Raw genomic sequence first — 114,174 nt, forward strand, 5'->3', positions numbered from 1 at the left:
ATAACAGTTGGTATAAGAGATTAAGAGGCTGTTCTTTTGAGAGAAGAAAAATGGTGAAGGCCGCGCCAATCTAGTCGAACCAAGCGTATTGAGTGTTTCTAAGACTTATACGACGATTTGGAAGAAGGAAGCAATCGACCTTGCCGAGCTGGCGCAAAAAAGGTGGGTCGAGAAATGGACCATCGAAAAGATCGCTGCCCATATGGGTTGGGGGCGCACTGCTGTGGTTCGGTATTTGGGGAGGCTTAAGGCAAACCCCGATCTTATTTTGGATGGCCGGGTGCGGTCGCATGTGAAGTCACGGAAGTATCGAGTGATGGGTTCTTGATGTTTGACTAAAAGGCGTTGATTTATAGTTAGATGAAGAAAGATCCCTGTCCTGCGAATTTGGTTATCGCGGGAACAGGGGAACTATTTTGATGCCGAGATGCTGTGTGATCTCGGCTGCAGAAGGATTAGAAACTAGTGATTTTAAGCAGACAAAAGACTCATTAAAAAATGTGTTTCGGTTTCACCATCAATTTCAAAGCCCAAGGATTCATATAAACATTTTGCCCGAGTATTAACCTTGAAGACCCCAAGCTTTATCGCAACACCCTTAGCACCATATTTTGCAATAAGATCCTTGATGATTGAGGATCCTAGTTTACGGCCTTGAAACTCTGGAAGGATCAAAATATTAACAATAAAAAGAGTGCCATTTTCCTCATTAAGTTGCAGATAGCCGACTGATTGATTAAAAGCTCGAAGAACTTGAATCTGTCCTGATTCAAAATCTTCCTTAAAAAAACCATCCTGCCTTGTCTCTTCCCAACCCCATATTTTTTCGACATGCGGTCTTAAAGTAATGTGATGTACATTCCTCAGAAATTCATAGTCAGTGAAGTTTGGATTAACGATTTCATATAAAGGCATAATTTATATTTATCCATAAGACGGAGGGTGGTCATCAAAGAAATGAATCCCGGCAGGGCATCATTATCGCGAAGCTTGTAATGTTGGACGCTGGAACGTGGGGACGGGATTTGGAATTTGGTATAAGAGTTAGTACTGTCCCCGCCGCGATGGTCATGAAGACGGGCTTTCTGGGGTGTGTCCTAGGGGTCGGTTGTTTGGGGTGGTTCCAGTCTCCCAAGATGGGGATGGAAATAAAGCCCGTTCAAATGAACGAGCTTTATTGAGCAGTTAACACCCAGAGACTAGTGTTTTAATTCAGTTTAATAAAAAAGTAACAATTGGCAATCACTTGCCCGGCCTTATAAGATCCTTGGTCTTTTGTTGCTTGCCCTTGAAGCATTATATAGTTTTGAAACTTGCGAATGCGAAGTAATAAACTCGAATCATTGGTTGCAGTCCAAGCTCCCATGCGTTTCGTTGCGATCATGTTATTTTGTTGGAGTTGCGTGTACCATCCACTATCTCTATGCAAGCCGGAAAGATCAAGGCCGTCAAATAACTCCGGGTTAACCAGTCCGCTCACTGACGTACTGTTTATAGTATGAAAGACTCCAACATTGAAGTGATTGGGCTGCTCAAAAATAGGTCCCTCAACATTGAGCGGAAAAGAAGTGGCTCCAAAAAGGCTCCCTACAGGAGTATCTGGTTTATCAGAAGTATAGCACCGACCTGAAAACCACCCTTGCACTTCTTTAGCCGATGGAATTGAGCCCTTTGCGAAGTTAGAGTTCAGAAGGTCAAATTTGCTTGCAGCTGAATTGGAAGCGGGGCGAATGGATAGTTTTTTAACGATAGTATCTTCCAGATATTCAGAGATTTGATTGGAGATTTCGTAATTTGAAACTTCAGCAGAATTCTTTTCAAAACCAGCAAGCCCCGCATATTCGTGATGAACCAAAACATATTGATCCGCTTCTGATGTATTCATAAATCTATTAATATTGCAGCTGATGACAGCAACGCCATCAGAAGTCACATAGTTCTTGCAAGTCTTCTCAGCCGCTCCTACAAATACTTTATCTTCTGTACAACTAATTTTCCCGTATTTCATTTGGGTCAACATGTCTGAATTGTATTTATCGAGAGAAAGTTCTTTGCGCAAAATAAGATTTTTTGAGCCGCCGCTCAGAACCCATGAGTTGATATCATCGCGAACAGTGTAAAAGCGATTCTCACATATATCACCACCGTTGCCAACAATACGTGGGCCTGCAAAGCTCTGACTACTGATCGCCAGTAACAGAATGAAAATAAGTTGTTTCACGTTAATCTCCCTTTTTATCCAGTCTGAAAAACTGAATTGATAATTGATAAATTGAATTTTTATTATTGCTATCCTGAGGGTAAAACTGTCTGGCAAAGTCTTGCTGAAATTTGCGCAGAACTTTTTGGGCTTCCTCCGCGCGATCAGCCTCAAAGGCCAAGGTCATATTCAAGAAATCACGCTGCTGCACGGGTTGCTCTTGCAGCGCTTTGCTTGCGACAGTCATAACTTGGCGGTGGTAATTTTTAATTGCTTCTGAAGGCACATCAAAAAGCGTCGAAGACTCTGCATGAGTGGCGATATATGCGCCGTCTTCAAGATGTAAATGTCCCTTATCAACAAGAAGCTTAAGCGCGCTACTTACTAGCCGCAGAGGCAATTGCAACTTCTTGGCAAACCACTCTTCGGTATGTTGGCACTCAGGAAGTTCCGTGAGTTCCAAAAGTGCAAGATAGTACCACTCCGAAAGGGGTTGGAAGTCATCATTACTCATGCGTTGTAACGAGCTCTTTCCTGCTTTGAACTTTTTAAGCTCTTCGCGAGCTGCGGCTCTATCTTTATCGCTGCGAGCATGCGCTGCCCGCACGCTGAGCTGAAACAATTTACTTTCAACGGAAGAAAGTCCCATGTCATAGCAAAGGCTCTGGGCCTTTTCGATCGACATGCCCTTCTTGCCATTTAATACCTCGGACAGCCATGAAGACGTGATCGAAAGATCGCGAGCAAAAGACCTCAAAGAATAGTGGGGATTCTTTTTGATCCTTCGTCCCAGCTCGGAATTCAGATAGTTGATGTGATAACTTTGCTTTGTTTCCATGCACGTGGATCTATCCCAGGGATTTTCTCAAAGCAAGAGGCATGGCGATCATTGTGCTCGCTGAACTAGGTAGGGCGAGCATACTCCAAATAGAGTAGAGATAAGCTGACTACGATCATTGAGATCATATACGGGCTTTAAAAGAGTCAGGGTTCCGGAATTTTGTAAGGTTGGGAGAGACCTTGGAAAGCTGGCAAGAACTAGCAGAATGCAACGCAACACCGGCGCCGCAAGTAACAAGAATTAGTTTCGAAAAATAAGAGGCTGTTCGCTCGGGGGGGAATAAAATGGTGATCGCGGCACGACTCGAACGTGCGACCTATTGCTTAGAAGGCAATTGCTCTATCCAGCTGAGCTACGCGACCACTGCGGAATAATATCGCTGAAGGGGCACAAACTAGCAAATCTATTCCTAAAATCCAAGACCGCGGCCGTACTTTTTAAATATTAATGCAATGTGTTGATTGAGCTCTGGAGGGGGAGGCGCTATGCTTTCAGTTCGTTCCAAAGGAGCAGCCATGAAGAAAGCCCGCAAAACACTCGCATTAATCGCTCATGACGGCAAAAAAGCCGAAATGATTGCCTTCATCAAAGACAACTTAGAGTTCTTCAAGGGCTTCGATCTGGTGGCAACGGCAACGACCGGGAAACATGTGCAGATGACCGGTCTGAAGGTGAAGCGCTATCTTTCTGGCCCGATCGGTGGCGACGCTCAGATCGCAGCTCTGGTGGCGACAGGGAAATGCCAAGCGGTGATCTTTATGCGCGATCCATTGGGGATGCATCCTCATGATCCTGATATCTCGTCCTTGCTAAGAATTTGTGATGTGCATGATGTGCCGCTCGCGACCAATCCATCCACGGCACAATTGATTGTGAAAGGCCTTGCGAAGAATCTTTTGCAGAAGCTTTAAGGGGAGTGTTCGAAAACTTTCACGGATCGTTCCTGCAAATGCGGCACGATCTTTTGAATCACGAGTTCCTGAAAATGCCGGGTCATGCGATGAGCCTCCACAGCTTCGGCATTCTTGTATTCTTCATAGATTAAAATATTTTGCGGATGATGAGGGTCTTGGTAATAGTCATAGGTCAAGCAGCCAGGTTCAGCGCGTGAGGCCTTTTGCAAATCATTAAGAAACGTGAGAGTCGATGTTAAGGATTCCGCCTGCACAGTCCATCTTGCGACAATGACCACCATAGAGACTCCCGTCTTAAGCGATATGACGTTTTTGAATTCCCGCGCATAAAGCAACGCCTGCAAGAATCACATACCAAAGCACCAACAGCCACAACAACAAGATCGGCAAAGCTGCAAAAGATCCATAGATCTTATTGTAGTTGAACACTTCAACGGTGAGGTAAGCAAAACCTTTGTGAACTGCATAAATACTGACTGAGGCGATGAGCGCACTGATCAGAGCTGCTTTGGTGTGAACTTTCAAGTCGGGGACCAGTTTGTAAATCAAAAACAAAGAGCCGACTAAAACCAAACTGTTGGAAACTCCAACCGGCAGAATTCTGCGCGCGAATTGAAATTGCTCTAAAGAAATAAAACCGACGTAGATGGCCAGGGCGACGGGGATCAAAAGAATCAAAACCCATTGATAGATCAAACGCTTGTAGAACGGGCGGGTGCGGGGGTGTGCCCACACACGATTGATGCCCACTTCCATGTCATGCATCAGCTTTAAGGAGGCAATGAAAAGAAAGATGGCTCCGGTGGTCCCTAGTTTTCCCGCATTGATGTTTTTGATAAAAATACGAATGAATTTTGTGACATCGCTGCCAGCTGCCTCACGCAAATAGATCAGCAGGAAACCTTCGACTTTTGGATAGAGGGCTTCAAGGCCACCAATGGACTGGAAAGTCGCAAGTACGACGGCTAAGAAGGGGACCATGCCCAAGATCGTAGAAAAAGACAAAGACGCCGCGACAAGTTGCAATTCACCATCGCGCATTTGTTGGGCGGTGTTTTTAAGCACCTGCCAGAGTTTGGATCCTAAATCTTTTCTAAAAAGGGCATTCATGCTTCGAAACTAGCATGAATGCTTCAAGGTTACAGCCAGAATCTCTTTTGAACGGCGAAATCATGACCGCTTCTTTCGATCAAAGCAGCGTCGCAGTAAGGATCATGCTCGAAGAAGAGGTACCAGTGCCCATCAGCTGCCTGGCCAAGATACTTCTGTTTTTCTTCCATCAAAACCACCGGCTGCAAGTCGTAACCCATCAGCCAAGGGATTTTCACGTGAGTCGAAGTTGGAACGACGTCACCACAGTAAAGCAAAGTCGTCGTACCATCGGAAACTTTGATCATCATCTGCTGATTCGTATGACCATCCGAGGTGAAGGCAGAAAGTCCTGGCAGGAAGTTCTCCTGATTGCCTTCCAGCAAATTCAAAACGCCGGCGTCCAGCAAAGGTTGGAAGTTCGCAGGATAATAGCTTGCCCGCTCCCGTAAATTAGGATGGCTGGCCGTTTCCAGATTTCCTTTTTGTGCCCAATACTTGGCATTTGGGAAAGTCGGCACCAACTTGCCGTCGCGCTCTGTGGTTCCACCGCCGGCATGGTCAAAGTGGAAGTGAGTCAACACCACATGATGGATATCTTCGGGGTTTAAGCCGTGCGCTTTTAAAGACTTCAGAAGGGATGGGCCGTTGTCGTCGATGTTGTACATCTCTTTAAATTTCGGCCCTAGTTTTTCGCCGTACTTGGCGACAAAGTCACCGCCGTTGCCGGTGTCGATGAGGATGTTGTTGCCTGGTGATTTAAGAAGCAAAGCGCGGGCTTCCATCTTGATGCGGTTTTTTTCGTCGGCGGGATTTGATTTTTCCCACAAAATTTTTGGGACCGTACCAAACATCGCACCGCCGTCCAGACCAAATATTCCCGTGGGAATCGGGCAGAGTTCGTAGGTGCCAATGTTGAGATGTTTGCTTTCATTATTGGATGTCATTGCGAGTCTCCTCCGAGGCAGCGTTCGTTTATTCCACTTTTTCTAGAGTCGTAGGCTCTGTTTTTTCTGGAGCCGCAGTCTCTTCTGTAACAGGGAAGGCATCTGGATTGATAGTTAGAACCCAGCTCTTATAGGCAGTATAAACCTGTTGAATCGGAGCCGGGGGATGTACCGGACCAACGTGCAATACGAGTTTGCCCGGTTTGGCAAAAAACTGCCCCTTCGGCCAAAGATCCAAATTGCCTTCAAGATATGTGAACAAAATCGGTGTTTGAGTTTTCTCTGAGAAAATAGAGATCCCGCGTTTGAACTCTTGAACTTTGCCCGTCTGCGAACGAGTGCCCTCAGGGAAAATGATCAACCACATGCGGGGCTGTTCTGTCAGAAGCTTCAAGATCAAGTTCACGGCCTCACCCTTGCGATCTTTACGATCGATCGGAATGGCGCCCAAGCAATGCTGAGAGAAGAATGTGAACAATGGATTTGAGAAGAAATAATCCTTGGCTGCCGCGATATAAACGCTCAACCAATAGCGACGTGGAATCGCTGCTGCAATTGAAGTCGCATCCAAATGGCTCGCGTGATTGCTGATAATGATCAACTTCGGTTGTGTCTTGTAAAGCTCCTTGAAGGGAGTCCCTTTGACTTGCAGGCGGATATAATATTTGAAAGCGATGTTTTTAAGAAAGATCGACCATAAAAAACGCATGCATACGCTGAACAAATCGATATGACGAGTGAACAGCGGCAAATGTTTCAGATAAGTCGGCAGTTTGGTCCACTGCTCGTTTTCGTAATCCCAATCTCTCATAGAATCGCCGTCATCAAGTAATAATAAATTGGAGCGACAAAGATCAAGCGGTCAATGCGATGTAAGAAGTCGCCACGGCCGATGATGAAAGGTCCCACAGTTTTCATACCGGCATCTCGGCGCACGACAGTCATCACGAGATCGCCAACGAAGCCACCAAGACTTGCGACAAGTCCCGCAGACAACCAGTATTTCTCGGAAGCATCTGGCAACAAGAAGCGCATACAGCCCGCAAGGAACAACGTCAGAGCAATTGAAAAGGCGGTACTGCCCACGGAACGACGGGGATTGATGCCTGGGAATAATTTCCAGCCACCGATATAACGTCCCACGGCCAAGTTGGTGTTGTCACAGAACTCTGTCAAAATGATCAAGTACATCACTTGGAACACGCCGTTTGGGAATTTCAAGATCAAACCCAAGTGCATGAAGGACCAGCCCAAAAAGATAAAGGCCAGCAAGGTCAAAGACATATACTGGATCATGCGCTTATAGGAGTTTCTAACCAGCGGCACCAGACAGCTAAAGCCCAAGACGATCATTGGCATCGCATTGTAAATATCCAAACGATTGAAGTAACAAGCGGCGGTGAGACCGATGATGCCCAAATAACAAATCATCACGAAGTTGCTACGATGGAACATCCCCATGATTTGGAAGAAGACTTTTGCGCCGAAGATCGCGATACAAGCCAGCATCACCAACGGCCAAGGCTCTGGAAGGCCCATGATCACAAACATCAAAGGTGCGGCAAATAGCCAGCTTTTTATGCTCGCCCAGGATTGCACGAAGTAATAGTTCTTGTTTCTAAAGAAGAATGTGATCGCACCTGAAACGAAGATGATGGAAAGAACAATAAAAACTGTTTGACGGTAAATATGACTGTCCCAAGCGGTGGGCATTTGCAAAGAGATCGGGAAGTTAAAATTCATGGAGTTTCCTCTTGGATCTTGTACTGAGCCAGTTTTTTATAAAGATTGGATCGTGAGATTTGCAGAAGGCTGGCTGTTGCTTCTGCATCTTTGGTTTGTTGATAGGCGGTGCGAATCACATGTGCCTCGAACTCATCGACCAAGAGATTCAATCCTTTATTGAAATCAATAACAGTATACGAAGGAGCCGTGTTGGAGCCTGCCGCTGGTTTGAGCCACGCTGTTACATCCTCCTCGCGAATAAACGGAAGGGGAGAAGTCAGGCTGAGCTGTTCACACACGCGTTTGAGTTCGCGCACGTTGCCGGGCCAATTGTATTTCTTGAGGGCGGCAAGACCGTCTTCGGTAAAGCTTTTGTTGCGACGAGGGCGTTCTGCCGCCAAGAAATGTTGACCAAGCTCCGCAATGTCTTCAAGGCGCTCACGCAAAGGTGGCAGCTCAATACGCTGTGAAGTCAGACGATACAATAGGTCTTCGCGGAACTCTCCGGCCGCGACCATTTTATCAAGAGGCTTGTTGCTGGCTACGATCACGCGAGTTTTGACGAAGATGCTCTCTTTCGCTCCGACTCGACGAACCTCGCCGGTTTCCAGGAAGCGCAGAAGCTTTGCTTGTTGAACCAATGGCAAAGCTTCGATCTCATCCAAGAAAAGATCTCCGCCGTTTGCAGCTTCAGTCAGACCGACTTTATTTTGATCAGCTCCGGTGAAAGCCCCTTTGACGTGGCCGAACATTTCTGACTCGAACAAGTTGTCGGGGATGCTCGCGACATTGACAGCGATAAAAGGACGTTCGCCTTCCTGCTCATGCAGCAAACGGGCGGCGACTTCTTTGCCGCAACCTGTTTCCCCTTCAATCAAGACAGAATTGCTTTCTCCGCGCAGTTCGGCGATGCGTTTTTTAATTTTATGCGAAGCCGCTGAAGAGCCGACCCAGCGAATGCTATGGCGGTCCGCGTGGGGATCGACGTTGCGCAAATCCCAAAGGGCTTCCATTTTTTCCAAAATCAAAAGAACTTCTTCGGGCATCAATGGCTTTGCCAGGAACTTTTGTGCCCCGGCCTTTAGGCAAGTTTCCATCAAGGTTCTGTTCAGGTCCCCGGACATTGCCACGACATCCAACTGCGGATTGTGTTTCAAAAGTTTGGCGATGACCTCAGGGCCCGCCGCTTTGGTGGTGCCAGGCTCAAGATGCATGTCTACAAAGGCCGCATGATAGAAGCGCTCATACTGAATGGCCTCTAAAGTGTGCGCAGAAAAAAGCTTCCAGTGGGAAGGTACGCTCATCTTCAGGGCCTGATGAATCAAAGGATCATCATCGACGATAAGTAGAGAGAAAGCTCGAGTGTTGCTCATAGGCATCAGAATGGCTCGACCAGAGGCCTTTGACTACTCTTAGTGCGCATCGTCAGTAGTGACGTGGGCAGAAAATTAAGAGTAAACTTGTCAGAATGGAGGCCCAATGAGCGCACCTAGAATTCTTCTCGTAGAAAATATCCATGAAGTCGCAAAAGAAAAGCTGTTAGATGAGGGCTTTAAAGTTGACTTGATCGCTCATGCTCCTTCTGAAGAAGAACTTTTAAAGCTATTGCCTAATTACGATGTCTTGGGAATTCGCTCCAAAACTGAGATCACAAAAAAAGTTCTAGAGAATAACAAACATCTTTTGACCATTGGCTGTTTTTGCATCGGCACAAACCAAGTGGATTTGAAAGTGGCGCGCGAAGAAGGTGTGCCGGTCTTCAATGCTCCTCACTCTAACACGCGTTCTGTGGCAGAGCTTGTTATCGCGGAAATGATTGCCTTGTCCCGTCAGTTGGGCGATCGCAATACCAAAGCTCATGTCGGGGAGTGGGTGAAGTCGGCAGCAGGCTCCAAGGAAGTCCGCGGAAAAACCTTGGGTATCGTCGGTTATGGCCATATCGGCAGCCAAGTAAGTATTTTGGCCGAGTCCATGGGATTGAAAGTAGTGTTCTTTGACGTGTTAAAAAAATTGCCACTTGGAAATGCGGTGGCGATGTCGACCCTGGAAGAACTTTTGAAAGTTTCTGATTTTGTAACTCTGCATGTTCCAGAAACTCCGGAAACCAAAGATATGATGGGGGCGAAGCAGTTCGCTCAAATGAAGAAAGACAGTTATTTGATCAATGCCAGTCGGGGCACAGTGGTGGTCATTGAGGACTTGGTGGCGGCTCTTAAGTCGAAACATATCGCAGGCTGTGCCATCGACGTTTTCCCAGAGGAACCAGCTTCGAATAAGGAAAAGTTTCAATCTCCGCTCCAAGGTGTCTCAAACGTCATCTTAACGCCGCATATCGGGGGAAGCACGGAAGAGGCACAATACGCGATTGGTATGGAAGTGGCTGAAAGCTTCCGTCGCTATTTAAAAATTGGTTCTTCATCAGGCGCAGTAAACTTCCCCAATGTTGACCTTCCGGTCAAACATGGAACATCCCGTTTGCTGAATGTGCATAAAAATCAACCTGGTGTTCTGGGAGAGATCAATAGCATTATTTCACGTGCCGGAGCCAATATCGAAGGTCAATTCTTGTCGACAGATGAGCGTATCGGTTACCTCGTGATGGACGTCCATTCCTCTCATGCGCAGAGCCTGGCAGAGGAGATTGAGAAGCTTCCGCGTTCTATTCGCACAAGAGTTGTCTACTAAGTTGACATTTATTAACAATCGAAAATTGAAGGTAGATTATTTTCAGGGTCATTGTGACCCTGTTCCTTCTATGTTAAATCCTCTTTGATTAAAAATCCGGAGGACTCATGAAATCACTTATCGCCGCTTTAGTTCTAGTTGCCAGCCCTGCATTCGCTGCTTATTCAAGCAGCCCTAATGAACCAGAACTTCAATATCTTTCCTGGTGTGAAAACAACACTGTGATGGGTGCAGATGCACAAGGCAATGTCCATGTTCGTTACACTTGCAACGAACAACAAACTTGCCAAACTATGTCCCGCTACCAAATTGGTCGTGTGATCGTTATCGGTACTTGCGTAGACAACAGCAAATAGTTTTTAACGAAGTTTAATTATTGATAGACCCACAGTTTGAAACTGTGGGTTTTTTTATGCCTAATCCCAAAGTTATGTCCTTTAGCAAGCCATCTTGAGCTATCTTAAATGGCCTGAGAGTTGACACTTCTAAAATCAAATCTTGTTGTACCCGCCAAAAAAATAAACAGTTGAATGGAGCATCTTGAATTCAAGTTGCTTTGACTTGTGAGGCGAGGGAGCAATGAGCGTAAGAAGAATCCAATTTTTTCTGCTGCTTTTATTCTTTGTCTCAGCCTCGTCTGAAGCAGCTCCCTTTAGACTGCGAGATGTCGATCCGGCAAAGTTTGTGAATTCAATATTGGCATTGATGTCTTATTCTGCCATTCCGGATTTGGCCTCGAGTTCTCTTGCAATCAATAATGCCCAAAGTGGAAATCCCGCAATCTCAATGACTCAATTCGGTGGTGGTTTTACGGTCAGCAAAGAGTCTCGAATATATCTTGAGGGGGCGGCTGCATATAGTCGCTATGATCCCGTATTTGTCGCCACCGATGGAACGGATGCTCGAAATGTTCCTGTCAAGTGGACCTCAGGAACTTTGCAGGGGGGAGTCGGCTATGATTTTCCGATTGCCAAAGATTGGGTGATTCGTCCTATCTTCAATTTTTCAGTGGGGGCCATCTTCAGTGATCTCAAGGCGGCGGGCACTTTCATATCCACAGCCACAGGCGAAGAATTGGATTTTTTTGATGGGGGTTCCTTGACCGTGGGGGGGCTTGGTGGGTCCATGATGCTGGCCTATGAGTTTTCTGAACCCGGAAATAACGATATTGATTTCCAACTTCGCTATTCCTATATCCATTTGCAAAGTGCCGGCGGCAGTAAATCTGTCAGTGGGTATTCCGATTCCAGCACTGTAAATCTTTACTATCGCTGGCGGGCCCCCATTGATGAATGGAAAGTTCTTAACAAACCGTTTCGATATGTTCTTGAAGGCTCAATATCTCATTACTTAGGGGACCAGGCCGGGGTGCTGGGTTTTGACTATCTTTCCTCAGCGGGACTGGGAGTCGAGCTTGATTCCAGCGCTTATAAAGTTTGGATTACGCGCACGAGATTGGTCGGGCGCTACATGTTTGGAGAAAATGTTCGCGGTTACTCTGTCGGGCTTGCTTGCTCGTTCTAAGGTCAAGCCCGTTTGGCTAAATTACTTTACCAGGATTCATGATGTTGTCGGGATCGAAAACTTTTTTGATTCCCTTCATGATTTCAATTTCAGCTTCCGAGCGAGTGTAGTTCAAGAAAGATTTTTTCGTCAGACCCACACCGTGTTCCGCCGAGATTGAACCTTTGTATTTCTTTACAGTCTCAAAAACCATCACATCGACTTTGCGGCATTCTTTGACGAACTCTTCTTTCGACATACCGTCAGGGCGAAGAATGTTGATGTGCAGATTGCCATCACCGATATGTCCGAACCAAACCACTTCCCAGGTTGGATAAGCTTGCGACAAAACTTTATCAAGGTCGTCCATGAATGGTGGAACCTTCGAGATTGTCACCGCGATGTCGTTCTTGTACGGGGAGTACTTTGCCAAAGATTCAGAAATGTCTTCGCGGTATCTCCAGAATGTTGTCGCTTGCACGTCGGACTGACTGATCACGCCGTCCAAGACCCAACCTTCTTCCAAGCATTTTTCAAACACACCCAAAGCATGTTCTTCATCCTGATCGTTGCGAGTTTCAACTTCCGCCAGAACATAGAAAGGAGCTTGTGTTTCCAGAGGAGCCGGCAATCCCGTGTTCTCTAAAACTCTTTTCAAAGCTTTATCAGAGAACATTTCAAAAGCGACCAAGGATGTTTTAGTTTTAAACTCCGCAAAGATTTTCATGACAGCATCAAGACCGCTGACGGCCATAACGAGGACCTTCATCGGAGGAGGGTTCGGTGCGAGCTTTATCGTGGCTTCGGTGATGAAGCCCAGGGTTCCTTCTGCACCAATAAATAAATGGCGAAGATCATAACCTGTGGCGTTTTTCACAAGAGCATTGTTGAGCTCCAGAACATCACCTGCGCCAGTGACAACTGTCAAAGCCGCCACCCAGTCACGAGTCAGGCCATAGCGAACAACCTTGATCCCACCGGCATTGGTGGAAATGTTTCCGCCCATCTGCGATGAGCCCACGGCTGCAAAGTCGACGGGATAGAAGAGTTGTTTGGAATGTGCGAATTCTTGCAGAGCCTCTGTCACCACGCCGGGTTCGATGATCACAGTTTGATCGACAGGGCTGAAGTCTTTGATCTTGTTCATTTGGTCAAAGGAAACCACGACTTCGCCTTGAGTGGCTACGGCAGCGCCGGAAAGGCCCGTGCGGCCTCCTGATGGAATCAATGCGATTTTATTTTTTCGTGCCCATTTAACCAGGTCGACAACGTTTTCAGTGGTGTGAGGAAAGACGATGGCAGAGGCTTTGATATCGAAATAAGTCGTCCAGTCTTTGCCCCAGTATTTCAGGCTCTCTTCGTCGGTTTTGATTTGTTCTTTTTTAAGAAAACTCTCAAGTTCGAGAAGGGCTGGAGACATAAAACATCCTTATTCTGTTTTCCAAGGTCCTCAAATTATACGGAGCCTTAGAGTTCTTCGTCCCGATGGGGCCGATAGTAATCTTTCAGAGTTCTGATTCTAAAGAAAGCATAGACAGGACACAAGCCCCAAGCTGCGGTAATAATACCGTAAATACCAATGTACGCCCAAAAAGGTCCCCCTGCGACGGCGTAGGCGGTAAGACCTACCCCGAATATAAAGCGCAGAATGCGGTCCCAGAGGGCGACATTGCATCTCATGAGTTAGTACCTACTTCGACGAAGTCGAAGTGTGGGCAGTCAACATCTCTTGAAGTTCGCCGGATTGGTACATTTCCATCATGATGTCGCTGCCACCAACAAGTTGTTTGTTGATGTAAAGCTGTGGAATTGTCGGCCAGTTGCCGTACTCTTTGATGCCGTTGCGGATTTCTTCATCTTCAAGAACGTTGATGTCATGGAACTGAACGCCCATGTCTTGAAGAATCGCACAAGCACGTGCAGAGAAACCACACATTGGGAACTGTTGAGTTCCTTTCATGAAAAGAACGATTTTGTTTTGGCTCAAAATGCCGTCGATTTTTTGATGGATAGGTGAAGACATAAGTTTTTTCCTTACAGGTCTGCACTCCGACTTCGTCGGAGTAATTTATTTAATTTTAGTCTTAATTGAGAGAGCGTGAACTTCCCCGGTCTTTAATTCTGGACCAAAGCAGCCCATCACGTGTTGGTGCTGTTGAATGCGAGTCAATCCCGCAAACTTGGCGCTTTCCACGTAGACTTCCCAATGGTCTTGAGTCCCGGTTAAATCGAAAACTTCGATTTTGGAATCTGGATAATTTTGCTCTAGTCGTTCTTTCATTTGCTCTGGTGTCATAGGACGGAAAGTAACAGAGTGAGAGGGGGAAGTCCAGTCTGCGACTACTCCGGCGAAGCCGGAGTGTAAGCCAGTTGATTAATGCAGCTTGTCAGCGTAGGATGACCTCATGTTTGGGCCATCACAGCGTGTACTTAAGATTTTCGCTCTCGTTTTTGTCGTTATCTTCTTCTATTTTCTCGCCAGAGTAGAGTTTTTAGCTTGGAACTGGAATATGTTCCGCACCAAGCCTTTTGCCGACCTTTTGTGGTCGCTGTTTGTGGGGCTTCGTTTTGATATCTCGGCCGCGCTTTCAGTGGCCGCTCCGGTCCTTTTATTGTCCTTTTTTCCTTGGCCAAAGAACTGGGAAAAGCTTTGGCAGAACACCACTTGGGTGATCTTCTGCATCACTCAGATACCTTTTCTGATTCTGAACTTGGTAGACACGGAGTTTATTAATTTCGTGGGTCGCCGGTTTACCTACGACACTTTGTTCATTATGGGAGAAGCCCAAGGCAAGATGATGGGCTTCGTCGGCACTTATTGGCCGCTGTTTTTAGTTAACACCCTGATCGTCATTTTGTTCGCTTGGGTCGCTTGGAAAGTCCTAAAAAGACCAATCAAGGTAGTTTGGCACTCAGATCTTTCTCAATCTCTGAAGCATTGGGCTTTCCATGTGTTTGTTTGTTTCGTTGCCTTGGTTGTCTCAGTCGTTGGGATTCGTGGCGGTTTACAAGGAAAGCCGATCAGCTTTGTGAATGCGAATGTGTTCACAGCTCCGGTGCTTAATAATCTTGTTTTGAATTCGACCTTCACCTTCGTAAAAAGCTACGGAGCTGAGGAGATCAAACACGAAAAGTATTTCTCTGATAAAGAGGAAATGTTGAAGCATTTGAATGGCTCTTACAGTGGTTCTTTACTTGAGGGGAAGCGTCCGAAGAGTCCCCAAAATATTGTGATCATCATCTTGGAAAGTTTCGGCAGTGAGTATGTCGGCCCCCATAACGGGAAGAGCTATACACCGTTTATGGACTCTTTGATGGCAAAATCCCTGGTGTTTAATAATGCCTATGCTGATGGTCGTCGTTCGATTGAAGGCGTAGCGGCGGTCATGGCGGGAATCCCTGCTTTGATGAGTGAACCCTTCATTTCTTCGCACTTTACAGCGAACTACTTCCTGGGGCTGGGAACTTTGCTGGCTCCCAAAAAATACTCTTCTGCATTTTTTCACGGCGGCCACAACGGCACCATGTACTTTGATTCCTTCATGCAGAGTGCCGGGGTGGACAAGTACTACGGTTCGCAAGAATACGGCAACAATGCGGATGATGATGGCATTTGGGGCATCTGGGATGAGCCCTTCTTACAGTATATGCTGAAGGAAATGGACAAAATGCCTCGTCCGTTTATGAGCTCTGTCTTCACCTTGAGTTCGCATCATCCGTTCAAGGTCCCAGCCCAGTATGAAGGACAATTCCCAGAGGGGCCGATTGAAATTTTGAAGACCGTTTCCTACACCGATATGGCTTTGCAGAAGTTTTTTGCAGAGGCGGAAAAGAAACCTTGGTTCAAAGACACTTTGTTTGTCGTGACTGCAGACCACACTTCAAAACATTTCCGTCCGGAGTATGAGAACGAAATCGGGGACTATCGCATCCCGCTTTTCCTCTATCATCCTTCTTTTAAATTTCCGGCAGTCGACAAAGACATGGTCGTGCAACAAATCGATATATTGCCGACCTTGCTTGATTTCCTGCACCTGCGTAACAAAGAAGAGAACTTCCTTGGAAGCTCGATGTTTGTTCCCGGCGACAAAGACGCCGTGGCCTTCATCGATGGCCGCTATTTACTTTTCGCCAAAGACTATCGCATCCGCTGGTCCCCAGGTCATGGTGAGCCGGAAATGTTCGCCATGAGTGATCTCACCGGTGAACACCCGTTAACGGAGCCCACAGCCCGCAAAGCAGAACTCACCCAAAGACTCAAAGCCACCATTCAATATTTTAATGAAGGCATGTGGGATAATAAACTCTATTACCCCGCAAAACGCCGGTAGGTACGCCGATCCCACCGACGGTAGGTACGCCGTACCTTTTTGAGGCTCGCGGCGTTATGGAAGGTCTTCGCAGAATGGGATTTGCAGGTCGTGGCCGTCGTAAGTGAAGGGAACTTTTTCGGTCATTGCTAACTTGGACGGCGAGAAGATCAGGGCCGGATTGATTTTTTTTGAGATGAGTTTGGCCTGAGGGCGACCGCTGTCATCCAGGTTCAACTCCAAGGCCCATTCGAGAAGTTCCAGTTTATAGGTCACAATTTCTGATTTCAGTTTGCCAGCTTTATTGCGAAGCTTGGCTTTTTTGAAATTCACGCATTCGGGTTTATAAGAGATCTCAGTGACTTTGGCTTGCAGTCCATCAAAGGCATGATCTTTCTGATCGACACTCCAGCGCAGTACAAATCTACTTTGTTCATGTAAAGTCTGCAGTTGTGTTGCGACGTCTTTGTTAAAGGCTTTCATCAAAGGATCAATGGATTTACTGATCAGTTCTGCAGACGCCTCTTTGACTTCCTCGGGGGTGATCGTGTGACGGCAATCTGGTGATATGTCTGCCGCCATGGCAAGTCCCGCTATATTCAGGCAGGCAAAATTAGATCCATAACCAACTTGCGAAAAGGGCGCCTTTTTGAGGTTCACGTCCGTCGCTGAACCCATGGAATTCAAGAGGCCTTTGACTTCAAGATCTGCAGAAAAGAGCGGGGATCCTGAGTTGCCTTTCACCACCGAGCAGGGCACGAGGCTGATCACGGGACTTTTATTGTTAAGAAATAGCGGATTGGCCAAAGACTTCTGAATCGTTGTGCAAGTGGACTTCCGCAAAAGTCCGGAGCCATCACTTTGAGGATCAATCTTAAAGAGAGTGATTTGTTCCCCGTCGCTAAAGCCGCTGGTACTGATGGGGACCTTCATGCGTGAGGTTTTCTTTTCAAGTCGTAAGAAAGCATAATCAGGAGTGAGGGGCGAGTCTTTAAGTGGCGGAGAAAGCCATTTCACCTTCGCACATTCAATGTCTTCTGCAGCGAGAGACTTGGTCGCAGGAAATGAAATCATAATGCGTCCCTTGCAAGAGACTTCTTCTTTGCGAAGATCTTCAGGGATGCAGTGCAGGTTGGTCGCGATAAGGTCTTCTTGAACCAGAACACCAGTACAAACGCTCTTGCCATCAGACGCGACACCAACGATGGATTCAGGGCAACTCTCAAGGCTTTCGCATTGCACTTTATACGCGGGGAGGGCCCGCGCATCAAAGTGTATCGCAATGAGAAAAAGAAAAGCCGAGAGTTTTTTCATTGCTAAACTCATCGGCCTAAAAATGTTCTGACTTTATCCGGCTTTTCGGAAGTAGAGCTCTCTCTGAAGATCGGTGAGGGCATTGATGATCTTATCTTCGCAGGGAGCCGCCAAGTGATTGAATTCAACACCCAAAGTGAGGTGACTGATACCACGTCCACGGATATTTTTTATCACACCTTGAATAACGATTGGTTCGCGGTCACCGAGGAAGATCTCTGCACGGACCAGGTCCTCGAGCTGCAAATGCGCTTGCTCTTGAGAAATCTCTACCGCGCAGCCCTCAGTGCTGAGGTCCAACATGCGGCATTGATGAGAACAAATATTGTGATTCAAATAGTTGATTGTAAAAGTCGCAGAATAATTGGGAGGCATATTGTAGCGGAAGTTCTTGCGACGTTGCAGATGATATAGATGTGTCACCGGCAAGACGATATAGTTCTCATTCACCACGGGTTTGGTTTCAAACAGGTACTTTTCTTCACCAATCTGGAAGCTTGCCGCAAAGATCGAGTTGTCTTGCGGGGTCATCGCCGTTTCTTCCGGAGGATGGCATTTCAAATGAAACTGAGAATTCAGGCTGAGCACCTTCATCGTCAGACATCTTTCGAATTTATCCTTAAGAGTCACAGTCGTCTGAGCAGAAAGGAGCTTTTGCAAAAGCATTTGCTTCTCGTGCTCAGATCCAATGGCCTTAAAGATCACTAATGGTTCGCTCATTTAAGCCGCCGCTACGATCTTATGACCGCATTCGCTACAGAATTTAACTCCAGCTTGAAGTTCGGCACTGCACGCAGGACAAGATGGGCCGCTGGATCGTTTCTTTGGTTTTTCTTCTTTTTCGTCCATATCGACGAAGCCTTTTTCATTCCATTTTTCAATTTCGCGAAGCATTTTCCAGCTTTGCAAAATAGAGCGGAATTCTTTGATTTCAAACTGTAAAAGAACACCGGTGCCGCTGTTCTTTCTTTTCATGAACACACCCTTGCCTTCAAGACGGGCGAAGTGGTCATTGTTCAAGTTAATGCCAAGTTCATTTTTGCAGTGTTCACCAAATTTGGCGAAGTCGACACTGACGATACCGAAGCGATCCGCCTCTTGGCCATCAGCCAATTTTAGCAAAGCATCCAACATTGTCTGACATAGTTCATCCACCTTAAGAAGCTCCATGCGGCCGCCCTTAAAGTAGTAGTATTGATAGAATTCAAAAAAGCTTTCCAACAAGCCCAGATCCAGGAAATGAACTCTTTGAATCTCATCGGGTCCCTCTGGATTGTCCGGAGCTTTGCCCATTTCATAGAAAGCCAATTTCAATTTCACAAGAATATTGATCACTTGTTCAACGCGCTTAGGCCCCTCGGCAAAGATTCTTTGCGAGTATTGTTTCATCATTCCCCATTCGACAACGACACGACCCGGAGTGGATCTGTCGCCCTTATGGTTGGCGGTATGGAAGACGGCGCCGAAGGCTTTGGCGACCTGATCTTCCGGACATGGTGAAGAGTCTTTTTCAAGTTTGGAAGAGCGAACATCATTCATGGCCAGACGCAGACGATCTGCCAACGACTTGATGATGACTTTCAACATTTGCGGAGCGCCTTCGTAGTGAGACTTCAAAGCCTCCACGGGGATCTCGAGCACTTTCGTTTCTGTTGTCGCAATGGCGGCGGTCGGGTGGGTGCTTGCGCCCAGGATGACCTGGTCACCAAGAATGTGCGAAGAGCCCAATTGGAAAAGGTCGATATTCTTTTTTCCGCGAATCAAGCATTGGCTGGCGCCACCTGACTGAATCAGGTAAACAGCCGTAATTTTGTCGCCATCCTTGTAGATCACTTCGCCTTTTTTAAAGGTTTTTACAGACATCTCGCACCCCTGCCTTCAAAATTCCAAATTTATTCTCGGATCCTATCGGTAAAAAGGGCCCTCAAGTGAAGGCTTTGGCTCTGGTACTAAGGTCCAGAAATCTGCCTAGAATTTTGTCTCCAGATGGGCTATAACGGTTGCAGATGGATTATTTTTTTGCCGCGGCCTCAGCCGAACATCAAAAGAAAGAAAAGGCCAAAGCTCGCGAGCTGCGCCTGAGCCAGTGGTGGAAGCAGGAACTTGGAAAAGGGCTTTGCTATCACTGCGGGAATCGTTTTAAGCCTGCCGAGCTGACCATGGACCATCTGATTCCTATCGCCCGGGGCGGGAAGTCCAACAAAAACAACTGCGTCCCTTCGTGCAAGGACTGCAATTCTAAAAAGGGTTATAAAACTCGCGCGGAAATGGCGATGGAAGAGTTGAAAGCCTCTTCTGAAAAGTCTGAGCCTGTCGCCGAAGGTGTCGGCGACTCGAATAATTCCACTGAAAATGCTGGCGAGTCAGAAGAAAACTAGAACCCTAGTTCTTACTTTAAATCCTTCACGCAGCGGAAACCCACATTGTTCATATTTAAATTCCAAGAAGCAGGTGCCTGCACTTCATTGACTGTGATGTCGCCAATGTTTGCAGCAAAAATTCCGGTTGTGCCTTTCTTGTGAATGCAAAGGGCTCCACCACGAATGACCTTCCCAGTGCTGCCACCAAAAAGATTGCCGAGATAAACATCTTTCTTCAGAACTTCAGTCATGCCTGTAAAATCAAAGAGCTGTTTTGAACCGGGCTTAATATCCCAATTGTTGTTGTGATAATCACGCCCATAGTTACTGGAAAGATCGGGTGTGTAAGACGATCCATAGATCGTATCGCTGACCCATTCCCAGGCATTTCCACCGAAGTCCCAAATCACTTTGCCACTGGCAAGAGTGAAAGTGCGGCGTTCATTATCCTTGGCTTTTCCAGTGCTGTCATAAGGGTCGTTGACATTGGTAACGGCCACGGGCTCTGACCAGCCAGAGTAGTATCCGGTGTATAGAGTGCCTGATAGTTTTTTGCCTTCTGTCCAATTGCTGTCTTGATTATAAATTTCAAGGGCCGTGGCGTTCCACTCGGTATTTGTTGGAAGACGATATCCCGCACCCAAAGCCGCGCAAGAATCTTTTGCAGTGGCTTTGTTCGCAATCCAAGGTTTGCCGCTTGGAGCAGACGTGGCTTTACCATCGTTTCCTTTTTTCATTTCAAATTTTGCAATACAGAAGCTCGCAGTTCCCAAAGATTTGTTAGCGGCAACAATCTCGTAGTTTTCAGGACAAGTCGTGACAGGTGGAACAGGAGTGGGTACCGGTGCCGGAGTAGGTGACGGACTTGGCGCAGGAGTTGGGCTTGGCGATGGAGACGGCGTCGGCGTCGGTGAAGGCTCTGGTGATGGAGACGGCGTCGGTGAAGGCACAGGCGCAGGAGGAGGCTGCGGCGCTGGAGTCGGACTCGGAGTTGGCGTCGGAGTAGGCGCAGGCGCAGGCTGAGGAGCTGGCGTTGGTGACGGAACAGGGGATGGCTCTGGTGACGGTGCTGGAGTCGGAGAAGGTTGTGGCGCAGGCGCAGGAGTTGGGCTTGGCGTTGGTGACGGAACAGGAGACGGCTCTGGTGCCGGTGCTGGAGTCGGAGAAGGTTGTGGCACAGGCGCAGGTGTCGGAGAAGGTGTAGGAGAAGGATTCGGCGCCGGATTTGGAACCGGAGTAGGCTCTGGAGAAGGCGATGGACTTGGAGCCGGAGATGGATCCGGTGAAGGAGTTGGTTCCGGTTTAGGGTTCGGCGAAGGTGCTGGTGTCGGGGCAGGTTGCTCCGCGCTAGTGTTGTCATTTACAGGAGTATTATCTTCTTTTGCGCCCGAGCAAGAGCTGAGTATCAACAAGGCAGAAGAACAAAGTATGACAAGACGCAAATTAATCATGCGAGTAATTCCTACGTTAGTAATTTACTCGTTTTATTTTGACAGTATTTTTATTCAATTGAGATTTTTATTCGCATAGACGCCATAATCGGACCCAAGCCCTGTCGCTCAACTCGACCTTAGCCTAAAGGTGACTGGTTTCCACCGCCATGATCGCAGCAAATTCAGACCCACGGTACAAAGGAATAAGCCACAAAATTTGTGTCTTTATAACTAAGCGTTCTAATGTTTCCTTCTCGCGAATGATATGCTCAGGCATCTGCACACGTTGAATGGTTTTTTCTGAAGTGCCCAGGAATTCAGAAACAATTTTCTGAATGGTGGATTCATCCTCTGCGGATCGCTCATAAAGATTCCACCACTTGCGGCAATAGATATCCTCCAGGGTATAACTGGAAACTTCAAAGTATTTGAAGCTGCGAAAGATCTGCGTGTGATTCAGATTATAAATCTCAACCAGGTGATGATTTTCAATTACGTCCAAATGGTCAGGGTTCGCCTGAAGTCCCAGTTGCAGCAATGCTTGCTCGGTCAACTCACGGGTGCTCTGCAAAGACTGTCCTCGAAGCTTCATGGTCTCGCAAAGCTTGCGATACGAGTTCATGTCGTTCAAAACTACTTTTTGGGTTTCTTTCGGGAGAGTCGCAAAGAACGAGAGGCGGGGATTTGAAAAAGGTCGAATGAGAACGCCCTCATCAAGAAACAAGTTGCAGATTTGCTGGGCAAGAGTTTTAAACTGCTCATTCATGTCCATACCCTAATGCGATTGAATACAAAATGATAGAGTCGTGGAGAAATTTTCTGGGTACAGAGCGTTGGCTATTTCTTTCCGCAGAATGAAGCTTCAGGATCTTTTTTGCAAAGATATTCCTTCATGGCAGCGTTCTCTTCTTTCACGGAGGCCAATTCACGTTCCACTTTTAATTGATGAGCAAAGAAAACAGTTTTCAATTCGCGAAGAGCTTCAATCACTGGCGCGATCAAATTTGCATAGGCGACGGATTTAATACCCTGGCTGTTTGTTTTCACCGCTTCAGGAAAGACCTTTTCAACATCCTGGGCGATCAAACCCAGTTGGCGACTGCGATCAGAGCTGACGTCAGGCTTCCAATCATAATTTAGCCCATGCAATTGCAGAACTTTATCCAATGGATTTTGGATGCTCTGAAGATTTTCTTTCAAGCGGATATCAGAACTTTGTGTGAGAGTTCCACTTAAAGTTGCATTGCCGTCGGCTTTCACTACAAAGCGTGTTGTGCTGCCAGAGCGAGCCGCGAATAAACTTGTGGCTGCATCCGTTGCGGCAGAATAAATCAGCATTCCGTTGCTTAAGGAAGCAGTGCCAGCATTTGTAAGTTGGAAAGCATAGCCAGGAGCATTGGTGCCCCAGTTGAGCGCAGTGCCTGAAATACCGGTGCCTCCGGGAACTGCGATAGTTCCTCCGTCGCCAACATTGAGGGGGGAATTTGCAACAACACCATTTGCATTGATAAACAAGGGACGAAAGCAGGCAGCATTAGGACAAAGCTCCATAGTAAAGCCATTGGGAGATATCGAATCATTTGAAGCCAGCTGATACATGCTCCAAGTATAGTTGTTGGTTTTATTCATTAAAGAAACTGAATGGCTCACATCGGTAGTTACCTGGGCGCCAATACTTCCCAGGGCCTCAATCGGGAAGGTCGGATTTTGCACGCCAACACCAAGTCTGCCACCGGCATCAATACGCATTTTTTCATTTCCGCCGACACCAAATACCAGAGGTCGAGTGACTCCGCCTCCAGTGACCTGCATGATCCGGCCATAGCTGCCAGGAAGATAATCGATCAGAACTCCCTCATTGTTGGTGTACCAACCATTTGAGGCTGCACTGGCTTTCATGCCACCCGCGATCGACAAATTTGCATCAGGGCTGGCAGTGCCAATTCCCACGGCCCCCGTTGAGGTGATGCGCATTTTTTCATTCAGCGTATTATCTTGAGTTGTCGAGAAGGTCAGTGCTGCATCCACATCTGTCGTTAAGTTTGTTTGATCCACTTCATAGACTGAAGAGATTTGACCTGTTCTATTCATGGTGCCATTCGTAGACGATTCCAGAATATAAGTCATCGCTCCGCCATATCCCGTGACCGGAGAGGTGCTGTCGGTGCGAACCCGGACAACTTCCAAAGCGGGTTCGATTCCAGCAGTATTGCTTCTGTTTTCTGCGGTAATGCCGCCAACTCCGGTGGCGGCACTGGAACTCGATAACCCCTTTTGAGAGTGAAAGAGCCCTGTCGAATACGTGGGGCTATTGATATCCAGACCGCTGCCGACGCTCGCGTTCGATGTAATAGCCAGTCTTTGTGCCATTGGTTGGAAAGTGAAGGCGGAATAGTCATACCAAGTGGAGGCGCCATTGCTCCAATAGCCACCTTTGAGTTCTGGATAACCAGCGGAATTGACTCCGAAAGTGGAACGATAGACGGTGCTTGCCCCCGTGGCTCCCGTTTGGAAAGCAATTAGAGAATCGCCATTGGCATTAGTCGGGCGACTGGTGAGAGTTAGAATCGGACCAGTAAAAGCAGCAGAGTTGCGAGTGAACGAGGAGTTGAGGGCGCCCTCACCAATTTGAACCATATTGTTTGAATTGGTAAAATAAGGAGCGGCATTGTTAACATTCCAAATTCCGACAGTTGCCGCATCCAACTTTGCGGCGGTGATAGTGCCGTCTGAAATTTGCGATCCACTGATGGCGATATTAGTACAAATGAATCCCCCAGCAGGGGACACGAAGGTCCAAACCTGTGCAGCGGTACAGCTAGGCATTTGCGAATAAAGAACTTTTCCGTCTAAGGCACCTTGCAAACCGGTGATCTCACTAATTGCAATCGCAGCATTGATCCAGTTGGTGCCATTGAATTTTAAATAGTCTTTGTCAGCAGGAGAGCTTAACAACAACGGACTGCCACTGATTTTTGCGACTGAAGGATTGGGGTAGGTACCACTAAGATCCCCACCGGCAGCGCCACTGGGGCTCGCTCCAGATATTAAAGTTGCAGGATCCACAGCTTGCCATTCATTGGCCCCAGCATTCCACTTTAGGACTTTGCCATCGGCCAGGCCGGCCATATTAAGCGCCTTGCCTTTAATTTTATCTACGCTTGTCGCTGATTGTGTGCCACTGACATCGCCAGATAAAGAGCCACTGAAGCCTGCGGCATTGCCAGCGATATTGCCGCTAATTTTTGCCCCAGGAATAGTGCCTGATATCTGGGAAGATGTAATCGAAATATCATAGCAATCAAATGCATTCGCGGGAGTCACGAACACCAACGACTGTCCCGCCGTACAACTTGTCGGGAACATCGTCGCATTGATTTTGTTATTCAGCTGAGTGGTTAAACTGGTGATGTCAGAAATGGCGAGAGTAGTAGGAACATAGTTTGACCCATCAAATTTCAAGACTTGATTGCTAGTGGGAGCAGTCGCATCCACCGGAGTATTTTGAATTCGCAAGGCATTGCCAAAGCGAGCATCATTCCCTGCGGCAACTGTTCCCGCACCGGAACCCACAGAAATTCCAATCGTCGGAATTGTGGCCGTTCCACCCTTGGTCAAAGGAGCTGTGACATTCACATCACTAAGCATGCCCGCGCCACCAGCATCATTTTGACAGGCAAAAGAAGTTCCATCGAAGGTCAGATATTGCCCCGGTGAACAAGTACTCACGGCACTCTTTAAAACAAAATCTGTAGGGAGACGTCCCGCCAGAGTGGATGCGTTGAAAGCATTAAAGGCATAAGGCACTGAGCGGATTTCAGAATTTGGAGTGATCGCTTTCCAGCCAGAACCATCATGGAACTGCACCCTCAAGATTCGAATATCATCAAACTGTGGAGTAAAAATACTGCCACCGTCGCAAGTCAGATTTTGCGAGTTGCTAAAAGCCTGGGATAAAGTGAATGCCGTCGCTGGGTATTGTCTGGAGCCGCTGCCAATTGGAACGTCAAAAACACCGCCGCTCCCAACCATGTTGATGCCATTGACCTGTTCGCGATAGATCACACAAAGTCCGTTGGGGGATGTGACTTCAAAAAGAAAACTGACGCTGGCGTTCTCTAACCCGCTGCCATCTGTTTTAACGATGCGACCCTGATAGGTGAGGGTATTTAAACTGTTTGCAGCGGCAAATCCAAAATTGGATAGACCAAGGGAAATTCCAAGTAAGAAAAGAACACCAAGTACGTTCAAACGCATACAAGACGTATCGGAATGTGGTTGCCGAAGGTGCAGGGTGGGAACCTTAAGGCGAAGGAAACTCAAAAAAAGAGGGCTATAAACATCAAATTGAAGGGTGAATTTATAGGAAATCACGAACCTTGCCTCGAATTAAGACCCAAAAAAGCGTAAAAAATGGGGCTTAAAGGGGGTAAAAAAGGCGGGTTTTTAGTTGTTCCAGAGCCTTTTTTGGCGCGGCTTTGAGAGGAGAAAAGGTCTTTTAAAGACAGCTTTTGGTGCAAACCAAAAAAACTCATATTCAATTTTACGCCAAGCAGCGTTGGGCCTTTGGTCTTGATTTGACTCCCCACGTTGGAGTTAAGCTATCAAAGTCATTCATTAAAATTCGTTAACATCGTGTGAAGGATTAAGCGACTGTGAGCAAAATTACTAAGAGTAGCACAGCGGAATATTTTGCTAAGAACTTACAACAAGTAGGTTTCTCATCTCCTTTGAAGGCCGTTTTGACGACCTTGAAAGAGGCTGTAGATAATTCGCTAGATGCATGTGAATCTGCGGCGATTCTACCTGATCTTCTAATTGAAGTTACTAAGGTTGGAACAGGTTCAACCAAAAATACTGATTTAATTCGCATTGTTGTCGAAGATAATGGTCCTGGTATTGAAGCAGATGATCTTGCCAAAGTTTACGGTGAATATCTGGCTTCTTCCAAGTTCGGCCGCGGGCAATGTTCTCGTGGTCAACAAGGTATCGGTATCTCTGCTGCAACAACTTGGGCGCAAATGACGAACGCGCGCGGTGTGAATGTTACTTCTAAAACTAAGAAAATGCGCAAAGCGATGTCTGCTCAGGTCGATGTCGATATCAAATCAAATACAGGTATTCTGAAAAACAAAGAAACAATCGATTGGGATCGCGAACACGGGACGCGTGTTGAGTTCCTTTTGGATGGTCGTATTCAGCTGAACGGTGACGGCGGTATTTTGACTTATATCGAAGGAACTGTATTGGTGAATCCACACCTGACAGTGACTTATAAGTTGATGGAAAATGATTTCGTCACCGTGAACCGCGTAACGACAGAAGTTCCGGAAGTCCCAGAAGCGACTTTGCCGCATCCTCATACTTTCAAACTAGGTGAGTTCATTACGCACTCGACTTTATTTGGAAAAACGACGCTTTCAAAATTCTTGAAAACGGGTTTTTCTCGTATCAGCGATCAATCCATCAAGGATTTCACCAAGAACGGCCTTCCAAAAAATTTGTTGGAAAGACCTGTTTCATCTTTGAGTGATGAAGACTTCAAAAAAGCATTCATGGCTGTTCAAGCTACAACCTTGATGGCTCCTTCAACGAAATCAGTTTTGACTGTCGGGGAAGAATCACTGGCAAAATCAATTTACCGTCTGGGTGAAGTGGATTTCTTCGCGGTGGTAACTCGTAAGCCAACTATTTGCGACTTCAAACCTGTGGTTGTGGAAGTGGCATTGGCTCGTTTCAAAGACCGCAATCAGCAAGGTGATACACCGGTGCAATTGTTGCGTTTCGCGAATCGCGTTCCGCTTCAATTTGACAAATCTGGTTGTGCGATCACTTGGGCGATTGAGTCTGTAAACTGGAAATCTTACGGTCTTCAACAGCCGAAAGACAGTTTGCCTCTTGGACCTTATATCTTCGCGGTTTCTATTGTGTCTCCGTTCATCAAGTTTAAGAATGCTTCGAAAGAAACTATCGATGCTTCTGAAGAGTTGGTGGCAGAGATTCGTCTGGCTTTGATCCAAGCGGGTCAAAAACTTTCTCGTCACATCAAAAAAGAAGTGAAGGAAGCAGATCTTGAACGAAAATTGGCACATATCGAACAGTTCGGTCCAATCCTTGTAGAAGGTTTGGCGCGTTTGGTGAATGCCAATGAGGCTCGTAAAAACAGAGCGACTGAAGGTTTGAAAAAACTTTTGGGCCGTGATTCTGAAGATGCGATCGCGGATCTTGAAGCGGCTGAATCCAAATTGTTGGAGCAGAAGAAACGCGACAAGAAAAAAGGGATTGAGCATGATGACATTGAGGAAGATGTGATCCGTGCCTCTGACCTGGTTGACGAAGAAGAGTCGGAAGCTCCTCAGGGCACGACGAAAAAAGCGACAACCAAAAAAGCAACAACGACTACTAAGAAAACCACTGGGAAAAAACGCTAATGGCTAGATTACTCAGCATTCGTGAATTGAAAATTGATATCCCTAAAGAGGCGCGCATCTTGGCTGACAAGATGTTGAAGGACCTTGAGAATTCAAAACGCCCAGTTTTGGAAGCTATCAAAACTTCTTTGGACAACTCTTTGTACAACTCCAAGGTCGGTTATCTGACTCCTGGAGATAAAATGGTTCGCACTGAACTGAATGTCTCTTCAGTACAAAAACTGGCTCGTGTGGTTTTTGTATTGGAAATTCTTTTGCGTAACATGGAAATCGGTTCTGTGAATACGAAAAGGGAGTTGTATTATATCTGTAAGGGTCTGATCAAAGGGAACTCTCGTTTGAAACCTTTGGACTTCGAAGACCAACCGGAATCAGATGCGATCATCGATTTTATCGGTGATATGTTGGAAGTTTACCGCGAGGAATTGAACTGTTTTGCCAATGAACGTGGTGGACAAACATATTCTCAGCAATTGATCGTGACTGAAACAATGCCGGATGGTGACAAAGCGACTGTTGATTTGTCGACTTTGGGTACAGCGGCCTTCCAGCCGAAAAACAGACCTCAAGCATTGAAACTGAAAGCAAAAAAGAAAATCGATTTCTGCTTGATCGTGGAATCTGAAGGTACAGCGAATACATTGGTGAGCATGGGTTTCACTAAGCGTAACAACTGTATCTTGATGGGTGCCGGGGGCGTGCCTTCAAACGGTGTGCGCGGTTGGTGTAAGCTGATTCAGCATGAGTTGGACATTCCATTGTATTTCTTCGGAGATCTGGATGCGTACACGATGCAAAATATCTTCCGTACATTGAAAGCGGGATCTGCAGCTTCGTTGGTACGTAATGCTGACTTCTCAGCTCCGGAAGTAAAATTCTTGGGCGTTCTTCCTGAAGACGTGAAACGCTATGATCTTCCTCACTACAAAGTGAAGGAATCTGATCCGGCAGAAGCTCGTGCTTTGAAGAAAGCTAAAGATGCTTTGGAAAACGATCCGTTCTTCTTGGACAGAAAAAACAAAAACTTGGCGGACATCCTTCGCTGGTTGATCAAAGAAAAAGTACGTTGCGAGCAGCAATCATTCTTCTCTGTTGATCCGAACGATCCGATCAAGACTGAAAAACTTATTCTTGAGAAGATCAAACGCGGTTCTTACGTTTAATAAGATTTTGCGAATAGATGAAAACAAAAAAACCTGCCTAATCAGCAGGTTTTTTTGTTTTTAAACCAGTGGCTTTGCCGCAGCATCAATCTTCGCTGGGACCGCGCTCTTCATTGGATTTTTTTAATCGTTTCGAAAGAGTTTTCATCAAAGCTTTAGACCAAGCTGGTTTTGAAAACAAAACCACATCTAAATTTCCGATAGGCATTTCAATAAGCTCACATGGGGTCAGGCAAGAGACCGTGGCAGAACGGGCTTCGCCATTGATGTAGGCCATTTCTCCTACGAATTCTCCGGGTTGGATCAGACCCAGTTCAATTTCTTTTTCGCCGTCATTTTTGTAAGCGCGAAGACTGCCGGTCTTGACTAGATAGACATAATCACCCTTGGCTCCCTCACGAAGCAAAATATCGCCGGTGTTTAAAAAACGAAGGCGGTAAGAAGTGGAAGTCCCTGCGAAAACCCAATCGAGTGCTTTTAAGAAACAATTCTTTACGAGATGTTGATCTTCGAGTGATGTCAAATACTGAACTTGCCCGGTGACAACCTCGTCGACAAAGTGATCAGTCTCAGGAACCGGGGAAAGGAAAATCACTGACAAGCGCTCTTTGCGGCGAAGCAAGGAGCCAGCTAAGTCAAAAGCATTCATTTTAGCTATGCCCGGATCAATGATCAAAACATGGGGGAACACGTTTTCAGCCTTAAACAAGGCTTCGATTCCATCTGCAGCGGTGAAGATCGTGACATTTTGCACGTTGCCCTTAATGGACGAATCCAAAAAGTGGATGAGCTTTTCATTGGCGGAGGCGATTAGAAATATTCTTTTTTGGTCTGGATCTGTCATATAATTTTAACATCTTAGCGGAATCGCAAAATAAGAACCAAAGTATTCAGCGTGAAGGTCTAGCGAACATTTGTTAAATGGCGAAACAGTAATGGTGAGTATCGAAGCCACAGATATGGTTTTCTCGCCTTAGGTCCTATGGCTTCAAGCTTGAACCTTCATCTGCAACATTTTTGCGAGAGGTCCGATCTGCATTTCAGAGTCTTCATTGGCCGCGCTGATCAGCAGATCCACTCTTGGAAAATAGCGCAACGTAATGGGAGCATCCAGGGTTTCGCAGTTCTTTGCTGGGGAGGTGACAGAATGGCGGCGACACATCACCGGGCGATGTTCGTAGATACTGCAGGCGCCCTCTGAATTCAAGAAGACACATTTGCTTTCAAGATTTCTGATCCCTTGTTTCCACTGACCATCTTGAAGAGAACGTTCACTTTGTTTTTGCAAACGACCTCTGTCAATAACATGCCCTTCGGTCACAAGGGTTGCCAAAATCTCGGCCTCATAGCTGGTGATTTCAACTTCCATGTGACAACAAGCAGAGCAGCCCTTTTTGCAGCTGATCTCAATCTCAGCTCCTTGTGCGATTTCCTGCTCGACGAGTTCATGCAGCTTGCGAGCGCGGGCCGGTCCCGGCGGAACCGCAGCAAAATCCTCGCTGGCACGCGTGAGTTCCTCACTGAGAGATTCCAGAAAAGCAGCGAAAGTTTCGGGAGCCAGTTTCTCTTCATATTCATGAATGAACTTTTTTAGAGAGCGAGTGATCTTGGGGTGTTTTTGAAAAAAGGAATCCCGTTGCATTCCGGTACGGTAACATGCTTTGAAGAATTTCGCGAAATTCGGTGAATCAAACCAGACTATTTAGTGGATAGATTCTTTTCAATGCGTTCCAAGCGGGCTTTGATCTCAGACAGTTCCTTCTCTTTGGCCAGATTGGCTTGCTTTAGCTTTTCATTCTCGGTTTCGAGTTTTTGAAGACGATCATCATGACTTAGCAACCAAGCGCGAACTTCGTGAAGTGCATTGATAATAGGTGCCACTAAGTTTTGATAGGCGACTGATTTATAGCCTTGCTTATTTGTCAGAACAGCTTGAGGGAAGACCTTCTCAACATCTTGGGCGATTAAACCAATTTGTTGATTCGGGTCTTTTTGAGGGTCAATCCAGTTGTAAGTCACGCCATCTAATTGCGTGATTGAATCCAGTGCATTGGCAATGGAGCGGACATTTTTCTTATAACGTGCATCTGAAGCCTGTGTCAGTGTTCCTGTGATACTCATATTTCCCGACGTGAACAGAGTCATCAAGCAGACCCCGTTACCAAAGCACATCGCATTGGGCCCGAGGGGAGCGCCAGTGGAAGAAGAATACCAATACCAGGTTTGTCCTCCTGCTGCTGCATTCTGATTTACAATAGTCGTATAGCCGCTGGCATTGTTGGAGTTTACATGGAGAGTTCCACTGAATGCTGAAGTACCTATCCCGACGCTGCCACCGTTAGGGTTCAAACTGAGACCATAGATGTTTGCCTGATTGCTGGAGTTAGTGGCCTGCATCCATTGGGTCCCATTGCTCAACATACCATGATCCAGGGTGGCTCCTCCCGAGTTTCCAAGTCTCGCAACCAAGCCGGTACTTGGAGTGGTTCCAGATGTTGCAGGGCCAGCGCCAGTGATGGTAGGGTTCAAATGTAAGGCGGCTTGAGGCGAGATAGTACCGATACCGACATTGCCGGCGTCAGTAATTGCCATGGCTGAACCTACTGCGCCGCCAACTCCGGTATGATCACGCCAAATATTCAGAAATCTTCCATTGACGGCTGTCTCTTGGAGAACCATCCAGCGATTTGTTTGCCCCGCGCCCATATTTAAACCGCTTTGATTGGCATCAGCACCGTAGGTGTTGATAATCGAATCTGTTGTGCTTGTGACATGCAGTTTTTGAGTTGGATTTGTCGTTCCGATTCCGACGTTTCCCGCGCTGTTGGTAATTGCCCCATCTAAGCCAAAATAATTGGGACTCAGAACCGTTATATTTCCCGTTTGCATCGCTTCTGAAATGACGCCGATAGAGTAAGTAGAACCGTGATTGTGATAGATTTGAACGTTGGTTCCACTAATTTGCAGGAGTGGATGATTCGAGGTGTTTCCATTAGAACTCACCAACTTGCTTGCCCAAGTTCCTGGAGCGGTTTGATAAACAATATAAGAAGAACCTGTCGAGGTTGCCGTATTCTGTGTTGCTAGTTTGAACCTATAAGCATACCCATCAACCAGTGTCGTACTACCAGTGGGAAGATTGATTGTAACATTGGTAGCCGTCGGTACGCTGTATGAGATAGGTCTTGAAAGGCTGCCAGCATTGGCAATGACACCATTAACATCCAGAGCGGTAGTCGGAGTGGTGGCAATCCCAACATTTCCCCCGAAATAATTGTTTTTACTGTTTGCTTGAAAATAACTCCAAGTATTGGTTGTCGTGGCTCCTGTGGCGCCCGACGCAAGATAGACATCATATGAGTTTGTGATGGTGCCTTTCTCGAAGTCGGGATTTATGTACAAACCAACAGCATTGGTGGTGGTCGGTGTTGCGGTTGCGTCGGATCCGTAGTGACCGTATTGGATGGATAGACCTCGAAGGTTAACCAAGGTTCCATTGTCCCCCGTCGTGCCGACGTTTCTTAAGTTTTGAATGAGTGCGCCTTCTGATGTGCCAGTGTCTGTTTTGCCGCTGTCGATTTTATAATTGAGCAAAGAATACAGACCTCGTGAATAGAAACTTCCATCAGCGGTGTTGGCAGATTTTGTAAGGAATTTTATTCCAGTCAGATCGCGTGTTGCAGGCGCACTGGAATTATTTGTGTTCGTACTTGAAATATCTAAAATATTTGTGGGAGTCGCTGTTCCAATTCCCACATTCCCGCCGGCCTGAACAGTCATGCGAGTTAAATTATTCGTTTTAATGTTCAAATCAAAATTATCATTGTTGCCGATATTCGAAGCGCCGCCAAAGCTGTTGCCGCCATTTACAAATCCTGAATAGATCGCGCCGACATTGTAGCAACCATAATTGCCTGATCCATCAAAGCTCAATATCTGATTCAAAGCACAGGTCACGGCTTGTTGAACAGTTCCTGTGCCATTGGTGCCAATCAAACGATTTGCGGCAAGGGCAGAGGCGCCGGTACCGCCATTGGCAATCGGTAAAATTCCTGTAACGGCTGCGGCTTGACTGATATCAATCGCTCCAAAGGACGGGGCACCACCACCGGATGGAACTCTTAGAGGTTGATAGGCGGCTCCTGCTGAAGTTGCCGTAGGTGATCCACCAGCACCGCCACCCAGCAAAACTCCATTTGCAGTCAAGGCCGCTGAAGAGGCCATGGTCGTCGCTGAATTAAAATAGGGAATGCCGCCGCTGGTTCCTGCAGTTAAACCAGTACCACCTTTGGCAACAGTGACTGTGTTCAATGAAGGATTTGGATAAGTGCCAGAAAGGTCACCGCCGGCAGCTCCTGTTGGAGGTGCCCCCGTAGTCGCAATCGTCACGCTGTTTGCCGCGTGAGTTACACTCACTCCTGAACCGGCTGTGATGGTTTTAAATTCCGCAGCGGTTCCGGCATTGTTCATTCCCAAAATCTGATTCGAAGTCCCGGCTGCGCTTAAACCTGTTCCTCCCTTGGTCAGAGGAATGGTTGGGAGAATGGATGTTGCAACAGTTCCGCTTGCTAAATTTGAAGCGTTTAAATTGATCAAGGCCGAGCCGTCAATTGCAGGAAGCTTTGCCGCTCCATCCAATTTTACGATTTGATTTGCACCAGTTCCAGAATTCAAAGTTAAGACGGGTGTAGAGGTCGATGTTGCAACACCGATATCTGCATTCGCGGAGGTCACGCTTGTCACTGTGCCGCCTGCTCCTGAGGCATTGCCAACGACAGTCCATGCAGATCCCGAATCGGAATAGATTTTTTGAGTGTCAGTTGCGATGTAAATACGTCCTGCAGTACCAAAGCTTGGTTTCGCAGCTTCAAGACCTGTTTGAATACTTGGAGTTCCGCCAGCATTGGCAATCAATGCATCCGTAATTCCATAGCCACTTAGCGTGGTGGGCTTGCCAGAGGTGATTTGCGACCAAGGCAAACCAGGAATATCTCCAACAACCAAGGAGTTTGAACCCGACGTGACACGACCTTTGAAATCTGTTGTGACTTTATAGTAAGTACCAGCAGTTCCCGTGGAAGCGAGAGTCAAAACAGTCGAGCCTGCCGAGGATGTGACATCGCCTGTAAACGCCGGCATTTGTGCTGCGGGAACAGTTCCAGAGATATCACTCGTCGTTAATGAATGGCCTACGAAAGCAGAGCCATTAAACTGAAGAACCTGTCCGTTTGTAGGTGCCGTGGAAAAATCAACTGTGACACCTTTGATTTTGTTAACACTGACGGCACCGATAGAACCGCTAACGTCACCAGCCACACCAAGGTTGATCGCCTGGCAGGCGAAGGCTCCAGAGACCGAATTCCAATACATGGTTTGACTGGTGCTGCAGCTGGCAGAGCTGACATAGGAATTGAACGCTGTTTGCGTCAGATAGGTGCCAAGCTGTGTATTAAGGCCTGTGATATCAGCCATAGCAATGGCACTGCCACTCCAGTTGGTGCCGTTGTATTTAAAAAAGTGGCCACTTGTTGGCGGTGCAGAACTCACGTCGACAGATTGAATTTTTGCGACGACAGGGTTGGGATAATTGCCGGAAAGATCACCCCCAGCAGCAGCGCCGGACTGTAAGGCATTCACCAGGCGAGTGTCGTTCCCTGCGGCGACTGTGTTCGCTGTGGTTCCCACATTCAAAGTCAAAACAGGTGCTGAAGTTCCATTGGCAATGGTGACATAAGAATTTGCAGAGGTGACATTGGTCACTGTTCCGCCGCTGGCTCCTGCAACCGCAGAACAGGACAGAGTTGCTCCATCCCAACTTAAGAAAGTTCCTGCCGTACATGTGGGAATTCCAGTCTTCAAAACAAAATCAGATGCCGTATTCGTTCCCAGCTTCTGTGCGGAAAGTGAATACCCGGCAAAAGGCACGGTGCGAATCACAGAATCAGGGCTGATGGATTTCCAACCAACACCGTCATGAAACTGCACACGCAGTTTGCGAATGTCATTTGCAGAGGCCAAATAAGGGGAACCGCCGTAACAAGCAAATGTTCCGCTATTGTTAAAAGCATCGAGAATCGAAAATGTGCCAGACGTTGGATAGGTCACGGTGCCATTCCCGATGGTGACATCAAAAACACCGCCAGAGTTCACCATGTTGTAGCCATTGACCTGCTCTTGATAAATCACGCAAGCGCCGGAAGGATCTGTTACTTGAAAGATGAAGGAAACGTTATTGTATTCAAGGGGTGTGTTGTCTGCTTTTAGTATGCGACCTTGATATGTTAAAGACGACGGCGCGGCAATGGCCGAAGACATAAATAAACCAATCAGGTACGTACAGGTAAGTTTCAAGCCGCTAAGCATACTGTAACTATCGGCTTTCTTGATGGACTCCTTTATAAAAAGACGAGGGAAACTGTTTTTGGAACATGTCGAAACAGCAGTCTGTCTCTCTTTGATTCTAATATCTGAGTTCATTATATATTATGAACCTTGGTAAGCGGCACTGGACGAGTATGTCTTTCTTTATGATGTATTGTCCTCCGGGAGGTCCTCGAGTTTTATAAAAACAAGGGGGTTGCATGCGTAATATTCTGATCCTGATTTTTGCGGGGCTCTTGAGTTGCCAAAGTTCTGAGAAAAAAATCCTGACCAATGGCAAGGCGGAGCCTGGAACCAATACCTCGTTGGCGCGAGCGGGCTTGTCTGAAAAAGAGGTTATAGATTCGTATATATATCTGATGGCTCGCTACTTCGTGATTCGTCAAGAACGGTTGGATACTGCAGAGAAAAACCTTGGCTATAACAAAATCAAATACACACCGTTGGGAAAAACAGATTCTTCTAATCCCAACCTGGACGTGGCTTATTTGGAAGCATGGGTGGCTGTTGATGATAAAACCTGCCAAGTTTTGGAAGTGCCCAAAATCACCAATCGTTATTATACCGTGCAAGTGATGGATGAGTGGGCGGGGGTTATCACCAATATAAACGAACGAAATTATCCGCAACATCCCAATGGAGCTTTTGCGTTTTGCTTGAAGAACGGGCCCGAAACTCCGAAAGGGTCTTTGCGCGTTGATTTGCCGTCGTATAAGGCAAAAATCTTAGCGCGCATTGAACGCAAAGGTAGCGACGGCGAAGCGGTGCGTTTGCTAAAAGCGTTTAAGCTGGTGCGTAACGACGAAACTGAAATCGAGCCTCCACAAAAAATACCGATGTTTACGAATGAGGATCTCATTCGCGGAGAGGCGTTCGAGTATCCTATGGTCGAGACGGTACTGCGAAGCGCACCCGATGGTATGAAACTCAAAGATGACTTGCAAAACCGAGTTCGTGCGGTCGCAAAGTATGCAGCGCAAAGTGATGCGAATAAAAAGCAGATCGAGGATCTTATTCAGGAAAAGGCCTTGCCGCAGTTGAATCGGTACCTCGGCAGCATGGGAGAGCGCAAAAACAGTTGGATAACGACAGCTCCGTACAGGGATGGATTTGGTGAAGATTATTGGTTTCGAACGGCGACGACCTATGTAGGCATTTGGTGGAATCAATCGAAAGAGGTCGTGGTCTTCATTAGCAAGAAGGACATGAATGACCGAGAGTTACTTGGTGATAATACGTATTTGATGCATTTTGAAAAAGACCAACTCCCGGCCAAAGAAGTGAACGCCTTTTGGTCGTTGACTGTAAATCCTGTGACTCGTTCCAATATTAGCAATTTGTCGAAATTGACTTACGGACGGGATGGCTCCTTAACCTTGGCCATAGGCGCTAAGCCTCGAAGCAATATCCCTTTGACGAACTGGATCCCGGCCGCACCAGGCAAAACTTTTTCGATGATACTGCGAATGTATTCACCCAAAGATTCGGTACTTTCTAGCCAGTGGACAGCGCCGCCAGTGATTCAAATTGAAGGTTTGGATCTTCAGAAAACAAGTCAGAGATAGACGGTGGCTGCAGCCATTGACCTGCAGCCAGGGCGCTACTCCGGCGAAGCCGGAGTGTAGACAAGCTAGTGACGAGCTGACGGCGGAACCTCGCCAGGGCTGTAGATGATGCCTTGGAAGTTCTTGCACAGATAAACGTTGAATGTTCTGGCGTGAACCCCATGGCGATATGTTTTCAGTTCCTCTTTCGAGCAGGATGCAAAGGTCGCATATTTCAGCGGATCATGGTCGTACTTTTCAGTGGTCACCACAATGGCATCTTGGCCTTCGAGATTCTTCATTTCTTCCACCGGTTGCATCACGGTGTAATTGCTCATGGTGGAATTCAGCATATAAATCTTTTGCTTCGTTCCCCAAGTTGTTTGCGCTGTGGTTTCATAACGAAGAGCTGAAAGGAAGGGTTTGTGACCGGTCTCTGCGTGGATCTCGCGTTGACGGCGATTGACGAAATCGCCCAATTCTTCCCAGCCGGAAAACTCATTGCTAAAGTCATAAGTTGTTTTCCATTCCGCGTTCGGTGCAAAGAAATGGAAGGCTTTCGGAACCCAAGGATAAACAAAGGGCGCATAAGACAAGAACGCCAGTGGAATGAAAAATCCTAAAATGCCCCGGGTGTAGACCTTGCTACGTGCTTTGACAATGCGGCGGTTGCCCCATTGCAATCCTTGCGACCAGATATAACCCGCGCCCATTAACAATAAAGTACAAGCAGCACCGCTCCAGTGTGGCTTGTAATCCGCGAATAGAGGCTGCGGATAGAACATCGCCAAGGAAGGAAGGGTGAGGCAAAGAAGAAAGCGCCAGCGCGCTTCTGTGCGTTTTATGATGGAAGTAATGAAGGTCAAGACCAACATCGCATACAAGAACGGCGTGTAGAACAACAACTGCGCGCCGAAGAATCCAAACCAGCGACCGATATTGATTCCACCGCCATCAGCATGGCGATCATGGAATTGATATCGGAAACCCGGCCAGTCATGCATGACATTCCAGGTAAAAATAGGAGTGCACATCACGGTCGCAATAAGGAATCCCACCCAGGGCCATGGGGTTAACAAATCCTTGCGACGAGATGGCGTTGCCAAAAGATAAAGCCCAAATCCAGGTGCAATCAAAGCAATGATGAATTTGGAATTCAATCCCAAGCCCATCAACACACCCAACCACAACCAAGTCTTCTTGGTGCTCCATCGTGCAGAGTCCTCACGCACGCCTTGCCAGAAAACGTAAGCCGCAGCGACGAAGCATAAAATAAAAGGAGGTTCCGGTGAGGCTACATAGCCGCCAAAGCCCCAGAACGGTGACCAGAAGATCACAAAGCCGACAAAGATCGCAGCCCACTCATCAAAAAGATCTTTGGTGAGTTTGTAAAGCAGCACAATGGTTCCGGTCATGCACAGAAAGCTGGGCAAGCGCACGCCTAAATAAGTATCACCAAGAATTTTTGTCGAGATGGCTTCCAGCCATGCGATCATCGCCGGATGATCGAAATAAGAAAGTTGCAGGCTCTTCGCCCAAGACCAGTGGTATGCCTCGTCATCGATCAAGCCAATGCTCACACTGAAAAAGAGACGGAAGACCAGCGTAAAAACAAATATAATAGCGACTTTTTGAGATAGAGATCTCTGTTTCCAGTACTCAGCCAACACGGATGTAAACTCCCTCGAGAAAATAAGCCGTTGCATGTCAAAAGTTAGTGGTAAACCGTTGAGTTCCGACTGGCAATCAATCCGCGGGATGACGGTGCGTGTAATTTGGGGTTGACCTGGCCCTTCACTCGGACACAACATTGGACGTTCGCGGGGAGCATGAACGACCCCGATTTTAGATGGGAACGGAAGTGGAAATGGAACAATTTAGAGTTGAACATGATCTTTTGGGCGAAATGAAAGTTCCGGCAGCAGCTTATTATGGAATTCATACTCTGCGAGCGGTGCAGAACTTTCAGATTTCCGGGAATACGATCGGTGAAGACACTCTGTTTGTTCGGGGACTTGCCTTGGTGAAAAAAGCCTGTGCTTTGGCCAATGGTGAGCTGGGGACGATTCCCAAAGATGTGGCAAAATCCATTGTCGAAGCGTGTGATGAAATTTTAAAAAATCCCAAAGCATGGGCCGCACAGTTTCCGTCTGACGTTTTCCAAGGAGGCGCAGGAACCTCTGTGAACATGAATGCCAATGAGGTGATTGCCAACATCGCTTTGGAAAAACGTGGTTTGACCAAAGGGGATTACAAAGTCATTCATCCCAATGATCATGTGAACAAATGCCAATCAACGAATGACGCTTATCCTACGGCTTTTCGTGTGGCCTTGTATGAGCACTTGAATGAAGTGGTAAAGGCCACGGAAGTTTTGAGTGCGGCGTTTGAGAAAAAAGGTCAGGAATTTAATAAAGTTTTAAAAATGGGCCGAACTCAATTGCAAGATGCCGTGCCGATGTCTTTAGGGCAGGAGTTCAATGCATTTGCGACATTGTTGAAAGAGGACGGACGTCTGCTTAAGACAGTGCAAAAATTGATTCTTGAAGTGAATCTGGGGGCGACGGCGATTGGCACCGGGGTGAATGCACCGGAAGGTTATGCCGCCTTGGCAGTCAAAAAATTGGCTGAAGTGACCGGGTATGATTTTGTTATTTCCGAAGATTTGATTGAGGCGACCAGTGACTGTGGTGCTTATATTATTATTTCCGGAGCCCTCAAGCGCACCGCTGTGAAACTTTCTAAAATTTGCAACGATTTGCGTTTGTTGAGTTCCGGCCCTCGCGCAGGATTGAAAGAGATCAACCTTCCAGAGTTGCAGGCAGGATCTTCAATCATGCCTGCAAAAGTAAATCCGGTGATTCCTGAAGTCGTGAACCAAGTTTCATTCAAGGTGATCGGGAATGATTTGGCAGTGACTTTGGCGGCAGAAGCGGGGCAGTTGCAACTGAATGTGATGGAGCCTGTTATTGCCTCCAGCCTTTTTGAATCAGTGAAGCTTCTCACGCATGCTTGTTATACTCTCAAAGACAAATGCGTCGATGGCATCACTGCAAATGTCGATCGTTGCAGAGAATATGTTATGAATTCTATTGGCATCGTGACTTATCTGGATCCTATTATTGGTCACGCTGAAGGTGATTTGATTGGCAAGATCTGCGCGCAGACAGGAAGAAATGTTGCCGAAGTCGCTCTTGAAAGAGGCGTCGTCACTCAGGCCCAGTTGGATGAGATTTTCTCTGTCGAGAATCTGCTCAATCCAAAATATCTGGGAAAGCGTCACTCTTAACGGGGCGAAGAAGTTGCGGCAATTCCGATGACCTCAACCGTGCTCGGTGGTTTTAAGTTGCGGAACCATTTGCGATAGATGGCCGCATACTGACCATTTTTTTTCAAAGTCTCCAGCGACTTCTTCCAGGTGCGAACGACTTCGGGACTGGTTCCAGGTGAAAAGCCCAGATAGAGATCGTAGTTCTCGACGTCCGAAACAACTTTGAAGTCGGCCGAATCCATTTTGAGTTTTCGCAGGATATCGTGGATGGTAAGACTGTCATCACAAATTAAATCCACCCGGCCTGAGGCAAGAAGGCGGACTGCAGTCTCGGTGTCTTTGACGTCGATAATATTCTTATACTTCATTCCTTTGGCCGCCGTTTCAAAAGCGGTGCCTCTGGTTGCGGCGACGACGGCTTTCTCTTTCATTGCCTGATCATGTTCAAATTTATTTTTTGGATTGGCCAATGAAAAAATGGAGATGTTGCCGCGGGCGACTGGGCCTAACATCGTGAACAGCTTTTCCCTTTCAGGAGTGCGAATCACCGTGAAGAGCAGAGTGTTGGGAACATCCAGAAGAAACTTGTAACCTCGAGCCCAAGGGACGACTTCGATCGGAGCTTCTTTTGCAGCAACAGCTCGAACGCCAGTGGCATTGGCGTTGTTAGCGTCTTTGGCGCTGGTCGATTGCTGACCAATGTTGCGCTGAATGGTTTGCACCAGCTCTACGGCCATGCCTTGGGCCTTGCCGTTTTCCTCGTAAGAAACGGGAGGCCAATTTTCAGTGAGGATTCTCAATGCTGAAGTTGTCGATGATGCCGACTGTGTTGCCCAAGTGCAGGGAGTGAAGGCAAGTGCTACAAATAAAAGAAACTGCCGTCGTAAGTTCATGTATTAATCGTAACACAAGTTTGCTTTCAGTCAGATTAATTATCAGACATGGGGACATTACAAACGGTCAGAATGTTCACAATTCAGGTTCGCAATTTTCTCAGATTAAGAGGGCCGTCCTAGCCCCCTTTAATTAGTTTTTATATGAAAGGTATTGCTCGTAAAGAACAACTCCTGACCAGGGTAGATATGAGGCAGTGACCTTGGCAAGGTAGTCTTTAAAGTTGTACTCAATCGACACGGAATTCATTGCAGTTGCAAATGTTTTGACATCATTTGCTCCGATCATTTTTGTCGGAACGCCTAAAGAGCTTCGCAAGCCTTGTGAGATGTCGTTGATGAGTTCAACGCCCTGAAGAGCCGAAAGTTTTCTATGCAGCAGATTGACGGATATAAGCTTGCCCTGCGAATTAAATCCAAGATCCATTTCATCAATGACAGTCGTTGAGTTTAAGGTCGAGTTCAGGCCTAAAACCTTGCTGGGAATTTTATGACATCGCAAGAAGGCATAACCTTTGACTCCGTGAACGCAGCTAAGGCCTTTTGATTGAAGCCAATTTGCCGCCTCACGAATTGTCGTGCTATCCAAGTTGAGTCCTATGGCAGGGCGATGAGGGGCATTGATGTCGCCTTTAAGATGAGTGATGGCTTGAGTGCGAAAGCGTTCCATTTGTGAGGAAGAAAGATTATCAACTCGACTTTTGTAGCCCAATTCCAGAGCAAGTTCGCGAATCACGGGAATATGTTGGCCGATCTCAGTATTTAAAATACCAAAAAAACCAAAGAGCAGCACAAGCCCTGAAAGAGTTAGTAAAATTCCGCGGGTCATTTTTTCTTTGAGGAGTGTTTTCATTTCATCTCTCCACTACATCATTGCGAAGGCCTGCAAGGGCACGGGCAATCGTGTCGACATCTTGAGCTTCCACGCCGTTTTGCTTTAGAACATCGGCCAGAATAACTATGAAGCGGTCGAAGGCTTCCACCGAGATATTTAATCCCGTTTGAAGCATCTGCATTTCAGAGCAGGCGTAACCCTCCTCGGGAGCGGAGCGAAAATGGGATGTGCTTGGATAAGAGTAAGGGCCGCCCAATAAAGCGCTGAATTGTTGGTCCAAACAGCTCAGAAGCTTGTCGGGGGTATGGCTTAGCGGACCGAGACCTAACAAATAGGGTGCCATGATTGGGTCGACAGTCAGAGCTGCACTGGTATCATCGACGATGCGCTTGACAGTGGGATAGCCGCCGTACTTCTCGTAAAGAGTCTGGCTTTGCGAAATAGGGGAAAGCGGCAGAGATTGAAGCTCTATGGTTTCAGGAAAAGAATGAAAAGGATTTTCCGTCAGCGCAAAAGTGAAAGCGGAGATGGCCAGGGCGGCGCCTACCAAGAAGGCTGAAAAAAAGAGTCTTCTAAGCAGCATAAAATCCTCCTTGATTCGCATGCCTTAAAGTTACTCGCGGCGAAATCAGAAGAGGATATGTCTTTTCTTGTTATTGGTGAAACACAGGACGGGACAGGAAATTAGTTTCTTTTCTTACGAGACTGATGACGATGCTCTTCGTGCCAAGCTTTCCTCTCGGCAAGAGATTGGTCTTTTGTCATCTCGACCTTTGGAAGATTCTGGACAGTAGCTCGCAAAGTCGCATGCAGAGGCAAAAGCGCGACTCCAGACAACAAAAGTTCTTTGTAAGAGTTCGTGAAATCAGAGGTGTTTTTAGCGTGATCAATAAGAAGTCTGTCGATCTCTGCACGAGCCGTTGCCGCATGTTGTTCGGTAATGAAATCCAACTCAGTCATGATGTCGACATCGGCCATCAAAGAAGTCAGCTCACGCAGCCAAGCATATCTTTCAGCATTCATCAAAGTTTGAAACCATTCGGTCGGAGCCGATTGATATCCATTTTCGCGGTCAAACTCTTCTTTCAAGGAATTGAGAACTTCCTTTTGAAGATTCCAAAGAGCATGGCGAACTTGAAGGGCATGTGATTTGTGATCTGCTTTTGTCATGAGCCTATTTTATCCCAAATTAATATTCGAAAACAGCTTAAAATTGCTATTTAGCTCTCTCATATTGGAGCGGCCAGGCGATATCCACGCCCAATTTTTTTGCCGCGTGTAAAGGCCAGTAAGGGTCGCGTAGAAGTTCTCGGGCCAAAAAGATGAGGTCAGCCTTTCCAGACTTAAGAATTTCTTCTGCGGAAAGAGGGTCGGTAATTAAACCCACCGCACCGGTCGGAATTCCGGCAGATTGTTTAATGGCCTCAGCAAAAGGCACTTGATAGTGAGGGCCGACAGCAATTTTTTGGTGGGGAACATTGCCACCGGAGGAACAATCCACCAGATCAACTCCGCGTTTTTTGAGTTCTTTGGCGAACTCAATGCTTTGCGGAAGATCCCAGCCTCCCTCCGCCCAATCGGTTGCGGAAATGCGAACAAGCAGAGGCAACTCCATCGGGAGGATTTTACGAACTTCCTCGACGAGTTTTAAAGGCAGGCGCATGCGATTTTCCAAGGACCCTCCGTATTCATCCTGACGATGATTGGAAAGGGGCGACAAGAATTCATGCATCAAATATCCGTGGGCCATATGCAGTTCGATCACTTGAAAACCGGCGTTGAGTGCCCGTTGAGTGGAGGCGCAGAAGTCTTCGATCAGTTGCAGAATATCGTCGCTGTTCATTTCTTTGGGTAGGAGGCTTTGCTCGGAATAGGGGATCGCACTGGGAGCTTGAACCTGCCAGCCTCCTTCTTGAGCAGAAAGTGCGCGGCTGCCTTTCCACGAGACCGAATGAGAGGCCTTTCTTCCGGCATGAGCCAGTTGGATCCCCGCAACTGAGCCTTGTTCTTTCATGAAAGATACGATGGGTTTGAAGGCTTCCATCTGTTGATCGTTCCAAAGTCCGAGGCAGCCAGGGCTGATGCGCCCTTCAGGGGAAACTCCCGTTGCTTCAACCACGATCAGGCCCGCACCACCGACGGCACGGCTGCCCAAATGAACCATATGCCAGGAGTTCGGCACGCCATTTTCTGCTGAATACATGCACATGGGTGAAACGGCGATGCGATTTTTAAAGGTGATGTCGCGAAGTTTGAGAGGAGAGAAGAGCTGGGCGTTCATGAGGACCTCTTTGTTTTTTCTATTTATAATCCACTTGGCTAACAGGCTAAAGGTAAAGCTTGGCCGCGTTGCCGAAAAATTTTAGGACCTTGCTAGGTGCCAAGCTTGTGCTACCATGTCGGTTCTTAACAAATTTGAATATCAAAATTTGTATCTCAATTTTTATCTCACTGGAGGAGAAAAAATGAAATTTTCTAAGAATGTTCTATCTTTGATGGCAGTTGCAGCCTTGGTAGCAACTTTGACTATGCCTTTCGCAGCTGAAGCGAAATCTAAAAAGCATGGTAAAAAGGCTTCTCACTCTCAAGGCCATAAAAAGTCTAAAAAGAAAGCTAAAAAATCAGCAGATTCAACACCTGTAGCGGCAGCATCAGAAGCGCCAATTGCGCCATCTGTACCAGCTTCAGCTCCTAGCGAAGCAGCTCACTAGTCATATCTCTGAATTTTATTCGAAAGCCCCAAAGTTACTTTTACTTTGGGGCTTTTTTTATCTAGATACTAGTTATCCCATGAAAAACCCTTGGATCCGGCTTGGCCGCTTTATTTTTACCGCCTTCTTTGTCTTCTTTTTAGGCAGTGTCGGATCCGTTCTGTTTTATCGTTTTGCCCCGGTGATGGTGACTCCCTTAATGGTCCTTCGCTCCGTGCAGTCCTTGTGGGGGCCCGAACTGGTGGGGATTCATAAAGACTGGGTGCCTTTGGCTGAGATTGCACCCTCAATGCAAAAGGCTGTTTTGAAGGCCGAAGATGCACGTTTCTTTGAGCACAATGGTTTTGACTATGAAGCCATTGAAAAAGCCATGAAGTACAACAAGACCCATAAAAAAATAAAAGGGGCGAGTACGATTTCGCAGCAAACGGCGAAGAATGTTTTCCTGTGGCCGAATCGAGATTGGATCCGCAAGGGGATGGAAGCCTATTTTACCGTCCTGATTGAGTTCATCTGGCCTAAAGAGCGCATCATGGAGGTCTATCTCAACGTCATCGAAATGGGCCCCGGCGTTTACGGAGTCGAAGCGGCATCGCAGAGATACTTTAAGAGAAGTGCTAAAAACATCACTGCGGCTCAAGCCTCATTAATTGCCGCAGTTCTGCCGAACCCACGTAAATTCAGAATTGATCGTCCTTCAAGTTACGTCGTAAAGCGCCAATACCGTATTCTCTACCGGGTCAGTCCACCGCTGCCGGCAATGGCAACCAAAGACGACAAGGCTTCTTTGCTGGATTTCTTCGACCTTAAATTCGACAACGACGACGAAGAGTAAAGGTACGGACACACTTTTGGTGTCGCAGATGCGTTAAAGAAAGAGTAAAAATGCGGACTTACTTAGTTGGGGACACTTAAGATATGCAGATGGGCTAAATAAAAAAGGCTTCAATCCGTTGGGATGAAGCCTTTTTTAGTTTTAGAGAACTGTGTAATCAGATTAAGCCTTTTTGGCTTTTGCTTTCGCAGTGACATCAATCATGATTTTTTCAACATCAGCCAAGTCAGCTTCAGTGATTTCATAAACTTGTTTGTCACCAATTCTTTCAATGATCGCATTAAACAATTCAGTTGAAAGGAATGAACGAACATTTCCTGATTGGTACTCACGCTCTTTTTCAGCATAAAGACCCAAGAATGTTTCATCGCGGAACCAAGTTTGCTTATTGGCTTTTTGAATGTGCGCCAATTCGTCATCGCTTGGGTCACGTTGCAAGAATTCAAAGAAGAAACCAGATGGTTTTCCACCCGGCAAGAACCACTCACCAGAGAAAACTTGAATCAAATTCTCGTGATCGTCTTTCAAAATCGGAGTCACGAACTGAACACCGCGCTCAAGGCAGTGCTCATAGAAGCCAATCAAGTCTGGAGTGCGCAATGCCAAATGCTGAACATGCGCCACGTTCTCATGGCCATCAAGCATTTGACGAACATGAGAAGGCTCATTAGCTGGCTCAGAAGGTTGAACGATCGCAAAGATCGTCGGAAGTGGATCTTTCTCTTTCGGTTCCCAAGATCCCACCTTCGTAGCGTAAGTCATAGAAACGTCTTTTTCACCGTTTTTGCCTTTACGCTTTTTTTCATAAAGAAGATCATCAGGAGTCGTACCAAAAATAATACGGAAAACCGCATAAGTCAGAATGTAAAGTTTTGGGTGAAACAACATCGTCGTATGATCGATGGTGAAATTCATAAATGGCTTCTTAGTCATCATTCCTCCAAGAATGAACCGATATTAGAAACCAAACTCCCACAGGTCAACTCAACAGCTCCCATAATTCCTCCTTGCTTGCCAACTAATGCGCCGCGGAGAGCCTAAAGTACTCGGTGGAGTCCCTCTTTAATGCGGGGATTTGGTGAATAACTAAATCTTTGCCGGTGCTTCGTTCGGCACGGCATCCTGCCTCGTCGCCGCCGGGCTGCGCCCGGTTCGCGCATCCTGCGCCGGCGAAGGCCTCTCTGCGACCAGCAAAGATTTAGTTATTCACCAAATTTGCGTTGAAGGGGGCTTTTTGAGTTTTCTAGGGCTGGGGTGGAAAAAATTGGAAGGGAAGGCGTCGGATTAGGCAGCCTAAATCGCGGCGTATTTTTTTGCGCCCAATCCTTAGGTCATTTTCTTTCTTTGAACGAGGGGCGGCTCATTACGAAATTTGCCGTGTAAGGAAATCCTTGATGGTCGTAGAGAGGCCTTCGCCGGCGCCACGATGGCGCGAACCGAGCGAAGCTCGGCGGCGATTGAGCCCGGATGGCGTGCCGACCGAAGCACCAGCAAGGATTTCCTTACACGGCAAATCCCCGCAATGACCCGTTCCCCACACGAGCGAAGAAAAAAAGACTGGGAGTGTCCACGTATGGGCACTCCCAATTTGAATCAGGCGTTTTTAGGGCCGATTCGGAGATAATTTTTTGACTGTTTATTGGCATCTCGGGTTTTTACTTTCGTAATTACATTCAATCGCCTTTAACTTCATCAAATAACTATCTCAATGTTGAGCATCAGGTTTTCTAGGTTTGGGTTGATTCACATCGCTAGCATAACTAGTTTTGTTAATTTTCTCCTCGCTAGAAGTATCGCTGGCGCTCAATTTATTTTTAAATTCATTAAATTTTTTGGTCGCTTCCTCTTTTGACAATCCATAAGCCTTTTGAATTTGGCCTTCAAGTTTAGTCATATCACCTTTAAGGGAATCAATTTCATCGTCGGTGAGTTTTCCCCAGGCTGTTTTAATTTTGCCTTTGAGAATCTTCCAGTCACCGCCTACGGTATCCTTGTTCATAAGATCCTCCTTGTTAACTCAATTGCACACCCGTTTTCGAAAATTTGAAATAGCAATGCGTGAACTTGTTAAAAAGCGCGGACCTCCATCAACATTTCTTGTCGACATGAAACATTTGGGGAGTAATGGCTGGTTACAACTGTTAGACACGGATTGTCTTTGGACGCATTAGATTTGCTACCTGACATATTTCTGAGTAGCGTTTGCTCATGTCTAGTGGATTTAAAACGATTTCAGTCATTTTATTTGTTCTTGGTTCTTCAGTCTCCGCGACTGCGGACATTGTTGATTGGAGCCCTTCCGCACGGATTCCCGAACAGGGTCGCGCCAATATTTTGAATCTCGATCAGGGTCAGCTTGAGCAGTACCGTGACGCGGGATTGATTCACGCGCAGATTTATCCGGTGACCGTGACTGGCGTTTTGCCGCCCTTGCAACCGGTGCGAAATTTTATTGAAGATCGTTCGTGGAATCCGCTGAAAGAGCTTCTTAATAAAGTTATTCGTAATATCACAGGCTTTACAAGTTTTGATGGCTTCCTCAGTCGCCTGGGTTTGCACAAGTATCCCAAGGCCACTGATGCAGGTGTTTATGCGGTTCCTTATCCTGAAGGAAGTCGCCCTGATTATCGCATGGGATTTGGAGTTATTGAACGGGGTGGGGCCCAGGGTTTCACGTTCTCCTGCGCGGCTTGCCACTCCTCAGAGCTGTTTGGAAAAACCGTATTGGGTCTTACCAATCGATTTCCGCGAGCGAATGAATTTTTTGTGAAAGCAAAAAAGATCACGGGTTATTATAACTCTTGGTTCTTCCAGCACTGGACGGGAGCTTCGCAAAGTGAAGCGGCTTTGATGGATGAAGCCGTTCGAAACCTAGGACGAGTGGAAGTAAAGAATCCAATCATGGTGGGACTTGATACCTCATTGGCTCAGGTCGCTCTTTCATTGAATCGCCGTCAACAAGACGCCTATGCAACTCCTTCACCAGCTCTCGAACGCAATCCTCGTAAAGATCCTTTCTTGGATGACTATCCTGCGGACTCAAAGCCTGCGGTCTGGTGGAATCTGAAATATAAAAACCGCTGGCTTTCAGATGGCAGCGTGATTTCGGGAAATCCTATTTTCACAAATATTATCTGGAATGAAGTGGGCCGAGGTGCAGATCTGCGCGTTTTGGAAAATTGGCTTAGTCAGAACCAGCAAGTTGTTGATGAACTGACCGCAGCTGTATTTTCAGCGGAAGCTCCACGCATCACGGATTTCTTTCCGGCAGAGCGCATTGATGTGGGGCGTGCTAAAATTGGCGAACAGATTTTCAATAACACCTGTGCTCAATGTCACGGAGTTTATGAAAAGGCATGGAGTCTTCCAGGTTCAGAGACTTGGCCGAAAGAGATGCAGCTTCGCACCACAAAGGTGATTCCGCGCAGAGACACTCCTGTTGAGGAGGTCGGCACCGATCCCTATCGCCGTCTGGGGATGAAGTCACTAGAGCAGCTCAATAATCTGTCGATTTCCAGAAAAAATGGAATCGTTATCCAAGCACAGCCTGGTTATGTGCCGCCACCGTTGGTGGGTATTTGGGCTCGATGGCCTTATATGCACAACAACTCCATTCCAAGTCTTTGTGCCGTGTTGACGCCTGCGAAACAGCGTCCACAGGTTTATTATGCCGGCGAGGCGCGAGATAAAGAAAAAGATTTTGATTTTGAATGCAATGGATATCCTCTGGGTCCCAAGACACCTGCAGCTTGGAAAGAGGATGACTTTCTTTATGTCACCACTCGCCGCGGGATGAGCAATGCGGGCCACGACGAGGGGATCTTTCTGGAGCAGGGGCGTGAGATCCTGTCGGTTCAAGACAAGAAGGACTTAATTCAATATTTGCAAACTCTGTAGAACCAAGCTGCTAGCTGCGAGTCGCTATTCTATGCAGTTGCGCGATTTTCTCTGAGAGATTTTCTTTCAGAGAAGATTTTTGCTCTGGGGTGAGAGTACTTAAAACCTGCGCCACTAATTTCTGCATGTCTTTTTGATATTTGGCCAAGGCTTCGCGATATTCCGGAAGATCATAGGATTCGGGATTGCTGTAGTAGTTTTTCACGAAAGCCTTCATTTGCTCCGTTGAGCTTGTTTCCCGTAGGAACTTTTGGAAAACGAATTCCTTATTCTTTACTTTGAGATCCGCGGGGAAGGGCGAAGTGTTCAGGCTTTCCTCGAGCATATTTTTTTGTTCTTTGTTAAGTGAGCCTATGAACATTTCGAACCAGTCGATATATTTGTCGCGGTATTCAGACTTAAACTTGGCCTTATCTTGGAATTTCTCAAGATCTTCCATATTTTTTTTGTGGAAGGCCTTGGTGAAATAGGTGATTTGCTCTGGGTTGGTGGTCGCAATGAAATCGACGGCAGTGTCTGAAAACTTGGAATTGATCTGCTCGATGTCTTTCAGGAACAGGGCAAAATAGAAAGACACTCGGTCTTCACTGAGGGGGCCGTCGTTGACTTCTTTTTGAATACCCTTAAGGCGCTCAATCCAGGTGGGCAGGACTTCAGTGCGGATGGCCTGCAGATCCTTGTTGATGTCATTCTTGAGTTCTTTACTTTGTTTTGAAGAGATATCGAAGTAGTCATCAACCTTGGAGGCAATATAGGTGTCGGCCCAGCGGAAGGCGATGTCGAGACGGCTGCAGCCTGTTAAGAATACGAAACTCAGACACAAGCACAAAAGGACTCTGTTCATTTCAACTTCCTTGTTGCGAGTTCTTCTAAGATGTCAGCACTCAATGATGGTGGACTCGAATTAAAAATCTCAGGCCTTAGGATAGCAGACATTGCGTGAAGCAGATGTCCGGTTCCAAAGGGAGATCAGCTCTTCAAGTCGAAAGTCGATGAAGAGCTGACCAGAGATCATATTTATTTTGAGCTAGCTATGAAACTGGCGCGTGGCCTCATAAAGGAACCAGGATCGCTTTTCACTTTCATCTATCCAAACTTCAATCAGTGCGGCACTGGCAATATCGCGATGCTCTTGACATACCTCGTGAGCGGTTCTTAGAGCCGCCGTTAAAGTCCTGTTGTCATCGCAAAGCTCTGACAGCATATCTTGAGGTGTCACAAACTCCGCGTCATTATCTGGAATTCTTTGTAAGCGGGCGATATGACCAATAGAGCGCAAGGTGGTTCCACCAACCTTGCGGACTCGTTCTGCCAAAGCATCGGTCATGGCGAAGATCTGCTCCGCTTGTTCGTCCAGCAGAAGGTGCAGATCCCTGAAATGCGTTCCACTCATATGCCAGTGGAAGTTTTTTGTTTTCAGATATATTGAGTAGACGTCCGCCAAGACTAAGTTCAACGCAGCGGAAATATCTTTTGTGGCTTTTTCTCCCAAGTCAGTGGGAGTGCGTAGGGGAGCCATACGAGCATTGCGAGCATTCTGTTGTTGCTGTTGTCGATCCATAGAAACCTCCATCAGTCATGATACTCACTTCGCGCACGAATGAATGTTGTTTTAAAGCAGGGACACAGGGGCCCTGCTTTAAAACAAAATGTTACATTATTTTTCTTTGCGCACGCCTTTGAAGGGTTTGTCGTCGGCTTTAACATTTATAAATTGCCCGGTACGAGAATCACGCTCAACCCACCGCTCGGTGTGAGAGTTGAAGACCTGACTGCGATTGCGAACAGCGCCATCTCTGTGATTGTCGCCTTTTTTCCCAACGGTTGCCATAGTGACCTCCTAAAATCCTTTCAGTCGTTTTCTTGCTTTGCGTTTTTTACTGAGCCGTCCTTGATGCAAATTGTGACTCGCCAAAAACTCATCGGTTTTGGCGGCGACCTCTTCGATTCCTCCTGGAGTGTCGCGGAATGAAGCTCCTAATTCTCCTCGCGGAGAGTCTTCTTCAGACTGACTTTGTAAGCCACGAAGGGAACTGTCCATCGCACTGGCAGCCATATCCATTTGTTCTTTGACGTCGACTTCGCCGCGCATAAAATCTGGTGGGAGGTCTTCGAGAGTATCCAAGGAGGTGTCCGTCATATTGAAGCGTTTCACTGTATCTTTGATGGTCGTATGCCCCGTTTGATCTTTGTCGATCAAAATTTCGTTTTCATCGACACGATTTTCGCTGGCTTCGCCCATTTTCTTTTGTGTAAACGGCGGAACTGCGGGTGAAAATTCTCTTTCACCTTCGGGACTTCTTAGAATGAGGATCTTTGACAAGATCATAAACTCCTCCTCATGGCATTATTATAGGAGGGTGTCCTGCAGTAGAAAGGCTTAAGAATCTGTTTTCCAGCATAAAAAAAGGACCGTTGTTTCCAACAGTCCTTTTAAAATCAGTATTTTTTTAAATATCTATTCCGCTGTGAAATCCAAAGCCTTGAAGTATGCTTCAGAAGATGAAGACGTATCGTTCGAGTCATGTTGAATCGTAATAGCAACGATATCGAAATCAGCCACATTCTTGTTTGGGAAAGCACGTTTTAAGTCTTGCGCCAAATTGCGTTGGTACAGTTGTGCTTTGCCAAGTTGGTCCTGGCTGTTAAGCAACAATTGTTTCGCTTCTGGCAAAGTCGCAACGACCACGTTCTTATTAGAGTACCAGTTTTCAAAGATATCACCCGCATTGCGGACTTCGCCTGGAACTGATCCACCGAAGTAGTAGCCGAACAAGAAGACTTTGTCATTTTTTGCATCGACTGTCGTTCTGTCACCATTGGCGCGGCCATCGCGAATCGTAAACCAAACTTGGAAAGCCGAATCGTCTTTACCAGTTTTTCCTTTGACCGGATCTGCGCCGACCACGTCTTTAGTGACAGCCAACTTCAAAGACATTTTCGAGAACTCGAGCGGAGAGAAGCGGTAAGCCAATGTCGTCATACGAATTGAATTATTCGCACTTTTCATCAAAGCCCAGTCTTTTTCACCGTTAAAGTCTGCAGTGATATAACCGAAATCTTTGTTGTCGTCCAAACCACCTGGAGAACGGGATTCATAGTTGAACTGGTGATCCATGCGGAAGTGCACCATGTTCTTATGAGCGTAATCGATGCGGATCCCTTCTGGCATGTTTTGACGAGTTGCCGGAGTCACTTTTGTGCCCGCCATCGTGTCACCCAGCTTAGAGACGTCGATCACATTGTAAGGATCATAACGAAGTCCCGATTGCGGAAGTTTTGTTTTTACATCATAGCTGTCAGCAGGATCGTTGATCTTAGGAAGTACTTGGCGATTCAATTCCCAAGTATTGCTGTAAGGTACGAACTCAACCAGATGGTCTTGTTCCAATCCGATTTGTTCAACAATGCCTGGCGACTTCAAACGGAAGTACTGTCTGTCTTTGATGTAGTGAGTGTTCGCCGCACCCAAGATGACTTGCGTATTCCAGTTCAAGTTGTTTTTGTCGTCATTGATATTCAATTCAGACACACTGCTGATAAGGCCTTTCATAAAGGCTTTTTGATTGAAGCGTGAAGACAGGATTCCCGCCAAGTGATCGGCATGGATCGTCCCCATATCAACGGCTTTCAATTTCGCCGGGAACTTCGAAGAAGAGACCGTCACAACACCGTCATTGTCCTCATCGAATTGACCGATTAACTTCGTCGCTTTCATAAAGATATGAGAATCTTCCGGAGAACTTTCAAAAGTCACAGAGAAGTAACGAGTCAAACCCGTCAAAGCTCTTTCATTTTTTCTCCAGAAAGCGTCCATCGCCGTTGGTGTGATGGATTTAGCTGCTGTTTTCTCTTTGCAGATCTCAGGGCCTGAAGTTTCAGTCAAAGCTGACACAAGTGCGAACGGCACATCTGTCGTATTCAAGATGCTAGAGCCATGAAGAGGAGCTGCCACCGCAATCATCCCTTTGACGTATGTTGAGATAAAGCTTGGGCGTTTCAAGAAGGCGTGAAGAGTATCCACGGCACCTTTTGAGTAGCTCACGAACAAGTAACGAGGAGCTGCATGGCCACGTTGAGTGCGATCTTTGAAATCTTTGCTCAAATAATCCAAGATAATGTCTGCATTCACTTCGGAGCCGCAGGTGCTCTCAACAGGAGGTTGGATCACACGAAGACCCATCTCGTCACTTAAGGCACTCAAACCAAGGCTGAAGATCTCTTTGTCGAAGATGGCGTTGTAAATTCCTGGGACGTAAACAATTGTCACATCTTCCAATTTTTGATTGTAGATCTTAGTGAGCGGCGTTGGGTAGATGCGGCCCTCAAGATCTGCCTCTTTGATTGCTTCTTTCAAAAGTGTTTGCACATTTGATGGTTGCGCCTTTGAGTTTGTCTTGGTCAATGCCGAGAATGACTGAACGGCTTTTTCCTTATTGCTCACCCATTGCTTCGCGAATTGAAGGTCGCGAGTCTCAGGAAGGAATGGTTTTTCCTGGATGACGATGGAGTTCTCAAGCAAGTAAGGCATTTGATACATTTTCATAACCGCGCGTTTTGCAGGAAGCACGTAGTTTTTGATTTGGTCCATGATGCCGCCACCATTCAAATCCACATGTTGCATATCGAGGTTGGCAGTTTTTTGATCCTGCAACAAGCCTACTTTTTCTTTCACTTTGTTTACGCGCGGATCATTCATCAATTTTTCTACAGAACCTGAAGTCAAAACCGCATCCGTCACCGAACCGATATCTTCCGGGGAAATCATCGTTTGGACGTCGAATTTTGAAACGTCGAAGCTCATTGGTGAAAGACTTTTGCCAGTTGGATCGTTGAACGGATCGAACTTGAAGGCATCCATGAAGCTCTTCATTTCAGAAACCAGGAAGTAAGGACGAGTGTCAGCTACGAATTTAGAGATATGACGGAAGATGCGTTTTTGGCTCAAGTCTTTAGCATCTGTTTGGATGCCTTGCTTGTAGTTAGCCAACACTTGCGCCAAGGCGTCTTTTCCAGTGGCTTTATGTTTGCCTACTGATTCTGCAAAAAGCTCTTTCGCCTCAACACCGATGAATGGGAGGATGTCTTTGGAACGAACTTGGCCAGGGACTTTACGTTTGTTGGAAGCAATCAAACCGTAAGATGAAGCCGCCGTCAAAGAACCGTGAGTGCGGTACATTTTTGCGAATGCGCCCAAAGAGTTTTTGATGAAATTTCCATCTTTAATAGTCAAGATGAAGTCCGGGAAGTCGAAGTTTCTTTCTGAAGCAGACTCAACAATGCGGAAGAGAGCATCTGGGTAAGGTGTTCCCTCTGACGCTTTAAAGGCTTCTGTTGCGTTCAATGCCTTTGGCGCTGCTTGAGTTGATTGAGCTGCTGTTGGCAAATGAAGGGGATTTCCTTGCGTTGGGAAATAGTAGTACAAGCCTTTTGCTTTATTGTATTGAATTTTTGCTTCACCTTGGCCGGTGATGACGGTCATCAAAGTTTCTGATGTGTTGTTTCTGTTCACAGAAACCGCCATATCGAACCAAGCTTCCTTGCGGAATTCCTCAATAAGAGGCTTCATGTTTTTGCGATCTTTTAAGTAAACCGGAGCCCAAGAGCCCAAAGCTAACAATGGCATAGCCACGTCTTTGTTGTCTTTAAGCTGTTGCACGAAGTTCATGCCGGCACGCTTAACAACGTCTGCGACTTCGACACCATTCAATTCTTGCTCTTTGCCACCTTCTTGGAAGCGGCCGATATTACCGTGGTCTGAAACCAGGACAACTTCAACGTCTTGTCCTTTTTCTTTGTAGCTTTGGATCAGGCGTTTTACTTCCGCATCAAGAGTTTTCAAGACAGGATAAAGGCGGTTCAATTGAGTATGCGCCGTGGAGTCTACCGCGCCAACATAGCCTGTGAGGAATTTTTTTGGTTTTGCGGCGATCAAATCATCAACCACAGTTTTTACTTCAAGCTTTGGTACTTCCTCAGTTGGGAAGTACATCAAAGCCTCAACATAGGGATTGAAGAAAGCATCGAAGGCACCCATGTAGTATTTAGGGAAAGCCAGGCGGCGATAGTAGTCGCGAGGGTCACCTTGGACAGATTGGCTGGATTCATCGAAATAAGTGGCCTCTACGGATTTAATACGACCGGCAGCTCCGAAAAGGTCTGCTGTATTTGTGATCGTTGACCAAGACAAGTCCGTCATAGAAGGGAACGGGGCGACGTGGGCGCCAGCACTGGTGAACTCTTTAAAGAGGCCTTGTCGTTGCGCTTGTTGGAAGGCGAAGTAACTGAAACCATCCACGGCCAATACAATTGTTTGCACTTGCTGTGCAGGGGCTGCAGCTTGGGCATTCTTCCAAGGAAGATTGAAAGCCTTTGCAGGTTGAACGGCTCCTAGAGTCAGGGAGCTTGCGATCATACCGGCAGCTAGCAAACGACTGTAATTAAATGAACGTTTCATGTAAACCTCCACGAGATTTAAAACTTGTCTCAACCTGAATAGAGGCAAGGGGGATGCCAAAGGGACTTGCGCCAATTGTTTTATAAAAGAGATGACGGAGGTGGATGGCATGGCAATTGTTTCACTTCGAGATGAGTGACGTTTATTAGGCGTGGCTGTCTAGATTTTCGCGGCCCTTGCCATTCCTGGGGCCGTGTTATATTTTGAGCCATACATGGAGTTCATATGACAATTGCGATCAAACTAGGGATGACAGTGGCGGCTATTGGATTATGGCTAGTAACGCAAAGACTTCTAGGGCAGCGTCAGATGACTTTCAAAGATCGCATCGGAGATCTGGTTCATGTGTTCACGGAAAAGTGGAGCTTGTATCTAAATCAGTCTCCACGAGTGGCTGATGCTTTGTTGATTTCAAGTTCTTTGGTTATTGATGCTGTTGGTATCTTTTTGATCGTGCAGACGTTGCTAGGAACAAGTGTCAGACCGTTATTAGCCCTTTTGGTGTTGTTCACACTTCGACAAATCAATCAGGCTATTACGGTGTTGCCGACGCCGGAGGGGATGATTTGGAGAAATCCAGGAGTGCCTTCTTTGTTTGTGACCTATGGCGTTTCCAATGATTTGTTTTTCTCTGGCCACACGGCTTTGGCGGTTTTGGGGGCTTTGGAAATTGCGCAACTGGGCGGTGGCCTGTTTCTGGCGTTGGCGATCGCAGTTGTGATATTTGAAGTGGCGACTGTGATTTTACTCAGAGCCCATTGGACCATGGATGTTTTTGCAGGAGCAATCTCAGCTCTTTGGGTGCACGATATCGTGTCGCGCTTTGCGCCGACTGTCGATGCATGGATCGCGACAATTTAACGACGAACAAATCTTTCGACTTGCTCCAAGACCCATTGTGGATCTTCCAGGGTCAAATCATGGCCTGCCTCAGGATGACGGACCAGAGGAAGATTCCACACCTCCGCAATTTTTTGCGAACATTCAGGATGGACGACCTTATCTTTGCCCGAAGATAGAACCAACACAGGTGCTGGCGGCGTGGGGCGCTGTGGGACTTGTGCCGCCAAAAAAAGCTGCCATAAAAAATTAATGGGCTTCACCGGATATTCAACTCCGCGAGGGCCCCAATGAGAAGCGACTTGTTCAATACGCTCTTGGGGAATTCCGGACGTGGTCATACGGATAATCATCTCTTCTCGTCTTGAAATATCTTTCTGCAACGAAGAGTGAAAGATCTGCTTCAGCGAGTAGGGAGTAATGCGTTTGTAAACTGGGGAGTTATTCAAACTGCAATTAATCAGAATCACCGCTTCGACTTCATCAGGATGGTGATGAGCCCACTCTAATGAAAGCATCCCCCCCAAAGAAAATCCCAAAAGAATTTTCTTACCTTCAGCGGGAACTTGTTCGCGTAGAGCATGGATATTTTTTTTCAAGTTCAAGGGCGTGCTGTGCTGATGATGGCGGCCATTGCCAAGAATATCTGCCGTGTGGAATTGATCCTGCGGGAAACGGGCTTGCAACTGGGGAAGAAAATCCCACCAGTGAAAAGCTTCGCTCATTATTCCTCTGACGAGGACCCATTGTTTAGGAACAAGATTAGCCACCGGTAATGACCCTTTACTAGCCGAAGGTGATGAGAGGACAAAGGTAAAAATAATGAATGGACGCCGGCTTGGCAATCCTTCTTTTTTTGTCGTTTTTTTTAACACTTTCGGTTGCTATGCGGTCCTTATTGGTCCTCTGAAATGCGAAATACCAGTGGATAAACTAAACCAAAATGCCGATAAGCTGCATATGGATTCGGCATCTTACCTGAAAACTTTGATCTCCCGTTGGGGGGTGGAATTAAGCCTGGTCGCCTTGCTGGCACTGGCTTTTTCGTTATTTCAGGATACCAAGCTTTTTGAAACCGCGTCCGCACCAATCACACCATTAAGTGATGAGGCGGCAAAGTCAGTCAAAGATTTGGTGAAGATTTTCGATAAAGCAAAATTGCATCAACGAAGCTACCTGAAAACGCGGTCGAATGAGGATCTTCAGGTTTACAATCAGCAAGTGACTCTGGTGAACACCAAAATGGTGGAGCTTACCCAAGGGGTCAAAGAAAATCCTGAGCAACAACTTCCGGTGTATCATTTCAATCAACTGGTTTGGGGTGAGTTCGATAATTTAAATAAAGAGCTCACGGCAGGTAAGATCAGCCGAAATCCAGCACAAGCTGATAAACTCTACCAAACAGCAGAAGGTCTTTTGAAGGTGTCTTTGGCACCTAAGACAGCATTTTTAAAATTTGGTGGTGTGAGCCTTTCAAAGGCCGAGTGCGCCGCTTTGGTTGCATTGCTGTTGTTCATTACCATGTTTATCAGTCGTCAATGGCATCGCGATGAATTCTTGGAGCAGAAATCCGAATCTTTAACCTTAAAAAATCGCTCGCTCTTTTTAGACACGCTTTTGGCTAGCATGAGTGAGGCCTTGATAGTGATCGACCAAGACGGCCACTTTACTCAGTATAATGCGGCTGCGCAAAGAATTGTCGGCACCAGAATTAAAGATGTCTTCAATGATTGGAGCTTGCACGAGCTTGGCTTCTATAACGTCACCACCGGAGTCCCGTTCAGCAAAGAGGAATTGCCGTTTTATAAAGCCTTGTACGGAGAGACGGTGGACGATCTGGAGATCTTTGTCAAAAATGCTGCACATCCAGAAGGGATGTATATCAGTTTAAGCAGTCGCTGCATTAACGATATCGATGGCAGTATTCGTGGAGCCCTGGTGGTTTTCCGTGATATCACGCGCCGAAAGCAAATTGAAAAAGAATATCAGAAGGCCCGGGAAGCGGCGGTCGAAGCTTCTTTGAAAAAGTCTGATTTCCTGGCAGCCATGAGCCATGAGATCCGCACGCCAATGAACGGTGTGATTGGTATGACCACGCTGTTGGCAGACACCTCGCTGAATGAAGAACAGAAGGAATACGTCGGAACAGTGAAGAGATCGGCGGAGTCTCTCTTGATGCTCATCAATGACATTCTGGATTATTCGAAAATTGAAGCAGGCAAGATCTCACTTGACCCTCAGCCTTTTGATTTAAGATTTTTGGTTCGTGATATGACAGAGATCTTTAAGCCCGTCGTTTCAGAAAAAGGTATTCATTTTGAATTGACCATGAACGAGCGCTCGGCTTGGAACTTTATCGGGGATCAAGGACGCTTGCGTCAGGTTTTGGTGAATCTGCTAGGCAATGCCGTCAAGTTTACGTCGGTAGGGACTGTGGAGTTGGCGATCTCACAGTTTAATCAGAAAAATGGAAAGTCTTTATTGCGCTTTGAAGTGAAGGACACAGGGCCAGGTCTTCGCGAAGAAGATCGCAAGTCTCTCTTTCAAAAATATTTTCAAACCAAAGATGGCATGAAGGTGGGCGGCACTGGCTTGGGCCTTTCCATTTCAAAGCAGTTAGTGGATCTGATGGGGGGAAGTATTGGCGTGGAAAGTGTCTTCCAGGCGGGTTCGACTTTCTGGTTCACGGTGGAGTTGCCGCAGTGCCAAGCTCAGGATTTGCCACGCAGTTCGGAAGTGGCATTTGCGAAGTTGTTTAAAGGTCACGTTTTGGTGGCGGAAGATCAACTCGTGAATCAGCGGGTGGCGATCAGTTATTTGCAGAAGTTGGGCCTAACGGTCGAGATCGCGGCGCAGGGGCGGTTGGCATTGGATAAAGTCCGGACCGGCAACTATGATCTCGTTTTTATGGACTGTCAGATGCCGGTCATGAACGGCTTTGAATCGACCCGTGAAATCCGAAAGTTCGAATCAGAAGCGCAGCGAAACAGAACTCCAATTATAGCTTTGACTGCAAATGGCGTCAGTTCTGAAGAGCATACTTATAAAGAGGCCGGAATGGATGACTATCTGGCCAAACCTTTAGAACTTTCAAGGTTGATTGAGGTCTTGCATCGCTGGCTGCAGCCAAATGTTGAAGTGATTGATTTGAGCGTTATTGAAAAGTTGCAAAAGTTTGTCGTGAAGGATCAGAACTTGATTGCGGCCCTCATCGAAGATTTTGAGCTGTCGGCGCCGGGATTGATTCAGACCATGAATGAGGCAGCGAGCACCGGCGAATTACAGGCAGTTTCAGAGGCCGCTCATGCATTGAAGTCCGCTAGCGCTTCGTTAGGGGCAAAGCCTCTCGCTGAGCTCTGCCAGGAAATTGAAGACTGTAATAACTCACAGAAAGCGAAAGAACTTGTCGCTCAAATTGAATTGCACTACACGAGAAGTCTGAATGAACTGAATAAGAGGAAAATGATATGGCAAAAATCCTCATAGTCGACGATCAAAAAAGTGTCTTGATGACCTTAGAGGCTCTTCTAAGTCCAGAGGGGCATATTGTGGTTGCCGCGACGAATGCGATCGATGCCCTTCATCATTTGGCAACAGAGCCCTTTGATTTGGTTATCACCGATGCGATCATGCCGGGAGGCGGGGATGGCTATGCATTGACCCGCACCATTCGTAAGCAGCCCAAGGTCGCAAATCTTCCGGTCATTCTGTTGACCGGAAAACGCGAAAAAAGTGACGTTGAAAAGGGCATTGAATCTGGGGTGAATGATTACGTCGTAAAACCTATTGATCCAGAACTACTATTGGCTAAGATTCGCAATCTCTTATCGATTGAGTCAGCCAATGCCATGAAGTTTATTGAAGCCCCGGTCAGTTTCAAAGCAGAATGGGAGACGAAGACTGAAGTGGTTTCTGTTTCGGAGATGGGATTCACTTTACATTCAAATACGCCGATGCCACTGGGGCGAATTGTGCGCTTAAATAGTCCGGTCTTTGCTGACATTGGAATTGAAAAGATGCCACTGCGTGTGGATTCGTGCGAAGAACTGGCGGGCCCAGACAGTGGCTTTAAGATTCATGCTCAATTTGTGGGGCTGACCGAAAAGGAATTGACGCCGCTCCGTCTTTGGATTCGCAAAAAATCAATTTAAATAAAAAAAAGGCACACAACATTCTACAGTTGTGTGCCTTTGAATTTAATTAGAACAATCTTATTTGCACATTGCTAAGTTTTTGCTGCCGTTAACGATGGAGTTATAAGGTGTTGAATTGGTGCTGCGAAGAACGGACCAGTATCTCGCGCCACCTTTCCAGCCACTGACATTTCCAGCAATTCTTTTGTCACGACCAATCCAACGATCGAGGATTCTGATGCCGCAGCTAAGATTTTGCTTTGGATCATGTAAGTCCTTGGTCGTTTTAAAAGCACAACCGTAGGCGTTGCCACTTTCAATTGAAATTTGCAAAAGTCCACGACTGACCACGCGGTTGCCATTACTGTCGTTGAAGTTTTCAGTGTAAGTGGTGTTGGTGTTAAAATTACTTTCAAAACGTACCATGGATGAAATCAAGAAGGACCAGTATTGTTTACGTTGAGCCGTCGTAAGTTTGCTGTATTTTGGACAAAACAAACTTTGATCCGCAGGAACCACATTGAGTAGATTTTGACCAATTCTGTCCAGCTCGCTTTCAACGTGGGCTGTCCATGCGCTGCTTCCAGATACTTTCGCTTCCCACAGAGGAACGACTTCACGGGTTGTTGGTTCAGCTGGTGGATTGGGAGTGGGTGTCGGAGTCGGAGTGGTTACCGTGCCCGAGGACCAGTCTCGATCGCGAGTGCCTTTGTCCACAACAGCATAGATCAAGCTTCCATTTTTCAAGGCAGCGATCACTTTATCGCGGTAAGCGGGAAGGACAGCCGGGCAACCCCAGCTACGCCCCTGAATCACACTGGCTTCAGAAACGTATGCAGCAGGATGGATAACGATAGAGCGGGCACGAACATTTGAATTTGTTGATGAAAGACCATCAAGTTTCAAAGAGAGGCCATGTGAGCCAATGTAAGTTTCACCCGTTCTCATGTAACCCAAAGAGCTTGCGTTGGATCCAGAAGTGTTGCTGAATTTTTCTGCGTAACCATCATGATTGGCATCCGAGCCTTTACCATGAGCTGTATGAATGGCCCAAACTCCGCCGCTGTTCATATCAACCATATAGAAGCGCGCTTCTTTAGAGCTTTGTCCATAGTTGATGACTGAAATATAGTTGCGGTTGCTGAATTTGGATTTATTTTGTTCGAAGTAAACTACCGCATCTTCGAGAGCCTTTGTAGGAACAAGGTGCTTAGGATCGAGATAAGCATATTTAGCAAGAATCGCAGCGCGATCCGACGTAGCAGTGGTTTCAACAGCAATATCATCTGCAACTTTCTGAGACTCGTCTGCCAAAGGTGTTTCCACGACTTGTTCTTGAGTCGTTTCGTCTGGCAGGACAGTTTCTCCATTTTGGTTAGTGTGTGAGCCGTTGCCACAAGCGGCTAAGGTTAAAAGTGAAGTGGCTAGGATCGTATTTCTGAAACGTGCGAAGAGTGTATGTCGTTTTACATTAATCGTCATTATTCCCTCCGGATTGTGCGATAACAAACCGTACCCGGGAAGAATTGCAGAATGGAAAATTACATTGCGGAATTAATAAAAATAAGACCTTGTGCGGAGGTTATACGAGAGCGGTTGTGGTTTTGATTCATGTTCGTCAATACGGAAGACTCGGAAACAAACCAAAGTTAATATTTGTTTCCACTGCATTTTCGGAAAACGCCTGAGCTTGTATTTTCACAGTGGGCATGTATTTTACCTGCAGACCTAGCCGTTCGTGCGCAGGAAATTTTAGGCTTAAGAGATGAATATAAAACTTCTTTTGCTCTCGACCTTGGGGATCTTTCTGATTTCAGGATGCGGATCACGCAGAACATTTCTGGATGACTTTCTGTATCTCGGGGGCTCATCAATGACCCAGATTGATCAGTATTTCGATCTGGATACAAAACAGCATGAGCAGCTGGAGCAAAATATCGATGCGGATTTAGATCGCCTGCGTAAGGCGCGCTTTAAGCAGATCGCAAAAACTTTGCGGGAGATTGAAAAGAGCAGTCAGAAGTCTGATAACAAGAAAGTGATGTCCGCGGCGTATGCAGACTTGCAGAAGGAGTACCTGGAGGCCAGTACTTACTTCAAAGGTTCCACCGTAAAATTAATAACCTCGTTGAAAGAACCCCAACTGAAGACCTTTAAGACGAAAGCGGAAAAAGAAATCTCTGAGACAAAGCTGGCGCCGCCTGAGGTATTAAATGAAGAGCTGATTGGCCGATACAAACGTGGCCTTGAATTTTGGGTGGGTGACTTAACGACGGCACAGCAGCAAAGCATCGCCCAGTTTACTCGAGAGCATCCATTCCCTTGGAATGAAAAGATAAAGAATAAGGAAGCTATTTTGAATCGTTTTATGGCGGTCCATCAAGATCCCGTGCAATTGCGCAAGTTCTCAGAGGATTTTGTTTCAGAATATCCGAAGATCAGGATTCCCACCTATGCCACAGCTGTTACTGCTTATGAAAAGGAATTTCAAAATTTCCTTGATTCATTTTGGATCAGCTTAAGTCCGGAGCAAAAGAACCGACTTCAGGAGTATCTGATTGTTCGCGCCGACAAGTTAGAGCAATTGGCAAAAAGGCCCTAAAAAACTCTATGAAGTTTAGGCTTTCTCTGTATCATAAGACAGAGGGGGAGATATGTTGAAAGTTGTGCGGGTCGTTGTCAGCTGTATGATCTTTGGTGCTGTCACAGGTTGTACCACGGCAAAGAAATCGACGAGCAAAGAGTCCACAGCTCCAATGCATTCAAGAGATGAAGGGGGACCTTCGATTGACTACAATGCTTTGCAAACATATTTGCAACTTGATCGCGATCCTGAAACCTTGGGTTTTACAGAAAAATCATTTAATACCTGTGATGCGGGCTTTGGATATTCTCGTTCTCAGAACTGCCATAAGGAATATTTTGTCGTTCTTCATTTTCGTCTTTTATGCCGCGATTCCGAAGGAACAATATCAACCGTCCTGACAGAGAGCGATGTGACTCCGATTGCGGGGCGTCCCGTGAAATGGCAACTCAAGGGAGTTGCCGGAACGACGATGACCGATGGAAATGGCTATGGACAAATTCGTACAGTGGCTTCAAGTTCCCAGAATCGCCAGCGTCTTAAACTCACCGTAGGGAATGAATTTCTATATATGCGCTCCAACGAGATCACGAAGGTAATCACTCCGCGGCCTTGGTGTTCTCAGTAGGGCGCTCGGTGCGAATCCAATTGCCCAGAGCGGACCAGGCTTGGCGACCTTCAATCTGACTGTGATCGTAAACATCAATGCCCAGGCCCATGTTGTTGATAGACTTTAATGTGTCTTTGAATTCTTCGATTGTTGGGTTGACTGTAGTGGTTTGTCCATACCAAGGAGAAATCTCAACATGGATAATGGGTGTACTTCGGTTTCGGACGAAAGAAACAAAGTCATGGGCAGCTTTTTGAGTCCAGGCAGGGGTGAAGACCTCGCCACCGTATTCCGCGGCCCATTGTTGCCATAGAAATTCACCAGTCAAAATATCTATTTTTTCGGGACCTTTGAGATTCAATGCTCCATCAAAATCAAATCCAACTTGGTCACGGACTTGATCCGAAGTGAGCAATTTGCCGTCGTATCCTGAAGGCCAGGTTTGCACGACGGCAGCCCGAATATTGTGGGCGTGAGCGGTGCGAGCCACGCTGGCAATAAGTTCTGTCATTCCCAAGGCCCGGATCTTTCTCCAATTCTCATCGCCGAGTTTTCCTTTTGGAAATTTCTTTTTGAATGCGGCATTGGCTGCGGGGTTGTAGTCAGGGGCTCCCGTCCAAAAACAATCCACTGTGGGCTCGACAACTTCAATCGCATAGAGGCCTGGAAACTTATTGAGAAGATCCGTGACAAATCCTTTCAGCCAGAGTCGGAATTCGGGATGCCATGCGGAAAGATGATGAGTGCGCACAAAGGGCTTATAGTCTTCTCCATTCGAAAGCTTTGAGCGCCAGCCAGGGTGTTCCTGCCAAACAAGTTTGAAGTCGTTAATTGGAATGACGGCAATGACTTTAAGTCCGCGAGAGCGTGCGGCCGTATAGACCAAAGAAAATATATTTTCGCTGCCCATGGGCTCTTCAATTTCAGTGAGTGGATAGCTTGTCAGATAGAAAGAACCGTGTAAGGAACTGTAGGCATATAGAAACAAAGCGGTCGCACCTGCCGTTGCCGCCTCATTGACCACCAGGTTGGCAATCTGTTGCGCATTCATTTCCGGATAGAGGCTGGAAAAGTACGCGGGATCGACTCTCAAACCCCGCAGGGGAGTTTCGCTCCAAGCCGGGAAAGACAGAAGGGTGAGTGCCCAGAATAGGAATGTTTGAATTGCAACTATCATTGAATCTTCGCCTCATCGAATTATCGAAGTAGATCATAGAAGCATGATGGCTTGAGTTCGTAATGACGTTGATGAAATCTAAGAATTGAGGGGATAGAGCCTGTCAAAAGGCAGGCTTTTGAAGATCAATAGCCACCTGAATCCATCATGTTGACGGTTTCCTCGATGCGAGTTTTCTCGAAGTAGTACTCAGCTTCACCGTTGGGATCTTGGCTCTTCTTCTTGAGATCTTTCAGTGTGTCTTGTATGGACTGATTGAAATCTTTGTCGGTCATGTTGATTCTGATTCGGCCGTCGACATCGTATTGCATTGCCGGGGCAAAGGTCATTTTTACTTTCATTTTGGGATCGTGTCGAGTCATCTCGGCAAGCCACTCCGACGTGGGAATTGCCTTCTTAGCAAGTGAAGGGTCCAGGGTGTAGGGCACCAGTTCGCCATTTTTAGCCACCAAAATCACCGGAGCGACATGGTATTTCCATTGGATGTATTCACCCTTTTTTGTGGGATGTGGGATTTGCAAGCGCGGGGCTTTGCTTTCATCAACCGATGCAAAACCCTTTAACGGAGTGATTCCTTTGAGCATCATAAGTCGCGACATTTCATGGGCTCTTTCCTCGCAGCCCCCGAACGAAAAGTCATAGGGGATTTCACTATGGTTCTTGAGATCTGCAAATATTTTCTGAGCATCCGCTTCACTTACAATCGTGACTTTCTTTCCTTGATAGACTCCAAGGCGGGAAGAAGAGGTCGTGAACTCCTCTGACGAGCAGGGCTTGCTATACCCCGAACGGTTGACATGTCGGAGTGTCTGATCCAGACCTGCGGCAAATGACTTGAGGTCGTCCGCTTGAGCTGGAATTGCGCCAAGTAAGAATAGAAATGCGAGCTTCAAAAACTTCATCACTCTTCTTTTCGGCAGAGAAAGGTCAGGACCTCACTGTATTTCCCAGTAAAATTGCCAGGTCCTGTCCCAAGATGAGATGCTTTTCGACAAAGCAAATTGAGTTTCATCTTTATGCGACCTAGGCTTAATTATCAGGTTAATACCAGATTAATTATTAGGGGGTCTTATGGATCTAGAGCCTCAATCAAGAAAAGTTGCTTCAAAGATTGCCGAAGTTCCAGAGGCAACAGAGAAATTTGAAGCCACGGAAGGCATGACGGAACGAGATCATAAAACCAATGATCTGAAGGACAGCCCTTTAAAAATATTTATGAACACCGAGATTTTCATATTGTTAGCGGGGCTCGTTGTGGGTGCCATTTACTTCTTTTTCTTTCGTACCTAGGCAGCCCCTTTGAATTTGCATTGGTGACTTCACAAGAATGTGTTTTGTCGCAGCTTGGTGAGCTGCCCTCAAATGACAAGTTCTACTTGGTCCTCTTTTGGACTCAAAGATAGAATACCACTATGAACAGTCTAAAGATGTTCCTTTCAATAATGTTGATTTTCGTTGGCGTGCATTCACACGCAGCGGGTAACTGTAAACGCAGCTATTCTTTGGGAGTTGCCGAAGACCAACTCAAAAGAAAAAGCTCAATCAATGGTAAGAGTGCTTTGCCGGGGATGGCGACTGAGTTATTGGATGAAATTAAAAAACGCGTGAATTGCGTATTTGACGAAGTTCCTCTGTCCCCCGAAAAGGCCTTGGTGGAATTGCAGAACTATCGCCTGGATATCTTTGCTTTTTCATTTACGAACGAATCCTTTAGGAAAGTGGCGGACGAGCAAATCATTTATTCGACCAGCAGAATTCTTCTGGTTGATAGAAAGTTCTATAAACCAGCTTGGAATGTTCAAGACTATTTAAAGAGTTCAAAAATTAAATTTGGCGCTTTGTCGATTTCTAATTATTGGTATAGCCCTGACGAGCTCCGAATGCTTGCGGCAGAAAGTCGAATCGCCTACAGTTCAAAGATCGAGATGAATGGTCATATGCTTGCCAAAGGCAAAGTTCAGGCTATCTTTACAAGTCCTGCTTTTTTACATCGGATGATTGAAGCCAAAGATATTCTTAAGACTTCAGTAGCTATACGTGACCCTGCTTTCCGGCTGACGGTGGCTTTAATGCTTTCGAAGAAACGTGTGTCCCCTGAAGAGCGTGATCAATTTGCGAAAGCTATTGAAGGGATGCGAACTGACGGGTCGATTGAAAAGATTCTTCTTCACTATGTCCCCGCGGAAGATCTTAAGACGTACTATAAATTTTAGTTTTAAAAGACAGAGCTTCCTCGAATACCCCATTGATTCTTAATCTTCTCAAGAATATAGAGCCCCGAGGTGCGATTGATTTCGCTGCCGTCCTTACGCAAACGTCTCAATATGGTTATGACATGAACCTTGTCCGCTCCCGCCTGGATGATTTCCAAAGACGCCCAGTCACTGCTTTTGAAATCTCCGCTCAGTCCAACCCGTAAATCATTGCTAGGCAGGTCTTTCACTTTTCGAAAATACGAAACTTTTCCTTTTGTAAATCGAGCATTGGGAAAGTGGTAGAGCTTAAGATGGGCGTTGAAATCCTGAGCGCTCAGGGTGGTGGTGAACTGATGCAGTAATTCACCAATGGCCTTCAGGTCTTCATCAGGGATTGCCGGACTGATCGACGTCGAGACTTGAAGGGGAGTGGAACCAACATTGATCAGAGTTTGTGCCTGCGCGTGGGCAAGGTTCAGAAGGCCCAGCAAAAGCAGAGCAAGAAATTTTCCCGAAGATGTTCTCATAGATATTCTCCCAGGATTTAGGGTAAGTTGATTTTTTTGCGATATTAAAAGCAAAACCCCTTGTGTGTGAAAGAACAAATACTAAGTAGTTTCAGGTGTTTATCAGCATTTCGAATGGCATGGTCATTGTTTTAACCCCGACGGTCTATTTGCGGGTCTACAATATAGGAGGCCAAGGATGCGCTTCACGATAATAACATTGATGTTATTGATAAGTTCCATTTCCCACGGCGAAAGCCATAACTTTAACGGTGAAATTAAGGAGGCTTCGATCAGCGAAAAAATGTTGCGTAAACGACTCTTAAGAATCCTTCAGGGAACTGAAGTTGCCATTGCATCCAACGATTCGACAGAGCAACTTCAAGCTCAAAGCCCCTCCCAAGCCTAAAAAATAGCAGTGAAGTGAGGCTCGTGAAGGTCCGATAAACTTTTCAATAGCATAAAGGAAAATTCCCAGGCGAAGACGTCACAGTCTTCGCCTTTTTATTTTTAATTAAAGCGCGTGATATACTGGCAGCGCTGACAAAGATTTTCGACAAGCTTATTGTCTTTGAATCCTTTAAGAATTTTTTGCGAGCGTTCATTGCCCAAGATCTCTTCAATAGCCTGTTCCTTGACGTTGCCCAAAGGAATTTTACCTTCCTTATCCAGGCAGCATGGAACGACTGTGCCATCGGCAAGCACACCAAAGTGGCTGGAGAGACCATAGCAGGTGCCGCGCTCGCCCAAGATGGGAAGATCCAACGCGGGCCAAGTGAACTCTGTATCAAAGTGCAAGTGCAGACGGTTCTTGATGCGCACACTCTTATTGCGACGAACATCAATGTCTTGATTGAAGGCAAACTGAAAGTGTTGGCCCACTCGATCCAGCATCGAACGATTATGGGCTCCAACGCCCAGAGGCTCATCCAAATTCCATAGGCGATAGTTAATGTAAAGCTCAGGTCGTTCCGCAAAGGCGCGCTCAGTGAATTTAAAAATTTTGTTCAAATAAATAGTGGGATCTTTATCGCCATAATTATCATGGAAGCTATGTAAAGAGAAATTCACCTGGCGAATAATCGGATGAAGCAGGAGTTCTTCTTTGACCCCGTTCATTAGAACGCCATTGGTGACCAAAAAGATCGGTGTCTGGAATTCTGCACAGACATCAATAAATTCAGCAAGCTTCGGATGAACGAGGGGATCGCCCATTAAATGCAGAGTCACCTGGTCGGTTAAGGGCGCCACCTGAGAAATGACGGAACGGAAGATCTCAAGACTCATCATGCCTTTTTCGCGCTCAACAGGAGGGCAAAAGCTGCATTGCAAGTTGCAGATATTGCTGATCTCGATATTCACTTTGTTGAAACGGCGTTTTTGTCTGATGGGCGACTCTCTTGGTTGGCCCGAACCTAGCAAAGTTCGATGGGGGAATCAATTCCATTGTATCTCTTCAGGGTCTGCGGGCGCCGATTGACTCTATTTTATTCCTAAGATCAGATCGAGACCCCAGGTGGGGCATTGGCAAGGAGATCCCTATGGAAATAGTTCAAGATCTGATTGGTAAAAAGAGTCACCCACAGACCCGGGGGATGAGCGAAGTGGAAATTCGCAAATACCTGGCTGCCCTTGAAGGTTGGAGTTTGCAAGAAGGCAAAATAGTAAAAGCGTTCTCTTTTAAGAACTACTATGAAACGATCGCGTTTGTTAATGCCTTAGCCTATATCATTCACGCCGAAGATCATCACCCCGAGCTGATTATCACTTATAATCGCTGTGTTGTTAAGTTTGATACACATTCAGTGAATGAGGGGCGGGGTGGAGTTTCGGAAAACGACTTCATTTGCGCCGCGAAGGTTGATGCGCTAATTCATTGAAAGTCATGTCATATGCCAGTCCGAAAGTTTGACTTTTCACTGGTCACATTGACCCTGGTCTAGGCCTTCAGTTCACTGAATTGTGTGAATTCTGAAGGAGCCAACGATGACCATTTCGCGCCGAGAGTTTCTAAATATTTCTGCCAAAGCTCTGGCTATTTCGTCGGCACTATCTACGCAAGCCTTCGGATCGGTTGCTGAGGCATTGGGCTCGCTCTTTACCGGCGACATTCCGATTTGTCAGCATATGACCAATGCCACGACTTCACAGTTCACCGTGCTGACCTTAGGCAAAATGCCCTATGCCTATCGCGTGCTGGATTCCCAGGGAAGGGATGTTCCTGTGCAGCTCTGGGATCATGCTACGCGAAAAGGTTTTGATTGCGGGATAGACAAGCTCTTTGTGCAAAACTTGCGTTCGGAGGAACGCTATCGCCTGCGGGTGATAGATAAAGACCGAGGGACTATTTTAGACGAGAGAATTTTCAAAGCCCTGCCTTTGACCACAAAGAAATCATTACGTTTTGCTTTGGTCAGCTGTATGGATGACATGTATTTCTATCAGCGTAAAAATATGTGGAGTCGGCTCTTTGCTCATCGTCCTGAAATGATTTTTGCCATTGGCGACACCGTCTATGCAGACACGTTCAGTGATGGAACCGCCGATGGCTTGTGGAAGCGATATTGCGAAACCCGCTCTTTGTTGCATCATTTTCGTCAGCCCTTTCTCATTCCAACCCTGGCAACCTGGGATGATCATGATTATGGCAAGAACAACGCCAATAAAAACTTTCATTTGAAAGAAGCAGCACGCCGGATATTTGATTTATTTTGGGGAAGTAGAGAAGTCGATGGATTCAAGCGGGGCTATGGTGTGAGTTCGATATTCACCGGCTTTGGGCAGCGTTTTTTCTTTATGGATGATAGATACTTCAGAGACGATCCTGGGTTGAGCAGAGGCCTGCATTGGGGCCGTGATCAACAAGAGGATTTCTTAGCGCGACTTGGAGAAAACAGCAAACCGAGTTGGATCCTCAATGGCAGTCAATATTTTGGAAACTACTACAAGCAAGAGTCGATGTTGAAAGATTATACGGCCAATCTCAAAGACGTGCTGAAGAAATTGTCTCAGATCTCAGCTCCCGTGATTTTAGGTTCGGGAGATATTCATTTCAGCGAGATTCTGGAACTGGAGCCGAGAATTCTTGGTTACAAGACGTTCGAGATCACCTCCAGCTCCATCCATAGCTTCGCGATTCCGCTGGGGGAGATCATGCGCAATGATCGTCGCGTTGAGTACTCCTGGCATCATAATTATCTCATTATCAACTCATCCGTTGTGGATGGGGGATTGAAAACTCTAACTCAATCTTATGGTCGATTTGGCCAAAATCTATTCACCCATCAAGGGCGCGTGATCAGATAAGGCCGGACAGTCATCCAGGTCTCACTTTGAGACAGGCAGAAGCTCTGTCCTTAAGGCGTGGGGCATCTTGGGCTTAAGGGGCTTTTTATTTCTATTAACGCGCATAGCTTACAACAAATATTGTTAAACTGGCCCGCGGAATTCGCTAAAATTCCGATAGGTACATATGCGCAAATTATTTATTCTTTCATTCTTATTGGTGACAGGTTGTGCGACGAAGTCGCGCGAGCCGGCGATGGTTGTTCCAGCGGGGGCTCTAGAGTTGAGCCAAGCTTTGCAACAGGGAGCTGCTCCGACTTTGGCGCAATTGCGAGCGCAGTCTTCAGTGCAGGGATTTGAAGGGCTGAATGGGAAAGATCCTGCAGCATCTTTGCCGCAGTCGTTAAAGGCTGAAAAGACCGTGCAGGTTTCTTCAAAAGAAAAAAACCAACAGCAACAGTATTTGAAGAAGTTCCGCAATTGGAGCCTTGCTAAAAAAACCAGTCGCGGACATCAACTGCTGGCAGATTTTGAATGCAGCAAAGCTGTTGAAAGTCAGGCCCTTGGTTTTTCTTTAGAGTTGGATTTCCCGGCAACAGAGGCCAGTGCGGTCTCACAAAATCTGCATGAAAAGATTCTGAGCTGTCCGGCAGTTTCAAAGAATGAAAGCCTATTCCGTTTGGCAGTTTTTTCTATTCAAAAAGGGGAGTGCCCGAAGGCCGAGGAATATTTGAATATGTTCCCAGCGAGTTCAGACCGCGGTGTGAATGATCGTTTGGCTTACTTACACAGCCTGTGCTCGTCCTCTAAAGAGGCAAGCAATAGAAACCCATGGGGTGGCTACGGCATTCTTTTGGAGGATGCAAATAAGTCTGAGCATATCAGACCTCAATGGTATCTATCGACCTCCAGCGGCTCAGAGGATTGGGATCGTTTGTTAGTTTCCTTCATTGAGCTGAATGAAAAAGGCAAAGCTGAAACAGTTAAGTATCTCGCAAGCAAGTTGAACTATGAAAAGTTCAGAAGCCTGCCTTTGCCATTCCAAACTTCAATGTTAGTCATGATGAGTTTCAGCGGCGCAGACCTGTCAGTCTTCCAGACGTTGCATCGCTATTTAGCAGACCATCCTGAAATGTTATCTCCATCGGTGGCTGGTCTTTTGTTCCCGGTTCGTTATTGGAAGGAAATTGTCGAGAACAGCAAGAGCGCCGATCCAGTATTGGTGAAAGCATTGATCAGACAAGAGAGTGCCTTCAACCCATCGGCGCGAAGTCGGGCAAAGGCATCAGGTCTGATGCAGCTCATTTATCCAACGGCACGAATCTTTGGTGTGAAACAGCCTAAGCAACTTTTAAGTCCTGGCGCAAATATTCACGCAGGTTCTGAGTTCCTGGCTCGACTGATCAATGAATTTGGTTCTGTTGAATTGGCGTTAGCTGCTTACAATGCAGGTCCTGGGATCGTTCGTCAGTGGCAAAAGCGCTATCCAACCAACAACATTGATCTATTTGTTGAAATGATCCCATACACGGAAACTCGCGAGTACGTGCGCTTGGTCACCCGTAATTACAAAGTTTATCAATCTATTCTTACCAAACCACAAGTATTGGGTGATTTGAACTATTGAATCACCCAGCCACCATCTGCAACCAAGGCCTGACCTGTAACGAAGGAGGCCTTGTCTGAATTCAACCAAAGTGCTGCCTCTGCAATTTCCTCCGGTGTTCCAAGTCGTCCCAAAGGGGTGGCCTGAATAAACTGTGATTTGCTTTCAGGTTCATGCTTTAGAAAGCGGTCAACCATAGGGGTTTGAATAACTCCGGGGCAGACTGCATTGACCCGAATGTTTTGTTTTGCATATTCCAGAGCGGCAACTTTAGTCAGCCCCAGGACTCCGTGTTTGCTGGCAACATAAGGTGCCATTTGTGTGAAGCCCACAATTCCTGCAATGGAAGAGCAATTCACGATCGAGCCGCCACCGGCTTTGGCCATATGAAAAAGTTCGTACTTCATGCACATCCAAACACCACGTAAGTTGACATTGATAACGCCGTCCCAATTTTCGTCTGTGGCGTCTTGAAAGGAACAGGCAAAGCCTTCGACTCCGGCATTGTTGAAGGCATATTGGATTCGACCAAATCTTTCGACCGCTGCGAAAAAGGCTTTATTGATGTCTCCATCAATAGTCACGTCACAACTGAAGGCCTCTGCTGGAACGTCGGTGCTGGATCGAATCAGAGATAGCGTTTCTCGCGCTCCTTCTTCTGAAACATCCACGACGGCAACAGGGATTCCCGCTTTCGCATATGTGATGGCAGTGGCTCTGCCAATGCCAGAACCTGCACCGGTAATAAAGGCGGCTCCATTTTTCATAAACTCTCCTTGTTGTACCAAGATTTCTCAAGGGCTACACGATCTTCTGGGTGTGCGATAGCGATCAAGGCCAGCGCCCGCTCGTGCAAAGTTTTTCCATAGAGATCTGCGATTCCATATTCAGTGACCACGTAGTGGACATGGGCTCTGGTTGTAACAACCCCCGCGCCGACTTTTAAGGTGGGGACGATGCGGGAGATTCCTTTGCGGGTTCTGCTGGTCAACGCAATGATGGGCTTTCCGCCAGGAGAGAGAGTGGCGCCACGCATGAAGTCCATTTGCCCTCCCACACCAGATATGATTTTTGAGCCCACAGAGTCGGCACAGATTTGTCCCGTCAGATCTATTTCCACCGCGGAGTTGATTGCAATCACCTTTGGATTTCGCGCAATCGTTGTCGGATTATTGACATAGCCAATATCCAATTGTTCGACACTGGGATTGTCATGGATAAAGTCATACAGAGCCTGGCTGCCGATGACAAAGCCCGAAACGGTTTTCCCAGCGTGAACTTTTTTTTGCGAGTTGTCGATGGCACCGCATTTGAGAAGTTCAAGAGCCCCATCGGACCACATTTCTGAATGCAACCCCAGATGCCTTCGGTCTTTCAAATTGGCCAAAGCTGCGTCTGGAATGCTGCCAATGCCAATTTGCAAGGTTGAACCATCTTCAATCAGATCTGCGATATATTTGCCAATGGCCAGCTCATCCTTACCCAAAGGGCCTGGTAAAGACTCCGGCAGAGGTTCGTCGATTTCAATGAAATGAGCAATGCGATCCATGTGAATAAACCCATCACCATGCACACGAGGCATTTTCTTGTTGATCTGAGCAATGATGATCTTTGCGGAATCAATGGCAGCCCGAGCCACGTCGACACTGGTCCCCAACGTACAGTAACCATGTATATCGGGAGGTGATACGTGGATAAGCGCGACATCCAAGGGCCTTTTGCCAGAGCGAAACAAGTTCGGAATTTCAGAAAGGAAGCAGGGGAGATAGTCGACCCGGCCCTCTTTCATTTTAGGGCGCATATTCGGTCCGACAAAAAGATTTGCCACTCTAAAACTGCCTGCGAATTTTTCATCGGCGTAGGTTGCCTGATCCATCGTATGTATATGAATGAGTTCCACATCTTTCAAACGAGGAGCATGCTCGACAAGAGCTTTGGTGAGTACCATGGGAGTCGCCGCGCCTCCGTGAATAAAGATTCGCTGATGTGATTGCACATATTGAAGGACATCGAAGGCATTGTTTGATTTCACAAGAACCGCCGATTTCTATTATGAATCTTTGGGGTTGGAAAATCTTGGATTTGCTTTCAATCAGGTTCAGACGCTGTCATTTGAGGGGAGCTTGTCTCCAATCTAAATTTGTGGATCATAAGATGGCGGCTCTGCGAAGGTCACGGCTTTCATTTTTTCAAGTTTCACGCGTTCGTTCATTTTCGGAATATAAACGGAAAAACCAATTTGATTGATAATACGATGCCCAAGTTCACTTGCAGCTGACGGTTCACCGTGGACTAAAAAAACTTTTTCGGGGCGCTGTCGGGCGGCTTTAACCCATTCTAAAAGTTCCTTCTGGTCGGCATGAGCCGAGAAAGAATCTGAAGTTATAACTTCAGCATTAATTTGGGTAAAGCGACCGTGGATTTTGACCTCAGTGCACCCATTGGCTAAAGCCCATCCCCGTGTGCCGGCACTTTGAAAACCAGCCAAAAGAATGATGTTGTTCTTATTATCGCCAAAGGCTTCGAGGTGGTAAAGAATACGCCCCCCGGAGAGCATGCCACTTGCCGCGATGATGATCATGGGACCCGATTTTTCATTCAGGGACCGGGACTCATCGGCGGATTTGATGAAGTGAACTTCCTTGAAGAGCTCTTCAATTTTCTGAGATGAAACTTTCAGCAAAGAGGCGTAGGTTCGATAAAGCCGAGTCACCTCTTGTCCCATCGGGGTGTTTAGATAGATGGGAATCTCTTTGGGGATTTGTCCACTATGGCGAAGTTCGATAAGCTCAATCAGTAAATTCTGGGAACGACCGATGGCAAAAGCGGGAATCAGCAGGATACTTTTACGTTGATGGATCTTGTTGACCAAATCACGAAGGACTTCTTTGCTGGCAGGGCCGCGATGAGGTCGGTCGCCATAGGTGGATTCCATGACGATATAGTCACAGGCACGAGGAAGCTCTGGCGGACGCATGATGGGATCTTGTTTTCTGCCGATATCACCTGAAAATAAGATACTGGTTTTGCGATAAGAAACCATGACAGAGGCGGCGCCAAGAATATGTCCCGCTTCAGAGAAATAAAATTCCAGATCTTTCAAAGCAAATTTCGTATGGAAAGGCTGATGTTTAAAAAGTGGAAAAGTCGCCTCAACATCCGTGGAGTCATACAGTGGCAGGGCAGGATGGTGTTTCGAAAAGCCATGCTTGTTGGCGTGAGCGGCGTCCTCCTCTTGAATCTTGGCCGCATCAAGAAGGACGACCTTCGCAAGCTCAATGGTGGCTTCGGTCCCATAGATCGGTCCTTGAAATCCACTTTTAACCAAACGTGGTAAATACCCACAGTGATCGAGATGGGCATGTGTGAGTATAACGGCGTCAATATGGGCAATATCAACGGGCAAGACATCCCAGTTTAGTACGCGAAACTCCTTCAGACCTTGAAACATCCCGCAATCAATCAAAACATTCGCTCGTTCAGAGCGAAGCAAGTATTTGGATCCTGTGACTGTTCCAGCTGCACCCAAAAAAGTAATCTCCATTAGAGAGTCTCCTTAGCGTTAAATAAAATATTAATTTGCGAGGCAAAAATTTTTCGATATAGCCGAATCTTGTCGTAGATTGGGTACCAATCAAAAAGAAAAACCTCCAGGGGTTTCCATAGGGAAACCCAGCCGAAGATCACGACGCCTTCGCGCAGAGATGTTTTGATAAAGTCCGACTCAATGTTTTGCAAAATTTGGGCGATGGATAAACACAGAAATAAAATGATCAAGCCAAACAGTAAAAAAAGACGTGCCATGCGCATGGTCCGTGTAAACTCCAGACGTTTGAGTTCGATTTGGTATTTGAAATAGGAATGGATGGCTGCGGAAATCTTTTCTTCATCAATTGTCGGGTGTCGTTCGTCGATATCAATCTGAATGCGAAAATACTTGGACCGGGTTTTACTTTCCTCGGCGCACGCGATCAGATAGTTTGCAAAGGAACTGTCTAGATCTCTTTCATGAAAGGGTGCCGGATCTCTTGAGTCGAAGAGCTGAGGCACCTCTTTGATGTGAATTTCTATGACATTCATAAGTCACCTTTAAATAGAACGAACAACCACGACAGGGACAGGTGAGGTCAGGCAGGCATTGCGAGCGGTGCTTCCCAGGAAGGATGTCAAAAGTTTGTTTCTGCTATGCGTACCCATGATTAAAAGATCGTAGTCACTTTCCAATTCGCGCTTTAGTTCTTTTTCTATTTCGCGTTCTTCTGTGACCACTTGGCCGGTTGTGACAATGCCGTCTTTTTTGAATTGGTCGACTCTTTTTGTGGTTTCTTCCCGGCCCCAGCGTTTCATCTCAGCAATTTGTTTGTCTAAAGAGTAAATCGGAATTCGACTGTGTAAGAATACCTCTTTGACATGCATGATTGCATCACCCACCGAGTGAAAGATGGTGACCCTTGCATCGGTGGACTTCGCCAACTTTCGGGCAAAATCTTCAGCGGGTTTGCTGGCAGATGTGAGGTCTGTCAGTAGCAGAATGCGTTGCTTTTTCCCCTTTGTGGCGAAGCCCGCTTTTTTTACTTTCGGACCTACCACGACGACAGGGACGGTGCTGTGTCTGATGACCTCTTCCGCCACACTGCCTAGAAATATTTTTCCTATTCCACTGAGCCCCCGGGTTCCAATGACAACCAGGTTTGGGGAATTTTTCTTGATCCACTTTAAGATTCCTTCGAGGGGATGGCCCGACTCGATATGGACTTCACTTTCAGGCGAAACCTTGTCGAGGTCTTCTTTCAACTGCGTAATCATCTGCGGGCTGCGCTTGTCCAGCGGAGCCAAGAGTTTTCTTTTTCGCAAATGCTCAGGAATGTCCTCAACATACAGAAAATGCAGCTGCGCCTCGAGAGCTTGGCAAAGATGAGCTGCTAGATTTCGCAGCTGATGGGATCTTTTTCTTCCCTTGACTGAGAGACTGCTAATGTCATCCGTGAGCAGAACTTTTGTAGGTGGCATAGACACTTCCTTCAGTATATTTTTTGATGAAAGGTCTTGGGGCTCAATAGAAATGAAGATGTTCTGTGTGATCGCATTGAGCCCGCTGTAATAAAACAGGTTTCAGTGAGTGTGGAATCAGGGGACAATATTTTCTTTATCCCGGGGGGAGTCTTTTGGGTCCACAAGGTTTAAGTCATGAAGAAGCCTTGAACCGCTTGAAAAGAGACGGCCTCAATGAATTGCCTTCGGTTAAACCACGCACATTTTTTCGACATCTATTGGAAATCTTAAAAGAGCCCATGAGCAGCCTGTTGGCGGCATGCGGAATTGTTTACGCCTTGATAGGTGATCGACAGGAAGCCTTTATTCTGATGGGTTTCTGGGCTTTAATTATTTTTATTACTCTGTATCAAGAGAGGAAGACCGAGAATGCTTTGACGGCCCTAAGGAGGCTGTCGAGCCCCAGAGCGTGGGTTATTCGGGATGGTGTGAAAACAAAAATTCCGGCGACAGAACTTGTCGTCGACGATCTTATTCAGTTGAGCGAAGGAGATATTGTCCCCGCTGATGCGATAGCTATTGAATCGCTCAATGTCCAGGCTGATGAATCGCTACTGACGGGGGAATCTTTCCCCGTAGAAAAAGATTTGCAATCCTCTGTTTGGGCGGGAACGACTTTGGTGCGTGGACAATTAATTGCACAAGTAGTGGCGACTGGTTTTCACACTAAAATGGGAAAAATTGGTGTGTTGCTGACGGCAGGTCGGTCTGAGGAAACATTGTTGAAATTGGAAAGTCGTCAGGTTGTGAAGCGTTTGTCCGTGGTGGCAATTCTTCTTTGTATTGTGACCGCCGTGGCTTATGCGCTCTTGTCCAAGAATGTGTTGGGCGGAATCTTAGTGGGCTTAACATTGGCAATGGCGATTCTGCCGAATGAATTACCTGCAGTTTTGACAATATTTCTAGCACTGGGGACCAGGCGGATTGCTCAGCGGAACGTTTTGACCCGCAGACTTCATGCCGTGGAAAATATTGGTGCCACGACTGTTCTGTGCGTGGATAAGACGGGCACGATCACATTGAATAAGATGGAAATTCAAGAAGTTCTATCGTTAGGCAGAGTTTCGCAATCCAAGGATGAAATAATACATATCGCTTCATTAGCATCGAATGCCTACTCATTTGACCCGATGGAACGTGCCATTGCCGAAGCTGATTCAAAATTTCAAATTGAAAATAAAAACATGGTGGGTAAGCTTGTCTTCCAGTTTTCCTTGTCTTCGCATTTCTTTGCTATGAGCAATGTTTGGCAACAGTCTCAGGGCGAGGTCCTTGTGGCCGCCAAGGGGGCTCCTGAGGCCGTTGTTCAGATTTCGCACCTGACCGAGTCAGAAAAAAAAGAAGTGTTTGTTGCGGTCGATAGTATGGCACAGAAGGGGCTTCGTATTTTAGCTGTGGCCTCGGCACCTTATAAGCAGAATGAGCTTCCCGCCGATCAGAAGGCCTTGCGTCTGCAATTATTGGGTTTAGTGGGATTTGCCGATCCCGTGCGCTCCGGAGTCAAAGAATCCATCGCTCTTTGCAGCGAAGCCGGAGTGCGGGTGATGATGATGACGGGGGATCATTCAAAGACGGCCTCTATCATTGCCCAACAGATTGGCTTGCAGAATCCACAGGCGATTCTCAGTGGAAAAGAAATGGAGCGGATGTCGGATGAGGAACTGGCCTTTCAACTGACAAGGACAAACTGTTTTGCCAGAATGATTCCCGAGCAGAAGTTGCGAATTGTACAGATCCTGCAAGGGCAAGGTGAGGTCGTTGCCATGACAGGAGATGGGGTTAACGACGGTCCAGCCTTGATGGCCGCGCAGATCGGAATTGCCATGGGACTCAAAGGAACCGATGTGGCCCGAGAAGCGGCTTCGATGGTTTTAGTGGATGATGATTTTACCTCTATTGTGCAGGGTATTCGCACAGGGCGGGGAATCTATGATAACTTGCAAGCTGCTGCCGGCTATCTTCTGGCGATTCATATTCCCATTATGGGTATTTCAATACTTCCCGTATTCTTAAACTTACCCTTGGTGCTTATGCCGGTTCATGTTGCCTTTTTACATCTCATTATTGAGCCGGCCTGTTCTTTGGTTTTTGAATCGGAGCCATTGGCCGAAGATGTCATGAAACGAAAACCCAGAAATCGAAATGAAAAGTTTTTTTCCAGAAAGCTGATTGTGCCCAGTGTGCTGCAGGGAGTTTTTATCTATGTCATTATATTGGCGGTATTTCTGGTTTCTCTGAAACGGGGACTTGGGGAGCTGGATGCGAGGACGCTCACTTTTACGACACTTATATTTGCCAACATGGGGCTGATCTTTATAAATCGTTCTTGGAATCGCAGCTTGTATCAAGAACTGCGAGTGAAGAACGATGCTTTATGGTGGGTGATAGCGGGGTCGCTCATAATTTTGTTTTTGGTTCTCTATGTTCCACCATTGAGAACGCTTTTTCGGTTTTCATTTCTGCATCCACTGGATTTGGGGCTGGCATTGAGTAGTGCATTTATAAGCATAGTCTGGTTTGAGTTTTGGAAGGCTCGTCGGTCATGAGTTCTATCACAGGGAAGGTGAGAGGAATTCTATAAGTGACATTGAGTCAGCACACCAGCGCCTCATATTCTCAATTTGAAACAGGACCTTTTCCGAATCTGAAATGACTCTCAAAAAATATCAATCAATCATGACGGCCATCAGCTTGTTTTCTGTTGCTTGGTGTGAAACTGGAGCTGGAGAAAATACTAATAGGACGTTAGAGAGGATCAGGTTATGGAAAAGAAGGCTTCGGTATTCTCAGGAATTCGCGCAAAACTTTTAGTGTTGGTTTTGCTGCCAATTGCATTTTTTGCGGCTCTTTCATTTGTCTCGATATTGGCTTTGCATAAGCAGCAACATGAAGCCAATATGATTGCCAAAGATCGATTGCCCAAGACGGAGTCGATCTTGTTGATTCGGGTTCACGCCAATGCCTTAATGCGATTTATATGGACGAGCGCCGCTATCTCCGACGCAAAGATTCGTGAAGAAAAAATTAAGGAAGTGGAATCTCGCTATGACCTTTTAAAGGAAGAGGTTAAGAAGTTTTCAAGCTTTCATTTATCCCCTGAAATGCGCAGTGACTTTGAAACGGTTCTAAAAGACACCGAGAACATTGGTGTGCCGCTGGAACGCTCTTTGGCGTTACTTCGAAAAAATGATATCGCATCAGATAAAGAAGCAACTTCGATCATCTTCTCAGAAATGGTTCCTAAAATATTCGATCTCAGTCGAAACGTAGAGAAGGGAACGAATCTTTTAAACACGCAAGTAAAAGCAGAGATTGAGGCGGGAGATGCGGCGGCGGAGATGGGGCAGAATTCTGTAATTCTTCTGAGTATCTTTGGCGGCATTGGTCTGTTGATCTATGGATTGTTCATGTCATCTAAGTTGTATTCATCTTTATCGAAAATTTCGAATTCCATCTCTGAGACCCAAGGTCAAGTGATGGAGGCGAGTGGACAATTGGCAAGTGCCAGCCATCAAGCTTCTTCTGGTTCAACACAGGCGGCAAGCGCACTCGAAGAGACTGTGGCATCTATTGAAGAGCTCACCAGTATGGTGAAGATCAACGCTGATAACTCTAAATCGGCTTCGAGCTTGTCTCTGGCAAGTATTCAGTCTGCCCAGGATGGTGAGAAGGAAATACGTAATTTGATTGAGTCCATGCATGATATCTCTGCAAGTTCGAAAAAGATCGAAGAGATCATCAATGTTATCGATGATATTGCTTTCCAGACAAATCTGTTGGCACTTAATGCCTCTGTGGAAGCGGCTCGCGCGGGTGAACATGGTCGTGGTTTCGCAGTCGTGGCGGAGGCTGTTCGTTCGTTGTCACAAAGAAGTGCCTCAGCAGCAAAGGATATCAATCAGCTGATTAAAGACAGTGTGAGCAAAGTGGACAATGGATCCTCCATTGCCGATCGCAGCGAAGTGCTGTTGCAGAATATTCTAACTTCCGTCAAAAAAGTGGCGGATTTGAATAATGAAATTGCCGCAGCCAGCAGCGAACAGGCTGAAGGTATTTCCCAAATTACCAAAGCGATGACTGAACTGGATATTTCCGTGCAGCAAAATGCGCAGGCATCCGAGGAAGTTGCTCAGTTTTCTGAAAAGATGGCGCATCAAGCGGGTGTGCTTGAAGGTTCCGTGTCTCAATTGCATGCTATTTTGCAAGGAACTGCTCGCGGCAGTGCAGACTCCAAAGAGATCTCTTTGAAGACCGCTCCTTCTGTAAAAAATGTGAAACCGCAGTTGAGGGTCGTCAAAGCGAAGTCGCCATCGCCGAAAAAAGTTCAGGCAACCAGCCAAGTTATTCCTTTTGATGATGATCTTGCAGAGTCTGAACGTCGTTCAGTTGGCGATACTAGTGGATTCTAGTAGGCAAGTATTCTAACAAGGAATCGTTATTTGATTGAGCCGGGAGAACAAGGGCGAAGAAACTATTGTCATTGAAATTCTAAACAAGGAATAGAAATGAAAAATCTCTTTCTCGTTCTCCTTTTGGCTTTTACCGGTTTTCATTCTTGGGCAGAGGCAAAAGAAGTCCTTCTTGATGTTAGAACACCCGAAGAGTATTCCGAAGGGCACATTCCCCAGGCCATTAACATCGACGTTAAAAATCAAAATTTTAAAACAGAAGTCGCTAAGTTGGACCGTGAGGACAGCTACAAGGTTTATTGTCGCTCTGGCAAGCGCTCCCAACAGGCCGTTGGCATCATGAAGGATCTCGGGTTTAAGCATTTGGAAAACCTGGGTGGGCTGGAAGAAGCCAAGAAAGCATTAAAAGTTGAGACTTTGACGAAGTAGATGTTTGTCACTTGTCATGTAGCTTCTAAAGCTGAGAAAATCTATACTGAATCATGTTTTTAAGAACACAGCATTTTAGACTAGTGGTTTTAGGAATTCTCAGCACCGTGCTTTTGGGAGCTTGCTCGACTATGGAGTCCACAACGGAAAATAAGGAACCTCTTCACACCGTCACCCACGTTGATATTCCAAAGTTCATGGGAGACTGGTATGTCATCGCCAATATTCCAACCTTTGTCGAAGAAGGTGCAACAAATGCCATCGAAAGTTATAGCTGGAATGAGAAAGAGCAACGAATCGATGTTGATTTCCGCTACAACAAACTCACCCCTGAGGGGGAGTTGAAGAAATATCCACAAAAAGCCTGGATCTACGATAAAAAAACCAATGCCGAATGGCGAGTGCAACCATGGTGGCCCTTGAAGTTTGCCTATCTGGTGATCGATCTGGCCCCCGATTACTCTTACACGGTGATTGGTGTGCCAAGCAGAAAGTATGTGTGGATCATGGCTAGGAACTCCACCCTGGATAAAGCCGTGTATCAGCAGATTTTGGCGCGATTAGAGAATCTGGGGTACGACATCTCTAAGATTCAAAAAGTTCCGCAAGTGTGGTTCAAAAAATAAGGCAGATGCCCAAAGATCAGTGATTACCGCTCTTTGGGGCATTTGCCCAATGGTCAAATAAGCTGAAAAACCGAATACTGTGAGCATGAAAAGGAGATCTTATGAACTTTGCCCATGTCCATCTCATCATGAATCACATTCCGGTAGTTGGAATTCCGGTGGCCCTCGTGTTTTTGGCTTACGGAATTTTTGTCGGAAATCTATCAGCCCGCCGCTTCGCGCTCTTGGTTTTGATTGGTCTGGCAGCGATGGTTTTGCCGGTTTACTTTACTGGGGAACCGGCAGAAGAAGTCATCGAGCATTTGCCTGGTGTGGCGGAGTCATTTATTGAGTCCCATGAAGATGCTGCGAAGGTGTCCTTGGTTTTGACTTTAGTCTCTGGCGCTCTTGCTGCAGTCGCACTGGTCTTTCAGAAGGATGACAAGAAAGGGCGGCCCATGAACTTTGCGGTTTTGGGAGTTGCAGGTTTGGCCGTGATAAGTTTAGCTTATACAGCGAACTTAGGCGGAAAGATCAGGCACACGGAACTTCGAGCCGACGGTGGCGCCCAAGTGGAATCCGGGCCGTCGGAAATTAAAAAGGAAGATAAAGATAATGATTGAAGAGTCTCTGTCCAAAAATGAACGCCGCTATTTGGCGGCGATATTGGTTTTGATCTTCGTATTTGTTGGGGCCGACCTTATCACGGATTCGCAGCAGGGGGTTAGTTGGCCCCATTTATCGACCGAACTGACAGTGGCTTTGATTGCAGGTTTTGGATTCTTTCTTTTGATGAAAGACTCTTTCCGCAAATCTCATGAACTGGTGCAATCAGGTGAGCGTATTTTGCAGAAAGAAAAAGAAGCAGAGTTGTGGAAGGCTGAATCCCAGAAATACATTCAAGGTCTTAGTGATTCTATTGACGCACAGTTAGTGCGTTGGTCGCTCACGCCTTCTGAAAAAGAAGTGGCGCTGTTAATATTGAAAGGCTTGAGCTCTAAGGAAATTGCAGAGATACGTCAAACTTCTGAAAAAACAGTTCGTGCTCAATCTGTTTCGATCTATTCAAAATCAGGATTGGCCGGCAAGTCTGAATTGGCGGCATTCTTTCTGGAAGATTTATTTTAAACCGACGTGCCGAAAATCGATCCTATTCCGGCAGTCAAGGCCATCGCAAATGCTCCCCAGAAGCCGACGCGAAGTGCGCCTTTCCATATGTTGGCGCCACCAACCTTCGCAGCTAAAATTCCTAAAAGAATCAAAAAAATCAAAGAGGCTGCAGACACCCAAATAATGAGGTGCGACGGAGTGGCGATCAGCACCATGACCAACGGAAGAGCTGCGCCAACCGAAAAAGCTCCCGCAGAAGCCAATGCTGCTTGAATAGGACGTGCGGTCAGAGCTTCAGTGATCCCAAGCTCTTCGCGTGCATGAGTGGCCAGTGCATCGTGTTCCATCAACTGGAGGGCCACTTGTTTGGCAAGTTCTGGAGTTACACCTCGCTGCACATAAATCTGTGCAAGCTCGTCACGTTCGAATTCAACGTTATTGGCAAGCTCCTCCTTCTCTCGAGAGAGATCGGCTTGTTCAGTGTCGGCTTGAGAGCTTACGGAAACATATTCTCCCGCCGCCATCGACATGGCTCCCGCGACCAATCCCGCGATGCCCGTGATGAGAATGTTTTGATGGGATGAGTTTGCGGCAGCGACCCCCACGATGAGGCTGGCCGTTGATACGATTCCATCATTGGCCCCCAAGACAGCGGCTCTGAGCCAGCCTGTATGTTGTGAGCGATGCATTTCCGGCGGAATAATGATTTTAGCCATAGGGCTTTAGCTTAATTAAGATTCTGTCCGATCGTCAATCGGGCATATCAATAAGACGTCAATGCGAAGTTTGGATGCTGCCAAAGATCAGTTGGAAATAGGAATGGTTTTGATTAACTCAACAGTTCCCACTTTTGACTCTGTAAATCTCGTCTGCAGGCCTAGGGTGGTCGGAGAGAGCTCAATCAAACCGATAGATTCGACATAGTCTTGGTAAATATAATTTCGTCCCGTAGGGTTTGGTTGTTCTGTCTGGTCGTTAATTAATAACCAGCTTGAATCTGCCTGCAGTTTCATAAGCTTATTGTCGTTCATAAGAACAAAGATCTTGTCGTTGCTGGTAACCAGCATGTCTTTTGGAGTGCCCGTATTCATGATTGTGGTCCAAGTTGTTCCACCGTCTATACTTTTTTGAATTTGCGTAACTTGTCTTAAATAAATAGCTCCACTCGAATCAAAAGAAATTTGTTCATAAGAATTATCAGTCGTATTGGATTCACGTCGAACCTCTGTCCAATTCACACCGCCATCAGTGGATTTATAAAGCACGCGCTCGGCTTGATTGGAGGCGTTTGTTTCTTTTCCGGAAAGCCAAAGCGTGTTGTCACTGCTGACCTTGAGATCAACCATATAAAAGGCCTTGTAAGCCGCATTCAGCGGGAATGTTTTGACGGTGCTCCAACTGCCACCACCAACAGTGCCTTTGCGAATCTCAACGTAGCCCTTACTGACTCCGGTGTTGTAATAGAAAGCTCCGTAGTAGGGAACATTGTTCTTATCCACGACGAAGCGACCTTGGCTTTGCCATGTGATGGGGTCGTTCGGGTAGGTAGGGTGAATGTAGACTTCCACGTTAGACCAAGTTTGCCCGTTGTCGGTACTTTTGCGTACTCGTGACGAATGATCTGTATATCCAACACCATAGGAATAGATATTTCCCAGCTGATCATAGGCGGCATCGTAAGAGGTTAAATTATTGCTCGGATCTACATAGAGATCTGGATATGTCCAAGTCTGTCCTTGATCTGAGCTGATGCCAGCAAACCACGGAGATTTTTGAACGGTACGACTGTAGTTGCCCGCATAACCCACGGTGAGAAAGTTTCCGGATGGCAGAATTAGAAGCTTGCTTATTTCATTGTAGAATTTTTCGGTGTAGACAAGGAAATCCTTTTCTGTCCAAGAGGCGCCGCTGTTGCTTGAGAAGAAATGAGTTGCATAGTTTTGAGCGGCATTAATTGCATGCACACCGTTGGCATTATCTTGGAATAAAAGACAACCATTCGCATATTCTTCAGTTTTGAGGGTGGTCGCAGACCAAGTGGTGCCACCATCGGTGCTGCGGGCAAGTTTAGCATCTCTAGGTCCAAAGCCTGCTGGGATATAAGTTCCCATCGCTAGCATGTCGCCGTTGTTGAGGACTTCAAATTCGCCGGCCTGAGTGCTGGCTCCGGCGTTGTAAACTTGAGTCCAACTGACTCCACCGTCTGTAGTTCTTTTGATATTCCAGGTAGCGCCAAATCTTGAATTCAGAAAGGCCGTGTTGCTATCGACGATACTCAGCTCACCAAATGTCTGATAGTTGCTGGCGGTTGCAGTGCCGAAGTTGACACCCATACTATTGAAAATCCAAGATCCCGCGTAAGTGCCTTTATAAAGGACGGCATTATTAGATGCATTGGCGCCGATCAACCAGATTGAATTGTCGGGCGCCACCCTGATGTGAAGGATTTTACTGCTGTAGTTATTTACATCTTGAGAATAGATTATCGACCAGGTTTGGCCCTGATCTTGGCTTTCTTTCAGAACCCAACGAGCGATGCCACCGGCGCCGAAATGATCAGAGCCAGCCGCATACACATATCCAGTTGTCGGTGAAACCGTGATGGATTGGCATGCGCTGTCCGTACTGGCGGATGAATCCAAATCAGCAGTTTGCCAAGTCGTACCCGCATTTGCAGATCTTCGGATATACCAGCGATTGTCTGAACCATTATCGTAGTCCCATTGATAGCCGCAGTAGTAGACATTGCTGCCTTGGCTGGCCATGGCCAGGATATGCGCTTCGCCATGGTTATAAGGCTGGTAATTATCCACAACCGACCAATTGAGCCCATTGTCAGTGCTGCAGTTGATGACAGACCACTCCCAAGCACCCGCAGAGTCGATGACGATAGTTCCAATAAACATCTTTCCATCGGCTAACTTTGTACCCGATGTGGGATAATTTTGATCCCCATAAGTCTGTGGGGTCTCAATGACAAAAGACTCATCAACTCCATTAATCTTGATCGGAATCTGTTGCGTGCCACCGTCGGAATTAGTTGCGATGAGTTGGACCGTTTTGCTGTTTAGATTTTTCGGAAAGATCAAAGAGTCGGTATTTGAATCGTAGTAGCCGTCGGGGCTGGAGAATACTATTCCTGCAGTGGTGCTGGCGTTAAACAACGAACTTAAAGGAGCTGATTCTCCTGAGTAGAAAGCTGATTTTGAAATTGTCAGGTTTGGAGAGACAGCGCCGATCTTGGAACTAAAATTAATATCAATGAGTTTTGCGTCCATCTGGCAACAGGCCAGAAGCGGCGCTACTAATGATAAAAAGAATACGTTCCGTAATTGTTTCACATTTACTGATCGGTGATTTTCCGGATACTCTTAAGGCTTCTCGGGTTTTCATCTCATTTTGAGACGTGATTGTAGAAGAGGATAAAGTGTTAGAGAAAAAGGAAATTTCAGAAAACTCGTCGAGCGCACTCACTCCCAATGTGAAACGTCTTGGATTGGTTTCTTTTCTGGCGGATATCTCGAGTGAAATGCTGTATCCGATCACCCCCATTTTTTTGACGACGGTATTGGGTGCTTCTGTGGCCTCGGTGGGGGTGATTGAAGGTTTTGCCGAAGCCATCGCGAGTCTTTTAAAAACCTATTCAGGCTTTTGGTCTGATCGCATTCGTCGCCGTAAGCCTTTTATTTGGGGCGGCTATTTGTTAGCAGCCGTAGCCAAGCCTCTGATTGGGGTGTCTCAGGTGTGGGGGCAGGTTCTTTTTGCCAGAGGCCTGGATCGCACCGGTAAAGGATTGCGAACAGCGCCGAGGGATGCACTGTTGGCAGAGTCCGTGCCGCCTCACTTACGGGGAGCCGCCTTCGGATGGCACCGCATGATGGACACACTGGGGGCAGCCATCGGCCCATTGCTCGCGATAGTGTATTTAAAATACTCCAGCAATCTGCGCTTTATTTATTTCCTAGCGCTCATTCCAGGTCTTCTTGCCGTGATCGCTGCTCTTCGGCTCAAGGAGGAACGCCGAGAGCAAGTGGCGCCTTCTTATCATCAGACTTGGGCCTCATTTTTTTCTCTGCCAAAAGAGTTTAAGCATTATCTTTTTAGTTGGACTGTTTTTTCTTTGGCGAACTCCAGTGATGCCTTTCTTCTTTTAAGAATGCAGCAGGCGGGAATTCCTTTAACTGAAACCATTTTGCTCTATTGTTTCTATAATCTTGTGTATGCCTTGGCCAGTCCCTATCTGGGAGGCTTGTCAGATAGGGTTGGTAGAAAAAGAGTTTTGCTTTTTGGTTTGGTGATTTTTGCATTGGTATACACCGGCTTCGCATTTGCAACGCATGAATCTCAGTTTTGGGTTTTGTTTGGCGTTTATGGGCTCTATATGGCGGCGACCGATGGAGTCGGGAAGGCCTTTGCAATTGATCTTCTCAATAAAGACATGAAGGCCACCGCGGTCGGCTATCTCGGTACTGTCACAGGAATTTCCACCTTAATTGCGAGTTCTGTCGCAGGTCTTCTGTGGGATCATTATGGCTCGGCTGCTACGTTTGCTTACGGAGCGGTCGGTGCAGTCTTAACGGTGATGACTCTTATATTTTTGAAGGTCCCTAGAAAAACCTTGCTTTAGTGATGAAGTTTCCAATGGATCCTTTCGTTGGTGTCGAAAGTGAATGAATATCTCTGTCCCAGTGAAGATCCATTTTTTGTTTTCAGCGGCACTTGATGACCATCAACAGTAAGAACGTTGTCGCTCAAACCATCCTTGGAAAATCCCTCGAAAATGATATCGAGATTGCTGATGCGTCCTGTTTCATCCCAATAAACAGCGCCATAGCTTCGCGGGTTGGCATCTATAAAGAAAGATTCGCTGGAAAGATGAAATCGATAGGGTTCAAAGTCGGGGCCGTTTCCAAAGACAAAGAAAAAAGGGCGGCTGTCTGATTCTCTTAATACAATCATATGCGATGTCGCAGAACCTATGATCGCTCCACTCTGCATAGTGACAAGCATGGGGCACGTTGAAATAATGGCGATCTTGTCTCCTTTAAGGATCATTTTAATGGCATCAGCGGAGTTGCCGGCGGTACAAGATACAATTTCATCAAGATAGGGAAGGGATACACTGGTTCCCAAGGTCGCCTTAAGAAGATTGCCGGATTCTGAGAATTCAACAGGGAACTGAGTTATTTGATTGTTCTCCAAAAGGCCCGAATTCAACAAGAACGTTAGGCTCTTGTACTCAGCCTTCTGCAGACCAGAAAAACTAAGCGCCTTAATGTAGTCTCTGTAGGTTCCTTGCTCCATCATCGTTGAGGAAAGATAGGCCGCAAAGTGGCGTACACCCACAGAGCTTTGAATTCTGGGATTGTCCAGGAAGGCTTCTCGGTAGATGATTTCGTGCAAAACCAAGACAGCTTTGTCTTGCTCGCGGAGGGCTGACCACACGTCTTGATTGATGAGATATCTTTTTCCTTGTGGATCACTTTGTCGGAACTGAGCCACCACTTGGACCATATTGCAGTTCTTGGGAACAGGAACTCCGTCGCCAATGTCGGGAATTGCTGTGAAGTTTGCGGATGGGACGAAACGCGACTCCGAAGTAAAATCCTGAAGCTGTTGAAGGTACATGTTTTGACGAAGGGGGTTGTTTTTGCCAATTCTTGAAATGATCTTCTGTGCAATCTGCTGATAGGTGCCGTCACTGGGAAGATCGATTTTATAACCGTAACTGACTTCACCTTCGTAAAGATCAAAGCTTGAATAAGTGCCATCACAAAGCAGAACGTCGCCACCATTGCGTTTGACATCTCCGGCAAGACAAACTTTTGTAGCAAAAAGAAAGAGAACAAGCAGGGCAAAGTGTTTTTTCATTTCATGTCCTCTTGAGGGATTGTCATGGGATAGAATTGAATATTCAAATTGTAAACTTCAGACTTAGGACCTTTTTCTAAGAGCATGGACATTTTGTCCCGGAAGTTGGTAATCAACCTCTTCGCGCGTTTTATTTTTTTTGGATCGATGGTCATGGTCATTGAGCTAAAATCCCTGATCGAAGGTGGAACTGCCTCCAGGACTTCCAGAGATTTTTCGATGTCGGCCCGAAGCGCTTTGCGTAACGCGGTACTTGGGACGTCCTCCGAAGTCGTGATTCTGTTTGGAGTTCTTTTGAATTGTCCGTCTTTATTGGATATCAAAGAAAGGTCGGAAAGAATTTGAAGACTGGCACGGACTTGTTCAGGTTTCAATCCGAGGCGCATGGCGATCCAGCTCTCATTGGATTGAAAATCATCCAAAGCCATGATGTTCAAGATTGCGAAGTGTTCCCAAGAAGACAGCATTGCAATTTCTTTTTCCAACAGCTCTTGATGTAATAGATTTTTTCTCGCTTTGATTGAGATCATAGAGAAAAGTTTCCTCTGATCAGCCTCATTGAGATTGAGGCCATGGGCGATTTTCTCTGCGTAGTACTCGCTCAGTCCTCTTTTGCCCGCTAACATTTCACTCACGCGTCCCGGTGATATACCGATCTTTCTAGAAAAGGATCTGAGAGAAATGCGGGAGTTTTTGCGCTGAAGAGCTGTCAGTTGACTTTTTAAGAAATCGGCCAATTCCATTTTCATTCCAGAGCCTTTGTTTGATTACAAAATCATAGGCGGAATCTTTTTGATTGTGCAAGTTTTTAAAAGACGCATCGCCTTGGAAAATAGCGTTCCCTAGTTAACTATGAAACGCTCCGCTGTGGAGTCCTTTGGTCTTGCCCCTGATTGCGATGACGTCATTCCGTATTTTCTCATAATGGTGAGACAATGAAGTGAAATGAAATCGATGGTACCATACAGCTAGCAAAGGTCTTTGTTTGATGGAAGAATCCCTTAAGGCATTCCATTTTTCCGAACTCAAGAATCTTGTTCCAGATTCGTTAATCACCATCTTTGTCACGTTGGCATTGTCATTTTTAATTGGGCTTGAAAGGGAAGAGCACGCTGCTGGGAAATATTACTTTGGAGGAGTTCGAACATTTCCAATAATAGGTTTATGCGGCTACTTAATGGCGCAACTGACAGAAGGGCAACCCCATCTTCTGGTGGGCGGTGTGCTGGTTCTCGGCGCTTTGTTGTGGTTGTCTTACCGAAAGAAGATCGAGTTGTCGTCCACGGCAGGAATGACGACAGAGCTTTCAGGCTTATTTACTTTTCTGATGGGTGCTTTAATATTCCAAGGTCAGCTTTGGGAGGCAACGACCTTGTCTGTCATCGTGCTTCTTTTGTTGGAGCTTAAGGTTGCCTTGGAGAATCTGGCACGCAAAATTCCAGCTTCCGAAATCTATACTTTCACACGATTTCTTCTGATTTCTGCAGTCATCCTGCCAATAGTACCGAATCGAAGTTTCACAGATCTGCAGCTAAATCCTTACTATATTTGGCTGATCGTGGTGGCTATCAGTGGACTTTCTTATTTGGCCTATGTGGCTGATTACATGCTAGGGACTCGACGGGGAATCGTGTTGACGGCCATCTTGGGTGGAATCTATTCGTCGACATCTACGACTGTCGTGTTGGCAAAACGGTCTAAAGAGGAAAAAGCACACCATGTGTTTTCAGGAGCGATGGTGATCGCATCCGGATTTATGTACTTCAGACTTGTTGTGCTTTTGTTGGTCTTTAATTTGGGTTTGGGACAGAGGCTGTTGGGGCCTTTCTTAGTTTTGGGTGCAGTTTTCGCTCTTTCTGGGGGGCTTTGGGTGTATTTGTGGAAAGATAAGGAAAGCCTTGGGCAGAACCTGGATATCAGCCAACGCAATCCCTTGGAGTTACGCGCAGCTTTGATTTTCGCCCTGCTATTTTCAGTGGTTAGCGTTTTGACGGTATTTGCTTTGCAAAATTTTGGTACGAGCGGTGTTTACGTGTTGTCGCTTTTAACAGGATTAACGGATATTGATCCTTTCCTGATGAGTTTGTCCCAAAGTGCTGGAACTGTTTTGAGTGAATTGACGGCAGCGAAAGGCATTGTCCTCGCAGCGGCCAGCAATAACTTGATGAAGGGAATCTATGCAGCCCTGTTCGGGAGTCGGGGCGTCAGGCAGCAAGGGGCCGTGGTCCTTATAGTATTGGGCGTTCTTAGTTTGTTGGCCCTGCTATTTGTGTGAGGCTCGCACGACTATCACCGGCAGCGGGGATTCCAGCAGAATACTTCTGGCCGTGCTGCCCAGGAATGAGGTGACAACTTTATTTCGCCCGTGCGTTCCCATGACGATCAATCCTGTTTGGGCGCGAATTTGTTTCTTAAAGTGTTTATCCAGGGTCTCTTCTTTTTCCACTAGAATTGAAGTGGCTCTGAATCCTTGTTTGGCCCAGGCTTTGGTTTTACGATCCAATTCCCTCTGAGCGTCTTCGGTCATCTGACTGAACATCTTTTCCATATTGAATGGAATGTATCCAGAGCCATAAAGATTTTGGCGTATATTCATGATCTGCTGGCCAATGTTATGCAGAAAAAGAACGGAGCAGCCCAGCTTCTTGCAGAGAGTTTTGACGAATTCTTCCGCAGCAAGACTCGAATCACTGAAGTCTGTAAGAAAGAGTATCTGCATATCTGGAGAGATTTTTAGAACAGCCTTTTTTTCCTGCGCCACCGGTCCCAGGACAAAGACCGGAATTCGCGAGCTGCGAATGACCTCTTCAGCGACGCTTCCCAAAAGTATTTTTCTAACGCCTTTATGCCCATGAGTGCCTAAGATCAACATTTGGGGATCTTCAAGGAAGTCTATCTCTTTAAGAATTTCCTCTCTTGGTTGACCAACTTGAATTTTGACCTTGGCAGGAACATTCATTTTAGAAAACTCTTTAAGAATCGATTCTCGAATGGATTCAAAAGAGTCTAAGAAGGCGCGGGTATCCTTTTTCTTAAAAAAGGATGAATTGAGGTTTCTGACGTAAAAAAGCTCGATGCTACAATCCAACTTCTTGGCAAATTCCGTCGCATTGTCGCGAATTAAACGGGAGCGAAGCCGGCCTTTGGCGGAACGATCAGAAATATCATCGGCAAGAAGTATTGTTTCTTTATTCGCCATAGCGTCCTCTCTTTAGTCAGACATCGCAGTGAGTGTAGGCTACCATTTGAGTGGGAAAATGAATCTTTGCATTTTGTCAGGACCGTTTTGTGCCAGGTTGCAGATTTGAAAATAGTAACTCCAAACATCCAGTCCACTTTCCTAGAATCTACCAAGTTAAACCAAACCACCCAAGGAGGACGTTAATGGCCAATATACCAGATCTATTTAGATCAAATCGCTTCGCCAGCCCATTTCGTGAAATTGCACGGATGCAGCAGGATATGGATCGCATCATGAATGAGCTAGTTGGTACGAGCGAGAAGAGCTTATCCCAATTCAGCTTTTCACCAACTTGTGAAGTGAGTGAACAGGAAAATAGCTATCAAATGAAGTTCGATCTTCCTGGTGTTAAGAAGGAGCAAGTTAAAGTTGAAGTAGACGGCAGTCAACTGACGATCCGTGCAGAACGTAAGGAAGAAAAGGAAGAAAAGACAAAAAAGAAACATCTGTCTGAAATTTCGTACGGCGAATATGTGCGAAGCTTTACTTTGCCTCAACCAATTGATGAAAAGAAAGTCGACGCGAAGTTCGAAGACGGAGTCTTGTTGGTGACGGTTCCTAAAACTGAGGCCAGCAAAGCAAGACAGATTTCCATTCATTAGAATATTTCTCGGAAGCGCGGAATATGATTTCCGCGCTTTCGTACTGCCATCTTGATCACATCTAAAAAATGCAAGTCTTCTGTTTTAGAATATATTAAAGCAATCGCATTTCTTGCTGCGATTTTTTTCCAAGACATGATGCACGTCATATTGTCAAAACAACCTCCTTCCGAGAAGTGCGGTAAGGGAGTGGACATGACTTTTAATGACGCTATCATCGAACATGCAAAATGGAAAATTCAGCTTCGATCCGCAATTCAAAAAGGTGTGCCGACTATCGCCAGCGAAAATCTTCTTCGACAGGAGTTTTGGCCCTTGGGTCAGTGGCTTCAACACAAGGAAGCCTATCTAGGGCATCTCAAAGACTTTCAGGATTTTAAACGGGACTATGAGGCCTTTCATCTCTGTGTTGCAGACATGTTGATTTGTGTTGAGCACGGAAATTTTAAGAAGGCCCAAGAACTCGCGCAAAGTGAAATGTTCGTGCTGATTGCCAGCTCGACTTCTGAGGCAATGTTGAAATTGCGTAAATATCTCATTTAATTTCAATAGAAAGACAAAACTAAAATGTCAGACGTTTACTTTAAGTGGGATGCTGCAAAGTTATCAACCCAAGTGGAAGCGATGGATGATGAGCACATGATACTCATCAATATAATGAATCAGTTGTATGAGCGCCATCAGGCTGAGGCCTCGAATGAAGAACTCTTATTGATTGTTAAAGAGCTTGTGTTGTGGACGGGGATTCACTGTGAACACGAAGAAAGCTACTTTGCAACGCTGCCATACTTACAAGCGGATGCTCATAAGAAAGTTCATCGTGATCTCCTTGATCGATTGAAGCAGTATCACGATAACTTCGAAAAGACTGGAGCTTTGGATCCCATGTTCTTTCAGTTTCTCAAGACTTGGCTTACCGCTCATATCATGGGTATTGATTCGAAATATGGTGAGATTGCAGTAAGAGTCCTTTGTCTTGCTAAGTAATCTTTGTTGAATGGCAAACTTAGGGATGAGAAATTCTCGGGCGTGTGTACTCGAGAATTTCTTTTGAGTTGAATTTTGTTTTTCTTTTTTCTTTAGAGTGAACTCAAAGTCATTGTAGTAGCCGACGATCAAAATTCAGAATAACAAAAGTCGAAGACGCGAATTATTCACGTCTTCGATTAAAAATAAATTCATCAGAGCCATCATTATCTCATCAGCTCATCCGATAAGTTAAATAACTATGAAGATCACTGAGGCACTTTTAGATATTGATCAAGTTAACCAACTGACGGGTCTTTCCCACGCGACTCTTCGTAACTGGGAGAAACGTTATGGTTTTCCCAGTCCTCAACGATCTCAAGGTGGACATCGTCTTTTCGAGGTCGCTGACATTCACAAATTGCGCGAAGTCGTGAAGTTGCACAAAGGTGGAATGAAGGTTCGTGAAGCTATTGGTCAGGTCATTAAAGGTGTTGCAGAAGTTGAAGTGGCATCGGGCTTCCAGAAAAATTCACAACAAACCTTAAGTGCGTGCCTCACACAAATTTTGGAGGCCCTGTATAAATATGATGTGTCAACCGCAGAAATGCATCTATCTAGATTGGGATTGCGATTGAGTGAAACCGATCTGTTGGAGATGGTCTATCCGAATCTTCTAATGCAGGTTGGACATGATTGGGAGCGCGGGCACATTAACGTCGCGCAAGAGCATTTCAGCTGGAGCTTCTTAAGGACACGCCTGTTGAATTTTTTTAAAATGGTACGAAGTGATATGCAACAACCGAAGGCTTTGTTGGCAACTCCCTCAGGAGAACTTCATGAAGGCGGGTTACTAATTCTCGCGGCATATCTGATGCTCAGAGGCTGGGATATTTACTATCTCGGCGTGAACCTGCCGATGCATGATCTCAAGCATTCTTGCATGGCGATTCAACCTGATATTGTGTGCTTGTCTTCTATATGCGCCGAGAATGTTAAGAAAAACTGGGTTGGAATCGAAGACCTTGAGATGCCAGTGGCTATAGGGGGAGCTTGTCTTCATCAATTGAACCTTGAAGAGCTTCCGGTGACCTCAAGAGTTTCTTTGATCGGAGGAGATCTTTCATCGTCGGTAGCGCAGATGGAGCTGGTACTGCATTCAGCACCGCAAAAATTGAAATTAGTTGTTTAATTCATTCCTCAGAAGCGTATTTTTTATAGAGAAACAGGAGCGTCGCATGTTGGCATCAAATATTAGTTTAAAAGGGAAGCTGCTGCTTCTTGGTGGCTTTATGTCACTAATTCCAGTTGCTGTCGGAGCCTTTACCTTTTTTGGGTTAGGCAAAGTGACAGACAGTTATGAAAAAGTGACAGAGGGTGTTCTACCTAATATCGAAGCGGCTGACCAGATGTACTTGAACTTTCGTGGTGTTCGAATCAGTCTGCGCAGTCTGGCTCTACCTGGTGTAACGAAAGAGCAGGCAGAAAATTTCATTAAAGATGTCGAATCAAATATTGCCGAATACGAGAAGCACAATAAGGAATACTTGAGCGGTAATATGAAGCCCGGTGAAAAAGAGCTTTACGATAAAGTGGACAGAGCGTGGACCTCTTTTAAAGCGATCGGCGGCCAGGTGATTCAATACCATCGTTCTGGAAAAGCGGAAGATCAGGCAAAAATGTTGGATATCTTTTTTCATGACTGTCCTGAGACGGCCAAAGTCTACGATGAGGCCATGACTAATCTGGTGGGTTTTCAAAGAAGCAGTGGCGTTCAATATGTTAAAGATGCTCAGGCGAAGACTACCAGTATTGATGGCGCGATGTTGATGATCGTTGGTATAGGGGTTGTGGTGGGTCTTTCGACAAGTGTCGTTTTTGCAATATCACTGGCGAAGTCTATTTCAGTCGTTTCTTCCGATTTAGCGACCGGTGCCAACCATGTCACCCAAGTGGCAGAGCAAATCTCGCAATCTTCACAGGCATTGTCAGCAGCTGCTTTACAACAAGCCTCTTCACTGAATGAAACAGTCTCTACAATGGAAGAACTCACATCAATGGTGCGTGTTAATTCCGAAAATGCGAAGCAGGCGGCTAATTTGGCCACTTCAACCAGAGAGATCGCGGTCAAAGGTGAAAAAGAGATTATGACTTTGATTGGATCAATTCAAAGTATCTCGGCAGATTCTAAAAAGATCGCCGAAATCACCTCAGTCATTGACGACATTGCTTTTCAAACGAATTTGTTGGCATTGAATGCGGCGGTTGAGGCGGCTCGGGCCGGCGAACAAGGCAAAGGATTTGCGGTTGTAGCCGAGGCCGTTCGGAATTTGGCACAAAGAAGTGCAGAATCCGCAAAAAATATCGCCTCTTTGATTGGTGGCAGTGTTGAAAAGATCGAAGCGGGCAGCAAACAGGCAAACCAAGGGGGCGAAGTTCTGGCAGAGATTGTAAATGCTGTCAAAAAAATGGCTGACCTGAATGGTGAGATTTCCACAGCAAGCGAAGAACAAGCCAATGGGATCGCTCAAATCGGTAAAGCCATGAATCAGTTAGACCAAATTACGCAGCAGAATGCCTCAGCATCCGAAGAGGCCGCGGCTTCAGCCGATCAGCTTTCGACACAATCGGAATCTTTGATGGGAAATGTTCTGACCTTAAATAAAGTAGTGTCTGGAAAAGAATCATCAGTACGAACAGCATAGAATCATCTCAGGTAATATTGGAGAATTAATATGAGCAAGTGGTCATTGAATAAAAAAATTTTAGCGGGCTCCTTAGTGATGACATTTATTGTCGGGATTTCACTTGGCTATACTGCCTACTCCATCAATAAATCGGTTCGCGACGAACTGGGCTACCAGCGCGAGCTGATTTCTCAAGGGGTGCGCGGGCAACTTGCGCAGATGCATGACTCGGCACCGGTTTATGAAGCGGTAGTGCAGGGCGCGCTGAATCAGTTGCGAAATCTCGTTACCAGCAAAGGGGCCGTAAGACTCAATACTGCGAAGATGGTTGAAATCGTAAAGGGTGAAAAACTTCCGAGTCTTGAAGCCGGTGATGTTGGGCTAAGTAACAACTTTACAGCTACAGATAAAATTAAAGAGGAGTTTGGAAGTACTGCGACTATCTTTGTGAAAAGTGGATCTGACTTTGTCAGAATTTCCACCAACGTAGTCCAGGAGAATGGTCAGCGTGCAGTTGGAACCAAATTGGCGGCGCAGGGTCCGGCCTATAAAGCGTTGGTAAAAGGGGAGTCGTATTTTGGACAGACGCAGATTCTTAATAAGCCGTATTTTACCGGATACATCCCGATATTCTCAGAAAACAAGGAGGTCATTGGAGCCTGGTATTCTGGCTACAAATTGAACTCTTTGATCTCCACACTCGACTTCGTAGACAAAGCGCAAATTTTAAAGACGGGTTTCTTTGCCTTATATAAAGCCGAAGAGGGAACCATTCGCATGATGTCCGCCAAGGTGGATGAAAATCTTAAGCAAGAAAACTATCTGAAATGGCTTGAAGACAAAAATAGCCTCGAGTTCTCTTTGGGCAGTTGGGATTATGTGAAGTCGATCGAGGCGGATGGCCATATTCTGGTTTCAGCGACCTATCAGCCCGACGTCGTGGCCAAAGTCATCTCGAGCACGGTCAGTTCCACAGGATTCTTGGCGATTGTGATTGTCGCTCTTTTGGGGTTTTCAGTTTTGTTCGCCAGAAAATTGGAACGCACACTCAGCCGAGTTGCTGCCGAAGCGGAAAATGTTGGGGGGACGGTTGCCACAACGGCCGGGCAAATGACTTCGACTGGAAAGCAACTGTCGGATGGAGCTGTTCAAGCGGCCGCCTCCATTGAAGAATCTGTCGCGTCCCTTGAAGAGTTGGTCAGCATGGTAAGCAGAAATGCTCAAAGTGCACACAGTGCCAATTCGTTGACGGGGGCTGCGGATCAATTGACCGCAAAAGGATCAGAACAGATTAAAGGTTTGATGGCTGCGATGCTGGAAATTCAGCAGTCCTCCAAAAAAATGTCTGAAATTATCACTGTCATTGACGATATTGCCTTTCAAACAAATCTGTTATCGCTGAACGCTTCAGTGGAGGCCGCTCGTGCAGGGGAGCATGGTAAAGGCTTTGCGGTTGTTGCGGATGCTGTTCGCAACCTCGCGCAGAAGAGTGCTGAGTCCGCTCGGGATATTTCAAAAATCATCAGTGAGTCTGTTGAAAAGATCACCGAGGGAAATAAAGTTGCTGATAGTAACGCGAAGTCCTTCCGTGAGATTACCGAGACCATTAGAAAACTAAAGCTCATCGTAGGTGAGATTGCGACTGCGAGTGAGGAGCAAAGTATTGGTCTTAAGCAAATCAGCATAGCGATGAGTCAGTTTGATCAGACCACTCAAAACAATGCTTCTGCGGCTGAAGAGGCGGCACATGCTTCTCAGGATTTATCAAGCAATGCGGCTGAACTCACGGGAATTGTAACAGAGCTGAAGGTTTTGATTAAGGGAGCCGCGTAGCTTCTGAGGTTATGAGTTCTGTCATTTTTTTAAAGTTATGAATGCCAAGGTGCAGCTCAAAAAGGATTCAATTTTTTGAGAATTGAACCTTGGCAGATAATCCAATTAAAATGAGTTCCAGTGGAGTTGATTTCCAGAAGAGGAACTCATGGTTGGAAAAATCATTTTAAGCCTGTTTTTTGTGTCGGTGGCCCGGGCCGAATCGCCGGATTTGAATCTCGCCAAAGAAATTATTCTTAAAGGAAATAAAACGGGAGCTCTGGCTTGTATCGCCTGTCACCAGGAAAATGGTGCCGGAATTCCCAGTGCCGGATTTCCCCAGCTCGCGGGATTAAGTTCTGCTTATTTTTCCAAGCAGATATATGATTTCAAAAACATGTTACGCATAAATCCGGTCATGCAACCGATCGCGAAAGGCCTTAATGAGAGCGAGATTAAAAGTCTGGCCGCCTATTTCTCGGCCTTAGCTCCTGTCGCCAATACTGAAAAAAGCACGGCTCCTCAGTTGGTCGAGGAAGGGCGTTTGATTGCAGAAAAGGGACTGTGGGAAAAGGGAGTACCTGCCTGTTTTGCCTGTCATGGGCCTGAGGGGCGCGGGGTCGGAGACAATTTTCCTCCGATCGTTTCTCAAGGAAAGACCTACTTGATTCAGCAATTTCAAGCTTGGAAAAAAGGAACCAGAAAGAATGATCCGAACCAATTGATGAAAACAGTTGCCATGAAGTTGACGGATAAAGAAATCAACGCCGTAGCTAATTTTTTGGGACAAGTAACGATGGAGGTTAAAAAATGAGACCTCTAAAATTGATTCTGACTTCAATCATTTTGTTTTCCTTCCACGGTATGAGCTTCGCCAAGGCACCAGCACCTTTTCAACCTCCTGCTGAAAAAGATTTGCCTGACAATGAATTCGGCCGGGTGGTTCGCTTTGGACGAGATGTTTTTATAGACACACAAAAAAATGCAAAACCCTATATTGGCAATGCGCTTAATTGTGTGAACTGCCATTTGAATGCGGGACGTCTTGTGAACTCCGCACCCTTATGGGGAGCTTATGTTCTTTATCCTGCCTATCGCAAGAAGACGAATAAAGTCGATACCCTTGCAAGTCGCATTCAAGGTTGCTTTATGTATAGCATGAATGGCAAAGCTCCTGCTGCAGACAGCGCTGAAATCACAGGCCTTGTGACTTATATGTACTGGCTTGCAAAAGGAGCCCCGACGGGAACTGTATTGCCAGGTCAGGGATATTTGGAACTCAAAGCACCACCGCGTGTTCCGTCATGGGAGGCTGGTCAAAAAGTTTACGAACAAAACTGTGCTCTCTGTCATGGCGCCAATGGCGAAGGGCAGTTCGCTGAAGGTAAAACTGTCTTTCCTCCTTTGTGGGGAAGTAAATCCTTCAACTGGGGCGCCGGTATGCATCGGATAAACACCGCTGCAGGATTCATTAAAGCAAATATGCCGCTAGGTCGTGGGGGAATGCTGACGGAACAACAAGCTTGGGATGTTGCCTACTTTATGAATTCCCATGAACGTCCGAAAGACCCTCGGCAAACCACCAGCATCGATGATGCCAAAAAGAACTTTCACGCAGAAAATTGTTCTTATGGAAATGAAGTGGGCGGACATAAACTCGGGCAGGGCGATTGACTTCTTTGAAACCCAAACTTCCTTGGTGGACTTGGATTGTTTCATTCTTTGTCGCACTGGCGGCTAAGCTTTTGAGCTTTCACTTCCTTTATTTCGATGGGTTTTTCTATATCTATGGATCCTATGTGTTCTGCCTTCCTTTGTATTTTATGTGGGGAGGCCGGGTATTCTGGGGGCAATTGGCCGCCGAAACGGTCACGGCAAATGTGGTAGGATTTCATGAGCCTTGGTTTATTCTTATGCATGGGGCTGCTAACACAGCAAAGCCATTGCTGGGCTATTATCTCTTCATTGTCTTCAAAGGTGAAAGCTACAAACATAAAATTGATCGCAGTCTTATTTTTTTCTTTTGGACCTTATTGATTGGGTCTCTTATCGGAAACTTTGTGCTTTTAGGTTTGCGTGTGGCGGCGGGAGACTTCGCCACGGGTGAATTCTTATCAAGGTTGCTTCGCCAAGTGCTGCGAGATTGTTTGTCCGGATTTTTTATCAGCTATTTTTTGCTGGATAAGTTGGGGCCTTGGCTTAAGAATAAAAAGCTATCTTATTGGCCCCCGGGCTAGAAAACTCCGCTACAGCTTGGCGCACTAATACGAATGAGTTTTAAAATGCCGTTGCCCGCAGCGATGGCCTCTGATGTGAAGGTGAGACTGCCATCACGGTATTCCATGAAACGTGTCCAGCGGGCAGTCCAAAAATTGAGAACTCCATGACCGAACAGAGTCACGCCAGTTGTAGCCCAGAAATGATCATAGAAAAATCCCATGGCGCCGCCTACGGCCTCAGGTCCTACGAAGGTTTTTAGAACTAACAAGGAGCCGGCGAAGGCTGATGCAACTACAAAACTTGCTCCGGTCATACCGGCACGACCCAGAGTATTGAACAAAAAGACATTCAAATTTTCGACAACAGAAAAAACGCCCATTTTGTAAAGCATTGTATCCAGCCGTCCTTGCAAATGCTGAAAGCTCATAGCCGTGGTCATGTATCGGTGAGCCATACTCACCAAAGACCGCGTTTGTTGTACGGCTTCGATTTTCGCGTTGGCGTCTTTGAATTCCTGCATGAATTCCATCTGAAACCCCGTGGGCTTCAATGAGTCCCCGCAGTTACAGGCGCTAAAATAGATCCCGAAATCTTTGGCAAGTCTTGCATGCATGGGAGCAGTGGTCAGAATTCCAGCAATCTCTTTTCCTTTGTAGCCCGCATCGTTGTGAAACCAAAATGTTTTAGAGTTGCCATGTCCAATTAGAAATAACATCTTAACTTGGCTGTCTGCGGGCAGACGTTGCTCTTTAATTTTTTCAGCTAAACCCGTGGACATTTGTTTCAGATCAGTCAATTGAAGATCAATTACAACGGGACGTTGTCCCACGGGAAGATGGGCATTGGTTTCTGCGACCATCTTTTTAAATGATTCTTTTGCCTGTTCATTGAGAATATTATCCAACGCTGCAATTTCGGGAGCCGAGTTTGAGGCAGAGACAAAGACAAATAGATCCGTCGATGCCAGCGAGTGACAGGCAAACAGCGTGATGATCAAACTAAAAAAGATGCGGAATCTTTGTATCATTGCTGCGCTCCTTGGAGCTTTTTGAGTTCTTGATCCTGTTGAATCAATTGTTTCAATTTTTCTACTGCTTCCTGAACTTGATCTTTCTTGAGAGCTTCTTTATCAAAAGAAACTTCTTTCCGTACTTCCGTCGTTAGCCATTGCGCGCCTGGCTTTTGAGAGTCTAAGATGATCTTTCCTTGGCCCCCAGAGCCACCAGTAAGGCGCGGGCGGGGACCACTGCCGAAAAAGCTATACAGAGATCTTCCAGTCAGCAGAGGGCGAGTCATAAACTGGCAAAAGGTCATTTTGTTGTCTTGCTGATCCTGTAGTTGCAGATCTTGGGACATTAAGAAATCTATAAGTTGTTTTTCCTGTTCTGGAGATTTTGGGGCAGAGGCTTCACTGGTCATATTAGCGATCATTTCAGCCATGCGATCTACGTCCTCAGAAGCTGGAACCTCGGGGATGCTCTTGATCGTTTTTAAAAGAGATTTAAATTCAGCGACGCAGGAAGAGTGAGAATTCGTGTTGAACTCTTCATTGTTAAGATACTTTTCAAAGTTGAAGGCCCTGAGTGTGGCAAATGTTAAGCTGACAGGTTTCCAAGTCGAACTATTGAATGCTTGTTTAAGAGCTTCTTCACGAGCCGACAGGTTTCCCATGGTAATAATCTGCAGGCCATTCGAAACTTCGGAGTGTTCCTTGTTCCGGTAAGTCAAATAGGTTGATAAGAGCATATTGGTCTTTGCATCTGTGGCAATTGCCATCTCATGAATGATAATGGACTTTAGTTTTTCCCTGTTTAACGAGGTATCAGCAAAGATATAGGTTCGGTTTCCATAGTCGGTCCAACTGTCCAATCCATTCTGCGAAAGAAAGGAAACATAATACTTTTTCGCCATAATCTTGGCAGTGCCTTCTGCGGAACTGCGCGGGCAATTTTCATAGATCCTTTTGGCAGTGGGTAATGAGATTCCCAAGCTATGCACCGCAGAGACAGGATCGTTAAAGATGCCACAAAGAATTTTTGATTTGGAATTCTGAAAAATCTCAACCGTGATACCATCAATTTGTTTTTGCAGGTCAGATCCCTCAACAACGGGAACGGCTGTTTTCTGCCACGCTGTAGTCGCCAGTGCACTCCAATTCCAAAGACTTAAAAAGAGCAGAGTCAATGCTGCGAAGAGTTTCATGATGTGTACTCCTGGGTAGGGATGGAGAGAGTCACTTTGTTTTTAGTTATTTGGAACAGCGCCTTGAGGTGGCAGGTCTTCTCTAAGGTGTTATTGAGACGATAGATACCAATTCGTAGTCGATCAAAGTGCTGTTCATTGGGAACTTCCTCGTACACAGTGGCAATGGCACTTTCGATGCTGGTTTCGCTTTGGTTTTTTGAAAAAGCCTTTAGAAGTTGCCAGAAAAGATTCGACTTCACTGACAGCTCTTTTCCATTCAGGAAAATGACCTTGCGCTGAGTGTTTACCTGAAGTGCCGAGGGAGCAACGGTGCTCGCATACAGAGAACTCAAGAAGATCTCCTGAAGCTCGCGGGTCGGCAGATTGAGGCAATGGAACTTATATCTTTCAGCCCAAGACGTAGACTGCGAAGAATCTGCAAATAGCAAAAGGGCTTGGCGCAGAAGACGTAATAGCGACATAGGGCTGAGAGATTTCTCCAGGCGAATGATTGAAAGTGGGGGATTTTTTTCACCGCGAAGGTGACAATCTACCAGTTTTGCTTGTTCACGCTCGTAAGTGCTTTCTGAGTTGTCTTGAAGATCCAGAGTTTTTAAAAAGTCATATTGCTTATTTAATATGGCCTGTTCTGCCATTTCCCCCTTGAGGAAGTTCAGGTCCGCAAGGCTCAGGTTATTTGTTAATGCATAATCAAAACGCTCTCGTGCCTGAGCAAATCCAAAAAGAACGCTATCAGCCAATAAGAGAGCATGCTCGCGCTCGATTTCAAAATTTAGATTGTGTCCTGTACCAGTTATCACTTGAGTGTAAAGTTCACGGGCAAGCCCGGTTTCGCGTAGTTCTACTGCAATTCGCAAAAGTTGAATCCTGAGGGATTGTTCCTGCCAAGGGGTAAGGTCTGGCGCCTTTGGTGTGAGAAGAATTTCCTTGGCTTGGTGATAGCGGGCCTTTTCTTCATAAAGCTTCGCCAGGAAAATGGCATGATCCAAATCCTTTTGTGAACAAATGCGGGGAGTTTGCAGGTTAAAGAGTTCCTGGCATTTCAGCAGGGTTAAATCCAATTCAGCTTGAAGACCCAATTGGTAGAGGCAAAGTGCGATATCACAAAGCGCATCCAAGCTCTGAGGATGAGCGTGATGGTAGGCTTGCAAAGCTTCAAGTGCTTTTAGATAAGTTCCCTCATAAAGAGCGACTTTGGCCTGACAGAAAAGATGCTGAAGCTTTTCACTTACTTCTGATGGCGACCACGTGGCAAGGGTGGACTTCGCAGAGTCCATATCTCCTTGATGGAGGTGGTTTAAAATTATTTTCTCAATTTGAGAATCGGCCATCAGGTTCTCCTTCGGAATATGAGAATTCAAAGGCTGTGCCCTATGAGATCTAAGTAAGGGAAGGACAGGTCCTTTCTAAAGAGTGCTCCCGGAAAATGGATGTTCGGCTGTCTAGATTTTTGACAGTCATTTGTTCGGTTTTGTACGGCGAAAAGGCCCTCACAAAGTTGTAAATTCCTTTTCGTAGCAATAACTATCAGATCGATCCAGGTAGGTCGGTTTCAAAAATATAGGAGCAAGGTATGAAGACGTTAGTAAAAACAAGTTTCTTAGGTTTGATGTTGGTGGGTTCGTTGGCAAAGTCTGCGACTCATAGAGAAGCCGCTGCGATCTGCGAATCAATGTCCTTTTCAAGTTCCAAAAAGGTTTGTTTGGCATACATCATCACGGTGAAAGAGGCTTATTTCGACAATGGTGCCATTGGCATCTGCAAAAACATGAGCTTTGATAGTGGCAAAAATGAATGCGTGCGAAATATCACTTCTAAAGCCTACGAAAGTTACGAAATTTCAGCCATTGATGGAATGAGCTTTGACTCTGAAAAGAATCAGGCTTTGAGTGCTGGCGGAGAGCTCGTATCTATGAATCCAAATCCAGGCTACCCAGCGCCGTTGCCACCACCACCGCCTCCACAATATCCTGACTACTCAAACTCCGGTGATTATATCAATGGTCAAACGGCAGCCTGGAAGAATGCGGGAGTGTTTACAGTTTCTAAAGGTTTGATTGAATCCTACGAAATCAATCTCGATGGCACCCGCGGTGTGACGGAAGTACGTCTGGCGGCAAAAAATGCAGCGGTTCGTATCACAAAGGCTTACGCGATTACAGCCTCTGGTCAGTACTTGGAACTTCCGAGCTTGCAAGGTGATGTAGGTGCACAAGGTGTAAAATCAGTTCGCTTGGACTCACGATATGCGATCCGTTTACAACGTCTGGTGATTGAAGCGACCAGCCCCCAGCTGATCGGTTCACGTGGTCAATTGGAAGTTGTGGTTGGCACAACTCGCTAATTGTTTAGAAGCAAATGCACCAATAGTAACGCAACAATATTTTTTGCTGGATCTATCTTTACAGAAATGATCCAGCAAAAAAAAAGCTTTGCAGAGCAAGCACGGGATGCAACCAAAGCGGTTGTACGAATCCACGTTCAAGGTTTTAGTGAGACGGATCCCCGGTCTATTTTGGATCCGCGGTTTGTGGTGCCAGAGGAGTGGAGTGGCTCAGGGTTCTTTATTAATCACAATGGTGAAGACGGCTATATTCTGACCAATAGCCATGTTGCGCGAAATTCTGTTCGGCTGCAAATTCGATCGATCTTGACCAGTGATGAGCCTTTTAATGTGGAAGTTCTTGGAATCGTCGAAGATCTTGAGCCTGATGTGGCCTTATTGCGTTTGACCAATTCTGACAAAAAAAGATTTCTTAAATATTCCGGTCTTAAAAGAATTCCCGCTCTTAAATTAGGATTTTCTGTTGATGTTCGCAGAGGCGACGAAGTCAAAACAATTGGCTATCCCTTAGGGGTCGATGAACCCCACTTTTCAGGTGGAGAAATTTCTAATTTTATCGCGGGCAGTGGGGATACCACAGAGCGCATGGTGACGGATGCTGCCATCAATCTTGGAAATAGTGGCGGCCCAGCCTTGGTGCGTGGGGGATGGGTTGTTGGAATCAACACGGCCGTTATTGAGGGGGCCGAAAATTTTGGTTTTATCACGCCGATTCATTTGGCCAAAAATGTCCTCGATGTCTTCTCCAGAAAAAGAAAGGCGGGATTGCCACGGTTGGGCGTGCTGATCCAGAAAAACTCAGCTCCTAACGCCGCCAGTTTGAAGACTGCCAATGCCGAGGGTGTGATTGTTCGTAAAGTACTGGCAGGCAGTCCTGCGGAAGCGATGGGCTTAAAGGCCCGCGATTTAGTCCTGGCAATAAATAATGAAAATCTCGATCGCCATGGGAATATTTTGGCAGTAAGCAAATCCCGCAAAAGGAATATCTACGATATTCTGCACGGAATTGCGGAGGGTAAACCTGTCTCCGTCAAGATCGACCGCGCAGGGAAGATTCTGAGATTTAAAAAGAACCTGTTCTATTGGAATCCAGATGAAATTTCCCAGAAGCCGGTTTTGGTTGATCGGGAATTTATGTCCTTTGGGGGATTGATTTTGCAAGAGGTCTGCGCCGACATTGTCTCTGCGCTTATTTCTTTTGGATATAACAGAGATATCATCTTAAAAGACTTTTATATGGGAGGCTCGAAACTGGTCGTTACCCATGTTAGCTCAGGAAGCTTGGCAGAGGAAATGGGGTTGTACGTTTCTGACTTTGTGGTCGCCGCCCAAAGGGAAAAAGTTCGTGATTTGAAATCCTTCTTTCTTATTTTGCATGATGCAAAAAAGAACAAGCAACGGCATGTCCTCTTGGAGTTTGCTTCAGGGGCCATCGGCAATTTCGAATTCAAACACCTGGCCCCCGATGAGTTATTCGTTCAAAGAATTCAACCCACAGAACTCAAGATTTAAATAACCAGGAAGGATGATCTATTGCTCAGGTTGTAAATTGTGAATCGAGTGGGCCCTCAGGTGGTTGATCACGGTGCGCAGATGATCAATCATTGCTTTCATTAGTGCCTCTGCCCACGCAGGAAGTTCCTCGGGCTGGGATAGCAAGGATTCGTAGGGAATAGCCAGGACTTCCGAATCTTGAGTTGCTCTGATGCTGTGCTCACGACGACGACCATCGAAGAGAGAAAGCTCGCCAAGAATATGTCCTGCGAAGATATTGGGACTGGTTAATTCAGCGCCGGTGCTAGACAGAATTGTCGTTGCTTTGAAGCTTCCTGATGTAATGAGGTACAGAGCTGAGGCAGGATCTCCTTCTCTGTACAGAAACTCACCCTTTAATACTTTTATATGTCTGCTCATGCGAGTGATCGTAGCATAGACAGAAAGTCGCTAAAGACCAGATGTTGAGCGCTGGACCTTATACCATCCAGGGCGAAAGAATACGTAGGAGTGTCGATGAAGAAAACTGTTTGCACAATAACTCCCAATCCCGCACTTGATTTGAGCGGAACGGTGCGAAACATCAAGCCGAATGAAAAATGTTATGTCTTCGATGAACAACGAGCCCCAGGTGGAAATTCAATCAACTCGGCTCGCATTCTAAATCGACTGAATATTCCAGTCATTGCATCGGGTTTTTTAGGCGGCAGCACCGGCGATGAAATCCACTCTTTGTTGGATCGTGAAAAATTGCGGAATCACTTTATTCACATTTCCGATTCCACCCGAATTAATGTGACTGTTTCGAATCAGCATGACCATAAACAGACGCGGTTGAGTTTCCCCGGACCGACGATCAGACGAGATGAAAAGCAGCAGCTTTTTGAACTCGTAAGCAAGAATGTCAATATCTCGCTGCTCGTCATGGGGGGCTCCTTGCCTAAGGGATTTACTCCGAAAGACCTGCTTCACATTATGAGGTTGGCCCAAAGCAGAGGTATCGAAGTCATCATCGATTCACCTGGGGAGATCCTGGCGCAGGTTGTTTCCGGCAAGCCCTTATTAATAAAGCCCAACCTCGAGGAGTTTCAAACGTTAACGAAGAGTCGTGTAACCACCATTTCCTCTGTCATTAAGAAAGCGAAGGAGAAGCTTCCTATGGTGTCCCTGGTCTGCGTTTCTTCTGTCGAGGGAGGCGCGGTGTTGATTACTCCAGAGTCTTCATTTTTTGGAAAGATTCCCCGAATTAAAATTCGCTCTACGGTTGGAGCCGGTGATTCAATGGTTGGAGCGATGGTAGCGCAGTTGTATCAGGGTAACACTTCGGCAGAGGAACTTTTAAAATGGGGGCTGGCTGCAGCGGCTGCAACCTTGAGTCATCCGGGAACTTCATTGGGGCGGGCCTCCGAAATGCAGCATTTCTATGAATTGATTCATGTCGAGAGGCAATAGAAAAAACTGGCAAGCTGTTCTGATGAAAAGTGCTGAGGTCATTTTATTTTGAAATCTTTAATACCGCCGTGCCCAGAATCAGATCGTGTTTTAAATCCTGAAGAGCTTCATTCGCTTTTTCGAACTCATAGATTGTTGTTTGAGGGTGAATGCGGACCTCGTGGGCTGCCTTTAAGAGTTCTTGTCCGTCTTGTCGGGTGTTGGCCGTAACGGATCGCAAATCCTTTTCAAAGAAAAGATGTTTCTCATAGTCGAGCAGGGGAATAGGACTGAGGTGAATACCAGCGACAGCTAAAGTGCCTCCGCGTTTTAAGCTTTCCAATGCAACCGGAACAAGGTCGCCAGCGGGCGCGAAAAGAATCGCTGAATCCAGAAGGTCAGGCAGGCCTTGAGTGGAATCGCTCACCCATTGGGCTCCTAAATCCTTTGCGAGATTTTGATGTGCTGTGGATCGGGTCACTACTGAAAGTCGTGCCTTTTGAGCGATCGCGAGCTGCGCGATAACATGAGCTGAAGATCCGAATCCAAAAATACCTAAATGTTTCCCTGGTGAAAAGCCGCTTCGGACGAGGGCGCGATAGCCGATGATACCTGCGCACAAAAGGGGTGTTGTTTGTGCTTTGTTGGTTGAAGCAGGCAGGACGTAGACATAGTCTTCCTTCGCCGTCATGTACTCGGCGTAGCCTCCTTGAAAATGATATCCAGTGAATCGTGGTTCAACACAAAGATTCTCTTTCCCGGCTTCACAGTATTCACACGTTTTACAGGTGCTGCCCAGCCAAGCGACTCCGACAGTCATACCGACACTGACACTTTTGCATTTAGAGCCAAGTTGAACAACGGTTCCGATGGCTTGATGGCCGGGGATCAGCGGCGTTCTTTGTAAAGCCAGATCACCTTCAATGATGTGCAAGTCGGTTCGGCAGATAGCGCAGAAGTCCACCTTGAGTAGGATCTCATCGTCTTGAGGTTTGGGGATAGGCCAGTCTTCAAGAACCAGGGGATGCTCTTCAATAGGAGCTTGGTGGTGAAGAAGTAGGGCTTTCATTTTCAGCATCTACAGATCGTTGGATGAAAGAGTGATTCACTCAATAAATTTGGATATGCTTTGTAGGATCTCAGACAGTTCAATATTCCCGTTGTAAGTGAAGTGGGCTGCTAACGCGCATTTTGAGTTTTTCATTTTCACAAGAGTCACGCTCTTTTATTGATGCCCATTCTTTTAGGACTACTCTACTTGTAGCTCAAAAAAGCCAACATCAATAAAGGAGTCAACAGTGGCAATAGACAAGCAACCAGTCGGTAAAGAAGTAAAACCCATGGGTCCATCCGTTCAGCGTCCTCCCTCAAAATGGAAGGCGGTTGATGAGGCTCTCGAAGAAATGCGCAACGCCTTTGGCGCTGTACCTGATTTCGTGATGAATATGACAGATGAAAGTATTCCCGGAGCTTGGGCCGAGGCAAAAAACCTCTATTTCAATCCCAATACTGCTTTAGAATTGAAGCTTAAAAATTTGATCGGTCTTGGTGTCTCCGCGCAGATCCCTTGCGAATTGCTGGGATATTTTGAACAGGTGGGAAGTCTTAATAATGGCGCAACTCCTCAGGAACAAGCAGAGGCGGTTGCTATGGCGGCAATGACACGTCATTGGAGTACAGTTCTTAACGGCTCACAGATGGACAAAGAAGCGTTCAAAAAAGAAGCTGAACAGATTATGTCGTATGTAAAACAGATGATGGATAAATCCGGCGGAAAACCACCTGCAGCAGAGGCCTTTATGGTGAAATTCTCCACTGCCGCAGAAACATACAAAGACATTGAAAAGACTTTAGGCATCATTCCAAAATTTTTCCTGAACTTTCCGGAAGAGGGGATTTCTGGTGCATGGAGTGAATTTAAAGCAGTTCAACTGAATCCGCATACGTCACTGACCGGTAAACAAAAGGAACTGATTGGCGTTGCCGTCGCGGCCCAAATACCTTGTGACTACTGCATTACTTTCCACCGCCTTGCATGTAAATTGAATGGCGCCACAGATCGGGAAATTCAGGAAGCCATCTCAATCGCATCCATGGGCAGACACTGGAGTACGCTGTTCCATGGAATGCAGTTGAATTTAGCAACCTTCAAGAAAGACGCCGATCAGATGCTGAAGAAATCTGGCGAGCGCCGTCTGACATCTTAGAATATTTTTGAGAAAAATCGGTTGATTCTAAATAGGATCAACCGATTCATTGATTCAATTCTTATCTGTTGATGTTCTACCTCGCTGGTCTTATGAAGACGATTTGTCGGAGGATGCAATGCAACACCGGCACCGGTGAAGGTCAGCGTCAGTAAAATTAAAAGGGACGACTGGCTGGTCTTTATTTATGGAAGATCACTTGCCAAAGATTTGCGAACCTTGTTCCAATGAATTCAGGAGCACTTCGTGGATCAGATCATCGACATCATGCAGCCCTACTGGCTAGGCTTGCTCATTGGACTCATCATCGGCATGGAGCGAGAGCGTTCTCAAGGTTCCGACATGCAAACCTTCGGGGTGCGCACGATGGCCTTGATTGGTTTTCTAGGCGCCTTCGCCGGATCAGGTGTTTCAGCAATCTATTCAGGTCTCACAACTTTGTTCGTTTTAATAATGATTGTCCTGGGATATTGGCGCAGTACTAAAAATGCGGGTTCTGATTTTGGGTTAACAACCGAGGTGTCGGCGTTCTGTGTTTTTGTTCTGGGTTCCATTAGCGTCAATCAACCGATCGTCGCCTGTGTCTTTGGTGCATTCATTTTGGCGCTGCTGGCGGGGCGTGTTTGGCTGCACAAGCTGACTCGTGAAAGAATAAGTCAAAGAGAGGCCGACGCGCTCATCTCCTTGATTGTCTTCGGTGCCGGGGTTCTTCCACTTCTTCCGCAAAACCCAGTGGACCCGTGGGATATGTTTGTGCCTTTCAAATTAGGAAGCATTATCTTTGCCCTCGCGCTGGTGCAGTTCTCATCTTATGTCTTGCTAAAAGTTTTTGGGGAAAGGACAGGAATTATTCTCGGAGGATTCCTGGCCGGTCTTGTTTCCAGCACCGCAGCCTTCGCCAATATCAGTCAAGATCTCAGTAAAGGAAGTAACCAGTCCCTCTCGAGTCATCTTTGTTATGGACTCATGGCAATTGCAGCGACGACCTTTTTGTCGGCGGCCATTCTTTTGGCAGGATCCTCAGGCTTAGCGCATGCCTTGGTATGGAGTTTTATATCTGTTTTTGCCACACTCATTGCATTGGTTGGTGTTGGGATGTTTTGGGCGCAAAAAAAGACGGATCGTCAAAGTCGCCAGACAAAAGATCCTCTGAATTGGAAGAGTCAGTTTGCATTTGCCCTGGTTTTGTTTGTCATAATCGCCCTGACCAAAGTTTCTGTTAAGTTCTTGGGTCCTCAAGCGCTGTTCTTGGTTAGCTTTATAAGTGGACTCTTTGAACTTCAGGGGGTGACATTTGCGCTCAGTGAAACTAAAAATTTCACTCAAGAATTAGCCAGCGCTATGGCTCTTGCTTATTGTGCATCTGTTTTGTCAAAAATGTTTTTGATCATGACGGCAAGAGGTGCGGAGTGGAAAGGGAAGCTTTTCATTTCCGGAGCTTTGTGTCTGCTTCTGGTGGCATTTGTTCTGCCATTTCTGTTCGTGAACGTCATTTCAATCTAGCGCTCAAAATCTAAAAAGGACTTTGAGAAAAATTCTCAAGCTTTGCACGAATAACGTTGCGGGCTGATCTGAAGGCTTCGAGTTTTTGATTTTCTGGAGCAGCAGCAGGGTCTGGAATTGGCCAGTGAATTCTCTGGGCCTTTACAGAAGGCAGAACAGGGCAGATCTCTTCCGCACAGAGAGTAATGACATAATCTAAATCAGCCATAAATTGCGGAGATAAATCACCGTAAAACTTAGAGTAATTTTTAGAAATGTCGATCCCAATTTCTTTTAATACCTCAATTGCATAAGGCTGAACCTGACCGCTTGGTTGTGAGCCCGCGCTTTCAATTTCAGCACTATTGCCAAGGATATCCTTAGCAAGTCCTTCTGCCAGTTGGCTTCGCGCTGAATTTGCCACGCATAAAAAAAGTATCTTCATTATTTAAGATTCCCTTTTCTGATTCTAGTAATTGTAATCAATCAAACTTTTGAAGTAAGCAGGGACGGGAGCTTTGAAGCTCAATCTTTTCTTACTGTGAGGATGCGTGATCTCAAGTTCCGCAGAGTGCAGCCTTAAGTCTTTGAAGTTAGTAACTCCTTTACCATACTTTGCATCGCCAACCAAAGGATGGCCTTCCCCGGCCAAATGAACGCGGATTTGATTTTTCTTACCCGTCAGAAGATTGATTTTGAGCAGACTGAATTTATCGGTTTCTTTAAGTACCGTGTATTCAGTTATGGCCAACTTGCCTTTATCCGGATCCGAGCTGGAGTGAACCACATAGTCTTCATCTTCACTCAAGTAGCTGGTGATAGTGCCGCTTTTCTTTTCAAGACGGCCATGAACAATCGCATAGTAAGTTTTGACGGTGGTTTTCCAATTGTCTTTCAGAAAGTTCTGGACCGCTTCTGTTTTCGCAAAAATCAACACGCCTGATGTGGCCTGATCCAAGCGATGAACAACATAGACGCATTTATTTGAACGGGGATTGCCTTTGCGAACATACTGATTGAGCAGATTGTGAACCGTATTTTCATTTTCCCACTTCGCAGCCACCGTCAGAATCCCTGGCGCTTTGTTGCCCACGATAAGATCTAAGTCTTCGTGAAGGATTTCAAAACCTTTGGGCTGATACTTTTTTGGGACTTTTTTCATGAACAAAGGCTAGAGCATACTTGGCGGAATTTCCAGTCTTATCAACTGAATCGCGAACTTATCGCTTCTTTTCGTGGCTGGATCGACCCAGTTCCTGCTCGCCAAAGAACCACCAGGGCTTCTTTCTGCTGACATACTTGAGCCCGTACTTTTCAACCACCGCCGCCGTA

107 protein-coding genes and 1 tRNA gene (1 of these 108 only partly in view) are annotated in these 114,174 nt (G+C 46.3%); 47 read left to right on the forward strand and 61 right to left on the reverse strand.

Annotation, left to right across the window (positions count from 1 at the left end; genetic code table 11):
• The first annotated feature begins 88 nt into the window (after positions 1-88).
• Positions 89-328, forward strand: coding sequence for a hypothetical protein (locus tag NWE73_RS16920; protein WP_277579544.1), 240 nt, complete (start codon positions 89-91; stop codon positions 326-328).
• Positions 329-471: 143 nt separating this feature from the next.
• Here NWE73_RS16920 and NWE73_RS16925 read toward each other — a convergent pair whose 3' ends face one another.
• From NWE73_RS16925 to NWE73_RS16940, 4 genes are all read right to left on the reverse strand, one after another.
• On the reverse strand, positions 472-915 hold the full coding sequence (locus tag NWE73_RS16925; RefSeq protein ID WP_277579545.1) for a GNAT family N-acetyltransferase: 444 nt from the start codon (positions 913-915) through the stop codon (positions 472-474).
• Positions 916-1,207: 292 nt separating this feature from the next.
• A complete protein-coding gene (locus tag NWE73_RS16930; protein WP_277579546.1) occupies positions 1,208-2,221 on the reverse strand; it encodes a hypothetical protein in 1,014 nt (337 codons plus the stop codon).
• 1 nt (position 2,222) lies between these two features.
• On the reverse strand, positions 2,223-3,038 hold the full coding sequence (locus NWE73_RS16935; RefSeq protein WP_277579547.1) for a DUF4423 domain-containing protein: 816 nt from the start codon (positions 3,036-3,038) through the stop codon (positions 2,223-2,225).
• A 288-nt stretch (positions 3,039-3,326) separates the two neighbouring features.
• A tRNA-Arg gene (locus NWE73_RS16940) sits at positions 3,327-3,403 on the reverse strand.
• Positions 3,404-3,526: 123 nt separating this feature from the next.
• On the opposite strand from NWE73_RS16940, the gene NWE73_RS16945 reads away from it, so the two are divergent.
• Positions 3,527-3,952: a methylglyoxal synthase gene (locus NWE73_RS16945; RefSeq protein WP_277579548.1), complete on the forward strand. Its 426-nt coding sequence runs from the start codon at positions 3,527-3,529 to the stop codon at positions 3,950-3,952.
• Here NWE73_RS16945 and NWE73_RS16950 read toward each other — a convergent pair.
• Genes NWE73_RS16950 through NWE73_RS16975 form a run of 6 tightly spaced genes read right to left on the reverse strand, consistent with a single transcriptional unit; the run spans position 3,949 to position 9,089 of the window.
• Positions 3,949-4,236, reverse strand: a complete 288-nt coding sequence (locus tag NWE73_RS16950) for a putative quinol monooxygenase (protein ID WP_277579549.1) — start codon at positions 4,234-4,236, stop codon at positions 3,949-3,951. The genes NWE73_RS16945 and NWE73_RS16950 overlap by 4 nt on opposite strands.
• Positions 4,237-4,249: 13 nt before the next feature.
• On the reverse strand, positions 4,250-5,065 hold the full coding sequence (locus tag NWE73_RS16955) for a YihY/virulence factor BrkB family protein (RefSeq protein WP_277579550.1): 816 nt from the start codon (positions 5,063-5,065) through the stop codon (positions 4,250-4,252).
• A 29-nt stretch (positions 5,066-5,094) separates the two neighbouring features.
• Positions 5,095-5,991, reverse strand: a complete 897-nt coding sequence (locus tag NWE73_RS16960; RefSeq protein WP_277579551.1) for an MBL fold metallo-hydrolase — start codon at positions 5,989-5,991, stop codon at positions 5,095-5,097.
• Positions 5,992-6,019: 28 nt separating this feature from the next.
• Positions 6,020-6,802, reverse strand: coding sequence for a lysophospholipid acyltransferase family protein (locus NWE73_RS16965; RefSeq protein WP_277579552.1), 783 nt, complete (start codon positions 6,800-6,802; stop codon positions 6,020-6,022).
• Positions 6,799-7,734, reverse strand: a complete 936-nt coding sequence (locus NWE73_RS16970) for a phosphatidate cytidylyltransferase (RefSeq protein ID WP_277579553.1) — start codon at positions 7,732-7,734, stop codon at positions 6,799-6,801. Before NWE73_RS16970 ends, NWE73_RS16965 begins: the two co-directional genes overlap by 4 nt.
• Positions 7,731-9,089, reverse strand: coding sequence for a sigma-54-dependent transcriptional regulator (locus NWE73_RS16975; protein WP_277579554.1), 1,359 nt, complete (start codon positions 9,087-9,089; stop codon positions 7,731-7,733). The genes NWE73_RS16970 and NWE73_RS16975 overlap by 4 nt, the downstream gene beginning before the upstream one ends.
• Positions 9,090-9,195: 106 nt before the next feature.
• On the opposite strand from NWE73_RS16975, the gene serA reads away from it, so the two are divergent.
• The 3 genes from serA (at position 9,196) to NWE73_RS16990 (ending at position 11,925) form a co-directional block, all read left to right on the forward strand.
• On the forward strand, positions 9,196-10,401 hold the full coding sequence (serA, locus tag NWE73_RS16980; protein ID WP_277579555.1) for a phosphoglycerate dehydrogenase: 1,206 nt from the start codon (positions 9,196-9,198) through the stop codon (positions 10,399-10,401).
• A gap of 107 nt (positions 10,402-10,508) precedes the next feature.
• The gene (locus tag NWE73_RS16985) at positions 10,509-10,757 is read left to right on the forward strand and encodes a hypothetical protein (protein ID WP_277579556.1); all 249 of its coding nucleotides are present in this window, start codon (positions 10,509-10,511) and stop codon (positions 10,755-10,757) included.
• A gap of 223 nt (positions 10,758-10,980) precedes the next feature.
• Positions 10,981-11,925: a hypothetical protein gene (locus tag NWE73_RS16990; protein ID WP_277579557.1), complete on the forward strand. Its 945-nt coding sequence runs from the start codon at positions 10,981-10,983 to the stop codon at positions 11,923-11,925.
• A 16-nt stretch (positions 11,926-11,941) separates the two neighbouring features.
• Here the strand turns inward: NWE73_RS16990 and NWE73_RS16995 are convergent, their stop codons facing one another.
• The 4 genes from NWE73_RS16995 to NWE73_RS17010 are packed head-to-tail and all read right to left on the reverse strand — an operon-like array spanning position 11,942 to position 14,185.
• Positions 11,942-13,324: an FAD-binding oxidoreductase gene (locus tag NWE73_RS16995; RefSeq protein WP_277579558.1), complete on the reverse strand. Its 1,383-nt coding sequence runs from the start codon at positions 13,322-13,324 to the stop codon at positions 11,942-11,944.
• A gap of 47 nt (positions 13,325-13,371) precedes the next feature.
• Positions 13,372-13,584: a YgaP family membrane protein gene (locus NWE73_RS17000; protein ID WP_277579559.1), complete on the reverse strand. Its 213-nt coding sequence runs from the start codon at positions 13,582-13,584 to the stop codon at positions 13,372-13,374.
• A gap of 10 nt (positions 13,585-13,594) precedes the next feature.
• Entirely contained in the window at positions 13,595-13,927 is a 333-nt protein-coding gene (gene grxD, locus NWE73_RS17005) for a Grx4 family monothiol glutaredoxin (RefSeq protein ID WP_277579560.1), read from the reverse strand.
• Positions 13,928-13,972: 45 nt separating this feature from the next.
• Entirely contained in the window at positions 13,973-14,185 is a 213-nt protein-coding gene (locus NWE73_RS17010) for a BolA/IbaG family iron-sulfur metabolism protein (protein ID WP_277579561.1), read from the reverse strand.
• A 124-nt stretch (positions 14,186-14,309) separates the two neighbouring features.
• Between NWE73_RS17010 and NWE73_RS17015 the strand changes: the two genes are divergently transcribed.
• Complete coding sequence (locus NWE73_RS17015) at positions 14,310-16,235, forward strand: LTA synthase family protein (RefSeq protein ID WP_277579562.1); 1,926 nt, start codon at positions 14,310-14,312, stop codon at positions 16,233-16,235.
• 54 nt (positions 16,236-16,289) lie between these two features.
• Here NWE73_RS17015 and NWE73_RS17020 read toward each other — a convergent pair whose 3' ends face one another.
• Genes NWE73_RS17020 through NWE73_RS17030 form a run of 3 tightly spaced genes read right to left on the reverse strand, consistent with a single transcriptional unit; the run spans position 16,290 to position 19,391 of the window.
• Entirely contained in the window at positions 16,290-17,528 is a 1,239-nt protein-coding gene (locus NWE73_RS17020) for a trypsin-like peptidase domain-containing protein (RefSeq protein ID WP_277579563.1), read from the reverse strand.
• Between the two features lie 33 nt (positions 17,529-17,561).
• Positions 17,562-18,248, reverse strand: coding sequence for a flagellar brake protein (locus NWE73_RS17025; protein ID WP_277579564.1), 687 nt, complete (start codon positions 18,246-18,248; stop codon positions 17,562-17,564).
• On the reverse strand, positions 18,249-19,391 hold the full coding sequence (locus tag NWE73_RS17030; RefSeq protein WP_277579565.1) for a cyclic nucleotide-binding domain-containing protein: 1,143 nt from the start codon (positions 19,389-19,391) through the stop codon (positions 18,249-18,251).
• Positions 19,392-19,534: 143 nt separating this feature from the next.
• On the opposite strand from NWE73_RS17030, the gene NWE73_RS17035 reads away from it, so the two are divergent.
• Complete coding sequence (locus NWE73_RS17035; protein WP_277579566.1) at positions 19,535-19,906, forward strand: HNH endonuclease; 372 nt, start codon at positions 19,535-19,537, stop codon at positions 19,904-19,906.
• Between the two features lie 11 nt (positions 19,907-19,917).
• On the opposite strand, the gene NWE73_RS17040 is transcribed toward NWE73_RS17035, so the two are convergent.
• The 3 genes from NWE73_RS17040 to NWE73_RS17050 form a co-directional block, all read right to left on the reverse strand.
• Positions 19,918-21,339, reverse strand: a complete 1,422-nt coding sequence (locus NWE73_RS17040) for an SUMF1/EgtB/PvdO family nonheme iron enzyme (protein WP_277579567.1) — start codon at positions 21,337-21,339, stop codon at positions 19,918-19,920.
• A gap of 124 nt (positions 21,340-21,463) precedes the next feature.
• Complete coding sequence (locus NWE73_RS17045; RefSeq protein WP_277579568.1) at positions 21,464-22,087, reverse strand: hypothetical protein; 624 nt, start codon at positions 22,085-22,087, stop codon at positions 21,464-21,466.
• A 71-nt stretch (positions 22,088-22,158) separates the two neighbouring features.
• Positions 22,159-25,578 (reverse strand): tail fiber domain-containing protein, encoded by a 3,420-nt coding sequence (locus NWE73_RS17050; protein WP_277579569.1) that lies wholly within the window; start codon positions 25,576-25,578, stop codon positions 22,159-22,161.
• A gap of 398 nt (positions 25,579-25,976) precedes the next feature.
• On the opposite strand from NWE73_RS17050, the gene NWE73_RS17055 reads away from it, so the two are divergent.
• On the forward strand, positions 25,977-27,752 hold the full coding sequence (locus NWE73_RS17055) for a DNA topoisomerase VI subunit B (RefSeq protein ID WP_277579570.1): 1,776 nt from the start codon (positions 25,977-25,979) through the stop codon (positions 27,750-27,752).
• Entirely contained in the window at positions 27,752-28,915 is a 1,164-nt protein-coding gene (locus NWE73_RS17060) for a DNA topoisomerase VI (protein WP_277579571.1), read from the forward strand. The genes NWE73_RS17055 and NWE73_RS17060 overlap by 1 nt, the downstream gene beginning before the upstream one ends.
• A gap of 85 nt (positions 28,916-29,000) precedes the next feature.
• Here the strand turns inward: NWE73_RS17060 and NWE73_RS17065 are convergent, their stop codons facing one another.
• The 3 genes from NWE73_RS17065 to NWE73_RS17075 form a co-directional block, all read right to left on the reverse strand.
• On the reverse strand, positions 29,001-29,759 hold the full coding sequence (locus NWE73_RS17065; RefSeq protein WP_277579572.1) for a cyclic nucleotide-binding domain-containing protein: 759 nt from the start codon (positions 29,757-29,759) through the stop codon (positions 29,001-29,003).
• Between the two features lie 144 nt (positions 29,760-29,903).
• Positions 29,904-30,557 carry a YkgJ family cysteine cluster protein gene (locus NWE73_RS17070; RefSeq protein ID WP_277579573.1) on the reverse strand — a complete coding sequence of 218 codons (654 nt, stop codon included), beginning with the start codon at positions 30,555-30,557 and terminating at the stop codon, positions 29,904-29,906.
• Between the two features lie 56 nt (positions 30,558-30,613).
• A complete protein-coding gene (locus tag NWE73_RS17075; RefSeq protein ID WP_277579574.1) occupies positions 30,614-35,278 on the reverse strand; it encodes a tail fiber domain-containing protein in 4,665 nt (1,554 codons plus the stop codon).
• A gap of 218 nt (positions 35,279-35,496) precedes the next feature.
• Here NWE73_RS17075 and NWE73_RS17080 point away from each other — a divergent pair, with 218 nt between their 5' ends.
• Positions 35,497-36,861: a DUF1214 domain-containing protein gene (locus NWE73_RS17080; RefSeq protein WP_277579575.1), complete on the forward strand. Its 1,365-nt coding sequence runs from the start codon at positions 35,497-35,499 to the stop codon at positions 36,859-36,861.
• Positions 36,862-36,926: 65 nt separating this feature from the next.
• Here the strand turns inward: NWE73_RS17080 and NWE73_RS17085 are convergent, their stop codons facing one another.
• The gene (locus NWE73_RS17085) at positions 36,927-38,546 is read right to left on the reverse strand and encodes an ArnT family glycosyltransferase (protein ID WP_277579576.1); all 1,620 of its coding nucleotides are present in this window, start codon (positions 38,544-38,546) and stop codon (positions 36,927-36,929) included.
• A 161-nt stretch (positions 38,547-38,707) separates the two neighbouring features.
• Between NWE73_RS17085 and aspA the strand changes: the two genes are divergently transcribed.
• Positions 38,708-40,129, forward strand: a complete 1,422-nt coding sequence (aspA, locus tag NWE73_RS17090; RefSeq protein ID WP_277579577.1) for an aspartate ammonia-lyase — start codon at positions 38,708-38,710, stop codon at positions 40,127-40,129.
• On the opposite strand, the gene NWE73_RS17095 is transcribed toward aspA, so the two are convergent.
• From NWE73_RS17095 to NWE73_RS17115, 5 genes are all read right to left on the reverse strand, one after another.
• The gene (locus NWE73_RS17095; RefSeq protein WP_277579578.1) at positions 40,126-41,004 is read right to left on the reverse strand and encodes a substrate-binding periplasmic protein; all 879 of its coding nucleotides are present in this window, start codon (positions 41,002-41,004) and stop codon (positions 40,126-40,128) included. The genes aspA and NWE73_RS17095 overlap by 4 nt on opposite strands.
• A gap of 133 nt (positions 41,005-41,137) precedes the next feature.
• On the reverse strand, positions 41,138-41,857 hold the full coding sequence (locus NWE73_RS17100) for a hypothetical protein (protein WP_277579579.1): 720 nt from the start codon (positions 41,855-41,857) through the stop codon (positions 41,138-41,140).
• 1 nt (position 41,858) lies between these two features.
• Positions 41,859-42,443, reverse strand: coding sequence for a globin family protein (locus NWE73_RS17105; protein WP_277579580.1), 585 nt, complete (start codon positions 42,441-42,443; stop codon positions 41,859-41,861).
• Positions 42,444-42,523: 80 nt separating this feature from the next.
• Positions 42,524-43,009, reverse strand: coding sequence for a hypothetical protein (locus NWE73_RS17110; RefSeq protein ID WP_277579581.1), 486 nt, complete (start codon positions 43,007-43,009; stop codon positions 42,524-42,526).
• A 46-nt stretch (positions 43,010-43,055) separates the two neighbouring features.
• Entirely contained in the window at positions 43,056-44,120 is a 1,065-nt protein-coding gene (locus NWE73_RS17115) for an NADH:flavin oxidoreductase/NADH oxidase (RefSeq protein WP_277579582.1), read from the reverse strand.
• A gap of 184 nt (positions 44,121-44,304) precedes the next feature.
• Here NWE73_RS17115 and NWE73_RS17120 point away from each other — a divergent pair, with 184 nt between their 5' ends.
• Positions 44,305-44,550, forward strand: a complete 246-nt coding sequence (locus NWE73_RS17120) for a hypothetical protein (protein ID WP_277579583.1) — start codon at positions 44,305-44,307, stop codon at positions 44,548-44,550.
• A gap of 79 nt (positions 44,551-44,629) precedes the next feature.
• Positions 44,630-45,385, forward strand: coding sequence for a monofunctional biosynthetic peptidoglycan transglycosylase (gene mtgA, locus NWE73_RS17125; RefSeq protein ID WP_277579584.1), 756 nt, complete (start codon positions 44,630-44,632; stop codon positions 45,383-45,385).
• A 162-nt stretch (positions 45,386-45,547) separates the two neighbouring features.
• Here the strand turns inward: mtgA and NWE73_RS17130 are convergent, their stop codons facing one another.
• Together NWE73_RS17130 and NWE73_RS17135 are read right to left on the reverse strand one after the other, a co-directional pair.
• Positions 45,548-46,321, reverse strand: coding sequence for a VOC family protein (locus NWE73_RS17130; RefSeq protein ID WP_277579585.1), 774 nt, complete (start codon positions 46,319-46,321; stop codon positions 45,548-45,550).
• A 769-nt stretch (positions 46,322-47,090) separates the two neighbouring features.
• Positions 47,091-47,384, reverse strand: coding sequence for a CsbD family protein (locus NWE73_RS17135; RefSeq protein ID WP_277579586.1), 294 nt, complete (start codon positions 47,382-47,384; stop codon positions 47,091-47,093).
• Between the two features lie 209 nt (positions 47,385-47,593).
• On the opposite strand from NWE73_RS17135, the gene NWE73_RS17140 reads away from it, so the two are divergent.
• Positions 47,594-49,282, forward strand: a complete 1,689-nt coding sequence (locus NWE73_RS17140) for a c-type cytochrome (protein ID WP_277579587.1) — start codon at positions 47,594-47,596, stop codon at positions 49,280-49,282.
• Positions 49,283-49,292: 10 nt separating this feature from the next.
• Here the strand turns inward: NWE73_RS17140 and NWE73_RS17145 are convergent, their stop codons facing one another.
• The 5 genes from NWE73_RS17145 to NWE73_RS17165 all read right to left on the reverse strand — a co-directional run bounded on the left by NWE73_RS17145 (position 49,293) and on the right by NWE73_RS17165 (position 55,739).
• A complete protein-coding gene (locus NWE73_RS17145) occupies positions 49,293-50,126 on the reverse strand; it encodes a DUF6279 family lipoprotein (RefSeq protein WP_277579588.1) in 834 nt (277 codons plus the stop codon).
• Between the two features lie 183 nt (positions 50,127-50,309).
• Positions 50,310-50,843 (reverse strand): Dps family protein, encoded by a 534-nt coding sequence (locus NWE73_RS17150; RefSeq protein ID WP_277579589.1) that lies wholly within the window; start codon positions 50,841-50,843, stop codon positions 50,310-50,312.
• A gap of 96 nt (positions 50,844-50,939) precedes the next feature.
• Positions 50,940-51,113, reverse strand: coding sequence for a hypothetical protein (locus NWE73_RS17155; RefSeq protein WP_277579590.1), 174 nt, complete (start codon positions 51,111-51,113; stop codon positions 50,940-50,942).
• Positions 51,114-51,122: 9 nt separating this feature from the next.
• Positions 51,123-51,611, reverse strand: a complete 489-nt coding sequence (locus NWE73_RS17160; protein WP_277579591.1) for a hypothetical protein — start codon at positions 51,609-51,611, stop codon at positions 51,123-51,125.
• 129 nt (positions 51,612-51,740) lie between these two features.
• Positions 51,741-55,739: an alkaline phosphatase family protein gene (locus NWE73_RS17165; protein ID WP_277579592.1), complete on the reverse strand. Its 3,999-nt coding sequence runs from the start codon at positions 55,737-55,739 to the stop codon at positions 51,741-51,743.
• 225 nt (positions 55,740-55,964) lie between these two features.
• On the opposite strand from NWE73_RS17165, the gene NWE73_RS17170 reads away from it, so the two are divergent.
• A complete protein-coding gene (locus NWE73_RS17170) occupies positions 55,965-56,600 on the forward strand; it encodes a phosphatase PAP2-related protein (protein ID WP_277579593.1) in 636 nt (211 codons plus the stop codon).
• Here the strand turns inward: NWE73_RS17170 and NWE73_RS17175 are convergent.
• Positions 56,597-57,454, reverse strand: a complete 858-nt coding sequence (locus tag NWE73_RS17175; protein ID WP_328517233.1) for an alpha/beta fold hydrolase — start codon at positions 57,452-57,454, stop codon at positions 56,597-56,599. The genes NWE73_RS17170 and NWE73_RS17175 overlap by 4 nt on opposite strands.
• Before the next feature lie 85 nt (positions 57,455-57,539).
• Between NWE73_RS17175 and NWE73_RS17180 the strand changes: the two genes are divergently transcribed.
• Both NWE73_RS17180 and NWE73_RS17185 read left to right on the forward strand, forming a co-directional pair.
• A complete protein-coding gene (locus NWE73_RS17180) occupies positions 57,540-60,065 on the forward strand; it encodes a PAS domain-containing hybrid sensor histidine kinase/response regulator (RefSeq protein ID WP_277579595.1) in 2,526 nt (841 codons plus the stop codon).
• Complete coding sequence (locus NWE73_RS17185; protein WP_277579596.1) at positions 60,047-60,730, forward strand: response regulator; 684 nt, start codon at positions 60,047-60,049, stop codon at positions 60,728-60,730. Before NWE73_RS17180 ends, NWE73_RS17185 begins: the two co-directional genes overlap by 19 nt.
• A gap of 60 nt (positions 60,731-60,790) precedes the next feature.
• Here NWE73_RS17185 and NWE73_RS17190 read toward each other — a convergent pair whose 3' ends face one another.
• Positions 60,791-62,194 (reverse strand): murein L,D-transpeptidase catalytic domain-containing protein, encoded by a 1,404-nt coding sequence (locus NWE73_RS17190; protein ID WP_277579597.1) that lies wholly within the window; start codon positions 62,192-62,194, stop codon positions 60,791-60,793.
• A 391-nt stretch (positions 62,195-62,585) separates the two neighbouring features.
• Here NWE73_RS17190 and NWE73_RS17195 point away from each other — a divergent pair, with 391 nt between their 5' ends.
• Complete coding sequence (locus NWE73_RS17195; protein ID WP_277579598.1) at positions 62,586-63,314, forward strand: DUF6279 family lipoprotein; 729 nt, start codon at positions 62,586-62,588, stop codon at positions 63,312-63,314.
• Positions 63,315-63,366: 52 nt separating this feature from the next.
• Positions 63,367-63,924, forward strand: coding sequence for a hypothetical protein (locus NWE73_RS17200; protein ID WP_277579599.1), 558 nt, complete (start codon positions 63,367-63,369; stop codon positions 63,922-63,924).
• On the opposite strand, the gene NWE73_RS17205 is transcribed toward NWE73_RS17200, so the two are convergent.
• Both NWE73_RS17205 and NWE73_RS17210 read right to left on the reverse strand, forming a co-directional pair.
• Entirely contained in the window at positions 63,896-65,083 is a 1,188-nt protein-coding gene (locus NWE73_RS17205) for a hypothetical protein (protein WP_277579600.1), read from the reverse strand. The genes NWE73_RS17200 and NWE73_RS17205 overlap by 29 nt on opposite strands.
• Positions 65,084-65,208: 125 nt before the next feature.
• Positions 65,209-65,985, reverse strand: coding sequence for a protein-glutamine glutaminase family protein (locus NWE73_RS17210; protein ID WP_277579601.1), 777 nt, complete (start codon positions 65,983-65,985; stop codon positions 65,209-65,211).
• A gap of 169 nt (positions 65,986-66,154) precedes the next feature.
• Between NWE73_RS17210 and NWE73_RS17215 the strand changes: the two genes are divergently transcribed.
• On the forward strand, positions 66,155-66,373 hold the full coding sequence (locus tag NWE73_RS17215; protein WP_277579602.1) for a hypothetical protein: 219 nt from the start codon (positions 66,155-66,157) through the stop codon (positions 66,371-66,373).
• Positions 66,374-66,495: 122 nt separating this feature from the next.
• A complete protein-coding gene (locus NWE73_RS17220; protein ID WP_277579603.1) occupies positions 66,496-67,296 on the forward strand; it encodes a transporter substrate-binding domain-containing protein in 801 nt (266 codons plus the stop codon).
• A gap of 2 nt (positions 67,297-67,298) precedes the next feature.
• On the opposite strand, the gene NWE73_RS17225 is transcribed toward NWE73_RS17220, so the two are convergent.
• Positions 67,299-67,805 carry a hypothetical protein gene (locus NWE73_RS17225; protein ID WP_277579604.1) on the reverse strand — a complete coding sequence of 169 codons (507 nt, stop codon included), beginning with the start codon at positions 67,803-67,805 and terminating at the stop codon, positions 67,299-67,301.
• Positions 67,806-67,983: 178 nt separating this feature from the next.
• Between NWE73_RS17225 and NWE73_RS17230 the strand changes: the two genes are divergently transcribed.
• Positions 67,984-68,193, forward strand: coding sequence for a hypothetical protein (locus NWE73_RS17230; protein ID WP_277579605.1), 210 nt, complete (start codon positions 67,984-67,986; stop codon positions 68,191-68,193).
• A 101-nt stretch (positions 68,194-68,294) separates the two neighbouring features.
• Here NWE73_RS17230 and NWE73_RS17235 read toward each other — a convergent pair whose 3' ends face one another.
• Positions 68,295-69,146: a radical SAM/SPASM domain-containing protein gene (locus tag NWE73_RS17235; RefSeq protein ID WP_277579606.1), complete on the reverse strand. Its 852-nt coding sequence runs from the start codon at positions 69,144-69,146 to the stop codon at positions 68,295-68,297.
• Between the two features lie 179 nt (positions 69,147-69,325).
• Here NWE73_RS17235 and NWE73_RS17240 point away from each other — a divergent pair, with 179 nt between their 5' ends.
• The 3 genes from NWE73_RS17240 to NWE73_RS17250 all read left to right on the forward strand — a co-directional run bounded on the left by NWE73_RS17240 (position 69,326) and on the right by NWE73_RS17250 (position 72,696).
• A complete protein-coding gene (locus NWE73_RS17240; protein ID WP_277579607.1) occupies positions 69,326-69,664 on the forward strand; it encodes a 4a-hydroxytetrahydrobiopterin dehydratase in 339 nt (112 codons plus the stop codon).
• A gap of 106 nt (positions 69,665-69,770) precedes the next feature.
• Positions 69,771-71,090 (forward strand): alkaline phosphatase D family protein, encoded by a 1,320-nt coding sequence (locus NWE73_RS17245; RefSeq protein WP_277579608.1) that lies wholly within the window; start codon positions 69,771-69,773, stop codon positions 71,088-71,090.
• 166 nt (positions 71,091-71,256) lie between these two features.
• The gene (locus tag NWE73_RS17250; RefSeq protein WP_277579609.1) at positions 71,257-72,696 is read left to right on the forward strand and encodes a lytic transglycosylase domain-containing protein; all 1,440 of its coding nucleotides are present in this window, start codon (positions 71,257-71,259) and stop codon (positions 72,694-72,696) included.
• Here the strand turns inward: NWE73_RS17250 and NWE73_RS17255 are convergent.
• The 5 genes from NWE73_RS17255 to NWE73_RS17275 all read right to left on the reverse strand — a co-directional run bounded on the left by NWE73_RS17255 (position 72,690) and on the right by NWE73_RS17275 (position 77,685).
• Complete coding sequence (locus tag NWE73_RS17255; protein ID WP_277579610.1) at positions 72,690-73,442, reverse strand: glucose 1-dehydrogenase; 753 nt, start codon at positions 73,440-73,442, stop codon at positions 72,690-72,692. The genes NWE73_RS17250 and NWE73_RS17255 overlap by 7 nt on opposite strands.
• Complete coding sequence (locus tag NWE73_RS17260) at positions 73,439-74,707, reverse strand: acetyl-CoA hydrolase/transferase family protein (RefSeq protein ID WP_277579611.1); 1,269 nt, start codon at positions 74,705-74,707, stop codon at positions 73,439-73,441. The genes NWE73_RS17255 and NWE73_RS17260 overlap by 4 nt, the downstream gene beginning before the upstream one ends.
• Positions 74,708-74,809: 102 nt before the next feature.
• Positions 74,810-76,219 carry an MBL fold metallo-hydrolase RNA specificity domain-containing protein gene (locus NWE73_RS17265; RefSeq protein ID WP_277579612.1) on the reverse strand — a complete coding sequence of 470 codons (1,410 nt, stop codon included), beginning with the start codon at positions 76,217-76,219 and terminating at the stop codon, positions 74,810-74,812.
• Positions 76,219-76,755 (reverse strand): hypothetical protein, encoded by a 537-nt coding sequence (locus NWE73_RS17270; protein WP_277579613.1) that lies wholly within the window; start codon positions 76,753-76,755, stop codon positions 76,219-76,221. Before NWE73_RS17270 ends, NWE73_RS17265 begins: the two co-directional genes overlap by 1 nt.
• Before the next feature lie 9 nt (positions 76,756-76,764).
• Positions 76,765-77,685, reverse strand: coding sequence for a universal stress protein (locus tag NWE73_RS17275; RefSeq protein ID WP_277579614.1), 921 nt, complete (start codon positions 77,683-77,685; stop codon positions 76,765-76,767).
• A gap of 155 nt (positions 77,686-77,840) precedes the next feature.
• Here NWE73_RS17275 and NWE73_RS17280 point away from each other — a divergent pair, with 155 nt between their 5' ends.
• The 6 genes from NWE73_RS17280 to NWE73_RS17305 all read left to right on the forward strand — a co-directional run bounded on the left by NWE73_RS17280 (position 77,841) and on the right by NWE73_RS17305 (position 84,298).
• Positions 77,841-80,273 (forward strand): cation-translocating P-type ATPase, encoded by a 2,433-nt coding sequence (locus tag NWE73_RS17280; RefSeq protein WP_277579615.1) that lies wholly within the window; start codon positions 77,841-77,843, stop codon positions 80,271-80,273.
• Between the two features lie 216 nt (positions 80,274-80,489).
• A complete protein-coding gene (locus NWE73_RS17285; protein WP_277579616.1) occupies positions 80,490-82,136 on the forward strand; it encodes a methyl-accepting chemotaxis protein in 1,647 nt (548 codons plus the stop codon).
• 96 nt (positions 82,137-82,232) lie between these two features.
• Entirely contained in the window at positions 82,233-82,565 is a 333-nt protein-coding gene (locus NWE73_RS17290; RefSeq protein WP_277579617.1) for a rhodanese-like domain-containing protein, read from the forward strand.
• Positions 82,566-82,618: 53 nt separating this feature from the next.
• Positions 82,619-83,191, forward strand: coding sequence for a lipocalin family protein (locus tag NWE73_RS17295; RefSeq protein ID WP_277579618.1), 573 nt, complete (start codon positions 82,619-82,621; stop codon positions 83,189-83,191).
• 101 nt (positions 83,192-83,292) lie between these two features.
• Positions 83,293-83,793: a hypothetical protein gene (locus tag NWE73_RS17300; protein WP_277579619.1), complete on the forward strand. Its 501-nt coding sequence runs from the start codon at positions 83,293-83,295 to the stop codon at positions 83,791-83,793.
• A complete protein-coding gene (locus NWE73_RS17305) occupies positions 83,786-84,298 on the forward strand; it encodes a helix-turn-helix transcriptional regulator (RefSeq protein WP_277579620.1) in 513 nt (170 codons plus the stop codon). Before NWE73_RS17300 ends, NWE73_RS17305 begins: the two co-directional genes overlap by 8 nt.
• On the opposite strand, the gene NWE73_RS17310 is transcribed toward NWE73_RS17305, so the two are convergent.
• Both NWE73_RS17310 and NWE73_RS17315 read right to left on the reverse strand, forming a co-directional pair.
• Complete coding sequence (locus NWE73_RS17310; RefSeq protein ID WP_277579621.1) at positions 84,295-84,996, reverse strand: VIT1/CCC1 transporter family protein; 702 nt, start codon at positions 84,994-84,996, stop codon at positions 84,295-84,297. The genes NWE73_RS17305 and NWE73_RS17310 overlap by 4 nt on opposite strands.
• A gap of 87 nt (positions 84,997-85,083) precedes the next feature.
• Complete coding sequence (locus NWE73_RS17315) at positions 85,084-87,558, reverse strand: sialidase family protein (protein ID WP_277579622.1); 2,475 nt, start codon at positions 87,556-87,558, stop codon at positions 85,084-85,086.
• A gap of 149 nt (positions 87,559-87,707) precedes the next feature.
• Between NWE73_RS17315 and NWE73_RS17320 the strand changes: the two genes are divergently transcribed.
• Positions 87,708-88,907: an MFS transporter gene (locus NWE73_RS17320; RefSeq protein ID WP_277579623.1), complete on the forward strand. Its 1,200-nt coding sequence runs from the start codon at positions 87,708-87,710 to the stop codon at positions 88,905-88,907.
• Here the strand turns inward: NWE73_RS17320 and NWE73_RS17325 are convergent.
• Positions 88,904-90,151 (reverse strand): hypothetical protein, encoded by a 1,248-nt coding sequence (locus NWE73_RS17325; RefSeq protein WP_277579624.1) that lies wholly within the window; start codon positions 90,149-90,151, stop codon positions 88,904-88,906. The genes NWE73_RS17320 and NWE73_RS17325 overlap by 4 nt on opposite strands.
• Positions 90,148-90,900 (reverse strand): TIGR02147 family protein, encoded by a 753-nt coding sequence (locus NWE73_RS17330; RefSeq protein WP_277579625.1) that lies wholly within the window; start codon positions 90,898-90,900, stop codon positions 90,148-90,150. Before NWE73_RS17330 ends, NWE73_RS17325 begins: the two co-directional genes overlap by 4 nt.
• 239 nt (positions 90,901-91,139) lie before the next feature.
• Here NWE73_RS17330 and NWE73_RS17335 point away from each other — a divergent pair, with 239 nt between their 5' ends.
• A complete protein-coding gene (locus tag NWE73_RS17335; RefSeq protein WP_277579626.1) occupies positions 91,140-92,426 on the forward strand; it encodes an MgtC/SapB family protein in 1,287 nt (428 codons plus the stop codon).
• Here the strand turns inward: NWE73_RS17335 and NWE73_RS17340 are convergent.
• Positions 92,415-93,350 (reverse strand): universal stress protein, encoded by a 936-nt coding sequence (locus NWE73_RS17340; protein ID WP_277579627.1) that lies wholly within the window; start codon positions 93,348-93,350, stop codon positions 92,415-92,417. The genes NWE73_RS17335 and NWE73_RS17340 overlap by 12 nt on opposite strands.
• Before the next feature lie 185 nt (positions 93,351-93,535).
• Here NWE73_RS17340 and NWE73_RS17345 point away from each other — a divergent pair, with 185 nt between their 5' ends.
• Positions 93,536-93,994 (forward strand): Hsp20/alpha crystallin family protein, encoded by a 459-nt coding sequence (locus NWE73_RS17345; RefSeq protein ID WP_277579628.1) that lies wholly within the window; start codon positions 93,536-93,538, stop codon positions 93,992-93,994.
• Here NWE73_RS17345 and NWE73_RS17350 read toward each other — a convergent pair.
• Positions 93,991-94,143, reverse strand: a complete 153-nt coding sequence (locus tag NWE73_RS17350) for a hypothetical protein (RefSeq protein ID WP_277579629.1) — start codon at positions 94,141-94,143, stop codon at positions 93,991-93,993. The two genes, NWE73_RS17345 and NWE73_RS17350, sit on opposite strands and share 4 nt — an antisense overlap.
• 46 nt (positions 94,144-94,189) lie before the next feature.
• On the opposite strand from NWE73_RS17350, the gene NWE73_RS17355 reads away from it, so the two are divergent.
• From NWE73_RS17355 to NWE73_RS17390, 8 genes are all read left to right on the forward strand, one after another.
• A complete protein-coding gene (locus NWE73_RS17355) occupies positions 94,190-94,537 on the forward strand; it encodes a hypothetical protein (protein WP_277579630.1) in 348 nt (115 codons plus the stop codon).
• A 24-nt stretch (positions 94,538-94,561) separates the two neighbouring features.
• Positions 94,562-94,981, forward strand: coding sequence for a bacteriohemerythrin (locus tag NWE73_RS17360; RefSeq protein ID WP_277579631.1), 420 nt, complete (start codon positions 94,562-94,564; stop codon positions 94,979-94,981).
• A 241-nt stretch (positions 94,982-95,222) separates the two neighbouring features.
• The gene (locus NWE73_RS17365) at positions 95,223-96,152 is read left to right on the forward strand and encodes a MerR family transcriptional regulator (protein ID WP_277579632.1); all 930 of its coding nucleotides are present in this window, start codon (positions 95,223-95,225) and stop codon (positions 96,150-96,152) included.
• Between the two features lie 46 nt (positions 96,153-96,198).
• Positions 96,199-97,665 (forward strand): methyl-accepting chemotaxis protein, encoded by a 1,467-nt coding sequence (locus NWE73_RS17370; RefSeq protein ID WP_277579633.1) that lies wholly within the window; start codon positions 96,199-96,201, stop codon positions 97,663-97,665.
• Positions 97,666-97,695: 30 nt separating this feature from the next.
• Positions 97,696-99,480: a methyl-accepting chemotaxis protein gene (locus tag NWE73_RS17375; protein ID WP_277579634.1), complete on the forward strand. Its 1,785-nt coding sequence runs from the start codon at positions 97,696-97,698 to the stop codon at positions 99,478-99,480.
• A 148-nt stretch (positions 99,481-99,628) separates the two neighbouring features.
• Positions 99,629-100,273, forward strand: coding sequence for a c-type cytochrome (locus NWE73_RS17380; RefSeq protein WP_277579635.1), 645 nt, complete (start codon positions 99,629-99,631; stop codon positions 100,271-100,273).
• A gap of 50 nt (positions 100,274-100,323) precedes the next feature.
• A complete protein-coding gene (locus tag NWE73_RS17385) occupies positions 100,324-101,133 on the forward strand; it encodes a c-type cytochrome (RefSeq protein ID WP_407652971.1) in 810 nt (269 codons plus the stop codon).
• Between the two features lie 5 nt (positions 101,134-101,138).
• On the forward strand, positions 101,139-101,696 hold the full coding sequence (locus NWE73_RS17390; protein ID WP_277579637.1) for a hypothetical protein: 558 nt from the start codon (positions 101,139-101,141) through the stop codon (positions 101,694-101,696).
• On the opposite strand, the gene NWE73_RS17395 is transcribed toward NWE73_RS17390, so the two are convergent.
• The 3 genes from NWE73_RS17395 to NWE73_RS17405 are packed head-to-tail and all read right to left on the reverse strand — an operon-like array spanning position 101,693 to position 105,215.
• Positions 101,693-102,706 (reverse strand): hypothetical protein, encoded by a 1,014-nt coding sequence (locus NWE73_RS17395; RefSeq protein WP_277579638.1) that lies wholly within the window; start codon positions 102,704-102,706, stop codon positions 101,693-101,695. The two genes, NWE73_RS17390 and NWE73_RS17395, sit on opposite strands and share 4 nt — an antisense overlap.
• Positions 102,703-103,881 (reverse strand): hypothetical protein, encoded by a 1,179-nt coding sequence (locus NWE73_RS17400; RefSeq protein ID WP_277579639.1) that lies wholly within the window; start codon positions 103,879-103,881, stop codon positions 102,703-102,705. Before NWE73_RS17400 ends, NWE73_RS17395 begins: the two co-directional genes overlap by 4 nt.
• Positions 103,878-105,215 (reverse strand): hypothetical protein, encoded by a 1,338-nt coding sequence (locus NWE73_RS17405; RefSeq protein WP_277579640.1) that lies wholly within the window; start codon positions 105,213-105,215, stop codon positions 103,878-103,880. Before NWE73_RS17405 ends, NWE73_RS17400 begins: the two co-directional genes overlap by 4 nt.
• A 242-nt stretch (positions 105,216-105,457) precedes the next feature.
• On the opposite strand from NWE73_RS17405, the gene NWE73_RS17410 reads away from it, so the two are divergent.
• Together NWE73_RS17410 and NWE73_RS17415 are read left to right on the forward strand one after the other, a co-directional pair.
• Positions 105,458-106,228 carry a hypothetical protein gene (locus NWE73_RS17410; RefSeq protein ID WP_277579641.1) on the forward strand — a complete coding sequence of 257 codons (771 nt, stop codon included), beginning with the start codon at positions 105,458-105,460 and terminating at the stop codon, positions 106,226-106,228.
• Positions 106,229-106,294: 66 nt separating this feature from the next.
• Positions 106,295-107,740: a S1C family serine protease gene (locus NWE73_RS17415; RefSeq protein WP_277579642.1), complete on the forward strand. Its 1,446-nt coding sequence runs from the start codon at positions 106,295-106,297 to the stop codon at positions 107,738-107,740.
• Between the two features lie 18 nt (positions 107,741-107,758).
• Here the strand turns inward: NWE73_RS17415 and NWE73_RS17420 are convergent, their stop codons facing one another.
• On the reverse strand, positions 107,759-108,142 hold the full coding sequence (locus NWE73_RS17420; RefSeq protein WP_277579643.1) for a Crp/Fnr family transcriptional regulator: 384 nt from the start codon (positions 108,140-108,142) through the stop codon (positions 107,759-107,761).
• 96 nt (positions 108,143-108,238) lie between these two features.
• Between NWE73_RS17420 and NWE73_RS17425 the strand changes: the two genes are divergently transcribed.
• Positions 108,239-109,174: a 1-phosphofructokinase family hexose kinase gene (locus tag NWE73_RS17425; RefSeq protein ID WP_277579644.1), complete on the forward strand. Its 936-nt coding sequence runs from the start codon at positions 108,239-108,241 to the stop codon at positions 109,172-109,174.
• 43 nt (positions 109,175-109,217) lie between these two features.
• Here the strand turns inward: NWE73_RS17425 and NWE73_RS17430 are convergent, their stop codons facing one another.
• On the reverse strand, positions 109,218-110,222 hold the full coding sequence (locus tag NWE73_RS17430) for a zinc-dependent alcohol dehydrogenase family protein (protein WP_277579645.1): 1,005 nt from the start codon (positions 110,220-110,222) through the stop codon (positions 109,218-109,220).
• Between the two features lie 229 nt (positions 110,223-110,451).
• Here NWE73_RS17430 and NWE73_RS17435 point away from each other — a divergent pair, with 229 nt between their 5' ends.
• Positions 110,452-111,360, forward strand: coding sequence for a carboxymuconolactone decarboxylase family protein (locus NWE73_RS17435; protein WP_277579646.1), 909 nt, complete (start codon positions 110,452-110,454; stop codon positions 111,358-111,360).
• A 246-nt stretch (positions 111,361-111,606) separates the two neighbouring features.
• Positions 111,607-112,863: an MgtC/SapB family protein gene (locus tag NWE73_RS17440; RefSeq protein ID WP_277579647.1), complete on the forward strand. Its 1,257-nt coding sequence runs from the start codon at positions 111,607-111,609 to the stop codon at positions 112,861-112,863.
• 10 nt (positions 112,864-112,873) lie between these two features.
• On the opposite strand, the gene NWE73_RS17445 is transcribed toward NWE73_RS17440, so the two are convergent.
• The 3 genes in view from NWE73_RS17445 to NWE73_RS17455 are tightly spaced (at most 58 nt apart) and all read right to left on the reverse strand, a layout consistent with a single transcriptional unit that may run on beyond the window.
• The gene (locus NWE73_RS17445; protein ID WP_277579648.1) at positions 112,874-113,287 is read right to left on the reverse strand and encodes an arsenate reductase ArsC; all 414 of its coding nucleotides are present in this window, start codon (positions 113,285-113,287) and stop codon (positions 112,874-112,876) included.
• Positions 113,288-113,311: 24 nt separating this feature from the next.
• The gene (locus tag NWE73_RS17450) at positions 113,312-114,004 is read right to left on the reverse strand and encodes an RluA family pseudouridine synthase (RefSeq protein WP_277579649.1); all 693 of its coding nucleotides are present in this window, start codon (positions 114,002-114,004) and stop codon (positions 113,312-113,314) included.
• A gap of 58 nt (positions 114,005-114,062) precedes the next feature.
• Positions 114,063-114,174 carry the end of an LOG family protein gene (locus NWE73_RS17455; protein WP_277579650.1) on the reverse strand. 722 nt of this gene lie beyond the right edge of the window, so only the last 112 of its 834 coding nucleotides appear in the window; its start codon lies off the right edge, out of view; it ends in the stop codon at positions 114,063-114,065.

This window comes from Bdellovibrio svalbardensis, from assembly GCF_029531655.1.
Classification (GTDB): Bacteria; Bdellovibrionota; Bdellovibrionia; order Bdellovibrionales; family Bdellovibrionaceae; genus Bdellovibrio; species Bdellovibrio svalbardensis.

What these genes read in the sequence shown, in the direction of transcription:
- NWE73_RS16925 (WP_277579545.1), bottom strand. Translation starts at nt 915, where the DNA reads ATGCCTTTATATGAAATCGTTAATCCAAACTTCACTGACTATGAATTT.
- NWE73_RS17255 (WP_277579610.1), bottom strand. Translation starts at nt 73,442, where the DNA reads ATGAAAAATGGAGCCGCCTTTATTACCGGTGCAGGTTCTGGCATTGGC.
- NWE73_RS17060 (WP_277579571.1), top strand. Translation starts at nt 27,752, where the DNA reads ATGGCTAGATTACTCAGCATTCGTGAATTGAAAATTGATATCCCTAAA.
- NWE73_RS16960 (WP_277579551.1), bottom strand. Translation starts at nt 5,991, where the DNA reads ATGACATCCAATAATGAAAGCAAACATCTCAACATTGGCACCTACGAA.
- NWE73_RS17035 (WP_277579566.1), top strand. Translation starts at nt 19,535, where the DNA reads ATGGATTATTTTTTTGCCGCGGCCTCAGCCGAACATCAAAAGAAAGAA.
- NWE73_RS17015 (WP_277579562.1), top strand. Translation starts at nt 14,310, where the DNA reads ATGTTTGGGCCATCACAGCGTGTACTTAAGATTTTCGCTCTCGTTTTT.
- NWE73_RS17295 (WP_277579618.1), top strand. Translation starts at nt 82,619, where the DNA reads ATGTTTTTAAGAACACAGCATTTTAGACTAGTGGTTTTAGGAATTCTC.
- NWE73_RS17420 (WP_277579643.1), bottom strand. Translation starts at nt 108,142, where the DNA reads ATGAGCAGACATATAAAAGTATTAAAGGGTGAGTTTCTGTACAGAGAA.
- NWE73_RS17180 (WP_277579595.1), top strand. Translation starts at nt 57,540, where the DNA reads ATGGATTCGGCATCTTACCTGAAAACTTTGATCTCCCGTTGGGGGGTG.
- NWE73_RS17210 (WP_277579601.1), bottom strand. Translation starts at nt 65,985, where the DNA reads ATGAAGTTTTTGAAGCTCGCATTTCTATTCTTACTTGGCGCAATTCCA.
- NWE73_RS17120 (WP_277579583.1), top strand. Translation starts at nt 44,305, where the DNA reads ATGAAATTTTCTAAGAATGTTCTATCTTTGATGGCAGTTGCAGCCTTG.
- NWE73_RS17385 (WP_407652971.1), top strand. Translation starts at nt 100,324, where the DNA reads ATGAGCTTCGCCAAGGCACCAGCACCTTTTCAACCTCCTGCTGAAAAA.
- NWE73_RS17200 (WP_277579599.1), top strand. Translation starts at nt 63,367, where the DNA reads ATGTTGAAAGTTGTGCGGGTCGTTGTCAGCTGTATGATCTTTGGTGCT.
- NWE73_RS17230 (WP_277579605.1), top strand. Translation starts at nt 67,984, where the DNA reads ATGCGCTTCACGATAATAACATTGATGTTATTGATAAGTTCCATTTCC.
- NWE73_RS17110 (WP_277579581.1), bottom strand. Translation starts at nt 43,009, where the DNA reads ATGACAAAAGCAGATCACAAATCACATGCCCTTCAAGTTCGCCATGCT.
- grxD (WP_277579560.1), bottom strand. Translation starts at nt 13,927, where the DNA reads ATGTCTTCACCTATCCATCAAAAAATCGACGGCATTTTGAGCCAAAAC.
- NWE73_RS17155 (WP_277579590.1), bottom strand. Translation starts at nt 51,113, where the DNA reads ATGGCAACCGTTGGGAAAAAAGGCGACAATCACAGAGATGGCGCTGTT.
- NWE73_RS17380 (WP_277579635.1), top strand. Translation starts at nt 99,629, where the DNA reads ATGGTTGGAAAAATCATTTTAAGCCTGTTTTTTGTGTCGGTGGCCCGG.
- NWE73_RS17270 (WP_277579613.1), bottom strand. Translation starts at nt 76,755, where the DNA reads ATGAATGTCATAGAAATTCACATCAAAGAGGTGCCTCAGCTCTTCGAC.
- NWE73_RS17240 (WP_277579607.1), top strand. Translation starts at nt 69,326, where the DNA reads ATGGAAATAGTTCAAGATCTGATTGGTAAAAAGAGTCACCCACAGACC.
- NWE73_RS17430 (WP_277579645.1), bottom strand. Translation starts at nt 110,222, where the DNA reads ATGAAAGCCCTACTTCTTCACCACCAAGCTCCTATTGAAGAGCATCCC.
- serA (WP_277579555.1), top strand. Translation starts at nt 9,196, where the DNA reads ATGAGCGCACCTAGAATTCTTCTCGTAGAAAATATCCATGAAGTCGCA.
- NWE73_RS17000 (WP_277579559.1), bottom strand. Translation starts at nt 13,584, where the DNA reads ATGAGATGCAATGTCGCCCTCTGGGACCGCATTCTGCGCTTTATATTC.
- NWE73_RS17215 (WP_277579602.1), top strand. Translation starts at nt 66,155, where the DNA reads ATGGATCTAGAGCCTCAATCAAGAAAAGTTGCTTCAAAGATTGCCGAA.
- NWE73_RS16965 (WP_277579552.1), bottom strand. Translation starts at nt 6,802, where the DNA reads ATGAGAGATTGGGATTACGAAAACGAGCAGTGGACCAAACTGCCGACT.
- NWE73_RS17330 (WP_277579625.1), bottom strand. Translation starts at nt 90,900, where the DNA reads ATGAAAATGGAATTGGCCGATTTCTTAAAAAGTCAACTGACAGCTCTT.
- NWE73_RS16950 (WP_277579549.1), bottom strand. Translation starts at nt 4,236, where the DNA reads ATGGTGGTCATTGTCGCAAGATGGACTGTGCAGGCGGAATCCTTAACA.
- NWE73_RS16955 (WP_277579550.1), bottom strand. Translation starts at nt 5,065, where the DNA reads ATGAATGCCCTTTTTAGAAAAGATTTAGGATCCAAACTCTGGCAGGTG.
- NWE73_RS17310 (WP_277579621.1), bottom strand. Translation starts at nt 84,996, where the DNA reads ATGGCTAAAATCATTATTCCGCCGGAAATGCATCGCTCACAACATACA.
- NWE73_RS17100 (WP_277579579.1), bottom strand. Translation starts at nt 41,857, where the DNA reads ATGAAAACACTCCTCAAAGAAAAAATGACCCGCGGAATTTTACTAACT.
- NWE73_RS17400 (WP_277579639.1), bottom strand. Translation starts at nt 103,881, where the DNA reads ATGAAACTCTTCGCAGCATTGACTCTGCTCTTTTTAAGTCTTTGGAAT.
- NWE73_RS16935 (WP_277579547.1), bottom strand. Translation starts at nt 3,038, where the DNA reads ATGGAAACAAAGCAAAGTTATCACATCAACTATCTGAATTCCGAGCTG.
- NWE73_RS17010 (WP_277579561.1), bottom strand. Translation starts at nt 14,185, where the DNA reads ATGAAAGAACGACTAGAGCAAAATTATCCAGATTCCAAAATCGAAGTT.
- NWE73_RS17450 (WP_277579649.1), bottom strand. Translation starts at nt 114,004, where the DNA reads ATGAAAAAAGTCCCAAAAAAGTATCAGCCCAAAGGTTTTGAAATCCTT.
- NWE73_RS17145 (WP_277579588.1), bottom strand. Translation starts at nt 50,126, where the DNA reads ATGAACAGAGTCCTTTTGTGCTTGTGTCTGAGTTTCGTATTCTTAACA.
- NWE73_RS17190 (WP_277579597.1), bottom strand. Translation starts at nt 62,194, where the DNA reads ATGACGATTAATGTAAAACGACATACACTCTTCGCACGTTTCAGAAAT.
- NWE73_RS17410 (WP_277579641.1), top strand. Translation starts at nt 105,458, where the DNA reads ATGAAGACGTTAGTAAAAACAAGTTTCTTAGGTTTGATGTTGGTGGGT.
- aspA (WP_277579577.1), top strand. Translation starts at nt 38,708, where the DNA reads ATGGAACAATTTAGAGTTGAACATGATCTTTTGGGCGAAATGAAAGTT.
- NWE73_RS17265 (WP_277579612.1), bottom strand. Translation starts at nt 76,219, where the DNA reads ATGGAGATTACTTTTTTGGGTGCAGCTGGAACAGTCACAGGATCCAAA.
- NWE73_RS17405 (WP_277579640.1), bottom strand. Translation starts at nt 105,215, where the DNA reads ATGGCCGATTCTCAAATTGAGAAAATAATTTTAAACCACCTCCATCAA.
- NWE73_RS17080 (WP_277579575.1), top strand. Translation starts at nt 35,497, where the DNA reads ATGCGTAATATTCTGATCCTGATTTTTGCGGGGCTCTTGAGTTGCCAA.
- NWE73_RS17365 (WP_277579632.1), top strand. Translation starts at nt 95,223, where the DNA reads ATGAAGATCACTGAGGCACTTTTAGATATTGATCAAGTTAACCAACTG.
- NWE73_RS17300 (WP_277579619.1), top strand. Translation starts at nt 83,293, where the DNA reads ATGAACTTTGCCCATGTCCATCTCATCATGAATCACATTCCGGTAGTT.
- NWE73_RS17085 (WP_277579576.1), bottom strand. Translation starts at nt 38,546, where the DNA reads ATGCAACGGCTTATTTTCTCGAGGGAGTTTACATCCGTGTTGGCTGAG.
- NWE73_RS17095 (WP_277579578.1), bottom strand. Translation starts at nt 41,004, where the DNA reads ATGAACTTACGACGGCAGTTTCTTTTATTTGTAGCACTTGCCTTCACT.
- NWE73_RS17115 (WP_277579582.1), bottom strand. Translation starts at nt 44,120, where the DNA reads ATGAACGCCCAGCTCTTCTCTCCTCTCAAACTTCGCGACATCACCTTT.
- NWE73_RS17315 (WP_277579622.1), bottom strand. Translation starts at nt 87,558, where the DNA reads ATGGACGCAAAACTCATTGATATTAATTTTAGTTCCAAGATCGGCGCT.
- NWE73_RS17105 (WP_277579580.1), bottom strand. Translation starts at nt 42,443, where the DNA reads ATGCGAATCAAGGAGGATTTTATGCTGCTTAGAAGACTCTTTTTTTCA.
- NWE73_RS17250 (WP_277579609.1), top strand. Translation starts at nt 71,257, where the DNA reads ATGCGCAAATTATTTATTCTTTCATTCTTATTGGTGACAGGTTGTGCG.
- NWE73_RS16970 (WP_277579553.1), bottom strand. Translation starts at nt 7,734, where the DNA reads ATGAATTTTAACTTCCCGATCTCTTTGCAAATGCCCACCGCTTGGGAC.
- NWE73_RS17040 (WP_277579567.1), bottom strand. Translation starts at nt 21,339, where the DNA reads ATGATTAATTTGCGTCTTGTCATACTTTGTTCTTCTGCCTTGTTGATA.
- NWE73_RS17355 (WP_277579630.1), top strand. Translation starts at nt 94,190, where the DNA reads ATGACTTTTAATGACGCTATCATCGAACATGCAAAATGGAAAATTCAG.
- NWE73_RS17350 (WP_277579629.1), bottom strand. Translation starts at nt 94,143, where the DNA reads ATGACGTGCATCATGTCTTGGAAAAAAATCGCAGCAAGAAATGCGATT.
- NWE73_RS16990 (WP_277579557.1), top strand. Translation starts at nt 10,981, where the DNA reads ATGAGCGTAAGAAGAATCCAATTTTTTCTGCTGCTTTTATTCTTTGTC.
- NWE73_RS17130 (WP_277579585.1), bottom strand. Translation starts at nt 46,321, where the DNA reads ATGATGACTAAGAAGCCATTTATGAATTTCACCATCGATCATACGACG.
- NWE73_RS17370 (WP_277579633.1), top strand. Translation starts at nt 96,199, where the DNA reads ATGTTGGCATCAAATATTAGTTTAAAAGGGAAGCTGCTGCTTCTTGGT.
- NWE73_RS17050 (WP_277579569.1), bottom strand. Translation starts at nt 25,578, where the DNA reads ATGCGTTTGAACGTACTTGGTGTTCTTTTCTTACTTGGAATTTCCCTT.
- mtgA (WP_277579584.1), top strand. Translation starts at nt 44,630, where the DNA reads ATGAAAAACCCTTGGATCCGGCTTGGCCGCTTTATTTTTACCGCCTTC.
- NWE73_RS17135 (WP_277579586.1), bottom strand. Translation starts at nt 47,384, where the DNA reads ATGAACAAGGATACCGTAGGCGGTGACTGGAAGATTCTCAAAGGCAAA.
- NWE73_RS17160 (WP_277579591.1), bottom strand. Translation starts at nt 51,611, where the DNA reads ATGATCTTGTCAAAGATCCTCATTCTAAGAAGTCCCGAAGGTGAAAGA.
- NWE73_RS17445 (WP_277579648.1), bottom strand. Translation starts at nt 113,287, where the DNA reads ATGAAGATACTTTTTTTATGCGTGGCAAATTCAGCGCGAAGCCAACTG.
- NWE73_RS17335 (WP_277579626.1), top strand. Translation starts at nt 91,140, where the DNA reads ATGGAAGAATCCCTTAAGGCATTCCATTTTTCCGAACTCAAGAATCTT.
- NWE73_RS17375 (WP_277579634.1), top strand. Translation starts at nt 97,696, where the DNA reads ATGAGCAAGTGGTCATTGAATAAAAAAATTTTAGCGGGCTCCTTAGTG.
- NWE73_RS17070 (WP_277579573.1), bottom strand. Translation starts at nt 30,557, where the DNA reads ATGCAACGGGATTCCTTTTTTCAAAAACACCCCAAGATCACTCGCTCT.
- NWE73_RS17140 (WP_277579587.1), top strand. Translation starts at nt 47,594, where the DNA reads ATGTCTAGTGGATTTAAAACGATTTCAGTCATTTTATTTGTTCTTGGT.
- NWE73_RS17220 (WP_277579603.1), top strand. Translation starts at nt 66,496, where the DNA reads ATGAACAGTCTAAAGATGTTCCTTTCAATAATGTTGATTTTCGTTGGC.
- NWE73_RS17395 (WP_277579638.1), bottom strand. Translation starts at nt 102,706, where the DNA reads ATGATACAAAGATTCCGCATCTTTTTTAGTTTGATCATCACGCTGTTT.
- NWE73_RS17245 (WP_277579608.1), top strand. Translation starts at nt 69,771, where the DNA reads ATGACCATTTCGCGCCGAGAGTTTCTAAATATTTCTGCCAAAGCTCTG.
- NWE73_RS17345 (WP_277579628.1), top strand. Translation starts at nt 93,536, where the DNA reads ATGGCCAATATACCAGATCTATTTAGATCAAATCGCTTCGCCAGCCCA.
- NWE73_RS17340 (WP_277579627.1), bottom strand. Translation starts at nt 93,350, where the DNA reads ATGGCGAATAAAGAAACAATACTTCTTGCCGATGATATTTCTGATCGT.
- NWE73_RS17075 (WP_277579574.1), bottom strand. Translation starts at nt 35,278, where the DNA reads ATGCTTAGCGGCTTGAAACTTACCTGTACGTACCTGATTGGTTTATTT.
- NWE73_RS17325 (WP_277579624.1), bottom strand. Translation starts at nt 90,151, where the DNA reads ATGAAAAAACACTTTGCCCTGCTTGTTCTCTTTCTTTTTGCTACAAAA.
- NWE73_RS17025 (WP_277579564.1), bottom strand. Translation starts at nt 18,248, where the DNA reads ATGAGCGAACCATTAGTGATCTTTAAGGCCATTGGATCTGAGCACGAG.
- NWE73_RS17225 (WP_277579604.1), bottom strand. Translation starts at nt 67,805, where the DNA reads ATGAGAACATCTTCGGGAAAATTTCTTGCTCTGCTTTTGCTGGGCCTT.
- NWE73_RS17150 (WP_277579589.1), bottom strand. Translation starts at nt 50,843, where the DNA reads ATGGATCGACAACAGCAACAACAGAATGCTCGCAATGCTCGTATGGCT.
- NWE73_RS17275 (WP_277579614.1), bottom strand. Translation starts at nt 77,685, where the DNA reads ATGCCACCTACAAAAGTTCTGCTCACGGATGACATTAGCAGTCTCTCA.
- NWE73_RS17165 (WP_277579592.1), bottom strand. Translation starts at nt 55,739, where the DNA reads ATGAAACGTTCATTTAATTACAGTCGTTTGCTAGCTGCCGGTATGATC.
- NWE73_RS17195 (WP_277579598.1), top strand. Translation starts at nt 62,586, where the DNA reads ATGACCCAGATTGATCAGTATTTCGATCTGGATACAAAACAGCATGAG.
- NWE73_RS17030 (WP_277579565.1), bottom strand. Translation starts at nt 19,391, where the DNA reads ATGTCTGTAAAAACCTTTAAAAAAGGCGAAGTGATCTACAAGGATGGC.
- NWE73_RS17285 (WP_277579616.1), top strand. Translation starts at nt 80,490, where the DNA reads ATGGAAAAGAAGGCTTCGGTATTCTCAGGAATTCGCGCAAAACTTTTA.
- NWE73_RS16975 (WP_277579554.1), bottom strand. Translation starts at nt 9,089, where the DNA reads ATGAGCAACACTCGAGCTTTCTCTCTACTTATCGTCGATGATGATCCT.
- NWE73_RS17415 (WP_277579642.1), top strand. Translation starts at nt 106,295, where the DNA reads ATGATCCAGCAAAAAAAAAGCTTTGCAGAGCAAGCACGGGATGCAACC.
- NWE73_RS17020 (WP_277579563.1), bottom strand. Translation starts at nt 17,528, where the DNA reads ATGAAAAAACTCTCGGCTTTTCTTTTTCTCATTGCGATACACTTTGAT.
- NWE73_RS17360 (WP_277579631.1), top strand. Translation starts at nt 94,562, where the DNA reads ATGTCAGACGTTTACTTTAAGTGGGATGCTGCAAAGTTATCAACCCAA.
- NWE73_RS17425 (WP_277579644.1), top strand. Translation starts at nt 108,239, where the DNA reads ATGAAGAAAACTGTTTGCACAATAACTCCCAATCCCGCACTTGATTTG.
- NWE73_RS16985 (WP_277579556.1), top strand. Translation starts at nt 10,509, where the DNA reads ATGAAATCACTTATCGCCGCTTTAGTTCTAGTTGCCAGCCCTGCATTC.
- NWE73_RS17305 (WP_277579620.1), top strand. Translation starts at nt 83,786, where the DNA reads ATGATTGAAGAGTCTCTGTCCAAAAATGAACGCCGCTATTTGGCGGCG.
- NWE73_RS17170 (WP_277579593.1), top strand. Translation starts at nt 55,965, where the DNA reads ATGACAATTGCGATCAAACTAGGGATGACAGTGGCGGCTATTGGATTA.
- NWE73_RS16995 (WP_277579558.1), bottom strand. Translation starts at nt 13,324, where the DNA reads ATGTCTCCAGCCCTTCTCGAACTTGAGAGTTTTCTTAAAAAAGAACAA.
- NWE73_RS17185 (WP_277579596.1), top strand. Translation starts at nt 60,047, where the DNA reads ATGGCAAAAATCCTCATAGTCGACGATCAAAAAAGTGTCTTGATGACC.
- NWE73_RS17290 (WP_277579617.1), top strand. Translation starts at nt 82,233, where the DNA reads ATGAAAAATCTCTTTCTCGTTCTCCTTTTGGCTTTTACCGGTTTTCAT.
- NWE73_RS17045 (WP_277579568.1), bottom strand. Translation starts at nt 22,087, where the DNA reads ATGAATGAGCAGTTTAAAACTCTTGCCCAGCAAATCTGCAACTTGTTT.
- NWE73_RS17205 (WP_277579600.1), bottom strand. Translation starts at nt 65,083, where the DNA reads ATGATAGTTGCAATTCAAACATTCCTATTCTGGGCACTCACCCTTCTG.
- NWE73_RS17065 (WP_277579572.1), bottom strand. Translation starts at nt 29,759, where the DNA reads ATGACAGATCCAGACCAAAAAAGAATATTTCTAATCGCCTCCGCCAAT.
- NWE73_RS16945 (WP_277579548.1), top strand. Translation starts at nt 3,527, where the DNA reads ATGCTTTCAGTTCGTTCCAAAGGAGCAGCCATGAAGAAAGCCCGCAAA.